Raw genomic sequence first — 115,343 nt, 5'->3', positions numbered from 1 at the left:
GATGACTTTGATGAAATCAGATTCGATATAATATTGGGTGCCATTTAATTTGGCGTAATCACGCAGCTTGTCGTTTTCCTCACGGGCATACAGCTTGTCGTCAATGTATGTTTGAAGGTGGAGATTGTTCTCCAGGCAGTAATCATACAATTTGCGGGAAGCTTCCTGTGGAACGTAACGTTCATAAAGTACTTTTTCGTCCAGCAGGTTTTTCACCAAAGCACCTTGATACGTAATGATGGGCACGTTAAGTCCGGTTTGACGAGCAAGCGCTTGTGCGGAAGCATAAGCACGTCCAGTCGCCAGTGTTACCGTTACACCATGGGCAACCGCTTGTTCCAGTGCAGTCTGTGTGGCAGGGGTTACTTCCTTGTTGTCGTTGATCAGTGTGTCATCAATGTCGATTGCGATTAATTTGTAGCTCATCTGTGTGTTTCTCTCCTTTTTTATCTGTATCTATACTGACGAACGAAAAAATTAGTTTTACACGAAGCCACTCCGAATACAGATTCATCTTTCGATCGCTGTTATCCCCGGATTTTTGATTCCATTCCCCAAGGGGAAATCCGTTGATAAGCGTATGCTTCCGATGTAGCTTTTTTTCAAAAAGCTTTAAGCGAATGCTTCGCTTCTCCCGATGAATTCTGTCTTCTCCGTTAACGTGTAATCTTAGACTTCGTTCTAAAACTATACCTACATCTAAATCCTACTCTTCCAGAAAAACAAGGCCGATAAAGTCTTCCAGCTCAAGGTTGCCGAAGTAGTGTTTTACATCCAGCCCCTCAAGTGCAGTACGCACCTCGGATTCCTCATAACGCTTGCCGCGCAGCATATCCTCGATATCCGCTACATCGCCTACACCGAAGAAGTCGCCGAAGATTTTGATATCTTCGATGCGTCCATCCTTGATGTTCATGCGCAGATCGATGATGCCGACAGGGAATTTGCGAGTGTGCTTCACATTGCTTTCCGGAGACAAGCCATAGTTCCAGTCCCAGTTGTTATAACGCTCAGCAGAGATTTCCTTTATTTTGTCCCAGTCCTTGTCAGTCAGCTTGTATTGAGGGACGTCTTGTGGCTCCATTCTGAAAATGTGACGCAAAAGCTCATCACGGAACTGCTCGATCGTCAGGTTGGTGTCAATCAGATCCCGTATGTTGGCGACCCGGCTGCGCACGGACTTGGTGCTCTTGGATTTGAATTTCTCGGGATTGACGTTCAGGGAAGCCTGAACATGCTCCAGATTCAGATCAAACATCAAGGTTCCATGACTGAACATGCGCCCACGTGTGGAAAACTGAGCGTTGCCCGAAATTTTCTTTTCGCCCACTTGCAGATCATTACGCCCGGTCAACTCGGCATTTACACCAAGCTCGTGCAAAGCCTCAACGACAGGCTGGGTAAACTTGCGGAAATTGTGGAAGGATTGACCGTCATCCGCTGTAATAAAACTGAAATTCAGGTTGCCCAGATCGTGATATACCGCTCCGCCGCCCGAAAGACGACGAACCACCTGCACGCCGTTATCCTGAACGTACTCGATATTAATTTCTTCAATTGTATTTTGGTGCTTTCCGATGATGATCGACGGACGGTTGATGTAGAACAGCAGATAGCTGTCATCCTCCATCGGCAGATGCTTCAGAATGTACTCCTCAATGGCAAGGTTTACAGAAGGATCTGTAATGCCCTGGTTGTCTACAAACAGCATGGTCATTCCTCCATTAATGTATGTGAGGGATTGCTAGTCCCTTATGTAGTGAACCTTGGATATCAAACGGAACCGAAATTCCTCTTCTATTGTAAACGAATTATGGTTGGGACACAAAGAAAACAGGATTGACCCACACCTCCCGTGCCATCCATAATAAAAAGGACATACAGAAAGGATGACGGAAGAATGACCGGTTATATCGAAGTGTTCGGACATGGCGGGGACGTGGAGACGGCTGCGTCACGATTTGGGAGGGAAGCCACTGAATTTCTGGATTTCAGTGCCAACATTAATCCGCTCGGTCCGCCCAGAGAAGTGCTGGAGTCTATACAGCAAGGGTTGCAGTCCGTGATTCGGTACCCCGATCCGGGGCATCGTAGATTCAAAGCACTGCTGAGCGAGCGTCTTGGTGTGATGCAGGAGCAGATTTCCGTGGGCAATGGTGCAGCCGAAAGTATGGCGCTCATTCTGCTGGGGCTTGCCCCGCGCAAGGTGGGTACAGTGGAACCGGGATTCTCGGAGTATCGGGCGTTGGCAGAACAATTCGGTGCCGAGGTTGTGCATACAGAGGGAAGAGAAGAGCTGGCGTGGCGAGCGGAACCCGAGGACATCGAACAGCTCATGGAAAAGGTAGACCTGCTCTTCCTCGGTCAGCCCAACAATCCGAACGGTGTACAATATCCGCTTGAGGTATTGCAAAGGCTTGCCCGCAAAGCGGAAAAAACGGGAACTGTCCTCGTCATTGATGAGGCATTTATGGATTTTATCCCGGTAGCCCGGCGCCAGTCCCTGGCAGCACATCTGAGCGACTATCCCAATGTGATCATCATTCGTTCGATGACGAAGTTTTATGCCATTCCGGGCTTGCGTCTCGGATATGCTTTGGGCCGTGCGGAATACATCCAGGCAATGACGAAGAAACAGGTGACCTGGAGTGTCAACGGTCTGGCGCTTATGGCAGGTGAAGCCTGTCTGCGCAGTGGAGAACGGTACGAACAGGAGACCCTATCACAGATCACGCGTGAACGGGAACATCTCATCGCTGGACTGCAGGCGTATGGATGTGCGGTGACACCAGGAGAAGCGAACTTTATTTTGGCACGTGTTCCAGCGCCTTGGACAGCAGCATCCATGCAGGAGGCGCTGGGCCAAAGGGGGATCTTGATTCGCAGCTGTGCGATGTATCCGGGGCTTGACGAAGGCCATGTACGTTTCGCGGTCAAGGATGCAGACGCCAATGCTACTTTGCTCGAAGTGCTGGGCAGCGTGCTGGAAAGCAAGGGAGATCCGAATGCTGATCAGACCTCCATTCATGAATCAAGTCAGTTGGAGCAGGCGAAAGGTTCGGAGCAGGAACAGGGAGGGAAGCGGCAGTGACACTCCCGTTTTATAACTACTTTGCGAATGGAAAAACAGATGAGAATGAATATGCAGCCTCTTCCTGGCCGGGACTAAACATATCTGCATATGAACGACATATCAAAGCACAGAGCCCAAGGGCTGCCCAAGCGTTGTCGAGTGCGGTATATGGCGGTGGGATGCTAGAACTGGATCGCATATTTAACATCTATGTGGACAGGCATTACCGCTGTGATGATCCGCCGCGTGATATCGAACAAGCACTGCATGAATGGCGTGAGTCAGAGGATCAATGTGCCGGATTGCTGACAGCGGTAAGGCTGGAGCATACCTCCATTCAGGAATTTACAAGTGATGAATTTGGTCTTCTGTGCTGCACCACTGCGGGGGTATCGAATGCAGCACGCGCGGGGTCGGAGAGAACGGTATTTGATGCGGCAGGAAATAAGACGATGGCTTCCGGCAGGGACCACTCTGCTCCTTCAGCACGGAATCTAACGATGCAGCCCTATGTCCCGGGTACAATTAACATCATGCTCTGGTTGAATGGACGCATGACCACCGGGGCGATGGTGAATGCGGTGCAGACGGCGGTGGAAGCCAAAGCGGCAGCGCTGGCGGATGCAGGTGTTTTGGATTCAGAGAACGGGTTGCCCGCCACCGGCACCACAACTGATGCCATTGTGTTTGCAGTACGTCAGGCAGTGGAGGAACCACAACCGATGATTACTTATGCCGGGACGGCGACTACGGCGGGGGCGGCGATTGGCAGATTGGTATACGACACGGTGACGGAGAGCCTTCAGGCCGGACTGTTATGGAAAGAGAGGATCAGGCACAAATGACTTTTGAGATAGAGCATCTATGGACCTGGCCGTTCTGGACAGGCATGGCTGGAGCCTGGATTATTATACTGGCGTACCTGTTGGACCGATGTATCGGTGATCCGCGCTGGATTCCCCACCCGGTGATTGGCATGGGAAAAGGCATCTCGGCGTTGGAGCGTGTCATTCGCTCGCATGTGAACACAGATTCGGGGCTGAAGAGAGCAGGGCTGTTGTTCCCGCTTGTGGTTGCGGGGGCTTCTTTTGCCATCACTTGGGGACTTGTATATGTGCTTGGATTGATTCATCCTGTCATTGCGGCGGCAGCTGAAGTGGTGCTCATCGCAACGACCATTGCTTCAAAAGGGCTGAAGGATGCAGGTATGGAAGTGTATCGTCATCTGAAGCAGCAGGATTGGCCGGCGGCCAGACGTTCACTGAGCATGATTGTAGGACGTGATACGGCGCATCTGGATGAACCGGAGGTTGTGCGGGGAACGGTAGAGACGGTTGCTGAAAATATTGTGGATGCCATTGTATCCCCGTTATTCTATGCGCTTATTGGAGGCGCTCCGCTAGCCATGGCTTATCGTGCCGTCAACACACTGGATTCCATGGTCGGATATAAAAATGACAAGTATCTGCATCTTGGCTGGGCCTCGGCCCGTCTGGATGATGTGGCGAACTGGATACCTGCCCGGCTCACCGCAATTCTGTTAATCGTGGGTGCCTGGGTCATGAAATTTGATGCCAAAGGAGCAGCACGGATGGTCGATCGGGATGCAAGACTGCATCCAAGTCCGAATAGCGGGTTTCCCGAATCAGCAGTGGCTGGAGCACTGGGCATCCGACTTGGCGGACATAACGTGTATCACGGAGTTGCTTCGTTTCGTGCCTACATGGGCGAGGCTACACGGCCGATGGAAGCCGAGGATATTGTGCGAACATCACGCCTGATGTTCTGGTCCGCAGGGGCTTTTGTTGTACTTTGCGTGTTAATATCGCTGGGTGTGTGGCTGGCAGGAGGGATGCTGTTATGGCCCTGAATGAGGGGAATGCAGGCAAGGACGTACATACGGATCAACCGGCTTCAATGAAACGAAACATTCTGTGGGTCCGTCACGGGACAACGCTATGGAATGTGGAAAAAAGATACCTGGGGCATACCGACATCGGTCTGCTGCCAGATGCCAAAGAAGAACTGGCTCCGCTTCATGAACAATTGAGCGGTGTTTCGTGGCACGAGGTATATTGTAGTGATCTGCTGCGCTGCCGACAGACGCTGGAACAGATGCTTCCTGATGCCGGCGGAAAGGTGAAGTTCGATCAGCGTCTGCGGGAAATTGATTTTGGACAGTGGGAAGGGCTAACATATGAGCAGCTCAAGGATAACCCAGAGTACCGAAACTGGATTGATGCGCCGCAGAAGGTCACTCCGCCTGATGGGGAATCGTGGCAGGGGTTTACGGAGCGAATGGATTCATTTCTCCAAGAGATGTTGTTGGAGAGGTGCTCTTCAATGCACGTTGATGAGGGACGGGAACCTACCATAGTTGTGGTTACGCATGGTGGTGTCATCCGATATGCCTTGTCCCGTCTGATTGCCGGGCTTGGGTTCTGGGATACACATGTCGTACCGGGACAGGCGATTCAGGTCCAGCTTGATCGACAGGGGAATCAATGGTCTGGCAGCAGAGTGACTTTTCCACCAATCGGGTTGTAAGGATGTACAATATACCCTATAATCACAACAGAAGTGTGACTTCAGCATGGATACAGATACGGTGCAGGCTGTGAAGGCTAATGCGTATATAACATGCAGAATTTACATGACAATGTTATACCATATCAGCGACCAAGGGTCCCGCGTGTGAAGGCTGTTTTCATGGCAGATTAGTACGAGTCGTGAAACACACAAGGGTGAAATGGGGAAGTCGGTGCAAATCCGGCACGGTCCCGCCACTGTAAAACAGGATGATTCCTGTAAGTCAGGTTACCTGCCCTGGACGTACAAACCGGTGTTCCTTCGAGGAAAGGACAGCGTTTCGGGCTATTCTATGCGCATGGACAACCCTTGGTTGAACATGTACAGATCGCCATATGCGAGACGTCATCCCTGATCCTGGACGTAAGGATTAGGGATTTTTTATTGTTCATGCAAGATGAACTGAGACCAATTTTACATGAGTTCACTCCGATTGCAGTACCATCTTCCGATCGCTGTTATTCCCGGATTTTTTTGATTCCCTTTTCGATAGGGAAAATCCGGTCATAAAGGCGAACACTTCGTTTCTTCAGATCGGTTCTGCACTCTCCGTTAGCGTGTAAATGTTGCAGTTCAAACCTTGCATAGGAACACCAAGGCAAGGCGTAGTAAGAGTTCAAGCATGATGCAAGAAAATAGTACAGATAGAGAAGGGGAGAATAACAGAATGAATTTCAAGAATTGGAAAAGCGTAGCGTCCCTGCTAAGTGCAGCGGCACTCGCACTGGCTTTGGCCGGATGTGGCAATGCAACAACGAACGAGGGCACAGGTACTTCACAGCAACCGGCACAGGAGCAGTCCCAAGGACAGGCGCAGACGGACCTCAAAACACAATATCCACTGACCGTTACGGATGCAACGGGTGAATCGTTTACTTTTGAACAGGCGCCAGCCAAAATTGTATCCGTGTCACCAGCTGAGACAGAGTCCCTGTTTGCCCTTGGATTGGATGAACAGATCGTTGGTGTATCCGACTATGATGATTATCCTGAGGCAGCAACAACCAAAGCGAAAATGGGCGGCATCACCAAGCCCAACGAAGAGTCCATCATTGCATCTGAAGCCGACATTGTCTTTACAGGTATCTCGATGAGTGAGGATGCCGTGAAGAAGCTGCGCGAACTCGGTATTACCATTTTCAAAACGGATCCTAAATCCATTGACGATGTGATGAACAATATCGAAACCTTCGGTAAAATCACCGATCATCAGGAAAAAGCACAAGAAATCATCACTCAGATGAAACAGGACGTGACGGATGTAACCGAAGCGGTGAAGGCAGTTAAACCGGAAGAGAAGAAAAAAGTATACGTTGAATTCTCCCCAGGTTGGTCGGTAGGTAAAGGTGAGTTCATGGACGAACTGATCACTGTAGCCGGAGGAACCAATATCGCTTCAAACGAAGAAGGCTGGTACCAAATCAATGAAGAAAACGTGATTGCCTCCAACCCCGATGTAATCTTGTATGCCAACGATGTAATTGATGAAAACTCCAAAACACTGGATCAGATCATCAAGGCGCGCAGTGGCTGGGATCAAATTACGGCTGTGAAAAATGACGCTGTTATTGGCCTGGATGCCAACCTGTTGAGCCGTCCGGGTCCACGGGTAACTCAAGGGTTGAAAGAAGTAGCCAAAGCGATCTACCCTGACTTGTTCCAATGAGTAAAAAGCTGATCCTGTTCGGAACGACGGGCATGGTGCTGCTGGTGCTCACCGTGCTCATCTGCACGGGCATTGGTTCAGTAGCTTTGCCAATTCGGGATATTGCGGGCATCCTGATTCACAAAATTCCCTGGGTGGGCGACTGGATTACACCGGATTGGAATAAGGCAGCCGAACAGATTATCTGGAAAGTCCGTTTTCCGCGTGTACTGCTTGCTGTGCTCGTGGGGGCTTCACTGGCCATTGCGGGTGCGGGCTTCCAGGGTGTGCTGCGTAATCCGCTGGCCGATCCGTTTACGCTCGGTGTATCATCTGGTGCGTCGGTAGGGGCGGCTTTCCTGATTTTCTTCGGATTGCAGTACGCACTGATCGGAATCTGGACGTTGCCTCTGATTGCGTTTTTGACGGGTGTAATCACGTTATGGTTTGTTATGGCACTGGCTCGTGAAGGGCGTAAAATTCCAACACACAGCCTCATTCTGGCGGGTGTGGTCATGCAAAGTTTCCTAGGCGCAGTGGTTTCCTTCCTGTCGACCATGTCGAAACAGACGATTAATGAAATTATATACTGGACGATGGGAAGTCTGGCATTACGCGGGTGGTCGTATACGGCCATCCTTTTCCCGTATTTTCTGCTCGGGCTAATCTTTCTCTGGAGTCGTGCACGCTCATTAAATGTGCTTGCGCTGGGAGAACGTCAAGCGGCACATATCGGGATCGGAGTGGACAGGCTTAAGCTGTCCGTGCTGGCAGTCGGCACACTGCTGACCGCCGGGGCTGTCTCGGTATCAGGTGTCATCGGATTCGTTGGATTGGTGATCCCGCATATGTTGCGGCTGCTGGTGGGGCCGGATTACCGACTGCTGGTACCTCTGTCTGCCATTGGGGGAGCGATCTTCATGGTGTGGGCCGATACCATCGCAAGATCGTTGCTGGCGCCCACTGAAATTCCGCTCGGGGTGGTCACTGCCTTTGTTGGTGCGCCGTTCTTTGCTTACCTGCTGCACCGGAACAAAAAGTTGCAGAGGGGGATGATGCCATGAATTCCAGTACCCGTTCCAACTTGACTTCGACTTCCCTTATCTCCATTAAGGGAGCAGGAAAATCATATGGTAACCACCAGGCATTGCGTAGTGTAGACTGGCATGTCGGTGAAGGTGACTGGTGGGGAATTGTCGGTCCAAACGGCAGCGGCAAGTCCACTCTGATCCAGCTTATTGCCGGAACGGAACAGTTAAGCGAAGGTGAGATCTGTATTGATGGTCGAGACATCGGCTCATACAGTCGTAAGGACCTGTCGCGCATGATTGCTGTATTGCAGCAGGATGGCTTGCCAACCATCTCCTATCCCGTGCGAGACGTGGTGGAGATGGGGCGATATCCGTACCAGAACTGGCTGGGGCGGGAAGCGGGTGATGGGGCACTTGTGGTAGACAGGGTGCTGGAAGACCTGGGATTGACGGAGCTCGCGGACAGACCTCTGGATGCACTCAGCGGTGGACAACGGCAGCGGGTCGCACTAGCCAAAGTGATGGCTCAGGAGCCACGGTTGTTGCTGCTGGACGAGCCGACTACTTTTCTGGATATTAAGTATCAATTGCAATTCATGGAATTGTTATCGGCATGGCGACAGAGAAATAACATTACGATTGTGGCTGTGCTGCATGATCTGAATCTGGCCGCATTATTTTGCGATCACATTCTGGCGCTGCGTGAGGGCATGGCGGTGGGAAAGGGCACACCTCATACGTTGATCAACGAAGAGAATATCCAGGACATATTTCGCGTCAGACCCGCGATTGTCTCCCATCCCGACCATGACATACCTCAACTGCTGCTGCGGCGGGACATCGATTAGTTGAAGCGGGGCAACCCATATTTTGATGAAGGAAGTGCTGGTTGTATGAATAATGAACAGATGTTGGAGCAATTAACGAAAAGGATTACCGCTCCTGACCAGGATGTGGCGGCAGAAACCTCTGCGCATGTGGATTCGTTGACGAAGCCGCCGGGAAGTCTGGGCAAATTGGAAGAGCTGGTAATCCGCCTGGCTGGCATGACGGGTAATGCACGTCCGCGTTTTGATCACAGGGCGGTCATTGTCATGGCAGCAGATCACGGCGTAGTTGAAGAAGGCATCAGTGCTTTTCCTGCTGAAGTAACCCCGCAGATGGTCCTGAATTTCCTCGCTGGGGGTGCAGCCGTGAATGTGCTTGCACGTCATGCAGGTGCTGATGTGATCTGTGTGGATATCGGGGTGAATGCCGATCTTGAACATCCGAATCTGCTTTCCCGTAAAATTCGCAAAGGCACGGCCAACATGGCCCGAGGCGCAGCGATGACAAGGGATGAGGCCGTTCGGGCGATCCTTGCAGGAGCCGAAGTTGTATCGGCAGAGGTGGCGAAGGGAACACAGCTGTTTGTAACCGGGGAGATGGGAATCGGCAACACCACCGCAAGTGCTGCGGTAATGAGCGCATTAACCGGAGTTGCACCAGCTGCCGCCGTAGGAAGAGGAACCGGCATTGATGATGCAGGCTTGCAGCGTAAGGCTGCTGTAGTCAGCCGGACACTTAGCGTAAACGCTCCGAACCCGGAAGATGCACTGGATGTTCTGTGTAAAGTGGGGGGACTTGAGATTGCCGGACTCACGGGGGTTATCCTCGCAGCAGCTGCTCATCGTTGCCCGGTTGTTGTAGACGGGTTCATCTCTACCGCCGCGGCACTGGTCGCAAGACAACTTGCACCTCTGAGTACAGCTTATATGATCGCTTCTCATACGTCACATGAAAATGGACATGGAGCGCTTTTGCGTGAACTGGACCTGAAATCGATGCTGGATCTGGACATGCGCCTGGGTGAAGGCACAGGCGGCGTGCTTAGTCTTCATCTGATTGATGCAGCATGCCTTATTCTGAACGAGATGGCGACCTTTGCAAGCGCGGGTGTCTCGGATGGGACAAGCCCTGCTTCGGATGACTCATCCGTGCAAAGAGAGGGTTCCCAATGAGCGTACTGGTGACGGGCGGGGCACGTAGTGGCAAAAGCTCCTTTGCCGAACGTCTCTGCATGCAGCGTTCCTCGGAGGCCTGGTATGTGGCGACAGCCCAGGCGTACGATGATGAAATGCGTGAGCGTATCGCCATGCATCAGCAGCAGCGCGAGGCATCGGGGTATCTGTGGCATACGATGGAAGAGCCGATGCATCTGCCTGCTTTGATTAATCGCATGGGTGAAGGGCACACAGGGACTTCAGCACCCACTATTCTGGTGGATTGCCTGACGCTTTGGCTGACGAATGTTTTGTTAGCACATGAGCATGACGAGAAGCAGGTGTTACAGGGACATTTGGATGCGCTGGTTGAAGCGATTCGAATCTATCCCGGTTTGCTTGTTCTTGTTACAAATGAAGTGGGGGACGGGATCGTACCGGAATATGCCCTTGGCAGGAAATATCGGGATTTGGCCGGTGTATTAAATCAGCGCATTGCGGCGATATGCGGTGAAGTGTTTCTGGTGACCGTAGGCATTGCGACCGAACTGAAAAGCAAGGAGTATCGCTTATGAAGGATGGCACGTCTGCTCCTCAGCGCAAACATGCCGCTGCAGCCGCTTTTCAATTTTTGTCCCGTTTCCCTGTCAAAATGCACATCGAATTTGTCCCGCCGCTGCTGCGTGAAAGTGTTGTTTTTTATCCGCTGGTCGGTGCTGCCATCGGTCTGTGTGTCTGGCTCGCGGGAGCCTTAAGCGGCGCAGTGCTTCCCGCCTTTCCGGCTGCCGTCCTGACCTTGACGTTGTGGGTATGGCTCACTGGTGGGCTTCATCTTGACGGATGGATGGATACGGCGGATGGCTTGCTCAGTTATCGTACCCGTGAGCGGATGCTGGAGATTATGAAGGACAGCCGTGTGGGGGCCATGGGCGTGATCGCCTGCGTCTTGCTGCTGATGATGAAAGCAGCGCTGATCGCCGATTTCATTGCCCGGGGCCACTGGGTGTATGGTGCGCTGTTGATCCTGCCCATGATCTGGAGCCGCTGGTTCATGGTGTATGCGATGTCTGCATGGCCGAATGCGCGCGGAGATGATGGACTTGCCGTATTGTTCAAAGGACTCGGTGAGCGGAAAGAGGTCCAGCGTGCACGCAGCTCAGCCGTGGGGCTGACCTTGATCGCAGGGGCAGTTACGTTTGCCGCGGTGTGGCTTTTCAAGCCGGATATGGGCATTGCAGATGCAATGCTGAGTGGTCTGGGAACACTGCCATGGTGGCTATACCCGGTGACGGCCGTTATTATACTGCCTGTGGCGTGTTATTACATCGGCCGATTCGTGGCAGCGCGGATCAGTGAACGACTCGGCGGTTTAACCGGGGATACGTATGGTGCCATCAATGAGCTGCTGGAGGCGGCTTTGTTGACTGTGCTGAGCGTGCTTCAAGGACTGTTTTGGCTTTAACTTTTGAAGTGTGAAGCAGTTTGGATAGCGTTACGCATGAGGTTGGCAGCAAGGTGATCTGGAGATAACACGTAGACAGGGGGAGAGATCGTGGAGAGTAAGCTTGTACAGCAAACAGCAGCAGTACTCATGCTGCAAGGGACGGCTTCTGATGTGGGCAAAAGTGTCATTACAACGGCATTATGCCGTATATTCAAGCAGGATGGCTTCAAGCCAGCCCCGTTCAAGTCACAGAATATGGCGCTGAATTCCTATGTGACGGAAGATGGCAAGGAGATTGGTCGGGCCCAGGGGGCCCAGGCCGAAGCCTGCGGTATTGAGGCGACAACCGATATGAACCCGATCCTGATCAAGCCGGTGCGGGACATGCATTCGCAGATCGTGGTACACGGTGTACCTTTTGCCCAGATGAGTGCTTCGGACTATCGTCAGCATTTCCTGCCTGAAGCAAAGCAGACGGTTATGGATGCGTTGAACCGGCTACGGGATACCTATGATATTGTGCTGATGGAAGGGGCAGGCAGTCCTGCCGAGATCAATCTGAAGGATCGGGATATCGTCAATATGAATCTGGCAGGTTGGGCTGATGCACCGGTAATTCTGATCTCTGATATTGATCGGGGCGGGGTATTTGCTTCCATCGTTGGCACATTGGAGCTGTTAGAGCCGCATGAGGTCCAGCGTGTGAAGGGTTTTATCATCAACAAGTTTCGCGGCGATCTGTCCCTGTTGCAGCCTGGACTCGATTGGCTCGAAGAACGGACAGGCATTCCAGTATTAGGTGTATTGCCTTACATAAGAGATATTCAGATTGAAGCAGAGGATTCAGTGGTGCTGGACTCCATGCGTCATGGGAAATCCGGCAAAACCGAGCTGGATCTGGCGGTGATCCGATATCCGCGAATTTCCAACTTTACAGACTTCGATGCACTTTCCCGTGAGCCGGATGTGAATGTGCGTTACGTGACATCGCCAGAGGAATTGGGCAGTCCGGATGCCATTCTTCTGCCGGGTACGAAGGATACGATAGGGGATCTGGGATTTCTGCGTGAGTCTGGTCTGGAGCAGGCAATCGCCAGCCAGACCGAGCGTGAGCATGTCCAAATCGTAGGCATATGTGGCGGATACCAGATGCTGGGACGTCATCTGAAGGACCCATTTGCTGTGGAGGCAAATCAGATTCAGGAAGCGAAAGGACTTGGCTGGCTTCCGCTATCGACAACGTTTCTTCAGAACAAACAGACGGTTAGAGCTTCCGGTCGAGTGCAGCCTGATCATCCTGTTCGTCTGTATAGTGAACAAGATGCAGCTGACGCTTCATTACCTGTAAACGGATATGAGATTCATATGGGTGTTACGGAGTGCCACGAGCCGGAGCATGTCACCGGATTGTTTGAAATCTCCCATCCAGGTGGTGAATCATTCCATGAAGGCTGGGGCACAACGGATGGCAGGGTGTGGGGAACTTATCTGCATGGTTTGTTTGAAAGTGATCAATTCCGACGTTCATGGCTGAATGGTTTACGTGTTGGAAAAGGACTGGTTCCGCTTCAGGAGACATACAGTGCGCATGAACGTAAAGAGATGGAGTTCGATCGGGTAGCCGAATCATTGCGTTCGGCATTGGATATGCAGCGTGTGTACGAGATAATGGGTATTAAGTTACCGGAGTGAGCGGGAGAACAGAGTCAACAGCCGATCTGAGCGAGAAAACATCAAGTGATATATCAGTATGGGAATGTGATTAATACGCTCAGGTATTGATTATGAAATGGATTAAATGCATTTGTTAATCGTCATAACACAGTTCTTATACAACAATACCCCCATGTCCGACAAACCGTTCTCTGGAAACGGGATGTTAGCGGCATGGGGGTATTGTATATCCTATGATTAAATAAGGTTTAAATCAGGTGATGATGGGTTAATGGTTTACCTGTTAGTTTATTTTGAATTTCTTCATGGCGGATTGCAGCTCTACAGCTTGTTCATGCAGATGGCGAACCGTATCCGAATGTGAATCCATCTCGCTGAGTTGAAGATCTGCTGTTGAAGCAATCTGTAACATGCTCTCACGGGATTTGGACGTAATCTGTGCCGTTTCTTCCACGGACGCACTTACTTCTTCAGCACTAGCGGATACTTGTTGTGTCGAAGCAGAGACGGTCTGAATGGTCAGATTGACGTTCTGGATCAATTCATTCAGTTGCTGGAAGGCTGAGCCTGCTTGTTGAACAACAGTTGTACCTGAATCAATCTCCTGGGTAACACGGTTCATGGCATCAACAGACCGTTCAGCGTCTTCTCGAATGGTGCCCAGATAATCCGAGATTTCCTCTGTGGCTGTTTTGGATTGTTCGGCAAGTTTGCGAACTTCTCCGGCAACGACAGCGAATCCGCGGCCATGCTCTCCTGCACGTGCTGCTTCAATGGAGGCGTTAAGTGACAGCATGTTAATCTGTTTGGTGATCTCAAAAATGGAAGCTACAATGGTACCTACGGCTACCGAACGTTCATTCATGGTCTCCACATACCGTAGTGATTCACTTGCTGTCTGGCCTACACGTTCCATCTGCTCAACGGCATTCTGAGCCAGTCGGTTACCGTTAACTGCTTCATTGGCTGCTTCCCCAATCTGATCGGATACTTCGGCAGAAGATGAAGCAATATGCATGATGCCCTGCGTAATTTCCTCCATGGCTCTGGCGTTCTCGGATGCGCTTGACGCAATGCTGATGCTGCCTTTCTCTGCATCTTCTGCAGAGCGGCTGGAGTTCCGTACCATACCGGACATCGATTCAACCCGTTGAAGCAGGTCATTGGAGCCTGACACCACTTCATTGGACGTGGACAAGGCACGGCTGATCATTTCTTTCAGATTATGCGTCATCGTCTGGAAGCTTGAAGCGAGCTGGGCAATTTCATCTTTGCCTTTGATCTGGAGTTCAGCGGTCAGATCACCTTGGGATATTTGTTTACTATGTTGGACAAGCTTGATGATCGGTTTGGTTACTCTTTTGATCATACTAGTGGAGATCAGCCAACCGAGCACAAAGACTAATGCTGTAATCCCAAGACATAGCCAGAAAATCTGGGTAATCTTATCCTGAATGAATTGGGCGTCCATGCTTACAGCCATAATCATATTACTACCTGCAATTGGAATGAATGCTGCTTTATGTACACCAAAGGAATCGGAATAGACTTCGCTGATTACCATTTCTTTGCTCTCGATGGCTGTGTTCATTGCTGGCTCTACAGTGATCTCATCCTGGGCTTTCATACCCGAGGAAGAGTTGGCTATAACGACTTTGGCTGAGCCGTCCTGAATAGCAACAACGTAAGCCGCGTCTAGATTATGTTCTTTTGCTTTTTCGGCCAGATACGATTCCACGGTCATGGCAGCACCTTCTGAACCGGCTCCGCCACTCTGTACCTGTAGGATTTTGGAGGCAGAAGTATTCTTGTATATATCCTGAATGGACGTGTTTAGGACTTTGTCGAACTGCGGTAGAACGTAACTTTGAATAATATTCATCGACACGGCATAGAAACTAATACTGAACAACAGAGAAGCAACCAGCAGAACGAGGAACAAGGTGCCTCTGATTTTACCGGCAACGGTGCGATTACGAAACATATGATCATCCTTTCACGTCAAGTTCATTAACATTATCGCTTTTCCGTACTCAAAAGACCTATCTACCAATGAAGAAAGACCTAAATTATATGTTGAGAAAACTTGGGAATAAGCGGATATACCTATATTACAAAATTAACCGGAGGTTGAATAGAACAATTTTCACGAATTGGTGTATTTTTTTCAGAAATTGATGAATCTGTTACATACATATTACATAATATCAATTAATACCTACCAGAATAGTTTGTTATATGGTATATTGTAAAATGTCTTGTTGGAAGTGCAAGAAGTAGAAGATAAAATCGGATATGTTCCGGTTACACACATGCCTGAGGAGGATTTAAAGAAATGGATACTTTTCTAATCATATTGAATGTAGTGGTGATGCTTGCTTTACTTGGCATCCTCTACTGGATGCAGAAAAAGCATATCTCCTTTACGAAACGCGTATTTGCGGGTCTTGGACTGGGGGTTGTGTACGGGGTTATTCTTCAATTGGTGTACACATCAGGTTCTGATGTCGTTACGAAATCAGTCGATTGGTTCAATCTGGTCGGTTCAGGATATGTTCGTTTGTTGCAAATGGTTGTGATTCCATTGATCATGGTGTCGATCATCTCAGCCATCATGAATCTGAAGGGCAAGCAAAATCTCGGTAAGATGAGTGTTTCCATCATTGCCATTCTGTTGATCACCACTGCGATTGCCGCAGGGGTCAGCATTGTAACGAGCCTTAGCTTTAACCTGACTTCCATTGAAATTGAAGGTGGAGATCGTGAGATCGCCCAGGGTCAGAAGATGGAGGAACGTCTTGTTGATGTGAAGGATCAGACCATTCCGCAGCAAGTGCTGGAATTCATTCCTTCGAATCCATTTGCAGATATGACAGGAGAACGTCGTACATCCACACTGGCGGTCGTTATCTTCTCCGCGTTCATCGGTGTAGCTGTACTTGGACTGGATCGCAAAAAACCACAACAGGCGGAAACATTCCGAGGTATGGTTAATGCCGTATACGCGGTGGTTATGCGGATTGTAACATTGGTGCTCAGGCTTACGCCATACGGGATTCTTGCCCTTATCACCAAAGTGACGGCGACCACGAATCCGGATGAAATTCTCAAGTTGATCAAATTCGTCATTGCGTCCTACGTGGCCCTCATCGTGATGTTTATCATTCACCTGATCATCATCTCACTGTCCGGGTTCAATCCGATTACGTATGTGAAAAAGGTTCTGCCAACACTGGTATTTGCCTTCACATCCCGTTCAAGTGCAGCGTCGATCCCGCTGAATGTGGAGACACAGACGAAGAAACTGGGCGTATCGGACGGTATTGCGAATCTGTCTGCAAGCTTTGGTGCTACAATTGGGCAAAACGGCTGCGCCGGGATCTATCCGGCCATGCTGGCGGTGATGATTGCTCCGACGGTCGGCATCGACCCGCTGAGCTGGGACTTCATCGTGACGTTGATCCTTGTTGTTATGATCAGTTCGTTTGGTGTGGCAGGTGTTGGCGGCGGGGCAACGTTCGCTTCCCTGATTGTATTGTCCACCATGAATCTGCCTGTAGCTTTGGCAGGATTGCTGATCTCCGTTGAACCGCTGATCGACATGGGTCGTACAGCCTTGAACGTGAACGGGTCCATGACTTCTGGACTTGTAACCAGCAAAATTTTGAAAGAAAATGATCATGACACATTCAATGATCAGAGCCGTGAGCTGGATTCAGCTGTTCAGGCTTAATAGACTGGATTGGATAGAGGCTCGTGGCAAGATAGCTAGAGCCTTTTGCAAGCCAAGTGAGAAAAGCCGTCCTTCGGAGGAATCCGGAGGGCGGTTTTTTGTAGCCATCACATCATTAAACCTGTGCATGTTGTGTGAAGCCGTATGCTTTTTGATACTCGTGGTAAGAGAGATGGAGGTAGGAAAAGCGTAGTATGGTCGAGAGGAACACGTGGAATATAGGAGGGTCGTAGTGACTCATGCACACTTGGAGTTATTTAGTTCTGTTCATGGGACGAGAAATGTGATAGAGTATTCATGTTTTGGCCCTGAGCCAAACCGCGGTTCGTAACCATCCCGCGTAATCAAAACTAGGAAGGCAGTGTATGTATTTATGTTTAACTTAGGGTGGGGAGCGGTTTTCGTTCTCGTAACTTATGGATTCTTCCTGTTGTGTTACCGCTTGTTCGGTAAAAAAGGTCTCTATGCCTGGATTGGTGTGGCTACGGTTATAGCCAACATTCAGGTGACCAAAACGATAGATATTATGGGTATTGTACTGACGCTTGGCAACACGATGTATGTCAGCATGTACCTGACCAGTGACCTGCTCAATGAGAAATATGGACCAGGTGAGGCACGCAAAGCCGTATGGTTTGGATTCTTCACACTCATCATGACGACGGTTCTGATGCAGATGGTGTTGTTCTTTGAACCGGCACCGACGGACTTTGCACAGGAATCGATGGCGAAGTTGTTCGGTCTGCTGCCACGTCTGGCCCTCGGTAGTCTGACGGCTTACTTCATCAGTCAGTTCCTGGATGTACGATTATACTCTTGGTTACGCAAGGTAGCACCAGGGCGCAATCAGTTGTGGATTCGTACCAACGGCAGTTCGATCATCAGTTCATTTGTGGATACACTGGTGTTCTGCACAATCGCGTTTGCGTTCATCTATCCTTGGGATGTTTGGCTGGAAATCTTCCTGACGACATATATTATCAAATTCGTGTTGACTGCGGTTGGAACACCGTTCCTGTATGCTGCACGCAGCTTTAAGTTTAAGGATGAAGTTTAGACAATATTCAAAGAGGATCACTTAAAATCACCCTTTGCGCAGTCATTTGTAATTCGGACTCTGCAAGGGGATTTTTTATAGAAAACACATGTCCCCGAAACAAGAAAAACCCTTTTTACATTATTATGAAAAAGTTATAATATAAACGACCTGTCGTTTATGAGCGTATATCATTTATCATTAGCCAACAATGACTTCAACCAAAGGGGAATCGCACATGTATTCTACACTGCGTTATACACTGGAAAGCAATGGCACAACCTACGAGAATGATAGCATGAATGCCTCGTTATTGGTGGATTTGATTACCAATCTGGAATTGCAGGAATACGTAGTACTTGTACCTTCGGAGCTGGTGGAGGGAAGTATGTATTTGCAGGCTGCTGCGCTTGAGGAGCCAGGGTACATGGTGGCGGAGATTCGTTTGCAGGAAGGTGAGGGCGGTTTCCGGCATTACAGCTACAGCACAACAGATCAGACCGCGATTATTCAATGGTTTCTGGATTATTGGGGGAAGCAACAGCTGCCACAGCTGGAATCCTGGCAGGATATCACGCATGAGTTTGACTAATGCTTAATGAGTAAGCAGGAATAAGACACGTAGGATGCAGACGAAGTAATTTAAGAATATGCTTCGTATAAATAAAATCCCGCAACCCATGATATCATGGATTTGCGGGATTTTTGCGTTCACAATTGGACTAGTCGGTAAGGATTTGAAGTTCTTTTGGATATGTTGTCAGAACTTCGACACCCGTCTCGGTCACAATTACATCATCCTCGATACGCACGCCACCTGCTGCGGTATATATGCCCGGTTCAATCGTGAATACGGTACCTTCATTCAGGATATCCATATTCTCTCCATGAAGAGAAGGATACTCATGTACGTCAATACCCAGTCCATGGCCTACTCTATGCATAAAGCGCTCGCCGTATCCTGCTTCTTCCGTGACCTGACGTGCCGCACGATCCACTTCTGCGCAGGTGATGCCTGGTTTCACGATTTGGATGGCAGCTTCGTTGGCTGCGAGCACCGTGTTATAGATGGTTTTGAGTTCGGGTGAGATATCCCCAAAAGCGAATGTACGCGTGATGTCCGAGGCATATCCACCAGCATATACACCCATATCAAACATCAACAGGTCACCATGTTGCAGTTTCCGTTCACCTGGTGTACCGTGTGGCAGACCTGTTTTGGGTCCCGTGAGCACCATGGTATCGAAAGAAGGGCCATCGGCACCCAGTTTTTTCATCTGATATTCCATCTCGGCAACAAGTTCAATTTCGGTTACGCCTGCACAAACATGAGAGAGGCCTTGACGCAATGTTTCCTCGATCAGATGAATGGCGTGGCGAATGCGGGCTACCTCATCTGGTGTTTTTTTCACACGTAATGTGCGAAGCAACGGGCCCACATCTTCAAAGCTGGCAGCACCCAGAGCGGCGGTAAGCTGCTCATAACGTGCGACCGTCACGTATTCTTTTTCGAGACCGACTCGGCCCAAGCGCCCCTGGTAACGATCTAACAAAGCATATGGATTATCCGTATCCGTGTGAGTTGCAATGTTGGACACCGAGGAAGCGGCTGCCGCAGCTTCAGCGTCCAGGGCGGGTACGATCAACAGGGGCTCTTCGCCGCGTGCGAGAACCAGACCAAGGAAGCGTTCATGCGGATTGCTCGCAAATCCAGTTAAATAGTAGATATGTTTCGGATCTGTGATCAGCATGGCGTCCAAACCTTGCCCGGACAGATCGGCTTCAAGCCGCGATAAAGGGTTTTGATTCATAAGTGTAGTTGTCCACCTTTCGATTCTTACTATCTTTCTATTATAAAAGAATATGATGGAATTCCAAACTGCAGTGATTTCATGTGCTCCGAATCAATTGAATTCTCGGTTTGAGCGGCTGGTGTGAAGGGTAATACAGGGCGAAACCGCTATACATGAATAATAGCATCACAACTATAGAGAACAACATAAAAACAACACATTAACCATACGTTGAGGTTTGGCTTCGTTATTTTATACAAAAGTACGATATGCGAAGGGAGATGTAATCATGAATAATCGAGTAACCGTTCCACTGTATGCTTCATTATTAAGTGTGGCACTGTTAACAGCATCATGCTCTTCAGCCGATCCCTCTGTTGGTGGAACAGAGCAGACGTCGTCTCAGGGACAGGGAACCGGTCAGGGACAGACAGCCAATGGAGGCAACTCCGGTTCGAGTGGAACTGAGAGTGGAGCGCAGGGTGAAGCGGTTATTCCGTATCAGGCTTCCGTTCTGGTTGAAGGATTGAATGCACCCTGGGAGATTGTAAGTGTGCCTGATGGTCGGATGTTTGTAACGGAACGCCCTGGTGCAATTCGGATTATTGAGGATGGAAAACTGATCACTGAACCATTGATTGAATTCTCAGCTCCGTTCAATGAAGAAGGTGAAGGAGGGCTGTTGGGTCTTGCAGCTGATCCGGACTTTGGGGAGAACGGTTACTTGTATGCGTACCACTCCTATCTGGAAGGCGACGACATTGCCAATCGGGTGTTACGCCTCAAGGTGACTGAGGGGAAAGCCGTCATAGACAAAGAACTGCTTGGTAACATTCCAGGCGGAACGAATCATAATGGTGGGCGGATCAAGATTGGCCCGGACAAGTTGCTCTATATCACGACAGGTGAGCGGTATGAACCGGAACTGTCACAGAACGAAGATAGCCTTGGAGGTAAAATATTGCGGATTGGTCTCGACGGAGCGATCCCTGCAGACAACCCATGGCCGAATTCACCTGTATACAGTATGGGACATCGCAATGCACAGGGACTGGCATGGAACCCGGACAACGGTTACCTCTATGCCACTGAGCATGGTCAGCGTAATCATGATGAGATTAACCGGATTGTAGCTGGTGAGAATTATGGCTGGCCTGAGGTGGAGGGAGACGACGATGACAATGGCGCATATCAGGCTCCGCTTGCACATAGTGGGAATGATACATGGGCACCGTCTGGTGTAGCTTTTGTTGAAGAAGGACCTTGGGCCGGCTCACTGATTGCTGCGAATCTGCGTGGAGAGCAGTTGCTGAAGGTTACTCTTTCGGAGGATGGTACACAGGTCGAGCAGGTGGAACCGATCTTCAAAGATGAGTGGGGCCGGATTCGCAATGTGAGTGCTGGCGAGGACGGAAAGTTATATGTGCTTACGAACAATCGGGATGGACGAGGAGCGCCACGGGATGGGGATGACAAGCTGATTGTACTTACTCCGGAGAGCTGAGTCGGGATTCAGGGGGGAGATACTGTGTACATGCAGTGGTGAAATATAGCGGTGTAATATAAGATACTGCGTGCATATCGTGCGCAAGAGGTAGCTGGCATATGGTCAACATCAGTGCAGTAGTAGAATGCGTGGTGAATTAATCAAAGGAGCTGTCCCGTCAAATTCATGACTTATGGGACAGCTCCTTGATTGTAATGTATGCATCATCCTAATCCTGAAGAGGGTACAACGTAGGTGTGCCACACCAATCTACAAGATTTAAAAGGAAGCGTTATGGTCGTCAGAACATTCACAGCTCCGCGTTCTTTATTTATTCTGCGCTCTCAGAAAGTGTGGCAATACGCTGAACCGGATCGTTCGTGTACTCTCCACCGTGATAACAGAGAACCTTATTGAGCGTAAAATCTGTCAGTTTCTTCAGGCTTCGCAGTGCTTCGGGCATGTCCGGTGTCGCAGGTGGCGCAGGGCCAACCAGTTCGTCATCGACCACACGAAGTTCATCGGCTGCGAGCAGGAACTGTTGCTCTCCGAAATACAAGCAGATATGCCCTGGGGTATGTCCCGGTGTATGAATGACTTGTGTGCCTCCTTGCAGGGGTAACAGGTCTCCGTCTGCAAGCGTTCTGCTGATGTTCACTTCGGGCAGCTGCAAGAGTAGTTGGTCTGCCAGTGCCAAAACGGGCGCGGGCAGCAAAGCACGACGTTCAGGCGTGAATTTGATCAAAGGTTTCTCACCTGTTAGATATGGAATCTCATCGGCATGTGCCCAGATTTCCAGATCGGGAATAGCATCCAGAAGAGCGCCCAGATTACCGATATGATCGATGTCCTGATGGGTAATAATCACACGTTTGACGTCCGAGAGCTGTACGCCCTCGTGTTCCAATGCGGATTGAAGTTCAGTAAATTGTCCAATCATTCCCGTATCCACCAAGGTAATGCCATCTTCATCACGAAGCATGACGGGGAAGATGGGGCTGTTCCCGGAAGGTGTGGGAATCTGGAGATTTAGCACAGTTATCGAAGTGGTTGGTTGGCTCATGGTGATCCGGACTGTAGTCCGGTACACCTCCTTTTCTTTTTTAGCGATGATTGTTGTTATTCAGGGCGATTGTATTTTAAGTGTTTTCTATATTTTTTTACCGTATGGAGTAATGTTTCGAACGTTTCTTCTTCATTACTGCCATCCTTAACGATGGAGACAAACGAGAAGTTATCATGAACAAGTCTGTTCCTCGTCTGAAACACCTGGATAAGGGCTTCAGCGAAGTGTTCTTTTTCGGATTCCAGAGCAATGAACTCTTTACTCAGTTCAGCTTGAATGATCTCCATGTTGGAGCGTGCCCGATAGGCAGGAGTTTTCATCAGCTGGGTCGAATTAAACTTTTTCTGATATACGTGTCTGTACAGTTGATGTAACATCTGTTCAATGATGGCGCATAGTTCGATGACCAGTGAAGCATATCTTCGGTTTTTGCGTTTTCGGGTGAACTCACGTGTTTCTTCTTTGTCCAAAATACCGTATTTTTCATACAGCGTAGAATCAATGTTCTGCAAAATCTCCTGATATTCCTGTTCGAGTAGTGCGATTTCAAGTTTGGCTTGTTTTTTAACTTTTTTGAAGTCATCTTTGGTCAGCATACTTGTCCTCCCATGGAAACCGAGATGTGATCCTATCATTATCTCATATTGTCCGTCGTCGCGCCTCTAATTTCGGAACCTTTGGTTCAGAAGGGAAGTACCACATGTCCATTCAGACAGCAATTGTAACAGGGGCCAACTCAGGTATGGGTTTGGCAACCACCATTGAACTTGCAAAGCAAGGATATCACGTAATTATGGCATGCCGCAGTGAGAAGCGCGGACAGGATGCTCTTCAGGAGGCTGTGCGTCAGTCCGGCTCTTCTGCAATTGAATTGATGTTATGTGACCTCGGCTCACTAGAAAGTATACGCCAGTTTGCCCGCACATTCCGCGAACGTCATGATCGCCTTGACGTTCTGGTGAATAATGCGGGAGTGGTGATGATTAAGCGGAAGGAAACCTCAGATGGGTTCGAACAGAGTATCGGAATTAACCATCTGGGTCATTTTCTGCTGACTTTGCTTTTGATCGAACCTCTAAAAGCTGCAACGCAGGGACGGGTTGTGAACGTGTCGTCAGGTGCATACAAGGCCGGCAAAATCCACTTTGAAGATCCACATCTGCACAAAGGTTATAATCCGATCAAAAGCTATGCCCAATCCAAATTGGCTAATGTGTTGTTCACTCGAGCGCTGGCCCGTAAACTGTCAGGTACATCGGTTACGGTGAACTGTCTGCATCCTGGTGCGGTGGGCACGAGTATTGGTGTAGATCGCAATACCGGATTTGGCACACGCATTATGGCGTTTGTAGGCAAGCTTCCCTTTTTTCTGTCCCCTGAAGAAGGGGCGCGAACGGCTGTTTATCTGGCTACAAGCCCAGATGTTGTCGGCATCACCGGGCGTTACTTCTATCAACAGAAAGAGCAGCAGCTGAAGGCACATGCTGTTGATGATGCTTCAGCTGAGCGTTTCTGGGCATGGAGTGAAGAACAAGTTGGGCTGAAACCTGAGGAGAAGTTGTAATTCAGCACAAGCTGACAAGTGACCAATAGATAGAGTTGTTACTTCTTTTATATTTTTGCCTTCACAGCTTGTTGAACCAGTTCAATAAAAGCTTCAATACGTTGAATGCCTTGATCTCCCTGACCGTATGCACGGACAGAGGCAGATGAGGCATTTTTCTCATTCTCACCAAGCACGAGTGAATAAGGTACTTTTTCCATCTGGGCTTCACGGATTTTGTATCCAAGTTTCTCGCTGCGCAAATCTGTTTCTACCCGAATGCCTGCAGCACGGAGCTGGCTCTGGACTTGGAGCGCATAATCTGCGTAATGATCCGATACAGGCAGCAGCTTCACTTGCACAGGTGCGAGCCAAAGTGGGAACGCTCCTGCATAGTGCTCAGTCAGAATGCCAATGAAACGATCAATGGAACCGTAGATGGCACGATGGATCACGACTGGACGGTGCTTCAGGCTATCCTCACCGATGTAAGTGAGGTCGAACTTCTCCGGCATTTGAAAATCAAGCTGGATTGTTCCGCACTGCCAGCTGCGCTTCAGCGCATCAAGGATATGAAAGTCAATTTTCGGTCCATAAAAGGCACCGTCTCCTTCGTTAATGCGATACTCCACGCCCCGGCGATCCAGTACATTTTGCAATGCACGTTCCGCCTGATCCCACAGCTCTTCTGATCCCATGGAATCTTCCGGTCGAGTGGATAACTCAATCTTATATTCGAATCCAAAGATATCATACATACGGCCGATCAGTGAGATCGCCTGATTAATCTCGTCCTCGATCTGCTCTGGCATGACGTAGAGATGAGCATCATCCTGGCAGAATGTCCGCACACGCATCATGCCATTCAGGGCACCTGAGAATTCATGACGGTGAACCTGACCGAATTCCATCATGCGAATTGGCAATTCGCGGTAGGAATGGAGTGTATTTTTGAAGATCAGCATGTGACCGGGACAATTCATTGGTTTCAGTGCAAACGTTGCATCGTCCACTTCCGAAAAGTACATATTGTCCTTGTAATGCTCCCAATGGCCGGATTGCTCCCACAGCCGGTTGTTCATCATGAGCGGAGTCCGTACTTCCTGATAACCTTCCTGTAATTGCAGCTCACGCGAGAATTGCTCCAGTTCAGTACGAACAGTCATGCCTTTAGGCAGATAGAAGGGCATGCCGGGCGCTTCTTCGGAGAACATGAATAGTTCAAGCTCTTTACCGAGTTTGCGGTGATCCCGTTTTTTTGCTTCTTCGAGCATGTGCAGATGTTCATCCAGCTGGGCTTTGTTTGGGAAAGCAGTGCCGTAGATACGTTGCAGCATCTTGTTATCCGAGTTACCCCGCCAGTACGCACCAGCCACATTCAGCAGCTTGAACGCTTTGATTCGGCCAGTGGATGGGAGATGGGGACCGCGACACAGATCGAAGAACTCTCCTTGATCATAGATCGAAAGTTCGGCGTCCTCCGGCAAATCCTGAATGAGTTCGAGCTTGTAGGGGTCCTGGATTGCTCCGAAGATGCGGAGGGCTTCCTCCCGGCTAACGACCCGCCGACTGATCTTATGATTCTCCTGAATGATTTTGTTCATTTCCCGCTCAATGGCAGCCAGATCACTGATGGACAAGGCATGTTCCAGATCAACATCGTAATAAAATCCATCCTCAATGACTGGGCCGATACCCAGTTTCACTTGTTCTGCACCGTAGATGCGTTTGAGCGCCTGTGCGAGCACATGTGCTGCGCTGTGACGGTAACGATACAGGCCTTCCGCACTGTCCAAAGTAACAATGACGAGTTCGCAATCCTGCTCAAGCACCCCATCGAGATCGATATTCTGACCATCTGCAATACCGCCGATCGCCTGTTTTCCAAGACTTGTGCTGATGGATGAGGCGACTGCACCCACAGTGATGCCTGCTTCGTAAGAACGAACATCTCCACCTTGCAGACGGACCTTAATGGATTGACTGGATGGTTGCAGATCATTGGCTTGATTGTTAATTTCGTTACCTGATTTGTTGCTTGCGGAGTTACTGTTTTCCTGTTTGCTCATGTGAACCACTCTCCATTTCCTCAAATGAAAGCGCAAAAAAACACCCGTCCCGGAAAAGGGACGAGTGCGCTTGGCTCGTGGTTCCACCCTAATTTGGTTATGGTGCACTCTGCTCTCGGCCAGCCGCCGTGAACAGGAAACATCATAACCCTCATTGGAATCCGCTATCGGGGATCAGGCGGTGAACTCTACTGGCAACAAGCCGAACATCCCAAGGGGAGTCCGAGATGCTGAGGTTCGAGTTCACGGCTGCAGAGGGGTAATTCCGGTCCGTTCGCTGAAGAAGGTTTCACCAATCCCTTCTCTCTCTGGGCAGCACGCAAACGAAATCTTGTCTCTGGTCATCGCCAAATATGTTAGGTCAACTCATCAGATGATCCTGAAATGTGTTGTATTCAATATTAATATATGGGAACAGGTGTTATTGAGTGTCGATTATATAGACTGAAAATGGAAAGGTCAAGCGGAACATTTTAATTGGTTTCGGATGGACTATCCCATATTAAGCGAATGGTCGTACCTTCACCAGGTATGGACTGTACCTCAATATGCCCTTTCATCGCCTCAATCAACCCTTTGGTTACGGCCATGCCCAGCCCTGATCCAACGTCCGATGTACCTGTATCTGTACCGCGATAATATCGTTCAAATAACTTCCATACCGTCTCGGGGTCCATGCCTCGTCCATTATCGGCAAACTGAATACTGAATGCATCTGCGTGTTCACCAGAGTGCACACTGACCACGAGGATGGACTCGGGTGGATTATGAAGAAGGGCATTGGCGGTCAGGTTATCCACAATTCGTTCAAACGAAGGAATATGGACAAGTCCATACACAGGCACTTCGGAAGGTTGGAATATGATGCGACCTTCCCCATAAGCCGGGTTTCGTTCAGCGCGTTGGATCAGATCACGGAGTAACGTATTTACGTCAGTCTCTTCCACCACAGGTTGATATCCGCCACTGCGTAATCGATAGGTCATGGCAAGGTCATTGATAAGCCTGTCCATATACATGGATTTATCGAGCATAATGCCTGCGAATTCCCTGACTTCTTCCACGGTCCAGCTATATTTATCTGCTTCAAGCATATGGGCATATCCCTGGATGGAGGATAGAGGCGTCTTCAGATCGTGAGTTATGCCAGCGATCCATTCCTCCCGAAGTGAATCGGTCTGTTTCCGAAGTTCTTCATCTTGCTTCAACGTGTAGGATAGCGCCTGCATGGAGCGAAGTACTTCAGCATACACGTTATATTTTCGCTTCCACTTACCGTTACGACGCTGACTGCGAGGCACTCCGAAGGCTCCGGTAGGTTCCTCGTAATGACCTCGCTCCAGACGCTGTAACCATTGGAGCATATGCAGCATGGGCGAGCCGAATCGGTTGGCATACCAGAAGGCAAGCAAGATAAGCAGAATGATGATGGACACGATCAATATAACCAATGCCGGTTCCAGAATAAAACGGTAGGGATTCGAATTCCCTGTACCATTTGCATCGCCAGGGATGCTAATCAACCAAGTGGTTCCATTCTTCTCATCGTACCATGTAGCAGTAGACTTGCCTGATCGACTCGGATAGCGAATCTGCAAGACCAACTCCTGAAGGGTGTATTCGCTTGGTACACCCACAGCTGGTTTGTTAAAGGAGGAGAGTTCTCGTCCTGACGCATCCAATACTTGAAGGTAAGCATTAGCAGCAAGAAGGGCTTCCTGTCGGTCCGGTTGAAGAGTAAATTTCCCGTTGGTCAGAATGAGATCTGAACGAATATTATTGATGAGCGATTTGGCCGGGTTACTCTCGCCATACAACAAAGTGAAATTCTTCCCGTTCTTCTCCCGGATGAGTATGACAATCTGATAAGGGAAAGGTTTTTGATTTTCCCAATATGCAATCAATTCTCCCGGTTTATAGTGAGTAGGAACATCAGCGGGTGCGTGGTAATCATCAATGACGTTGCCTTGTTCATCCAACACTTGGAGCCAGCCTTGATATTTATCCACTTGCTTTAACAATTTGGGATCATATTTGATGGTATTGTCTGGCATGAATTCTGCTGTATTAATCAATTGATCCAGACCGTTAAGCGCAAAATCATCCACCAAATTCACTTCATTAACCTTTTGCACGACCCAGTAAGTGGCTACAGACCCAAGAAGAATGATCAGAATGACGGCTCCCGCAAGCATTCCGATAAACCGGGTCATTAATCTGCGACGAATACTCATGGGCGTGACACATGTTCCGGCTGAATGAGCTTGTATCCCAGACCTCGGACGTTAACGAGATACACTGGATTGGAAGGATCTGCTTCAATGCGTTCCCGAATGCGGTGAATATGAACCATCACGGTATTGTCATCACTGATGGCCTCTGAGCCCCAGACCCGCTCATACAGATCTGACTTGGTGAAGATGCGATTGGGATGTTTGCAGAAAAAGAGCAGCAGTTGAAACACAAGCGCCGGACAGGATACGGATTCTCCTTCAACTCGAAGCTCAGCAGCCCATTCCAGCACCTGAAATCGTCCAAAGTCGTACACGCCTTCCGGCATGCTCGGAGATGACGTATTTACGTTGGATGGAATGTGCTCCGAGATCGCAGCTGTTTTTGAAGGCAAATATCGCTTCAGTAAGGATTTAATGCGTGCAACGACTTCTAGCGGATTAAAAGGTTTGGCCACATAATCGTCGCCACCAACAGCGAATCCCGTTAATTTGTCGTAATCGGTTGTTTTGGCCGTCAGGAACAGGATGGGCGCATCGGTGACCTGCCGTAGAAAAGGACAGATTTCCAGTCCGCTTTTGCCAGGGAGCATGATGTCGAGCACGATACAATGGTACGTTTTGTTGTTGCAGGCCTCCATGGCAGCTTCGCCTGTTGTAACGGTATCAATATCGAGAAACTGCTCTTTGAGCAGAACGGTTTTGAGCATATGCAGAATAGCCTGTTCATCATCTACAAGCAGTAATGAGACGTTATCCATAGATTAAAAATGACCTCCTGATCTTTCCGTTGTGTATATTGCTAATCATACCACTCAAGAGGACTGTACAGCGTACAAGCAATCTTAACGGAATCTTAATTATGCATCACTAAGGGGCCAGCCGAGTTTAACTACTGGTAAGTTGGGGTTAGACGAAGGATAAGACTCATTCTGTACACTTAACTGGAAAGGTTAACGATTAGCAGAAGGGATGTTGAGAATGAACAGAGAAGGTCATCTGAAATCAGAGCAAAATACACATTCGAAATTACAAAATAAAAGAAGCTGGAAGGTGCTTGCAATTACCCTTGGAGCTTGCGTGATATTGTCTGCTTGCGGCAATGGCAACGCGATTACTTCCGACCAGGCGGAGCAGCAGTCAGCCGAACAGGCGTCCAATCATGAAGCGAGCGAGAACTACAATCAGGAGCAGAACTCAACTTCAGAGGTGAGCGCAGTGGTTACACCGGACAATTTCATAGATACGTTGATGAACGGTTCAAAGGATGCAATCTATAGCCAGTTTTCCCCGGAATTGAAGGAAACGGTAACGCTTGAGCAGTTTAAAACGACCGCTGATCCTTTTCTGGAGGGTGTTGAATCATGGGAGCAAGTGGTAGACGCCGAAATGAATCAATTAACCGAGGTTGCCTGGAAGGATCAGACAGGGACGAAAGGAATTCGCGCCTATTTTTCCGACGAAAATCTGATTGAGGGTCTGTCAATTCAACCGTTGGAAGCTCATGAAGACACAGATGACAAACTCACCAAAACCGAGTTCCAATTCCCGATGAAGGGGGAATGGTATGTATTCTGGGGAGGTCAAGATGTAATGTCGAATTATCATTATGAGCATGAAACCCAGCGCTATGCACTGGATATCGTTCGGACCAAAGAACAATCAAGTTATCATGGTGATGCTAAGGAAAATGAAAACTACCATGCTTTTGGTGAACCACTCTATGCTGCTGCGGATGGAACGGTCGTCGAAATCAAGAACGATATACCGGACAATGTACCGGGTGTGATGAATCCGGAAGAGCCGGCGGGTAACTATGTAGTTATTGACCATGGCAACGGTGAATACAGCATCACAGCACATATCAAGAAAGGCAGTGTTTCGGTCCAAAAAGGAGATAAGCTCAAGCAGGGAGACCTGATCGGTGAGCTTGGCAATTCGGGTAACTCCAGTGAAGCCCATCTGCACTTCCAGGTATCGGACGGCCCCGATCTGTTCACATCTCGCTCGATGAACATTCGCTGGGCTGACCAGAGTCAACAGTTAACTCGTGGCAACACAATACAGGGACTTCCAGAATAATTCTCTGTCAGAATGTAAGAGATGACGAAAACTTCTATTTTCCATTATAATATCCTCTATGATATAGAACGATCTGGAATAATGGAGGAGTATAGATGAAGCTGGAAGATGTGCAGATTGAATATGCGCGCCTGGAGGACTTACCGAGGATTGTAGAAATTTATAATTCCACTATTGAAAGCCGTATGGTAACAGCGGACTTGGAACCGGTGACAGTGGAGCAACGTGTTCCGTGGTTCGAGGACCATTCACCGGATCATCGTCCACTTTGGGTGATGAAGCAGGCAGGTCATGTGGTAGCTTGGGCAAGTCTCAGCTCGTTCTATGGACGTCCTGCGTATAATGGAACGGTGGAAGTCAGTGTATACGTGGATCAGCAATGCCGCGGAATTGGGGCTGGTGGACGTTTGCTTGAAACGGTATTTGCGGCTTGTCCTGCACTTGGAATTACGACCATTCTCGGATTTGTCTTCGGGCATAATGAACCGAGTCTGGGATTGTTGCGCAAGCATGGTTTTGAACAGTGGGGGTATTATCCCGAAGTGGCCGTGCTGGATGGTGTGAACAGAGATTTGGCTATACTAGGCAAAAAAATATAAGTGTCGTTCTTATTCCGTAACCTAATTTATACGGAACATAAGAACACTGAAGATAACCTCCAACCTATTTTATAGGATTGGAGGTTTTTTTGTCGTACATATATTCTTCACTATGTGAAAGTGTAGCTAGTGCTTATACGCCAAGTTGATGCTTAATCTCTTGAATCTGACCCAGATGACGTTCCTCATGATAACTTGCGAAGTCAATCCATTGGGTAAGATCCATCTCACCGAATACGGGATGAGGAAAGGACTTGCTGCGCAGCAGATCAGGATCGTGATCCAATGCAAAGTTATTTAACGCTTGGTGAGATTCGTCCAGATCGGTGCGTACGTCTTCGAGTGCTTCAGGCGCTGCTGGAGGCTGAAGATGGGGTGGTGCCTCGACGGAGCGGCTGCGGTCCAACGATAGTTCATATGGTTTTTTGTCCACAGAAACCATCTGTTCCTTTTCGAGTGCAAGGCGGGCTTGCTTTCCAATTACATTTTCCATCAGATTCAGATGACGAAGTACTTGCATAATACTCCATTGTTTGGGTGAAGGCTTCCGGTTCAATTGTTCTTCTTCGAGGCTCGAGACGGCTTCCCAGATTTGGCTGCGTATATCGTCATTACGAGTAAACATTGTGTGATCCTCTCCTTATATACGTTTTCTGTGATGAGGGTGTCTGTGTATGTTCATTACCCCAAATGTGGATGCTTATTCTATAAGCATAGGGGATGGAATAAGTGAATGCGAATCCAGGCAAGATTCGCCTTGTTAGATGTATTATGTGCCCAATAAAAAAAGCCGTTCTCTCTGAACGGTTCATTTCAATCTATGCCAAGTCCAAAAAAAGATTGACGGGCGAACCCCGGCAAACTATAATCGGTACAAGTAACTTGATATGTAAGGAGTCCTGACATGATATGTTAGTAATCGACGAGGTTTATCACCACACAGCATTGCAAATATCATCGTCCGATTTATTGTACCTTATCGAACGGCTGAAGGTCAAAAAAGAAAATGAGATTCAAACGCTCAAGCAGAAGATTGAACAGTTCGAACAAAAGCGTCGAGCGGAAGAGGTCGCTTATCAATCGTTGTCGACCGTACGCAAATGGTTTGCGGGACGCCCTGCAACCCATCATCAGGCGGTGGAATATATGGTTCAGGTGAAGGAACGTTTTCGCAAGATGGAACAGATTCGCAGACGCATACGTGAATTGGATCAGATTGCAGAACGAATCAAGCATCCGGACAGCATTGAGCGGGACGAGATTGAGCTAGCGCCCGATACCATCCGTGAGCTCAGACAGCTTAGTGAAACGGAGGATGTACAAGCATGACTTTGGAAACGTTAAGCACCGGGATCGATACGGTCTGGGTCGTACTGAGTGCAGCGATGATTTTATTGATGGAGGGTGGATTCGCCCTGCTCGAGGCTGGCTTTGTTCGTTATAAAAATAGTGTGAACATTATTATGAAGGTTTTTGCTGACATTACGATTGGAACGTTGCTATTCTATGCCATCGGTTTTGGACTGATGTATGGTTCGGACGTTGGTGGATTTGTGGGAGTAACGGGATTTTTCCTGAATGGGGATTTGTCTCATCTGGACGTACCGATATCGCTGGAGACATTCTGGTTGTTCCAGGCTGCTTTTACGATTGCTGTTATTTCCATCGTTTCAGGAGCGGTTGCTGAGCGGATCAACTTCCGTGCCTATCTGCTCTATATCATATTGATGACGGCAATCATCTATCCAATTGGTGGACACTGGGCATGGGGCGGCGGTTGGCTTAGTCAGCTGGGGATGCAGGACTTTGCCGGTTCGGCTGTCATCCATGCACTCGGCGGATTCTCGGCACTGGCTGCTGCAATTATCATTGGTCCGCGTAAAGGGAAATACACGCCTCTTGGCGTAAGTGCTATTGCACTTCCGAGCAATCTGCCACTGGCATCTGTAGGTGCATTTCTGTTATGGTTCGGCTGGTTTGGCTTCAATGCGGGTAGTACACTCAGCGCCACGGATGTAAGAATTGGTCACATTGCGATTGTTACGATGTTATCCGCGGCCTCAGGTGGTGCAGTTACGTTGCTGTACACGTTATTCCGCTTCAATCGTTCAGATGCACCGTCGGTCATTAACGGTTCGCTTGCGGGACTGGTCGGAATTACGGCAGGCTGTGCTTTTGTTGGCGATGTAGCCGCGATATTCATTGGGGCGGTATCCGGCTTATTGATGATGGCTGCCACCAACTGGCTGGACCGTCGGCAGATTGATGATCCAGTTGGTGCTTTCCCGGTGCATGCCGTATCCGGAATGTGGGGCACGATTGCTGTAGGTCTGTTTGCCACGGATGGTGGATTATTCATGGGTGGCGGCTGGAGGCTGCTGGGTGTTCAGGCGCTTGGCCTTACAGCACTGGTCATCTGGGGATTCGCCATGACCTGGATCGGGTTAAAGTTGATTGGCAAAATTGTGCCTGTACGATCGACAGAGGAAGAGGAAGATCTGGGTCTGGATATCAGCTATCATGGTGTGATGGCAGCTCATCAAGCCCATGAATTCCTGGACGGTGAGGAGCATATGCGTGCTTATCAGGAACAGTCCTCTGGTCCAAATCGTTAAATGGAATATAGGATAAGGAAGTAGACTGACAAGCAATGTCAGTCTCTTTTTTTGCTAGAAGCAGGGAAAGACGACCGGGCGGAAGAATATACAGGTGTGAACCTGAATATGTCTCAGCATAGGTGTATTGTCTGAAGGGGAGGATCTATATGATTAAGCCAGAACAATGTGAACGTCTGACCAGAAAAGCCCGTAAAACACTTGAGGAGTATGGTTTGGGAGTTGCTGCCGATCTGCTGTTGTCCTCAAGCCGCTGGGGAATTCGCCTCGATGTGTCCACACTGGACGAATATCGCAGGACAGGAAACTCACGTGTGGGTGGACATCCGGATTTGCCGAGTCACATGGAATGGCCCGTAACAAAAGAAGGCATTCCAATGACTTTCCTGGCCCAGTTGAACCTGGTGGATTTGTCGCCGTATACGCCGAATGATGGGCGCGGGACTTTGCCTGAACGTGGAATGTTATACTTTTTCGTTGGCACGAACGAATCTGCTTGTCCCATTGAACATCGTGTGATTTTTGAGCCGAGTTCTCATAATCTGATAAGGCGAGAACCTGAAGGGGATACCGCGCTGGATGGAGCACCGTTTGTTGCACATTCGGTGACTGTGCTGCCTAATCTTGAGTTTCCTACATATGCATATATTGACACCGCCGCACTGAACGAGCTCTCGCCGTCTCTGCTTGAGACCGATGAGACCGAAGCGGAAGTAAGTCTGTATGACCGATACCTTGAATTCGAGTCGAGCTGGAATCATCCAAGTACGCTGAACTGGGGTGGTATGTTTGGATATCCTGATGGGCAGCATCCGGATGCCGAGCATCGGGCCTTATTACAGATCGCACTGGGCGAAGAATATGATTATAATGAGCAGGCGTGTGAAGATAAGCTGACCAAGCATTACGGCGGTGATGAGGATCGGACATGGCAGGAACTATCCGATACGCTGCTGCTATTGAAGATAGATACACATGATGCGATAGGTTTTCAATGGTGGGATTGCGGGGAACTGCAATTTTTCATTCGCAAGTCTGATCTGGAGGCTGGACGGTTCGAACATACGTATTGTTCGTTATACTCAAGTTGAGCAAAGATTTGAACTCATATAAGCAACAAAATGTCCTGAATCCCGTCTATAAGAAGGAGGAAGGACTTTTTTGTTCGTAGATTGTTATATCAATTGAACTAAAGCATATTTACACTGCACACTCCGATGACAGAACAACCTTCTGATCTCTGTTATCCCCAGATTTTTTTAATTCCTTTTATAAAGGGGAAATCCGGGGTAGCGTATGCTTCCGATGTAGCTTTCTTGCAGAAAGCTTTTAGCTCCGCTTCTTCAGGCCCTTTCTGTCCTCTCCGTTTTGTGTATATGTTTTGTTCAATTTATATAGATTTGGGGTATATATTAGGGAGGGATATCTTGGTTGATAATAGAACATATGTTCTGTATAATGGAGTAAAAAGGAAGTGGGCTGTTGATTCAATCTGCGTTCAAACATATTGACGTGGCTGTAACATCGTTGATAGATATATGTGATCAGCTGTCCGAAGAAGATTTGGCTTTGACTCCAATTGAAGGTAAACGGCCTATTGGAGAACTACTAGCTCATCTGTCTATGATCTGCCGAGCGGATGTGTATATTTCGGAAGGTGCATCGAAGGAAGAAATGGCTCAATTCTATGCTGAGAATCAGGTGCATTCGCTCCGTGAGATCAAGCAGGCTCTGATCGATAACCAGATGTATCTATACGAACGATACAGGCAGTTTAACACGGAAGAGTTACTGCATGTGACGAATTCATACTGGGGAGCATCCTATAGTCGGCTGGAGTGGCTACTTGAGATTATGGGACATGTATACCATCACAGAGGACAACTGTATACGATGCTGACCTTGACAGGCAAAGAACCCGAATCAGTTCTTTTTAAATAGAAATGAGTAGAATACATACTAGCATGTTATAGGAAACATTACGGGTTAAAGTAAGAATAGACCGACGATACTGCACGTTATACGTGAAATAACGGAGGATTCGGGACGTGGAACAACACAATACATGGGATGCATCGATGAACAATACGTTGATTGACAGGTTAAAACAGATTCCTGAACTGGGTCAGGCTACACAGATGGAACCAGTTATGAAGGGGTATTCAGCGGATGCCAAATTCAAAATGTTTGTCCCTGACCAAGGCCATGTGTTGGTGAGGGTATATGATGTTGCTGAGGAATGGATGAAGCAAAAGGAATATCAATGCTTGAAGAGCATGCAACAATTAGGTGTACTATGTCCAGCAACGTTGGGCACAGGTAGATTGGATGAGAAGAACGGTTATATGATTCTTAGCTACATTGAAGGCGAAGATGCGTCCGAGAGACTGCCTCAATTGAATGAACAGCAGCAGTGGGCCGTTGGCTTGGAAGCAGGAGCACAGTTAAGGCTGATTCACCAGTTGCCGATGGAGGAACAGGTCGAATCATGGTACACACGCAAGAGCGCGAAGCATCAACGTTACATGGAGCGCTATAAACAGTGCCCTATCGTGATGAAAGAGGATCAGGCTATTCTTACGTTTATCGCAGACCATCTCGGTTGGATGAAAAATCGTCCAGATGGATTTCAGCATGATGATTTCCACCCGAGCAATCTTGTCGTTAAGCAGGATAAGTTCGCAGGAGTAATTGATTTTAATCGATATGATCAAGGGGATCCCATTCATGAATTTTTGAAGCTGGGTTTGTTTGCTTCGGAGATCAGTATTTCATATTCCATAGGTCAGATTCAGGGTTACTTCGATGGCAAAGAACCGGATGAGTTATTCTGGAGATTGTATTCACTGTATACGGCTATGGCGCTGGTGTCTTCTGTGGTGTGGATTCAGCAGGTGAAGCCGGAAGAGACACATGAGATGATGACCAGGATCGAGCGTGTCCGTGAAGATCATGATGATTTTCGCAGTTTCATCCCTCGGTGGTATACTTTGAACAGATCATGAATTACGGAAGGGAAAGGAATAATGCCGTGGCACAGCCAGCAACCATTCTAACAAGGAGGATGACATGGACCATAACTACAATAACTCGGATACAGATGCGGATATGAACTCGCTGCAACCCAAAACCGGTATCAGACCGGAACGGCCGGGTATCTCCGGATTAGGAGGATGGCTTATTTTAATCCAGATCAGTCTTTGGCTTGCGCTGGGGTTTCTCATCTCGGATGTATCGCAGGTGAATATCATCATGGACCCTGCCCGATGGGAAGTCGGCCGTGGTGTTGACCCGCATATCTACACGGAGACGATTCGTCCACTCCTGTGGTTTGGTTTCATTAGCAGCACCATTCTATTGGTGATCGTTATCGTGAATCTTATTCTTTTATATAAACGGAAGAGACTATTTCCACGCATGATGATGGTGATGTACCTGATGAATGTGATCATAAGCATCGTGACGTGGATTCTGATTGCGCGCAATGAAATCCCAAGAGAACAGCATTTGCTTGATGCAACTCCGGCTTTTCAGCTGATCGTACGATCCATTCTGACGTGCTGTATCTTCATTCCATATTTCCTGAGGTCGGTACGTGTGAAGAATACGTTTGTGAAGTAAAAAAGGATAAATTGGAATAGTAATACGTAAGGCCCGCTGGCATACAAGAGTTCATCCTGTGTGCTAACGGGCCTTACGTGTGTTAAATATGTGGGGAAAATAATCATTTTGATGATGATTTTGTCCACAGTGAGGCGGGAATTCGGCGTATCATCTGGTTTAATACCTCGGATAACACAAGGCCTACGGCAATGGCGCCGGATAACATGAGTGCTTTGGCGGCCATCTCCATGGCGGCACTGTAGTCATTTTGCACAAAACTTCGCATCGCATTATACGCCAGTCCACCAGGGACCAGAGGAATGATGCCTGCAACGCTGAAGATGATGACGGGTGCACGAAACATGCGAGAGAATATCTGGCTGATGACACCTACGGCTATGGTCGCTGCAAGTGTAGCAGGTACCGCATCCGCTGCATATTCAAGCACGATATAGATAATCCAGCCGATCATGCCCACAAATCCACCATGGAGCAGCATACGCCGGGGTGCGTTGAAGATGATACCAAACGCGGCTGAAGCGACAAAACTGGTTAAGGCTTGTTCAATAAAATGGAGCATATCCTGCATTCCTTCCTCTTACATAAAAAGTGAAAATACAACTGCAATGCCAGTACCTATGGCAAAGGCAGTCAGAAATGCCTCGGCTCCCTTGGATAATCCGGAGACGAGATGTCCGGCCATCAGGTCACGTACAGCATTGGTAATCAGCAGCCCCGGAACCAGCGGCATAACCGAACCAATAATAATTTTGTCCCGTTCATGGCCCACTCCCATATAGATGAGGAGAAACGCGAGTAAGCCAATAACGAAGGATGCTGTAAGCTCGGCAAAAAATTTGACTCGTACCAGCCGGTGAAAGGCAATAACGGCTGCATAACCTATGCCCCCACAGATCAGTGCAGGAAGAAAGTCGCTCCAGCCTCCGCCAAACATAATGGTAAAACAACCACTGGATAACGCTGCGGCCGTAAGCTGTACAGCCGTTGAGTAGGAGGAAGGCTTGCCTTCGATCTGTACCAACAGTTCATGGGCTTCCTGCGCGGATAGCTCACCTTGTCCAATACGGCGGGAGACCGCATTCACCTCGGATACCTTATCCAGATCTGTCGTACGCTCGGAGATACGAATCAGCTTGGCGGGTTCGGTTGCATCAACAGAGAAGAAGATGCCTGTAGGCACAACGTAACTGTGTGAATGGGGTAAACCGAGCGCTGCGGCCATACGTTTCATCGTATCTTCCACACGGTAGGTTTCACCACCACTTTGCAGCATGATTTTGCCTGCGAGCAGACAGATTGCAATTACGCGGGATTGTTCAGTAGGGTTGCTGCCAATCATACCCGTCTCGACTTGTGATACGGGTGATGAATCATGACGTATGTATTCCAACCGGATCAAGCTCCGTTTCATAAGTGATATGGGGTGGTGCGACACCATTGTATCATATTTCACACGCTCGCAAGGAATCATACCGCACCATCCCCAAGACCATAAAAAAGCTTCGTTCCCAAGACTTGAAGATCTCAGGAGCGAAGCTTCTTGGAGCAGGTTCGGATATAAACGGATAAACAGGAACAATATCCTACATCAACAGGGTAATAACCAACAATTCATACAGCACAAGCGGCAAAATCGTAGGTCCAAACAAGGCGCGCGGTTCAGGATATCCATGCATCGGGGTAACCTGGAGATACAAAATCCCCCGGTCTGCACTGATGATGACACCTTCCCACACTTGACCATCGATATTCTGGACTTGTACCTTCTTGCCTATATGCTGCCGAGCTGTATGATGAAGCATATTCCGCACACTTTGCACGGATTGAAGCATCGGTTGATTGGCTTGATACACGACACGCATGGATGGCGTGGATGTGGATTCAGACATGATGCACAACCCTTCCTCAAAATAAGTTCTTACTTCAAGGTATGCATCTGCCTACAAAGGGTGATTACACAAACGCCATTTCCAGGCTCCCGCGTCCATTTTCATAAGCGACTTTGCCCAATGCTCCATTCACAAAGGTAAGTTGGGGCGGCATATGGCCGAGATCCACATCGTACAGTACAGGAACATCCAGATCCCCAAGTGCAGAGGATAGGGCATCAGTGAAGTTGAAATCCGCTGTATCGGAATAACCCGCAGGGCGGCCGAACATGAAACCTTTCACACCTGCAAACCAGCCAGCCTGTCTCATCTGCCACAGATGACGGTAAATATCCCCTGCGCTCATCTCACAGCTCTCCAGATACCAGATGGTTCCTTCTTCTGCACAATACTGATCCAAAAACGATTGCACGGGTGCATACGGGGTGCCGATCATACAGGTGATGGTATCCATACAGCCACCGATCAGTCGACCGGAGAACGATACAGCGGTAACTGCATCTTCCGAATGGCCGAGCTGTTTCCAGCGTGAGGGTGTATCCAGGTTAAATCCAGGTAGTTCCATTTTCCATTCCGATTGATAATGCGTGGAAGACGATTGTGTAATCTGTCCGCCGTAAGGGGTCTGTAATACATCGATCCAGCGCGCAGTTACGGGATCAAGGGCGTGTGATCTTAAATCTACATAATTGGTGCCGTGCGCTGTCACTGTGCCGGTGAGCAGGGTGTATGCAAATAAAAAGGTGCTGATATCCGAATAACCCATGACCCATTTGGGCGGCAATGTTTTCAAAGTTTCCCAATCCAGCAGGGGCAGGATATCCATGAGAAACTCCCCGCCCCATGGAGGTATAATGGCTTGAATAGTCGGATTGCGAAGAAATTCATTCATCTCTTCGGCGCGTTGCTCTTTGGAGGCACTTACACATTTGATGTTCTGGCGGAGCGATGGGCTTTCTATCACGCCAAAACCAAGGCGCTCCATGTTGCGTTTACTCTCCTCAAGATAATGGTGCAAGGATTCGCCTACACCGCTGGAGGGTGCAGCTACACCGATGATATTTCCCGGAGCGAGTGGCTGCGGATAACGGATAGAACGTTGATTCATTGTGAAAACACCCTTTCCTGTTCACTTTGCTCATCTTCATGAATATTTCCATTATATAGATTAATCCATTTATTGAAAGCACATTGCGTTTAGATTAAGGATTCACAGGAATATCAATAGAGAACGGTGCGCGAATTTGATCAGGGTAAGAGAATATTTCCATTGTCAGATTTCCTTTGGCTGCGGCTCCATTTTTAATGACAACTCTTGCTTCAAAGACGGAAGGGCTCCAGCGTACTTCATTAATGTCGAAAGGGTTTCCTTTACTGTCCTCAATGTTGGTAAATGATAGCCCCGAAGTAGCATTTTGAGCATCTGCAATTGAAAACTCGAGGATCAGATTTTTGCCTTGGACCGTGCTTTGCAGCAATTTCAAACTGGATGGGCCGCCTTGTATTTCACCTGAAGATGGATTGATGCTGATAACCAGTTCTTCTTTATCCACCGCTGAAAGGCCAGACCCTAGCAAAGTCAATTTTTTCGGAGTGGAGAAGTACATGCTTTCGAAAAAGACGGAACTTCCAGAGCCTGAGATAGAAGAGGAATCTGTTCGCCATGCTCGGCCTTGCTCATCTACCAAGTGCAGATCACGAATGCCGAAGATTTTTTTGGTGTTGTTCCGATCATATTCGATATCAAGTACAAGACGAGTGGGATACAGAATGGCCTGTTTCACATGGATACGTTGTTCGTCCACGTTCATAGTTTGGTTTACGGGAATGATTTTTTTCATGCCTTTTGTTAAGTTGTGATCCACGGGGAAGGTGACTTTCCACTTATTTTTCGTTTCCTTACCTCGTTCCTTAAATACAACGGTCAGCTCTTGTGGCGGTAAAGATTCTGTGAATGCGACATCGATTTTATCCTCGTAAACGCCACTTTCTGAAGCCGGCTTAGGTGAAGCATAACTAAATGCAACAGGAAGATCTTTCCTGTTCTCATCCAGCAAATCGATATCATATCCACCCTTCTCCGGATCTTTCATGCCTTTCATTGTGTAAAAAATGACCATACGTGACTCGTCTGTGATAATGCCTTCAACGGTCAAGGAAGCACCATCATGCTCGTCGGTGACACCGACCTTCTGCAAGAGAGACTGATCGATCGCCATCATTAATCCTTTGTCCTGGCGAATCATGCTCACAATGCCTTCCATGCCAGGCAATTGCTCCACGAAGGATGCAAAAGCGGGAGAGACACGGATACACCCCGTAAACAGCAGGATGAGGGCAGCAGCCGAGATGGAACTTATATACCAGCGCAGCCGGGACTTTCGCTTACGGGCAGCTTGGCGAATTCCCGCTTGCACAGCCTGGGAGGCAGCATCCGGTACTGGCATGGTTTCATATTCCGTCTTACGAGCATTCAGACGTTCTTCCAACGCATCGAATGATTTTTGTTCATCCGTCATGAAGATGCATCTCCTTTCATTTCAAGTTGATCCCGGAGCTGTACGAGTGCCCGATGTAATCGGGATTTGACGGTTCCGGTCGGGATTTCTAGAATATCGGCGACTTCGGTTAGGGAGAACCCTTCAAAATAACTCAGGATAATAATCTGTTTACAATCCCGATCAAGGTTGGATACGGCGGCAGCAAGATCAGGGTCGGCAGGACGATCCCAGCTGCTGGGTTCATGAATCGCCGTATCGGGGCTGAAACGGCTTTTGCGTTTGCGTTCGTCTGCGCAGTAGTTGAGCAGAATGCGGATGAGCCAAGTGCCAAAGTAGGATGGCTCTTTTAATTTTTTGAGTTTACGGAACGCCCGGAAGGTTGATTCCTGAATGGCCTCCAGTGCATCACCTTCGTTGTGCAGGTAGGCATAGGCGATACGGTACAGTCGACTATGATGCAATTCCAGTAAGGCTGCAAAAGCCTCGGCATCCCCTTTTTGTGCGGCGATAGTGAGCTGAGTAGGGGTCACATGGCTCCTCCTTTCATGGATGTGTTGAGTATTAGACCGTGTAAGGTGTCAAACGGTTCTTGTTTTCTGAAAAAAATATGATGTATTGTGATTTCTATAGAAGTTGAACTACATATGTATATGAGAACGTGGAGGACAACACAAATAACCGTCAGACCTTCTCTTTGTACTCCAAAAAGAGTCCTGACGGTTATTCATGTTATTGTCCAAGCTACCTAAACATTATTGTGCTGAGCTGCAACGGCTGCTCGCAGGCATGAAGCTGTAGACGTATTACCGCGCTCAAGTGCAATGTCCAATGGGGTCTGACCCGCTGAGTTCAGCGCATGTGGATCTGCACCATACTGGATTAACATCTCGATAAGTTCGGTCTGATCCGTATGAAATGCTGCCGAGTGCAGTGCATATTGTCCATCACTGTCCAAAATGCTCGTGGATGCCCCATGTTGGAGCAAAAGGCTGATTACTTCGGAAGAACGTTCCCCCGCAAGAGCAGCATGCAGTGCAGTATTGGACGGAATAAAGGAAATTTTGGAATGAGAAAGGGCGTTAACATTGGCTCCATGCTCCAGAAGAACACGAACTGCTCCTGCTTGTCCATAATGAGAGGCATACCCCAGCGGAGTTAACCCATCCTGATTCTCCGTATTGGTGAGTTCCGGCTGAGAAGCGAGAATTCCAGCAATGCTTACCGCATCTCCAGCCTGTGCAGCCTGAAATAGTTGATTCATCTGTTCTGCATGATTCATAAGGATTACCTCCATCTGATGAGATAATTTAATTACAGGGATTCATTATATAGCTTCTTCATAGCTTCTAGCCCAGGTACGGCAAAACAAGCGAGTGGAGAAGGCAGATCATGGAGCGGGAACCAACCGATCTCACCGATGGCTCCGCCTTCTTCCAGATTACAAGCATGGCCGCCAATCACCTTGGTGGAATAGAGCACGGATATCCAATGTTCCTGCTGTTGTGGCTGGATTGTCTCCGCCGTGCAGAGCAGGCTGTCGATGGCGATATCCAGGTTCACTTCTTCCTTGATTTCACGGATGACGGCTGTCTCCAGGGACTCATAGGGATCTACTTTCCCGCCAGGAATACTCCAGGTGTGCTGTTCAGGCTGGCGGTTCCGCCAGGCGAGAAGCACTTCGCCCCGATCATTCAGGATGACCGCACCTACGCCGATGCGAGGTGAAATTTCAGATTCACCTTTTGGAAGAGAACTTAATTCCGACAGGGACAGCGTAGCTTGTTCGTTCCCATTACGTTGTGAAAAACCACCCGCGTCCATTTCCCCAGATTGAGGAGTGTGAGTAGACTGGAATGACAATGGAAGCCCGGACTGTGCCGACCATTCTTCCGCAAGGATACTCATCGAGATCAGGTCATAATGCATGCCATCCCGCAAAACTGCAGAACGCTGGCGACCCTCTTCCCGGAATCCGGCTTTTAAGTATGCGCGTCTCGCGGCTTCATTGTATTCAATGACTTCCAGCGCAATCCGGTTGAGGTTCAATTCATGGAAGCCATATCGGAGAATCAGGGCGAGGGCATCGCTGCCATATCCTTTACCCCGATCATTTTCTTCACCGATGCCAATGGCCAGACGGGCGGAGCGATTGTTCCATTCAATCCGGTAGAGGGCGGTGAAGCCAATGAATCGATTTCCCTCCAGTGTACGTAATGCAAATTCAAAGCCGTTGTCTCGACGGACAGAGGAGGAGCCTGTCTCATCCGGCGTTAATGGAACAGCAATATCGGTATCCATGTTGCGCAAATATTCGTAATCGTCCGTGAAGCGGGAGAGACGCATGCAATCTTCCGGGCATGGGGCCGCGAGTCTGACTTTGGAACCTTGAAAAGCATTTAAATGACGTGGAGCCATGTTGCACCTCTTTTGTTCGATATGAAATCTTTCATTTCATTCCATTATACTACGAACAGGAGCAGATACCGAAAAATGGCACTAAACCGTCTACATTCATTGAAAAACAACAAAAAAAAGCAGCCATTTCGGGCTACTTGTACATTCATTATTTCAGATCATTCAATAAATTTTTCATTTTTTTGTAATGTCCACTGACCCGGTCAACCATGTAATTATACATGAGTTGGTTCTCTGAAAGGTCCGCCATTTCCTTGTCAATGTCAACGTTATTGTTGTTATTGTTCATCGTGGTTTCGTTGTTCTCGACAATTCGGTACTGTACGATGGAAGAATGGGGATCACTGACAGGGAAGTGTTTTTCATGAGTCCGCTTCATGGCGAGCTGATCTGTTTTGCCATTCTCAACGATCCGTCTCAGCTCTTCCTGAAACTCTACCGTTTTCTTTTTGTAGTTGGGCGTGTCTGCATTGGCTATGTTGTTGGTAATGGCATTGTGCTGTGCAGTAAGCGCTTGTAACAGTGATTCGTTACGTCTTGTGGTATTCGTTTCGATCACAGGCTCAGTCTCCTTCACTGCATATTAATACAGTTACTCCTATAATAAAAAATAAAGTTGCACACTGTCAACATAACATAGAAAAAGACAAGCACATGCAGGAGGCTCTTGAAGAGAACCTTGCCTTCATGAAATCTTGTCTTAGACCTTGGCTGGCTTTCTGGATCAGCTTTCGAGCGGACTTTTACGTGGGACGATTCATATTTTTGCCGTAATAGATCTCGTCCATCTCCAGTTTCAGCCACTCCGTAATCTCCTGTTGTTCCTTCTTGCTGAGCTTATCCTTGGTGTACCCAAACAGATAATTATCGAGGTCGAATTCCTTCAGCTTACATTTGGTGTGGAAAATATTCTCCTGATAGACGTTCACGTCAATCATGTCAAAGCTGTTCTTGATCTCGTCGGGAATATAATTCTGAATCGAGCCAATCTCATGGTCAATGAACAGCTTGCGTCCGCTGGTGTCCCGCGTGAAGCCACGTACCCGATAATCCATCGTCATAATGTCTGTATCAAACGAGTGGATCAGATAATTAAGCGCCTTGAGCGGTGAAATCTCACCGCAGGTGGAGACGTCGATGTCCGCACGAAAGGTACTTATGCCTTCACTAGGGTGAAACTCTGGGTAGGTGTGCACCGTGATATGACTTTTGTCCAGTTGCATAACGACGTTATCGGGCAGAGGGCCGGGAGATTCATCGAGTGATTCTTCGGGGATCTCCACAATAGGACCTTCCGAGACAAGGATCGTCACACTGGCACCTTGAGGCACATAATCCTGCTTAGCAACATTTAACACGTGGGCCCCGATGATGTCGGAGACGTTGTTCAGAATCTTGCTTAGCCGGTCGGCGTTATATTGTTCATCAATATATTCAATGTAAGCTTCGCGTTCGTCTTTGGTTTTCGTATAACAGATATCGTACATATTGAAGCTCAACGATTTGGTCAGGTTGTTAAATCCATGCAGTTGAATGCGCTGCTCTGGCGTAATTGTCATGGTTGCAGTTCCCCTTATCCCATACGACATATCATCGCAGTTATAATACTACTTATACCCAACCTGACTCCAAAAAAAACATATGTACGTCATACGAAATGTTAATCTCCTCTGATGATGGATGTGAACGGATGGACCTTGAACGGTCTGCATTGATCGAGCATGATTCAGAAGGAAGAATCGTCGAAGTCTACCATATCGTTCATGCGCTCATCTTCAGCTACCGATTGGATATCCTCTGAAGTGACACTGATGATCGTATAGTCCTCATTCTGCTGTTTCTTCACGGCTTTTTCCTTCACAAAACGGGGACTGCCTTCCCCGGCATCTTCATCATAAACGAGCAGAAGACCGTCGCTTTTACGCAGCAACAGGTCATCCCGGGCAGTGAACTGCCACGGTCCAATATAAGGCTGATTGCTAATCGCACCGTAATAGTCCACACCCGAGAGGATGGAACGGTAATACTCCTGCTTGTCTTCTTTCCATTGTTCCTCCGGGTTCTGAAAGGCAGTAATGATTGATAGTTTCAGATGTGGATGCGTCTTCTTCAGATCAATCACGACTTCACAGGCCCACAGATCCACACCGTATTGTCCCGGCGTCAGCACCCATTCCAGACCATCCTCGACAATAGGCGTTAAGCGGGAAGAGATAGCCTTTTTAATAAAAGGAATACCTTCATGCTTTTGTCCGAAAATTTGCAATTCATGTGCCCGGTAACCGGTAATCAACAGATTTTTCAGTGTCCGTTCCTCCCTTCAGGCATGATCAATGGATCAGTGGAATTTTCTATATTTTCTATAGACACACACTAAAGATGCAGTTATTTCGCAGGTGGAGCATCTGCACGGAACGGATACAGGAATGGTTTCGGAATATCCGTTTCAAATGACATCAGCTCATCCGTTGTCGGATGAATAAATGAGAGTATACGTGCATGAAGTCCGAGACGGCCGAGATCTCTTGTGCGTGCGCCATATTTTCGGTCCCCGGCAATCGGATGTCCGAGATCTTCCATGTGCACACGAATCTGATTTTTGCGACCTGTTTCCAGGCGTACTTCCAGCAGAGAGAAGTCGCGGTTCGACTTCAGACGTTTGTAATGCGTGATCGCATGTTGTCCATCATTCGGTCGAGAGCTGGAGTACATTTTCAGTGTTTTGGTTTCCTTCAGCCAGGAAGAGATGGTGCCTTCTTCTTTGGCTACTGCACCTTCAACAAGGGCAACGTAGACACGGTCCTGCACATTTTCTTTCCAGTTGTTTTGCAGCTTCTGCTGTACCTCTTCACTTTTGGCAAACATCATTACACCCGATGTATCCCGATCCAAACGATGGACGACAAAGATCCGGTTCAGCGGATTGGTGCGGCGTACATGCTCTGTCAGTTGGCGATAAGCTGTCAGATCATCCGTCTTGTCAGCGGCAATGGACAACAGTCCGGCTTCCTTGCGGATCACGATGATATCATCGTCTTCATGCAAAATGTTGATACCCGTCAAGGATGGAGCAGCGACTGCACCTTCTTTGCGGATGTAGACAATCTGACCTGGCGTCAGCGCTTCATTAAACTTGGTTACGACCTTCTGATCTACGGACACCTGTCCACGACCCAGAATGGACTTCACGGCATTCCGTCCCGACTTCAAATGCTGCAACAGGAAGTTCAGCAGTTCGTCCGGTTCGGTGACTTTGTACTGGCGTGGTGGTTCCTGCTTGCGATAATAGGCATTGCCCGGGCGCTTGGAAGCACTACCATTTTTGGATTTGTTACCTCCGGCTTTCTTCGGTGCGGCTGATGATTTGGCAGCTAGTGGTTTCTTATTCTCCTCCGTATTGCGTGATGCGGAAGCACCTGATGATTTTGCAGATGAGAAGTTAGACTTGCCGGAACGTGCTGTAGATGAACCTGCGTATGATTTTCCCTTGGCCGAGGCCGGTGTTTTGCCTGTTGGACGTTTGCGTTTATTCATGAATAGTAATCTCCTTCTGAACAGCCTGTACCGCTTGTGTGCATACGATCCGTTCATTTCGTTATGCAGTCCAATATACCATTAACAGTCGACAAATAAAAATAGGTTCATGAAACTGCTATACATCCAATCCGAAGAGTTGTGAGATTCATAGGATATGGTATCCCATAGCATTGGAGGTGTTACTCATGGGCGTGTTTCTCGATATGAGAACTTCGATGAACTCGGGAACTGTTGGACAGCCCGGTTTGTCGCTGTCAGAATCCCCGACAGCTTTTGGCGCGATTGGTCTGCAGACTCAAGGCGTGGTGAATCCCATTATTACGTTGAACGGAACAGTGGGGGTTACGGGAGAACTTGGAGATACCTTTGTGGTGGAGCTGGTACGGGGATTCGTATATGATCCATTCTATGTCATCTACCGTGCTGAAGGGACGATTGGACAGAATGGCGGTGCCGAATTTCATTCGTTCACAGCTCAGGACCTGTCTGCACCACCCGCACTGGAAAGTGTGTATACTTCGTTCATCTCGGGGGTGTCCACAGCAGTAAGAACCGGGCCGGAGATGTTATACGGTATTGCAGCCACTAATTAGTTGTGAGGCATAATATCAATAAGCAGAGTGCTCGTCATCGCTTATGTTGACGGCAGAGTTCGTTTCATTTCCCAGAAACCAGAAGTAGAAGGTCGTGTCGCAATATATCTCGACTAGCGCTCAGCATGAAACCCCCGGCTTAAGGAGCCGGGGGTTTTGGTCATACAAATGTCTGTACAGTCAAGGTGGATCACTCATCTGAAGGATGGAGGTGTCCGGGGGGATCAGTTGGCACGCCCTTTCAGAATGATGTTGTTAGCTTTGCCGAAGTCGATGGCAACTTTGCCGGCCAGTGCAGCTGTACGCTCAGCAAGAACAACCGCGTTGACACCACAGGAGAAGAGAGCGACATCAAAGGTATCTTGATTCGTCTGAATCCACTCGAGTGTTTCCTGCATGTGATCATAGCTGTCGAAGGGCAGCGCAGTCACGATGTTTAAATGATACGGCTCACGTTCGAGCGTAGCACGCAAGGCTTCGGTCTCACGGGTAACGAGAAGCACACGCTTGCCTGCAAGCATCTGCCAGAAACGCGGATTTTGTGCCAACTCCCGATTGACACAGGCATGACAAGTCCGTGAGGGAGAGATGCCAAAGTGGGCAAACACCATATCGGTCAGAGGTCGTTTGAGATAATCCGGCGCGTTAATGGTACTGTCACCGCGGGGAAGAACGCCGACGATATCCGCCCGTTGCAAGGAAGCGGCAACTTCATCCCGGAGCTGCGGGTTGGGAAGACGCAATCCCTTTTGTCCTAAATTGGCTTTCTTGGCCCAACGCTCCTGAAGGACCTGTTCCGTGGTCCACACCGTTTCTTGAGACATGACGATATTCTCGCCATCGCCGACTCGTACAAGAGAGAGCGGACGCTGTTCAAGAAGCGCCGTTTCAAGCTGCTCAAGCACACCTTCCAGTTCAAGATAGATCGAATCCATTCAGCGATTGCCCCCTTTGAAAATAGAACTGCTCTATTCTATGTTGCAACTGGAGCAACGATATGTACGTTCGACCCGCAGGGCTTCATCTTCAGGCGTATATGAATCTATTTATATGAAAGTCAGTACATCTGTCGGTACCGCTTCTATTAACGTTTCATACGTTATAGAGTGCGGAATTCCAAAGGAGATGTTGCTTGGAAGAGATATGAATGTGATAGATGTGGCTCATTGAGAGACGGCATCGAGAGAGCCGACATCAATACTATGAAAACGGTCTGTATGCTGTAAAAGGATCATGCAGTAGCGTTCATGAGGAGGAATGTTATGTCCAGGAAAGTTGTGATTGAGATTAACTTCAACAATTACGGGATGGACCCGCAGCGATTGACGCGGGAGTGGCTGGAACGTCGAATGAGCATCTTCCGCACGTTCACATTGCATTGCCTGAAGGCACAGACGAATCAGGATTTCCTGACCGTGGTGAAGCTGTCCAAGGAATCGGGGGAGTTGATGCAGGAGATTCTGGCAGGTCAAGAGCCGCTCCCTTCCAATATCCGTTTTGGAACAAATATTGAAAGTGTGCGTGCCATTCTGGCTTTTGCTGAAGGAGCAGAGGATATCTATATTGCCCGTCTGGATTCGGATGATCTGTATCATAGAACCTTTGTTCAGCAACTCTACGATATTCAGCCACAGCCGCAGACGATGGCACTGATTAACCAGAACGGCTATCTCTGGGATAGCGTGAACAACGAAATGGCACCAGCGTTTCATCGTTCTCCGCAATTCTATGTCTACCTGTATAAAACAGCGGAGTACGCATCCGGATACCGGGTCAAGCTTCCGGGCAGAGGTACACATGGCAATGTCATAGACTTGCCGCATGAACTGCTTGCTCCGCGCAATTATGTCAACATCGTACATTCAAACAATACTTCAGTGAAAAAAGTACCACCAAAAGACCGATTAAGCCGGGATGAGATGGCCCAGGTATTACGCGAATTCATGATCTGATCAGGGGGGATTCATCGATGATTCAAGGACAAACGATTCTGATCACCGGAGGAACAGGCTCCTGGGGTCAAAAGCTGACCGAGGTGCTGCTGGAACAGGACCCTGCTGAGATTCGCCTTCTGTCACGCAATGAATACGCCCAGATTGCAATGCAGCGTGAGTTCAACCATGACCCGCGTCTGCGATTCATCATTGGAGATATCCGGGATTATCGGGCAGTGGAAGATGCATGCAGGGGCGTGGATGTGCTTTTCCATTTGGCTGCGCTGAAGCATGTTCCGGTCTGCGAGGACCAGCCGGATGAGGCGTTCAAGACCAATGTAATCGGCACACAGAACATTATTCGGGCTGCGATCCGTATGCAGATTCCCAAAGTTATTGATGTGTCCACGGATAAGGCGGTAGATCCGATTAACGTATATGGCATGACGAAGGCTTTGGGTGAAAAAATGATGATCCGTGCCAATTGGCTGAGTGAAGGGACCCGGTTTGTCTGCATCCGCGGCGGTAATGTGCTTGGAACCAGCGGAAGTGTCGTGCCCTTGTTCCGTCGTCAGATCGATGAAGGCAAGAGCCTGACCATTACAGACAAAGGCATGACCCGTTTTTTCCTTACGCGTACCGAGGCCATACATTTACTGCTTAAGGCCGCTGAGGCAGCCGTGGGCGGGGAGACGTTTGTGATGAAAATGAAAGCTTGCAAGATGACGGATCTGGCTTCCGTCATGTTGGAACAGGCAGGTCGTCCATCCTTTGATTATAAGGTGACGGGAATACGTCCAGGCGAGAAATTGCATGAAGTGCTGATCTCACCCTTTGAAGCACCGCGCACTCGTCAATACGATGCACAATATTATGTGATCCTGCCGGAGCACCAGGACAAGGGACTGACGGATCAGTACAGCAGTCTGTCTCATGTGAACTTCACCGAGTATCGTTCGGACAGTGCCATGATGAACAAACCAGCGATTGCCCGTTTTTTGCGTGCAGGCGGTTATATCGATTAGGGTGTGTCTCAAAACGGCTTCAACGGAGTTCTCAGACACGCCCAGCGAAGGGAGGCGGAGCATTTGGAGTTGGAAGGAATGGAAGAGAATCATCAGCATGAGCAGCACGAAGGAAAAGAAGAATTACAGCCACCGACCCCAATACAACCTATTCATGATCGCTCCTTGAAAGCTGTTGTCATCGGTCTCGGTTATGTAGGTTTGCCCATGGCCATCGAGATGGCCCAGGCAGGATATCAGGTTCACGGGATTGATATCGATACCTCCAAGGTAGCCAAGCTGCGTGCCGGACATTCGTATGTCATCGGAATAGATGATACAGTCCTGCAGTCTCTCATGAAGGCAGGTTTGTTCACGGCCAGCACGGATTATACAGCGGTGGCACAGGCGAATGTCATTGTAATCTGTGTGCCCACTCCGCTCACTGCCGAGCATCAACCGGATATCTCGTATATTGCGGCGGCGGTGGATGGCATGACTCCATATTTGCAGGAGGGCAGTCTTGTTATATTGGAAAGCACGACTTATCCAGGCACCACGGAAGAAATCGTGAAACAACCGATAGAGGCGGCAAACGGCTGGCGGGCGGGAGAACAGTTCTACGTTTGCTATTCTCCCGAACGGGTAGATCCGGGCAGTGTGCATTATGGTGTGAAAAATACGCCGAAGATCATTGGCGGCTCTACGCCTGCCTGTCTCGATTATGGTAAACAGTTCTACGGCTCGTTCCTCAACGAAGTTGTTCCGGTCAGTTCAACGACGGTAGCGGAGACGGCGAAGCTGTTCGAAAATACATTTCGCAGTGTCAACATTGCACTCGTCAATGAGCTGACTCCGGCCTGTGAACAGATGGGCGTGAACATCTGGGAGGTGTTGGGTGCGGCGGCCACCAAGCCGTTTGGTTACATGCCATTCTATCCCGGTCCAGGCATCGGCGGACACTGTATCCCAATTGATCCCATCTATCTGTCCTGGGCGGCAAGCCGGCAAGGATCAGAGCTGCAATTCATCCAGCTGGCAGATGCAACCAATCGACAGATGCCAGAGAACGTAGTGAAGCGTTCAGCAGAATTGCTGGAGCAGAAGGGGATATCTCTGCGGGGCGCGCGCGTTGTGCTGGCGGGGATGGCTTATAAAAAAGACATCGATGACTTGCGCGAATCACCTGCGCTGGACATCTTTCGGCTGCTGAGCGCAGCGGGGGCAGAAGTCGTTTTCACCGATCCGATGGTGCCTGTCTTCCGCAAGGATGATGGCACAGTGCTGCACGCTAGTCCGGCGGTGCCGGAATTGTGGGCATGGGCTGACTTGGTGATCATCACAACGGATCATACGGGATTCAATTATCAGGAGATGGCGGATCATGCGAAGCTGATCTTCGATACACGCAACGCAACGGCCGGATGCCACGGAGGAAATATTGTGGTGTTGGGCCAGCCTGTGCGGCCTGAGGTGAAGGGAGTACGCGAGCAACAGGAGAGTATAGCATCGGTAGGACAAAAAGAAACGGCAGTCGAGGATGGTGCAGCTCACCATGAAGTTGCCATCGGCCCCGACGAGGATCAGGGAGACGCCCATGGCAAATCATGATCGTGTGAGTGAACGTTACTATGGCGAGATTAACTCGGAAGATTCTCATGAAGCAACGAGAACGCGTATCCACTGGATGTGCCGTGAGGCGACAGGCAAACGCATCCTGGATGTCGGGTGCAGTCAGGGCATTACGTCCATCCTGCTGGCACGTGAAGGATTTCGTGTCACTGGCATTGATCTGGAGGAAGAGAGCATTCGGTATGCACAAGAAGAGCTTGCCAAAGAATCCAGGCCGGTCAGGAATAATGTGGATTTTCGGATGCTGGATATTACGCAATGGAAGGTCAGGACGACTTTTGACACGGTACTGCTGGGAGAAGTGCTGGAGCATTTTGCTCATCCAGAGACGTTATTGATTCAGATTCATCGGCTGTTGCAAGAAGAGGGGACGCTGGTGGTAACCGTGCCATATGGATATCATCCGTTCTATGATCACAAGCAGACCTTCTATGCAGGGAATCTGGCGATGTGTTTGATGCCCTATTTTGAAGTCTTGAAACTGGAAGTTCATCATAAATATCTATGTTGCGTGGCCCGCAAACGGCGGAGAACACAGCTGCATATGTCGCCAACGTTAGATCAACTGATGGAGTGGATGGAGCTGGATCATGCACATTTTGCCGAGGTGGAACAACAGCATCTCCGCGTAATGAAACAGCGCAAGAAAGCACTGGACAGTGCGGTGGAGCAGGTGAAACGTCTTCGTCGTCAGGAGAGTGGGGAAGGGTAGCAGTGAAGGTGGGAACAGGGGCAGGAAAAAGAAAAGAGATACGGCCAGTGGCAAGGGCAGGGTTAGAGCCTAAGTCAAGGACAAGGACAGTCTATGTTCTAACGAATCTCACACGTCTTATATTGGTGATTTTCGAGAGGTGACAAATCTAACGAATCTAAGCGACGCTATTTCATTAGAAAGCTGTGATAAAAGAGGAATGCATGCCTAAAACACAAGGATAGCGCGCCTCAGATTCGTTAGTTTTTCCAAGTGGCTGAAATACACCTAATAGCGTTACCTCGGTTCGTTAGCCATAGTGAAAATGATGTCGATGTATTCTTTATTGGACTTTGAGATTTGACGGAATGAGAGTGCTAGTACTTTGTTTGAAGTAACTAGTCAATGAAAGAGCAAAGCCGTCATGACATTTCGCAATACGCGTACGACAGGAAGGGGCTCAAAATGTGATAACTATCAGTCTGTGCATGATTGTGAAGAACGAGGAACGCATGCTAGCGCGCTGTCTCGACTCGGTTGCTGGCATCGCTGACGAGATCGTCATTGTGGATACCGGTTCATCAGATCGCACGATGGACATTGCTGCGCAGTACACCAACCAGGTCTACACGTATGAATGGAAGGAAGACTTTGCAGCAGCGCGGAATGAGTCATTCGCCAAGGCCACGCAGGAGTATATCCTGTGGCTGGATGCGGACGATGTGCTGCTGCCCGCGGAACGGGCGAAGCTGGAGGTGTTGAAGCAGCAGCTTCCGTCTGAGGGGGAGACGGCGGCTGTGATCATGAACTACACGCTGGCCGAGGGGCCGGAGGGAAGTCCGCTTGTGACGGACCGACGCCTTCGCCTGGTCAAGCGTGATGCCGGGTGTCGCTGGCATGGCCGGCTGCACGAGCAGCTTAGCTTCCCGCCGAGCGGGGTCATTACGGCAGATATTGCCGTCACGCATCGCCGCGAAGCGGGACATCATTCGGCGCGAAACGTGCGCATTTTGCGCAAATGGATCGCCGAAGAGGGCGTAGCCCAAGGTCGCCTGCTGTTCTATTATGCAGGCGAATGTTATGACCGCCAGCAGTATGCGGCGGCGGCACGCGGGTACGCGAAGCTGCTGGAGCAGCCAAGCGGTTACCGCGAGGACTGCCTGATTGCCTGCGCGAGGCTGGCGGAATGTTATGAACGACTGGGCGAGACGGGCCGCAAGCTGGGGGCATTGCTGCAAACGTTCCAGTATGATCTGCCGCATGCCGATTTCTGTTGCGCCATTGCTGCCTGTTTCCATGAACGGCATGAACCCGTCTCGGCGATCTACTGGTATATGCAGGCAGTCGATGTGAGCAGCCGCGATCCAGGCCTTCGCCCGGTGCCTGTCGCCTGTCGCACCTGGTTGCCACATGCCCGGCTCTCCCTTTGTTACGCCCATCTGGGCAACTGGGAGCAGGCATTGATGCATAACACCAAAGCCCGTAAGTATTTGCCCAACGATCCAGGGCTGCTTGCCAATCGGCAGAAACTCGAAGTAATGGTGCGCAAAGAGATGAAGGAACGGGAAGAACGTGGTGCAGAGTCACCTCGTAAGTAAGGAGACGAACTGGGGCAGATGAGGACAGAAGCGTTTGAAGCGTGGAGAAGGAAATAAGGCAAATAGATTGAAGCATAATTGAAAGAGCAGCAGCAGAATAGATGTGATAGATAATTTATAATGCTGCCATATGTTTTAAGTCCGATAGATACGAATTGTTAATGAACAAAAGAAGCCCCGCTTAACCGAAAGAGTCGGTGAGTGGGGCTTTTTACGCTTCTCGCTCATCGTGGAACTTCTGATGTGGGATGCTGTGAGTATTATGAGTTAAGGTGAGACCTCGAGTGCTCAGGGACGTCATTTTAGCTGCGAAGCTATTTTTTACTTTTCCGGTACCAGGCAGCGCACATATTGGTCCTTCATCCGTAAGCTTTTGCACGCCCAGCCCCATCCATCATATATTTCGTCATCGATATTGAGGGTAAGGGTCTCATCCGTGTATTCATTCCAGTTTTCAATCCGGATTGTATTTTCACTTTCCCATTCAAGATGGTTATTTCCGTGGTGCTCGGCACGATATATCGTTTTTACCGTGGAGTCCTCAGGGGCATTTGTCTTCTTCACATCGACCCAGATCGTAACGCCACCTGCCGCACCACCGTAAGGTACACCGTGAATCTCGGCAGTATATTGACCGTTCCGTGAAGGCATGGAATAACTCAGATCTCCCAGCTCGGAACGGTCAAACGTGGAGAAGTATGGACGGAGCCAGAAATACAGGAATACGGCAACGAACAGTACAAGAATCAATAATGAAAATGTGGTAAAAAAAGGGTGTCTACGTATCCAGGGTTTGCGAGAATTTGCATTGCATGAACTTGAACTAGCTTGAGTATTTTGATTCATAAGTATCGCACCTCCACCTACAGCGATATTTGCTTTGCAGGAATATAGATGTCCATTTCTCCGTAGTGATCCTGAGCCAGACTGCCATCAATTCGTTCAAAATAGTATGAATCACTCTTCTCGTACCCCGAATGGCTCTGCCAATATTCATCGATAAATGTCCAGACACTGTCCAGATGATCAATGTTAATCAGGCTTGGATGAAAATCACAGACGAATTTGAATACGGCATACTGGTTGGCTGGGACCTCAAGTCCATTCAGGTCTTCAGGGATATGCTCCAGAGAAGTCACTTCTACAGACGGTTGATAGGTACTGTAATCCTCGTTAATCTCATGGGTAAATCCAATATACACGTTAGGCTGCAGCACATTAGGAATCGAATGAAAGTGTTTTTCAAAAAAATCGTTGCCTGCTGAATTGGCTTCATAGTGTTCTTCATTATCTGCATAACGAATATGGGAACGTTGTCCGATGAGTTTCATAGCCGGTTTTCGTACATACGTTGGTGTGAAAATATACCCGTACGGAAGCATCGTGATCATGGACGAAGTCAGACGGGCTGTGAATTCAAGGTCTCCAGCTCCCTGTTTACGATATTGCAAGGGGGTGATCCCAAAGGTTTGTTTGAAAGCACGTATGTAGGATTGTTCATGTTCAAAAGCGTAATGGCCACTGATATCGATAATCTTCCAATTTAGGTTCACCAACTGCTCCAGGCTGCGCGCCAATTTGCGTGAACGGATGTATTCTCCAGGCAATTGTCCGCTTGCATGTTTGAACATGCGATGCAGGTGGAACTTGGATATATGAGTCACAGATGCCAGATGATCCAGCGTTAATTTGTCTTGAATATGGTCTTCTATGTAGTTGAACAGTTTATCCAATGTCTCTAGCAAATCGTGCTGCATATCAATCTCCCTACTTCGAATAGTACTTACAGCAATAAATGTTCATTTTTTCCTTATTACCGATGATATCATAACCAAGTACATAATTTAATGACAAGATTGGAGAAAGCATCCATGTTAGCTGACAAAAGAACGTATACAACTTTAGGCATGTTAACTCGATTATGGACGTTAACGGGCAAGTACCGTATGTTCATCATTCTGTTACTTTTCGCCGCATGTATGGTCTCTCTGATTGAGGTCGGTTACTTGGAATCGATCCGAAGACTGGTCAAAGGTGCTACCGAAGCACAGTTTTCATTACTCTACTCAGGTTTGATTATAGGCGTTAGCATTGTAGGATTACGATTGGTTGTAACCGCATTCATGACGAGGGTGGAGACGTTATTCCAGCAAAAGACATTATTGTCTATGCAGTCTCTATTGCTCTCATCTCTAGGCAGCACAGAGCCACGTGATGTGGCACATTATCACACGGGTGACCTAACCTCCAGGATATGGACTTCAGCCAAGGAAGCACAGAAGGGGATAAACCAACACGGCATTGAACTCGCAAAAAATATCATTCAGCTGATTCTTGCCTTTGCTTACTTCAGCTGGGTGAACTTGCCGTTGTCATTGGCTATCATTGCATTCACGTTAATCTATCCTCTTGTAACGGTAGGATTGGGTAAGCGTCTGCAACGACAACATGATCAGTTAAATGCCAGTGCAGCGTCAAGAGATGAGATGCTAACTGAAATCATCCAAGCCCCAGTTGAGATCCGAAGTTACGGACTCGCGGGTTATGTTCACCATCATTTTAAAGATCGAATGGACCAGGTGTTCAGACATACGATGTCTGTATCTGTGTTACAACGTCTTTCGGAAGCAGCCGGACGGGTCTCGACGTATGGTGGCATGATTCTGATTCTCTATCTAGGTGGCATGCAGGTACTGAATGGACATATGGATGTAGGAGGACTGGCAGCTTTTCTGGTAGCAAGCAGTCAGTTAACTCGTCCGATTGAGTCGTTATCCGGGCTGTGGAATGATTTTATTGGTTCTGCTTCTCACGCATCCAGAATCTTTGAAGTACTGGATTTGGAGAAAAAGGATGAGGTTGTTGAGACCAGTACAACTACATATGTACGACCCGAAACGGAGTTAGGACAGCTTGAAAAGCAATCTAAACCGGGTGGCATCAACGTGCAGCATGTGTCTTATAGGTATGCGGAGCAAGAAGAAGTGTTAACGGATATTTCTTTTGAGGCCAAGCAAGGAAAGCTTACTGTAATCACTGGGCCAAGTGGATGCGGGAAAACCACGTTATTGAAGTTAATAGCCGGATTAGATAGACCTGTTACTGGCTCGATCCAGGTTATGGATCAGAAGAATATACTGAATGATATGTATGGGGTTCAGACAGCACATGTCAATCAGGTGTATGTTCCACAACAAGCCTTTATTTTCACAGGCACAGTGGAAGAGAATATTGTTTTTGGACAAGAGGGGATATCTGCCAATCAGGTAGAGGCTGCGGCCCACATGACATATGCACATGACGCCATTATGCGTCAATCGCTCGGCTATGGGACGGAGCTTCAGCCAAAAGGCGGGACAATGTCGGGTGGTGAGCTTCAGCGTATTAGTTTGGCAAGAGCGATGCTGAGGAAGCCGGATATTCTATTGTTGGATGAACCGACGTCATCTCAAGACCCTCTACATGAGCAACGATTGAATAATCTCTTTGCGAGAATAACTGCTGACAAAGGCACTACGGTTATTGCAGTTACCCATCGATTATCGTTGATCGAACGGGCGGATCAGGTCATCTATATTCAGAAAGGACGCGTCGAAGATACGGGGACTCATCGTGAACTGAAGGATCGTCCCAATGGATATCGGAGCTATATTGCGGAGCAGGATATGGAAGTGGAGGGACAGCATGAGTAACAAGATTGAAGATGCAACATATGCCGATGATGTTGGAATGAAGAGCAGTCATGAGAAAAGTGGAGCAAATGTGATAAATGAAAATGATAAAAATAATGAAATAGAAGTTGATCATCAGATGAACGAAAGCCATGTTCCAGATGACTCAGATGATTTAAAAGAAGCTGTATCACTGGCAACGGTATGGCCCGTTATTTTTCGATGGATGAAGCCTTATGGATTAGCTGTAGCGATCTTGCTTATTTTTATTGCAGCAGATGCGGTCTTCGATTGGGGACTTGCCTTCGTACAGGGATTCTTCGTGGATGCCATTCATGATGGGGGACAGGAGCAGCTTAATTCTACGGCATTGATCTTTATCGCCATTCTGGCAGGGTTTATCGTATTGCTCGCGATGCATCGGTATGTGCTGGTATGGCTAAAGGAGTCGATGCAACGGGACATGTCGATGGATCTGTTGAAACTGTGGAACCGGATGCCCTATTCCTGGGTGCGCAGACAGAAGTCCGGGGATGTGATGCTTCGCATCAAGGAGGACACGAAGCATGGTGCAGAAGTTGTGGAGGCTATTGCAGAGGGTGTTACGGTTATATTCATTATTGCTCTATCGCTGGGATACTTGTACAGAGCAGATGCATGGGTTGCGGTGATCGCCTTAGTAAGTGCAGGGGCAATCTGGTTCACGGCGAGGTTGTATGATCAGCGAATTGTACATCTGTCCGATGAGGTCGAATCCAGAGAGGGCGAGTCCCAAGAACAGATCCAGCAGTATGTTGAAGGGATACCGGTGATTCAGATGTATGATGCTTCACCGTGGTTTCTCACTCGTTTTCGAACACAACAACAATCACTGAACCGAGTTCAGGCCAAGTTACAGATGACACTGAGTATGTCGGATAACGTGGCGATGGCGGTGTTTGGTCTGGCTCAATTGGCAGCGTTGTTCCTTATTGCTCTGTCAGCGGCTAGGGGAACTCTGTCTCCGGGCATGGTTGTCGCAAGTAGTCTGCTCTTTGAATTGGTGGTGTGGCCGGTACTCGGCTTGTCCAGCCAGTGGAGTCAGATGCAAGCCAGCGTGGGTGCATTTGGACGTATCTCTGCATGGTTTAAGTTGGGGGATCACAAGAAGACAGGCTCATCCAATACTAAGGACGTGAAGCTTGCACAGGGAATGTATGACCAAGATCAGGGGAGTACACCAAAAGGGGCACATGAAAAGAACGAAGTGGCTATGCTATGTCTACAACAGGTTACGGTAACCGATGAAGACAGTGGTCGAAAAATTCTGGATCAGATTTCGCTTAGTCTGGTTCCTGGTGAATTGGTTGCGGTAGTTGGTGCCAGTGGGGCAGGCAAATCTACATTATGCCAAGTGTGTGCAGGACTGATCGAGCCAACAAACGGAAGCGCATTGATGGGTGATCAACATGTTGCAGAGTACATAGAGATGGATAATGAAATGGATAAGCAATCCAGACTGACGTATATGCCGCAGACCCCAACTTTTTTTACAGGAACGATCGAAGACAATATCCGTCTGAGTTCAGACGTTACATTGGACAGAGTGAAGCTTGCGGCAGAGCAGGCAGGTTTGCATGAATACATTGAGGCACAGGAAGGACAATACGCGGCCATGTTGCAAGAGAAAGGCGCCAATATATCTGGAGGACAACAGCAGCGACTGTCGCTGGCCAGGCTCTTTATGAGGTCATCTGATCTGTACATTCTAGACGAACCAACGTCATCACTGGATATTCAGACAGAACAGAAGGTGATGAATCACTTGCTGAACTTTATGAAAGACAGAATCGGGTTGCTTGTCACACATCGCATGGAGGTTGCTCGTCAGTGCTCTCGCATCCTTGTAATGGAGAAAGGCCGAATTGCTGAGGATGGGACGCATGAACAGTTGATGCAGAGGAAAGGATTGTATTATCGGATGAATGCAAGAGGCGGTGATACAACATGAATGAATCTGGAGTTAAGAAAGTAATGGATACGCTGGAGTTCTTGAGTCAGGATCGGGAAGCGCGTCGTTTGTATGAAGAACTGCAGAAGTATTTGCATGACGAAGCTTCCATGATTGAATGGGCTACGGAAAAGGGAATAGCCAAGGGATTAGTAGAAGGGGAAAAAAGAAAGGCGATTGAGATTGCAAAAAACATGCTCTCATTTGGAATTGAAGTTTCAGTTATTGCCAAAACAAGTGGTCTAACTGAGTCAGAAGTTGAGGCGCTAAAAGATTAGCAAACGCACTTTAAACAAACAATCGTTTTGTCCCCAAAAAGGCATGCGATTGTTTTTTGATTTTTCCTGTAATGTTCAATCACATCTGAATCTACTTGCGATCTTTCCTATCATTCAGGTTATACACCACTGTCACCCATTTGTAAAAGATCGTTTTACAGTAAAACGCGGTTGCTCATTCGGGGCTGGGCCGTTAAACTAAAGGGAGCGGCGTTTGCTTGACGGACAAGTCATGAGAACGCCATTTTGTTGTCAAGGATGCGGCGTATAAGCCGCTTTCGGATGTCAGAATCGGATCGGACCAAGCTGGTGGAAGAACACCGGTGATAAGTAAGGAGTCTTTACATGAGTGTGCAAACACCTACTATTGAAGAAGCGCAGGGTCTCCTGCAAAAATATTATGGCTACCCCGACTTCCGTGAGGGACAGAAAAAGATTGTAGCCAGCCTGCTCGAACGTGAAGATACGCTCGGCATTATGCCAACCGGGGGCGGTAAGTCGATCTGTTATCAGATCCCCGCCCTGTTATATTCGGGTCTGACACTAGTTGTCTCCCCGTTGATCTCATTAATGAAGGACCAGGTCGATGCGTTGACGACCGCCGGAATTGCTGCCGCGTATATTAATAGTACACTTAGCGGCAAAGAAGTGAATGATCGCATCCGCGCGGCGCAGCGCGGTGAGCTGAAGTTGCTCTATGTCGCGCCTGAGCGACTGGAGCTGGATTGGTTCCGCGAGGAGATGGGCTATTTGCCGATCTCGTGCGTTGCAGTGGATGAGGCCCACTGTGTGTCTCAGTGGGGGCATGATTTTCGGACAAGCTACCTGGCGGTAGCGCCGTTTGTGGACAGTTTGCCGGAGCGGCCGGTGGTTGCGGCCTTCACGGCAACAGCGACGCCCGAGGTCATGGGCGATATTCTGCGGTTGCTGCGTTTGCAGGACCCGCAGACATATGTGACCGGACTTGGGCGGGATAATCTGGCGTTTAGCGTGCTGCGCGGCGAGAGCAAGAAGGACTTTGTTCTGAATTATGCGCGCGAGCATGCCAGCGAGCCTGGAATTGTATATGCCGCGACCCGTAAGGACGTGGACGATCTGCATCAGCGTTTGTTGCAGGCGGGATTGCCCGCTGGACGCTACCATGCCGGCATGACGGACGATGAACGGGCCCAGAGCCAGGAAGCTTTTTTGTACGATGATATCCGGGTGATGGTGGCAACGAATGCGTTCGGGATGGGGATTGATAAATCAAACGTGCGTTACGTAATTCATAACAGCATGCCGAAGAATATGGAGGCATATGTACAGGAAGCCGGGCGTGCAGGACGGGATGGAGAGCCCAGTCAGTGTATTCTGTTATTCGGCGCACAGGACATTATCACCCAAAAGTTCCTGATTGAGCAGAATCCGATGGAGGGCGACCGCAAACAGAACGATTACCGGAAGCTGCAACAGATGGTGGATTACTGTTACACGACTCGCTGTCTGCGCAGTGCACAGCTGGACTATTTCGGTGAGGTGCATGACGACACGCCTTGCGGCATTTGCAGTTCCTGTACGGACGACCGCGAGCTGGTAGACATGACGATTGATGCTCAGAAAATATTCAGCTGCATTCACCGCATGCGTGAACGGTATGGTGTATCGCTGGTCGCTTCGGTGCTCAAAGGCTCCCGTGCCAAAAAGGTGCTTGATTACGGCTTCAACTCTCTGCCAACCTACGGCGTGATGGGCAATCGGACAGAGCGTGAGATATCGGAGATCATCAACGTGATGGTATCCGAAGGATATCTGATGCTGTCCGAGGGACAGTATCCGGTTGTACGTTTGCAACCATTAGCGGTGGAAGTGCTCAAAGGCCAGCGTGAAGTGATGCAACGTGTCGTTCGCAAGACAGCGGCAACGGCTTCGGGTACGAATTACGGCGGACGTCGTGGACGCGATGCGATGCCATCTGCGGTTAATGAGACGGTATTTGAACAGCTTCGTCTGATCCGTCGTGATCTGGCGGCGAAAGAGCATGTACCATCGTACATTATCTTCAATGATGCAACTTTGCGTGAGATGAGTGTGGTATGTCCACAGACAGAACGTGACATGCTGGATATCAAAGGGGTCGGTGAGGTGAAGTACCGCAAGTACGGGCTACCGTTCCTGGAGTTTTTCCAGAAGCAATCGGGCGAAGAAGTCGATACGGATGACGATGCTTTTTACGAGTATGAGTAGGTATGAGAAGGTATGAGAAGGTATGAGTAAGTATGAGCGAGTTATGATCAATAATGAGCGAGTTTGGCTGGATGGGATGAAGTGAGGATTGCTGTTACATTCGCGCTTTCAGGTCTTTGAAGTTCATGACGCGTAAAGCTTAATTGATTAATAATTTGATATATATGCTTCGTGCAAGTCGATGGTTCGTCCATGATACGGGGGAAGCGTTCGGCAGAGGTTCGAGGCTAAAGCCTAAAGGCTCAATGCAGTAAAATGTGGATATCTATTGTGGATGGAATGCGAACGAGGTCTTTTCAGGGTGAAGTTGAGTTTGAAGTTGATTTTTGTGTCTCTGTATTGTGGACAAATTAAGGTGAATTGTCTTTCAAAGGGTGGACATTGGCGTTAGGGATGTCTGAAAGTAGCATGTACAATATGTGGTTTTATTTATTTGGTTGCGCACTGTATGTTGTGTTTTTGGTTTGGCGGGGTGTATATGTCTTTTTGAAAAGAGTGTCCACTCTTTGAAAGACAAAAGTTGGATATGTCCATGAGAGATGGAATGGCTAGTTCAAAAGAGGTTTGCATGAACAGCATCCGGGGCAGGATGGCTGTGCAGCTTTACTTTTACCAAAAAAATATGGTCTGGGTGTCCAGGCAAAGGTTGTGAACCATGAAGGTTATTCTTTCTACATTAAATGCAAAGTACATCCATACCTCTTTGGCCTTGCGTTGTTTGAAGGCGTACAGTGAGAAGGATTTTGATATTGACCTGGCGGAGTATACGATCAAAGATCCAGTTATGAACATTGTGTCTGATCTGTATCAGCGCGGCGCGGACGTGATTGGTTTCTCGTGTTACATCTGGAATATTGAAGAGACGATCAAGGTCATTGATAATCTGAAAAAGGTTATGCCTGACGTGAAAATTCTGCTGGGCGGGCCGGAGGTGTCCTACGACACGGAATATTGGATGAACCGGATTCCCAATGTGGATTTCATCGTGATGGGTGAAGGGGAAGAGACGCTGCATCAGCTTTTGACGGAGCTGCAAGGAAGCAAAAAGTTCCACTTCGTGTATGGACTGGCGTATCGCAAAGGGGAAGAGGTCATTCTCATGCCAGGTCGGCCGAAAGCGGATCTGAACGATCTGCCGTCACCGCACCGATTTGAAGAGGATATTCCCGACCTCGGGAAGCGTGTGGTTTATTTTGAGACCAGCCGGGGCTGTCCGTTCAGTTGTCAGTTCTGTCTGTCCAGTATTGAGGTCGGCGTGCGGTATTACGATATTGAGCGGACCAAGTCGGATATTCTGTACCTGATTGAGAAGGGTGCGAAGCTGATCAAGTTTGTGGACCGGACGTTTAACATCAAGCGAGATTATGCGCTCGAAATGTTCAAATTCCTGATTGAGAATCATCAGGGAACTGTGTTCCAGTTTGAAATTACGGCAGACATTATGCGTCCCGAGGTACTGGATTATCTGGCAGAGAATGCGCCGCCAGGCACATTCCGCTTCGAGATCGGGGTTCAGTCCACGAATGATCCGACAAATGAACTGGTGAAACGCCGCCAGAACTTTACCAAGCTGAGCCGTACCGTAAACAAAGTGAAAGCTAGCGGTAAAATCGACCAGCATCTGGATCTCATCGCCGGACTGCCGGAGGAAGATTACAATACGTTCCGCAAAACGTTTAACGATGTATTTGCACTGGGGCCGGAAGAGCTGCAACTCGGATTCCTCAAAATGCTGCGTGGTACGGGTCTGCGTCTGGATGCGGAAAAGTACAACTATACGTATATGGATCATGCACCGTATGAGATTTTGGGCAGTGATGTCCTGCCGTTTAGCGACATCGTACGCCTGAAGCGGCTGGAGGATGTACTGGAGAAATACTGGAACGCACACCGGATGGACCATACGCTGAAGTATCTGATGGAGCAGGAGTTCAATTCGCCGTTTGATTTCTTCCAGGCGTTTGGGGATTATTGGGAAGGTCAAGGTTGGCAGAAGATTGGTCACCAACTGGAGGATCTGTTTACTCGTCTGCACAGCTTCCTGGAGTCGCGGAATACGCCGCATATGGATGTCGTGCTCGGCTTGATGAAGCTGGATTATTTCCTCGGCCACAAATACAAACCACGCAAAATCTGGTGGGAAGATCCACTCCAGAAAGACCAGTGGGCGGGTTATATGAAAACGTTGGCTGAACGTCCGGAAGACGTTCGACTGCCACGTGTTGCCGGTGCCGCTGGCACGGCATGGCTGGAAAGCAGCGGCACGGGTGCGAGTGTCGCTGCGGCAAGTTCGGCTGCTGCCGAGGAAGACTCTGCCGCGGATGCGGCGGGTGTGATCGGCAGCGAAGCCGGGGGTGCAGCGTCGCTTGCTTCGGGCGACGCAACAGGGTCCGCCGCGGATGGAGCGGCGGACGGGGAAGACGGCAACGCTTCGCGTGCGTTGCCGATGACCTCGGCCATGACCGCACAGACGGTCATGGGTGCCCGTGCCTTCGCCGACCTTGGTCTCGGCGAAAAAGAACTGCAGAAGCACACCGTATTGGATGTGCTTCCGTTCCGGCTTGAGCGTGTGCTAGCTGGCGCCAGCCCGCTTGCTGCGAAAGGCCGGACGCTGCTGGTCGTTGTGTACCAGCAGCATGAAGGGCAGCAGGCGCAGTATTACACGCTGCCGCTGGGAGAAGAAGCCGCTGCCATATAGGTGCAGCGACCATATTTCCGAAAGCATCGGAAGATCACTAGATTCCCTTACGGGATGAAGATGATCTTCCTTTTTTATTTTTTTAATTTTATGAACTCATAAATCCAATTAAGCTGAAGGGAGAGTTTTTATGAAAGATAAAGCAGCCATCATTTTAACCAAAGGTTCTGATGATACGTTGTATGTGCAAATTCCGTATAATACGGTGCATATCCAGCGCATTCGTCAGGTAACAGGAAGAAGGTGGGAGCCTGACACGAAACGTTGGGTCATCCCCTATTCAGACACATCTCTTCAGGATTTTACAAAGCACTTTGATGCGCGAGATGTAGAGATTTCCCCGGAGCTGTGGGTGGAGAGTGATATATTGAGAAAATGGAAGTTACATGTAGAGAAAACACAATGGAGAAGAGATGAGTTGCAACAAGCTCTAAAATTGAGAGGGTACAGTCGCAAAACGATGAAAGCATACTGTAATCAGATTGAACGATTTGTGACCAGTCTTCCTCAGATCGATACAGAAATTCGTGCATCTCATGTCCAGACATATTGTTTGAGATTGCTTGAGCGAGGAGTCTCCCATTCCAGTGTAAATCAGACGATTAGTGCGATCCGATTCTATTGTAAACATGTGTTACTTCATCCTGCCGAGTTTCAATATATACGTCCTAAAAAACAAAATAAGTTGCCCAATGTCATGTCCGAAAAAGAAGTCACCCAATTGCTGAAAGCTGTGACTAATCTCAAACACAAAACAATTCTTTATCTAACCTATTCGGCAGGGCTTCGTGTCGGCGAAGTCGTTCGTCTACGCTGTAGTGATCTGGACATTGAGCGTCAGACCATTATCGTAAGGCAGGGAAAAGGTCAAAAGGATCGAAGAACTCTTCTTTCCCATCTTGCTTGGGAGATTGTACAGAAGTACATCGCCGAATATAAAACCGATCGTTGGTTGTTTCCGGGACAGTCTTCAGATCGACATCTTACGGAGCGCAGTGTACAAAAGGTTTTTGAAGAAGCTAGACAAAGAGCGGGTATTGTAAAAAAATGCAGCATTCATGCTTTGCGGCACTCTTTCGCTACACATTTGCTGGAAAATGGAACAGACCTGCGCTATATTCAGGAGCTTCTTGGTCATACGAGTGCACAAACAACACAACGATATACACATGTGAGCACGAAAAATATTCAGCGTATTCAGAGTCCACTGGATCGTATGGACATGGGAGATTGAGTATCTCAAAACTCTCCCTTTTTCACCAAATTTTTCTTCGCATATATCGCCTCATAGGTTATCATATACGTAGTTCAGATATTACTTTGGAAGTGTGGTATTTACGAAGTACATAATTTAGATGTTAAGTGAAATCAATTGAGACATACAAGTCCAAGAAGGCCAAGAAGGGAAAATAAAAATGAAAGAGAAGAAATTACAAGAAATCAAAGATTCATTGCAATATTTTGAGGATCGCAAATCACGTGCTGAATTAAGAATGCAAGAGTTAAGATATAGTGATGAGGGTTGGTATTTTGGATTAATTGGTTTTGCTGCTGACTTCGAGCTTGTAGAACTAGAGATTGGAAGAATTCAGGAGATTGTCGAACCTCCTGGTGAGGTTGAATTGGCCTCGGCATTAGAACGAAATGACATGTTTTCGTTGTTCGGACGTTATACAAGAGGATTGAGCTATGAATTATTTATTAAAGATGATGAGGTATATAACGAACGGATCTTTGATATCGCCTGGTGGATAATCTCATCCTTAAGAATTAAAACAGATGTTGATTTTATTGTTCCTGTTGCTTCCAATCGTTCTTGGTCAACATTTGCAGCTGCCCCAAAAAATTCAGTTAAAACGCGAGTTATAGAGGACTTCCCTAAAGCTACAAGACAATCTTTAGATTCAAATGTTTCAATTGATGATGTTGTATGGGTGAATAATAATTTTGTAAACTTTGCTAATTTACTCTCTGATACACGCTTTAGAACTGCAATAGATAGTTTAACCACACATCATTTACAACATAATTCAAGAATGACTATCGCATTACTCTGGTCTGGAATAGAAGCGATATTTGGAATTCAATCAGAACTAAGATTTAGGTTGTCAGCTCAAATAGCCTCTTTGCTTGAAACTAGAGGCAGCTGCAGATACGAGTTACATCAGAAAATCAAGAAATTATATGATGTCAGATCAAAAGTAGTTCACGGAAGCGCAATAACTGAAGAGAAAATACAAGAACATATTATCGAAGTAAGGGGATTATTATCAAGGATCATTACTTATTTCGTGGAAAATAAACAAATTATGACAATTAACGAATTTGAAGAGCTTCTGTTTCTGTAGAAAACTCGAGGAAGTAATTGACTTCACTTAACATTATATTCACGCGGCGGGCATACGCCATTGGTCCGACAGAGGAGTTTCGGGGAAGTAGAGACAGTCGGACACCCCGACATTCGTCGAGGTCGTGAATACAAGAACGTTATATGTAATTCCCCCCGTGAACAACAAAACGAATGAATGATTGAATGGCTATACAGGTCAAGAGCTATACAGGTCAAGAGCTATACAGGTCAAGAGCTATACAGGTCAAGAGCTATACAGGTCAAGAGCTATACAGGTCAAGAACTATACAGGTCAAGAGCTATACAGGAACAAGGGCTATACAGGTCAAGGGCTATACAGGTCAAGAGCTATACAGGTCAAGGGCTATGTAGATCAAGAGCTATACAGGTCAAGGGCTATGCAGATCAAGAGCTATACGGTCAAGGACTATACAGATCAACGGCTGTATGGATCAAGAACTACACAAGCCAAAGAATATCCTAAACGGGAAGAAGAACGGATGAAATCGATCCGAGCGGGGGGAACACCATATAACATAATATTTACGCTGCGGGCATACGCCCTGGGTCCGGCGTTCGCCGGCCACCCGACATACGTCGGGTCGTAAATACAGGAACGTTATGAGAAATCATCAAGAAAGGGGATAAAGATGAAGTACCTTAGATATCCGACTGAAGAAGAATGGCATGAAATTTTGAACCGAAGTCCATTTATAGGATTCCAATTTTCATCTACTGATTTTGTCAATAATGCTCCAGATGCAACGATTTTTTTGATGGACCAATAATCAATTCATATGGATCATTGCTAGTGTATAGATTTAGGGCACTGCTTGAAAGCTATATCATGTTAAGTTTCTATTATCAATTAGGAATACCAGATAACATAGAAGATAAAAATACTAGTGAAATATTTAAAAAGTTTGAACCCCATCATTTTGGAAATAAAGAAAAGTTCGATTACTACTCAGATGTTTTTTATCTCAAAGCATTTTCATGTTTGGAAGCTATAGGACACATTCTTAACGAACGATACAATCTAAAAGTAAAAAAAGTAGAGTTTAAAATTATAGTTAGCAAGATGAAAAATGAAAATCCTGATTTATTCAAAAAATTGAGTGAAATAATAGAGAATGATGAATTCATTAAAGCAAATACCTATCGAAATCAGATAACCCATAATCATTCTCCCAATTTACCTGGAATACATCGACTTAAAGATATCAACGGAGCAGTAATAGAGGCAAAGACAGAATACTACGATTCGAAAAGGGTACACCGCAACATTTTATCAATGTCAGAACTTCTTAAGAAGGCAGTAGAAGCGATTCGTGAGTAAGGCGTTGAAGCTGATGACATCTCATAACATAATATTCACGCTGCGGGCATACACCCTTGATCCGGCATTCGCCGGATACCCGACATGCGTCGGGTCGTGAATACAGGAACGTTATCTGAAATACGGTAAAACCGTTTATGAAATGAGTGAACTTATGAATATACAGGATTTAAGAAATTGGGTGTGTAAGCACGATGCAAGAGATCGAGCGTTAGAAGCGTTCTGGCTTAACGTAACTACTTTTAGGATTGAGGAACCGGAAGAGTTTGAAGAACTATTTTGGGATTATGACGAACAGTATTTGAAAGTCTTAATCGAAGATATTTCGTTGCATATCAAGAGTTTAGATTACATAGAAGTCGGCAATAAAGAGCGGGAATATATCGAAGTCAAGGTCAGAATTGAATATCGATCCAACCATGTAGGTTACTACCGAATACACTTCAATATAGACGGTAAGATCGAGGATGACTTTTTCATCACAGAATGGACAGGATTAAGATTATATCAAACAAGAGGATTGTTAGAAGATATTAAAGGAGAGATCAACGACGACTTAATGAAGGGAAGGATAACAGAAAAAGAAGCTATACGATTAAAAGCAATGATTGAAGAAAAGAAAGAACAGATTCGGAAGGAATTTAGTCATTCTGAGTAAGTGATTCAAGGAGCTACCGTACGTCAGATAACATAATATTCACGCTGCGGGCATACGCCCTGGGTCCAGCATTCGCTGGACACTCGACATGCGTCGAGTCGTGAATACAGGAACGTTAGCTGAAATTGACGATAGCTTAAAAAAATCATTATTTAGGGGATCACACTATGAATAACAAAAATTATGAGATGAGTGAAAAAGCTTTTCTAGATATTTGGAAGAAGCACGGTAGTCCTAGTGTACTATATGGAAATCAAGAGAGCTTTTTGTTCTTGAAAGATTTATTTGATAATACCGATGGATTATTCATAATAGATCATTTTTCTTATTATAATTATGACAACCTTAGTTCAATACATAAAGAAGGAGATTTTATTCGATTAGTATGGAAGGATTTTGTGAAGAATCCGCCTCCACGCGGTTTTGAAGATATGACATTTGAAATATTTAGTGCGCACTATATTTATTCATTATGTAATATACAGGAGATTAAGTTTTACAATTTTAGAGGGCATATATGTATCATTATAATGCCTGTGATTGCTAAGATTAAAGAAGTGAAAAAGCACTTAGGAATAAATCAATTAGATCAGACAAAGATAAATGTTAAAGAGAACTTGGAAGAACTATTTACAACGATAAGGTATCTTGAGGATGATTATGTGCATGAATGTATTTTGCATAATCTACCATTCTTTAGTTTCCTATTACAGCCTAAACAAAACTCTTGGAGCGCAAGCTTTTCTAAGATACTTCTCATGTACGCAACTCTTGATCATGTAAGTGATAGGCTTCATAAAGTGAAGATTAAAATAAATCATCTAAGTGAATATGATTTTGATGAAATTAGAGCATCTGGAAATATAATTAGAACTATAATGGAGTCATTAATTAAATATTATAGTATTTATTATAATTATTCTTTGCCTGAGGATCACTATGGTAATAATGTATTAGGTAAACTGAAGAAAGGCTTAAAAAATGATTCGCTGATAAATTTGTATTTACCGCAGGAAATGATAGATTTAGCAAATGATTTCTCACACGACACAGGATATACAAGAAGTAAAAAGCAACTTTTAGATTTACAAAATTATGCAGAAGATATTTTAACAGTAATTATTGAGAAAATGAAAACTGAAGATAAAGAAGAACTTAAAGATAATTTAGAAGACGATTTAGCTGAGGAAAATGAGTAAATAAGTAGTAGTTTTTCAATGAAGTCGTCAAGATCAGCTAACACAATGTTCAAGTATCGTCGCTGTCGCTCCTCAATCTGGCAGAAGTTATAGGCAGGGGAGTTGATTCAGCCAGACACATCCGACATTTGTCGGACGTCTCGAACACAAAAACGTTATAGGAAATCAGCAAAAAACTAAAGGTGTATATGAAACCAGAATGGAAAAACATATACATGAAATAAATAAGAAATTTCAGACAGAGGAGAAATAACATGTTAGAGATCTTGAGAGTTCCATATGAAGATAAAATGATCTTAAACAGTTTGATCCAGTTCTACAGATATGACTCCAGTGAATTTGATGGACATGAATTGACTAATCATGGAGTTTATCTGTACAAGTATCTAGATCATCAATGGACAGATGACTATCGTAAGCCATTTTACTTAAAAATTAATGGTGAACTGGCTGGCTTCGTACTTGTTTTAACAGATGTTCCTAAAGAGTATGTAAAAGCAAGTACATCAACTCAGACAAATGTAATTAGTGATTTTTTTATAATGCGCAAATTCAGAAATAAGGGATATGGAAAAGAAGTAGCCCATTTTATTTTTAATACCTATAAAGGGATATGGGAAGTGCGACAGACTCCACAAAATAGGCCAGCAAATCTGTTTTGGAACAAGGTAATTAACGAGTTTACAGGTGGGAAGTACGAAGAAGTTATTTTAAACAATGAAAGCTGGAATGGACCTGTTCAAGTATTTCAAATGAAAGAATAGATGCTAGGGTATTCGTAGAAGCTGCTGACATCCTATAACATAATATTCACGCTGCGGACATTCGTCCTTGGTCCGGCATTTGCCGGACACCCGACATACGTCGGGTCGTGAATACAGGAACGTTATCTGCAATTACCGGAAAGACAATTAAAAAAGCGTATAAATTCCAAAACCCAGATAAAGAAGGATTTATTATTATGAACCCATTTCCTGAAGATCATGAATTAGTTAGTTTGTTTGAGTCAGAACCAAGTGTGCTCGATAACGAAGTGCCGTGGTATTATAATACTTTGTTTTTTTCGTTGGTCAGGAACAATGACCATATTCAATGTATTATAGAACCGGCATATTGTAAAATTTCATTTCGCTTAATGATCGAAAACAGGCTAATATACGACCTTCATTTTGAGAACATAGAAGGAATGGAAATAGAGAAATGTAAGGATAAAGAATTCTTAAAGATCATATTTAATGACGAAGACACCGTAAAAACTTTATTAATAGAAACTAAACCCAATATTAACTTAATATCAACAAATAATAAGAACTTTAGAAAGTAATTCATAGATGTCGGTAACAGCAGATAACATTACATTCACGCTGCGGGCCATATGGCCCTGGGTCTGCCCGAAGAAAAGTCGGTGAAGTTGGGGCAGCAGACAACCCTGTGAACCTAACCGCATCGCGGCCGCCCCGTTGGGGCTTAAGGTTCTCGGGCTCGTGAATGCCGAAACGTTATGTGCAATACCGGAAACTATTTATACAAGAGGGTGAAAGCATGAGTGAAGTAGATCTAACCCAAACCCTTGAAGAGCTTGAAGGTGAATATTGGAGCGAACCGAATTTTACTTCTTCATTAGTGATTCAAGTACATAAATTAAGAAAGAAACCTCTTTGCGAATTGAACAATGAAGATTTAAGATTATTGATCGGACAACAAATGAGTCTAACTGTTCTTTTACCCCTAGCCTTGGAAAGATTAATAGAGAATCCATTAAGATCAGGAAATTTGTATACAGGCGATTTATTTTGTGCGGTACTCCAAGTAAGAAAAGAATATTGGAAAGAACATAAAGAGTTGAATAACGAATTGGATGAAGTGATTAGAACCTATGAAGAAGCGAAAAAGACATTGGAAGAGCACATAAGTAAATACAGAAGGGATCATTTGTAAGTCGATTCAAGAAGCCCGGTACATCACATAACATCATATTCAAGCTGCGTCTGCTTCGGAGCCTCGGTCTGCGGGAAGGATTTCGAGGGGCATTTCAGCAGACAACCCCTTCGGGGTTCATGAATACAACAACGTTATGAGACATCATAGTGATATAATTAGAGCAAAACGGATAAGACAGGAGAATCATTAATGGATGACTTTACGAAGAAACGGATTATGAAAATTATGGATGGTTACACACAAAGCAAAGTACCAGCTCATCTAAAAAGCCAGATTAAAATCACTTATAAAATCAGAGGGAACAATGTCACACTAATAGAAGAAAGACAAGGTTACAAAAGTGATATATGGGTGCAGATTCCAGTAGCTCAGTTCAGAATAAATGAAAAAAACGAATGGAAAGTCTATTGGCAAGACAGTAAAGATAAATGGCATTTCATAGATGATATAGAACCGAATGAAAACTTCGAAACCCAGTTAACGATTGTAGATGAGGGGCATAACGGAATGTTTTGGAATTAACTCAGAGAGGCCTATGACACCTCATAACATAATATTCAAGCAGCGGCTCCTTGTGGAGCCTTGGTCTGCAAGTTGGATTTCGAAGAGGGATTTCAGCAGACAACCCCTTTGGGGTTCATGAATACAGGAACGTTATACGAAATAGATCAAGATCATTTAAGGAGTTGAAGAACAAATGAGAAATCTAGAGACAGAATTGATTCAAAGCCACCAAGCATTATTCGGTGATTATTTTATGGAAGAAGAGGAGGCAAACAATTTTATATTAGAGAAGCTTAATTACTCCCAAAGTTTAGTGCCGCGCAGAATGTTAAATACTGCTCAGAGATTGATAACTTTATCTGACGAGATAGATATAATTCGACCTGGAAGAAGAGACTTAAGTATCTTCTTTTTGATTACTTGTATCGAGTCACTATATGGTTTCATTCCAGCAGTAAAACTGAAAAAACAAGAAATAGCAATTCACTTTTTTGAGAACTATTTTAATCAAGATGATAAGAAAATTATTCAAGAAAGTATAACTATTAGTGGTATTAACGATGAAGTTTATTATAAAGAAGAAATAAGTATGTCAGAGTTCGCTTTACTTATGACCGCTATTAGAAATAATGTTGCACATGAAGGAGTTTATTGGACATTTCATTTTAATGAAGAAGATTATGATGGAAGAACTTTAAATTTAGTCAAATCTAAGCTGAAAAAGGATGAGGGATATAATCAAATTACATATGAAGTTGGGTTAACATATCGACAATTTAGGAACGCATGTATAAGAGCTTGTATTTCTTTGATAAATGATCAATTCCAAAAAATTAAAGATTCTTCACTGTAGCTAATCTACTTCGCATAACATAATATTCAAGCTTCGGCTCCTTACAGAGCCTTGGTCTGCTTGTAGAAAATCAATGAGGTATCTCAGCAGACACATCCGGCTACGCCGGACGTCGTGAATACAGGAACGTTATACGACAGAATAGAAAAGAGGATCATATGATCCTCTAAATGCTAGAGTTTTGCAATTCACTAAAGAGTTGTAGAGCGTCTTTAAAACCTTGTATGTAGATACTTCTTTCTAAGATGGATTGAAGAGAAATTTGAGCGTCTTCGTAAAGAAAAACCGTATGTTGAAGTTGATCGGGCAAAGCATCACGAAGTGTTTTAAAGTATTGATCTGCCTCAGAAGAAAGTTGAGTGTACTCCGCATGACACTCCAAAAGCTCAGTATAGAGTAATTCTAGACGTATTCTTATAAGTGGTTCTGTTAGCGATTCTAATTTATTAACCATATCTTATTCCTCCTTTGATTAACTCTATAGAGTTATTATATAACCCTATGAAGTTGATTTCAAGGTGAATATTTGACTTTATAGAGTGAAAACTTCGCTTTTCATTGATGATTACTAATGTGGAAGATAAGATAGAACTATGGAGGGGAAAAGATGAAATTAATCAGGTGCAATATACGAGAACTCATGGCAGAACATCGAATAGATGATATAACAGAATTGATGATGAAATCAGGCTTAAGTCGGAACTCAATCAACAAGTTATATAGGGAAACGAATATAGAAACAACAAAGCTGGAAACCTTATTTAAGCTATGCGATACATTTAACTGCAAATTGTCGGAATTAATTGAATATGTACCTGAAGAAGATGAATAGTGAAAGGTATATTAGAGTAGAGATTCCGTCGCATAACATAATATTCAAGCAGCGGTTCCTTGAGAGCCTGGGTCTGCGGATAGATTTCGGAGGAATTTCAGCAGACAACCCCTTCGGGGTTTATGAACAAAATAAAATGTTTGGATTTACTTAACAGGAGGAAATATGTTAGAAAAGCTAAATATATATAATTTTGGCCCATTTAAAACATTTGAAATGAACTTCAATAAAGATATAACAATTATTCTCGGCCCAAATGCTTCTGGAAAGACGCAATTGCTTGGAGCTATAGTTGGAGTTTTTTATGGAAAAGATTCAATTTCCGTAAACGATAACACAAACACAGAAGAAATGCGTCTTTCTTTAAAATTTAAGTTTCCAGATAGTCAAGTTGAACTAATACGAGGCTATACAAACAATAAATTTTATGTTGAGAATCACACACACTATAGTTCAAATAATAAAATATTTCGTCTTAAAACTAATGATATCAATGAATTTGAACCAATTATTATCAATTATAAAAATAATTTGACTGAATTCAACATAGAACTTATAAAGAAGCATCTTCTTCAATTTCAAATTAAGGATACTTCGATGGACTTCTTACTAAAGATAATTAATCGTATTGAAAAAACAAAAATTAAGAATTCGTATAAAATTCATTCCGGCGGAGACATTTATATTTTAGAACTATTGTTTTATTTGTCTATTGCCTTGGAAGATAAAACAAAATTGATTATTATTGATGAATTTGCAGGTATGCTTGATTCTAATTCAGCTTCAGCTCTATGGGATTTAATAATCGAAGTGTCAAAACGAATGCAGGTAATTATATCTATGAGTGGTTATCGTGTCCCACCTTTAGATCTTGAAAAGTCTATCAGAATATTACCTTCAGTAGATTACAAAAAAAGAAATAATATAAACTTTAATTATAGGTTCTTCGATTCTCTTCTTATCGAAAATCGAATATTTAACTCGTTGAAAAATAAAAATAAAATAGTTAAATACCTTATAAACACACAAGTTGAATTCGAGGAAAATATTACTATGGAATTTAAAGAAGTGAAAGGAGGTAATCCTGTAGACTCAATTCTAAGTGTCGTGGATCAATATGTAGTGGCTTATTTAAATGTAGAGAGAGATACAATTGGGACAATTTTATGGGGAATTAGTGATGACAGAATTGTTAAGGGGGTACAGCTAAACTATACCGAAAGGGATAGACTAAGAAGAGAAATAGTTAACAAACTTTCTCAAATAACTCCTCCTATTCCAAGTCAAGTTTGTACAATTTCATTAGTTCAATTGTATGATGAAAATATGAATATAGTAACTGATAAATATATTATTGAAGTTACTGTTCTTCCACATCATTCTGAATATTTTTTTGCTAATGGTAAAGATGAAGTTTATATAAAGACAGATGGCGGAAAACGAAGACTTAAGGCACATGAATTACAAATTGAACTGAAATCTAGAAAATGAATCAAGTGAAAGTAGTATGAATAAATGAAAGCCTATATATGCATTTATTCAAGTTATTTAAATATTGAAAATGAAGTATAAGAAAGAAGCGTTTCTAAAATAGTCATTGAAGTATCGACCGTCGTATAACAATATATTCACGCTGCGGATCCGTTGGAACCTTGGTCTGCTGGAAGGATTTCGTGGAAGCATGTCGGCAGACAACCCCTTTGGGGTTCGTGAATAAAAGAACGTTATCTGAAATCGGTAAAACTAATAAAGGACTGAAAACACTATGAACTACAATCAATTAAAAGACTTAATTAATGCTGACTTAATTGATTATAAAGATACTCCAGATTTGAGGCTGATTCTACGTTTTAGAATCCATAGAGAAACAAACGAACAGTCTTATTTAGATCTGATAAACATCCAAGGGAGATCAACAATAGTTCAAGACGATAATCGATTTCCAATAATTGAAATAGAATTTGATTCGTACATTGGTTTTTCTATTAGGAACGAAAGTTATACCGAATGGGACGAATATCAAAAGTTTGAAGGTAAGATATTTAGAATATTTGAAAGATCAAGGTATTTAGATTTTATAAAGTTATCTACGTTTGCAACAGAGGATTATCCGAGTCCTCATAAACATTACGGAATAGCAGGATTAAATCATATTGTGGACATTGTATCGATAGATGATCCTAAAATTAGAGTCTAATTTATAAGTGAATTCAAAGAAGCTACCGACATCAGATAACAATATATTCACGCTGCGGACATTCGTCCTTGGTCTGGCATTCGCCAGACACCCGATACGTCGGGTCGTGAATACAGGAACGTTATGTGAAACCACTCGAAAGCAAAGGAATAATAAAATGATAAAAATGAGTGAAAATGAATGTTCAAAGCCTCTTAAAATCATAATAGGAGCATCTTCACAAGCCTATCCAGACTGGATTCAAACTCAAGAAGAAGAATTGAATCTACTGGATCGAGCTGATTGGGAAGAAAGCTTTAAGTCGAAAAAGATTAGAACCATCCTTGCAGAACATGTATGGGAACATTTGTCTTACGAAGAAGGCGTGGAAGCAGCAAAGATTTGTTATGATTTTCTTGAACCAGAAGGATATATTCGATGTGCAGTTCCGGATGCTTTTTTAGGAATGAAGAGTACCAGAATATTGTTCAGATCGGTGGACCCGGTCCAAAAGAACATCCAGCTGCAAGTCATAAGATCGTACATAATTATAAGACAATTACAAGCATGTTCGAAGAAGCAGGATTCAAGATTAAATTACTGGAATACTGTGACGAAAGTGGAGAGTTTCATTTTAATGACTGGAATCCTGAAGATGGTTTCATTTATAGATCTTTTCAATTTGATCACCGAAACAAGAATGATGAATTGGGATTCGTCTCACTGATAGTGGATGCAGTCAAAGAAATGTCGGAGTAATTCGAAGAAGAGAGTGGCATCACATAACATAATATTCACGCTGTGGGCATACGCCCTTGGCCCGGCATTCGCCGGACATCCGACATACGTCGGGTCGTGAATACAGGAACGTTATGTGAAATCAGCGCAAACTCTAAATGTTAAACTTCTTTTTTTGATATCGAACAGAATACAAAATACTTGATCGGTGGTGTTTGACAATGCAAGAACAGTCAAAACATTTAGTTGCTGTATCTGCATTTGTTCAGAATAAGATGGGGCATGTATTGATGGTTCGAACACATTTACGAGCTGATACTTGGGAATTGCCAGGAGGATTTGTTGATGCTGGGGAGTCATTAGAACTAGCGGTGTGTCGTGAATTCCTTGAAGAAACCGGAGTTGTCATCCGCCCCATCGGAGTGTCCGGCGTCTACTATAATGAAAGACTTCACGTATTGTCTGTGGTTTTTAATGCGGACTATGTGAGCGGTGAAATAACAATTCAACCCGAAGAGATACTAGATGCGAAGTTTTTACACTTGGATGAAACTACAATGGATGAATACATTAAACGGCCTCATTTAAAATCTCGCATTTTAGATACCCTACGTGTGCCACGCTCTGTCCCCTATGAGACGTGGAATTTGAATCCACCTGACTATAAGTTGTTGTCAAGAATAGACGGGGAACAGCAGAGCTCTAAAAGAGTATTTTTGCTCACCGGAAAGCCAAGAGCAGGGAAATCAACTTTGATAAAAAAACTTATAAATGAGATTGGATCAGAAACTTGGGGTGGATTTTACACTGAGGAAATAACTAATTCAATTAATGAGCGAATTGGTTTCAGATGCATATCCGTTGATGGAGAGAGTGTGGAAATTGCGCATGTAGAGAGTCCCAGTCAAACTCGAATTGGAAGATACGGAATCGATATAGAAAAATTCGAAGAATTTGCTTTAAGAGTATTACAAGAGGCCATGACATTTAAAAAGATTGTTGTAATTGATGAAATTGGATTCATGCAGAATTTATCCTTATCTTTCCAAAGAAAAGTACAAGAAATCATTTATGATAATCGAATTGTTTTAGGGACAGTTCCGCTAGATAGTCATCCGGGAATTGACAAAATCAAATATAACAAGGAAGTACAGCTAGTAAGTATTAATGAATCTACACGTGATATGATAACAGAATTATTAGTGAAGGATATTTTGAAAGCTTTAGATTCAAATACATTGTAAGGTTCTCGAAGAAGGTGCTGACATCCTATAACAACATATTCACGCATCTGGCATTCGCCCTTGGTCCGGCACGAAGTTAGATGAGGATTCGGAGTGGCATTTCAGTTTTCGAGGAAGCAGATCCAGCCGGACACATCCGCACCGACTAACCGCATCGCGGCCGCTCCCTTTGGTCGCTTAAGTCGGTGGGACGTCGTGGATACAGTAACGTTAGATGAAATAGCCGCAAAATCAAACAAACATTGGAAACGGATGTTAAGTCCATTCAAACTTTAGTGTATAATAAAAATAAAGAAGTGTAGGAGGTATGCAGAAGTGAGTATTGAAGAGAAACTTATTCAAGACTTTTTGACATTGCCTGATGACAAGAAAATTGAAGTGATTGATTTTGTTGAATTCCTAAAGAATCGTAGTAATAAGCAAATGGATTCGCTCATGGACGATATTATAAACGAAAATATTGAGGCACTTAGGGAATTATCGAAATGAAATATCTTAGTCTGGAACAAATTCTTCGATTCCATACTAAGGTTATTAAGTCAACGGGTGGCTCCGATGGAGTTAGAGATCTTGGGCTAATTGAAGGTGCTCTTAAGAAAGCAGAAGCAACTTTTGATGGACAGGATCTTTACGAAGGAAATATAAAGAAAATATCTGTTACTACATTTGCTCTAATAAAGAATCATGGATTTATTGACGGGAATAAACGTATAGGGGTAGCAACTATGCTGCTTTTATTACGTTTAAATGAGATTTCTGTAAAGTACGAGCAAGCAGAATTAGTTGAATTGGGATTGAAGACCGCAGAAGGTGAATTCACAGAAGAGAACATACAACAGTGGATAGAAGAGCATCAAGTGTAAAATTGGCTTGATGTTCTTTTTTTTGTAAGAACAACTGAAGGCATTTCAAAGTAGGCGGCTACACCATCTAACATAATATTCAAGCAGTGGCTCCTTTGGAGCCTTGGTCTGCTAGATGAATTTTGTGGAAGCATTTCAGCAGACACATCCGACCTCGTCGGACGTCGTGAACGCGGAACGTTATCTGAAACCATTTCAAATCTGTAAAATCAATAATGAGGAGAACAATAATGTACGTTATAAGAGCGACACAAAAACTGCTAAAAGAAATGGACTGTAAAGTACAAAGAACAGATATATCTGTTCCGTTAAATACATGGCATGCCAATATATTCACGTTGAACAGAAGAAAAACGATCGTATTCATGAATGACTTATCAAGATTAAGTTTAACGATCGTTGGAGTTAAAAAGGCACAATTAAAAAATGTAGAAGAGTTATTCGTTAATGAACTGAGAAATTATTTGATGAGTGAGGAAATTAAAGAGAAAGTAATTAGTAGGTATTTGGAAGAAAATGAAGGTATGATTATCACAACTACTAATAATCGAAGTGTGATAGGAACATTGAATGAAATTATCTATACGATGAAAATCATAGAGCGAGAATTTGTTGAAGGAATAGAAAGAAATCAATGGAATAACCGATTTATTTATAAAGCTATAAAATACGAGTATCCGATTGAAGTGTTTAAGAAGGCGTTGGAAGAAACATACAGAGGAGAATGAAAGTAAACGCTAAGTAGTAGGCAATGGAATCAGATAACATCATATTCAAGCAGCGGCTGCTTACGGAGCCTTGCTCTGCGGTTGGATTTCGGAGATGTATTTCAGTAGACAACCCCTCTCGGTTCATGAATACAGGAACGTTATGTGAAAGATCTATAATATAATTAAGGAGGGTGCTATGATGTCAAAATTGAAAATAAATGATCTGAAAAAATACTTAAAACTACTTGATAGGCAGCAACTGGAGAAAGTCGACGAGGTTCCGTGCTTTATTTCGGAAGAAGTGGAAATCGATATTCACACATCAGACTTCCGTCCTCGGACCAAGTAGGAGAAGAGCACCTCAACACACGCTGGGTCGTACTGCAATTTTTGAATTTCTTCAAGGCAGTGTGCTGTGGTGTTGGAATAATGACAAAGAAAATGAAATTAATATGCCATCGCTATCAATCTTACCGTCCAACATTAACAATCTTTCTGGTCCACTCGGGCTCACTGGTCGCCGCCCGCACCAGGCAGTCGGCACAGTCTGCAAAGGGCAATGCCCCTAGCGGTTGGATGCGAGCCAGTGGTCCTGCCGTATAATTCAACGTACCCTCCGCATATTGAAGCACGGATGCACGTACAATGACCCAATCCAGTCCACTCTGGATGAGTGCTTGCTCTGCCATACTTTTATCCTGAATCGCCTTCCAAAAGATGCTGCGCATCAAACGCACTGCCAAACCGTTGATAAGAGAAAGCTCTTTCCCATTGCTCAAATTAATACCGCTCTGCATAACAATGCGCTTCACACCTGTACGTTGACATGCTGATATGATATTCGGGATTCCTTCGGACATGACCCTACCGGGTGAGAAATTAGCCGCGATTGTAAGTATTCCAGCTCTGATATTTCCCAAGCTCTTCGCGGCAGACTCTGGCGACAAATTGCTAGGAGGACCTATGCAGCTGATCACCACCTCTGCCCCCGTAATGGCATTGAGCATGCTATGTTGGTCTAGTACATCTCCTTTTCTTACGGTGAGTCCCTTGGCTGGCGATACCGCTTCCGGTCGACGAGCAACGGCGATGACCTCATGTCCTAAAACAAGCGCACGCTCTATTACTTTCCTTCCAGTTCCTCCTGTAGCCCCAACAACTGCAATTTTCATGTTTATTAACTCCATTTCCATTCCTACATAAATGCACAGTAGTGTATTATTTATCACCTATGTATAATGGTATACAGAAATTAAAACATTACCATTCTTAAAAAGTCGAATTTCGTGCATTAGTTCACAGGTTCAATGAAATTGTGCATGAACGATGAAGAAAACGGGGAGGGGTCAAGTGTTAAAGGTGGATCGCAGGATACGTAAATCCCAGGAAGCCATTAAAATGGCAGTTATTGAATTGATGAACGAGAAGGATTTTGATCAAATCACAATACAAGATATCTCTGATAGAGCTGACGTTAGCCGTAGAACGATCTATCTTCATTACACGGACAAATTCGAGCTTCTCGATAAGCTAATCGAAGAACATATTACGAACCTGCGGGAGATCTGTGAAGCTGCGGAAGATGATGCCAGTTATCGAGATATGGTGGAAATGTGGTTCGAGTATTTCGAAAAGCACGCTTTGTTTTTCTCCGCACTGTTGGCGAGTAAGGGAAGTTCTTTTTTTCGCAATCAGTTTCTGACATTTTTTATTGAAGAACTGGAGAAAGGGAACAGGATGTCCGAAGAGGGAACCATGGCAGCAATAACGGAAGGAATAAATGTGGAGGTTCAGTTTCTGGGGGCGGCAATTGTTGGCGTAGTAGAATGGTGGTTTAAAAAGGAAAAGCCACTTCCTCGATACGTGATGGCCGAGCGTATAGGTGCACTGCTTGAAAGGAATCTTGATGTGGATAGTTGAAAGAAGCTGCGTGAACGATTGACATCATGCAGCGGATAGGAGGGCCACGACGAGGAGATCGTGGCCCTTATTGGCATGCATCACAGTCTAGCCAACGTGAGTATCTTAAGGTAGTCGTCGAGGGTCTATCGGACACTCACCTAGTTTAAAGGTCTAGGAATGGATGATTGATGATCCAAGACCGTTTTCGGATGTTGATCGCGCGGGGTAATATATTTTTGGAACATAGGTTTGGGAAGAACTTTAAAAGTTTCCGATGTAAGGAGTAAGGATTATGGATAAAAAAGAGAAGAAGTTTATCATTGCTATGATTGTACTTGTTGTAATTGTATTAGGAGTTATATGGTACCTAAAAGTAGGCTATCTATTAGAGAAACCAAAGATGCCCGAAGCAAATATTGCAATTCAGACCCAAATGGTGGATGGTGGTGCGATCAGTTTACGAAATGCTGATTACACGGAAAATCAAATCAAGGTTGGATATGAAGTGAAAGGGTTCAGTTTGGCAGAATATAATATTGCTTGTGAGCTCTATCGTAACGGACATTTGATTTCAACTTCTGGCTCAACAGGTGGGGGGGTGACAGAACTGGACGAGAAGCATTATTACTTCATTGGTTATGAGGAAATAACTCATATGAATCTGCCTGAAGCTATAAATCTAGACGTGAAGATTAAAGTGATACCCAATGATTTTAGACAAAAATCGATAACTTCAACATTTGATGTTAGTCTTGATAAAGAAGTGAAATAGATTAAAGAGGGCAGCTATGTCCGCAAAGGTCACCGTTGTTTGATGAAAACCTTAATTCAAATGGTATTTCTCCATAACGGAGTCCCGGAAAGTTTCGTATTCGGATAACTCTTCTACAGTGGAGGATTGAGGTACACTATATGGAGTTATCCCTTCCAAGCTGAATTTTCCAAGATTATCATTGATTAATCCATAATCACCAAAAGTATTTTTCATCAAGAAAAGCACACTTCTATCACCTTTTTGCAATTCTACATAGTCATTAACTGTGTACTTGACGTCTCCTTCCAGGCTGACAGGTTCAATGATTGTTAATTCGTTCTGATCTGAAGGGAAATCGTCGGTTTTTTTCAATATCCTATCAATCTTGATGTTCGTATTGGTGTGAAAAGACTGCATGGCTCCGTCATCAAATGCAGTAATAACATGCTCTCGATCTCTGAAATCTTCTGTTGCCTGACCAATGACGATCAGTTCAGCGAACGCATCCAGCTTATCTATTTCATGAAATGTTAAAGAGTTAGCCGAAAGGTTGACGACGTTATGGATGGGCTCCTCCGGTTTCGATTGACCATTGACGTAAGCGATTGCACCGACAGAGATAGCTAAAATTACGAATAAAGAGACTAGCACCATCTTCTTTTTGAAAAAAGACATGATCTCATCCTCTCGGTTAGATTGGTATACTGGTATTTCGTTTCATTTCTACTATACACATATCTGAAAATTATTGTAAATTAATTATTTATACTTGGTTTAATGAAATAAATATGGCTATTGGTCGTTCATTCGTTCAATTTTATAGATAAGGGTGATTCAAGTGGATAAAGGACTCATTATATTTCTAAACGGAACCTCAAGTTCGGGGAAGACAAGCATCACAATGGAAATGAAAAAACAGGGAGATATTCCATTCCATCATCTATCAGTGGATCAATTTCTTCATAATTATGACCAGTTCATCGATACTACATATCCAGATCTGAAACCAACAAGAGAAGTGGAACACCATGTGATGACAGATATCCTGTTCGACCCCATCAATTCGTTGTACTGTGCAACGATTAAACTGTTTTCGGAAATGGGTTTGAATGTCATCGTGGATACAGTCATCAGCAATGACAAGTGGTTTAACGAGTTTTATAATTTGCTTTCGGATTATCCGATATTGTTTGTAGGCGTGCATTGCTCGAAAGAAGAACTCAGTAGAAGAGAGCAGAGCAGGGGAGATCGCGCAATTGGACTAGCCCATTCCCAGTTCGACTACGTCTACGCCTATGATGAATATGATCTGGAAGTGAATACGGAAGAGCTGAGTTCAGCTGCATGTGCGGAAAAGATATTAAGTTATATACAGTCCGATCAGGAATACTCGGCATTTAAAAAGTTAAGCAGAAGAGACTGAAGCTGTTTGCGTCAGATCATATGATATCCATTCCAATGAAAGTTAGGGATTCGGCCAAATCTTTTTCTTAGAGTTGCTGCTAGGACCTAATAAGTAGATTTCATCAACATTCCCATAAGTATTAGAAAATGAAATTGTGAAGTCTTTACTACCACCGATAGGAAGTTTACTGCCTTTAATCTGAATGAAAAGTGAATTGTTATGATGTGAGAGGGAGTAGCCATGATATCTGCTAATACTGTCTGCAAATCCACCTTTTACGGTAATACGCTCAGGAGAAACTTCAGTTCTCGTAACCATTGTCTCGTCAGGATCGACAACCTTGTTCAACATATACAATCCAAAGATAATAGGAACAACGACAATAATAAATGCGCTAACAATAATGCTATATTTGATGTTTGGTCGCATACTCATGTTTCACCTCATAATTAGATGATATGGATCGATGTCTCAATACTCATTGGGCATCGATTTATTGTATTTAATCAGAACAGAATTCTATGTTTACAAATATTATTCCTATTTAAATAATATACTAATTTATTTTTGTAGAGATAGGGGGAGTCACCGATGAAAATTAACGTTATAAATCCAGAAGATCATATCCAGCACATGTTACAGTCAATCATTGAACAAACACAATCCATCATCAACGATAGTCGTAAACAATCTTTTGGCTCACTGGAATATTTCCTGGGACATATTTTGGAGTATCGGGATGAACAACAATATACGACAGATGAGTGGCACATCCGCACACCTCGTTGGCTAGGGGAGTATGGCAATACACCAGAAGAAGAAGAGCTTCTTTCGGATATCTACAGGTTGCAGATCTATATTGCTGAGAAATTAAAAGGTGGATAGTGTATAGGTAAAATACGAATCGCGATGTCGCATTAGTCCGGCTGAAATGTCGCAAAAGTACATGGTAACACGATACGGAGATCGTATATACTCTCTTTATGTTTCGATAATGAAAATCATTATCAGTATTATACATAAGGGGGATTTACAAATGAAACAAGGAACAAAGGGGCAAACGGCTGTCAACAAAGCCTATACTGCTCACAAATCACGATTACTCATGGGCTTGATGATGGCCCTTATTCTAGTCCTGACGGCTTGCGGTGCCGCAACAGGTACAGATAGCGGTAAGCAATCTGCGGCAACGCCAGCGGAGACACCTGCGAATGCGGAAACGCAGACGGATGGAGCTTTTCCCGTAACGATCAAGGGTATGAAGGGTGACATCACTCTAAACGAAAAACCACAGAAAATTGCAGTGCTTGATGTTAAGTTTCTGGATCAAATGTTAGCCGTTGGCGAGAAGCCGGCAGGCAGTGTTATCGCTGGGGGTAATACGGATTTTCCAGAATATTTAGGAGACCAGCCGAATGGCGTAGAAGTTCTGGGTACACGGGACGAGCCGAACCTGGAAGCCATTGTTGCACTCGACCCGGATCTGATCATCATGACGGACTTCCAGGAGAAACAGTATGAGAGTGTAAGCAAAATTGCCCCTACTCTGGTACTCGATTTCTACGAAGACTGGCGTGATACGTTAGCTACGGTTGCCCAAATTACAGACAAGCAGGACGAGGCAGAGAAAGTGCGTACAGCGTATGAAGAGAAAATCGCTGGGCTGAAAGCACAATTGTCCGAGAAACTTGGCGATGAAACGGTGGCGATCATTCGTCCACGAAAAGAAGGAATTCGTGTTCACGGTATTGAGCATCGCATTGGCGGTATTATGTACAATGACTTGGGGCTGAAAATGCCTGCTCTGGTACAGGAGATTAATGAAGATGGTTCCGTAGAAATCTCGATGGAAAAAGTGCCTGAAATCGGGGCGGATCGTTATTTTGTGCTGTCGGATGAGCTGTTTGCGGCAGAAGCAGAGGCTATGTTGAGTAATCCCGTGTGGAAGTCCCTCGATGCTGTGAAAAATAACCGCACGTATGACGTAAACTCCACACTGTGGATTGCATACTACGGACCGCTTGCAATTAATCTGATTGTAGATCAGGCATCGGAAGCCCTGCTCGGATCGAACTAATATGAACCGATATCTCTCGACAGACTTATGGAAAGAGACGGTAGAGGATTATTCGATTTTGCTCGGTGAACCGCCTGAACATAGTGTCCGTATCATTGCTTTGAGTGAGTTGCATGACGAAGAGGCGTGTCGAGAGTATATCCGCTGGTTTCAGAACTATATCGATGCGCCTGACATGAAAGTGGCAGCCTCCATGTTAGCCAAGCGGCTTGGCTATCTATGGACGACTCCTCTCGTGACCGCGATGACGTATCATCATCAGCATGTAACCTTTCAGCTGGAGAACAGCTTTCTCTATCATCCGAAGCTCGAAGACCATGAGGGCGGTACTCGTTTTCCTTTTCTAGCGGTGAACGGGCTTCAGGCTGAAGAATGGACTGGAGATAGGAACGTATGGCGGGAAAAAGCGGTCCAGGAGATGTTTGCGGTACAGCTGACACCACTGCTAAAGACACTTGCTGCGATTGCACCTCTTTCGATGAGTATTCTCTGGGAGAATATCATGGTACGGATTGGCCGATTATTTGCTCCTGACGAAGGCGAGACGGAGCAGGAACGTAAGATCATTCGAGAGGACTTCTCCTATCTGACGCAGGTGGCTTCCGGGCAGGTATTTGGTCAGAGGAAGAATCCGTTGGCCCGCTTCACCGAGTGTAAGGACAATGTGCATGTTGCCAAAAGTGAGCGCATCACCTGCTGTTTCTATTACCAGATGTCAGGTGAATATTGTCTCAAATGTCCGAAAATTGACAATGAGAAAGAATCTCAATTAAAATGACAACAGCAACAATTTTACGATTGCTATTGTCAGGAGATGAGAGAAATGCCGCTGCAAGAACAGACAAGTCTATGGAGTGATACGACGATCAAGATGCTTGACGGATATAGCGGTACTTTGCAGACGAGCAGTGTTCTTGGCGAAACCGAATTAACCTCGAATGTATTGCTGCTGGCAGTAGGCGGGGAAGGGGAGCTTGCAATGAATGGTGAAGTTTGCCACATTGGAGCTTCTTTTGCTTGTCATGTGGCGAAGGGAACATCCTTTACGCTGACGGCCAGATCAGACGAACTTTATTATATCGTGATTAGGTATAAGGCTTCTTCCCTGGAAGGAGCCTCCCATGCGTTGCCCTCGTATCGCAAACACCCGCTGCAAACTTCGTTTAATCAGAACCCTGTGACGCAAGCGGAATGGATTCAAAATGCGGAAAAAATCGTTGCCAAATGGCGTCGCGGCGAAGGGCTGGAACGTTTTCATGCCAATGCTTTGCTCCAGGGGATGATCTACGAACTGATCATGGAGTATGAACGTGGTCAAGGCGGAACAGAGTCCGACATGGTGGATGTTGTCGTGTCCTATATATCGTCGCATTATCGCCAGAATCTGGAGCTGAAAGAGCTGGCAGCCCTCGCTGGATGCAGCGTAAGGCAGTTGCAGCGACGATTCAAACAAGAGAAGCAGCTCGGGCCGATGGAGTACGTCATCCAGTTGCGGATGGAGAATGCGTCTAGGATGTTGCTCCATACGGATGCTTCCATTGGGGAAATTGCTGACAAAATGGGCTACCGCGACATGTATTATTTCAGCAGGGCGTTTAAGAAATATTATGGTGTTCCTCCGCTGCGTTATCGACTTTCTGCCGCTTCAGAATTAGATGAAAACTATGCTCAAGCCTTACTGCGGAATCGCACCGCTTCTTCGTACGAGTCGGCCCTAGGTCCGGTGATTTGCCATATGAGAGGTGAATATCAAGTTACTGAATCGCCACAACGTATCGCCGTACTGGATGTTCAATATGCCGATCATTTGCTTGCGCTTGGTTTGTCTCCAGTAGGAAGTGTAGGATCGGGAAGTGCCGTGGTCAATTTCCCTCAATATATCCGAGCAGGACTTCAGGGTACCGAATTACTCGGCACGTATGAGTATCCTGATTTGCTTGCGGTAGAACGATTGTCACCGGATCTGATTATCTGCACCGAGGTGCATGATCAGCATCATGAACGGTTAAGCCGGATTGCTCCAGTGATTATGTTTAAACGTAATGAGAGCTGGCAGACCATCTTGAGTCTGTTCGGTGAACTGACAAACAAGCGGGCAGAGGCCAAGCGAATCCTTGCGGATTATCATCGACGTACTGCTTTGCTGTCCGAAGAACTGGCTCCGGTACTGGCGGGCAAAAGTGTGGCCCTGATCCGTCCGCTGGACTCTCTCGTTCGGGTTCACTCTGCTGCTCATCGTACAGGTGCTGTGTTATACCGTGATCTGGGTCTGCCTGTGCCGCTATTTGTATCCGATACCGCCGACACGGCCTACCATATCTCGGTTGATAGATTACCGGCTGTACAAGCCAGCCATTACTTTTTGCTCAGTAATGAGCTTATGCAGGATGGGATATCTGCAACAGAACGGCGTGTGTGGGGGATGCTAGATACGGGTGAGCGTCAGCACATACATTCCGTAGATGCTGCGACATGGATTGGTTGTTATGGGCCGATGGGGATTAACGGGATTGTGGATCAGATTGAACAGGCTTTGTTGGCTTGATAGGTAGTTGCTGGTGCTAGCTGGCTTGCAGGGAAAGGTTATACGCGATACCTTTTAAAAAAAGCTGATATGTTCCAAATGCATCGGAAGGTCGTCGGATTCCCTATGGGATGAAGAAGGGCCTTTTTGTTTTATTATTACTATAATGAAGGGCTCACTGCATACTCGTATCCTGTACAATCCTGTATATATTCAGCGTATTCAAAGCCCGTTGGACCGTATGGATACGGGTTTGAGAAAACTGATAAATCTCCCTTATTCGCCAATTTCCTTTCGCAATTGTAACAATATGGGTTATCATATACGTAGTTCAGGCACTAGTAGGAGGTAATTCAATGAGAAAAAATATAGCAATAATCATACTAATACTTGGATTGATCATAAGTATGTATTTCAACTATCGATTCAAAGCGTACAAAGACAATCAAGAAGTAGATTATACGGTTAAACTGAATCATGGAACAGAAATGGGTATAAAAGAATCCATCTACAATCTCGATAATGTGATAAAAAGCTTAGAGGACGGATCTTCCAAGGAAACAGTGATACATGCTTTAGGAAATGTGGCCGTATCTTTGAAAGTGGGTGAAGAATCATTCGTCTTTCTGAATTCTGACTTCAGGGAAGATCAGTTATCATCAACCAATTTAATCTATAACGTGTTTAGAGATATGTATACGTATATAAGTGTAGAAATCACAGACGACATTTTATCGAATAAGGTGTCGCTAGAAAAAGAATCGAGAAATCAACTGATTAAGGATCTAGGAGTGCTTAAACAAGATTTGGAGTATATTGATAGTCAATTTAACGAGGATATTCTGAAAAAACAGAGTCCTAAGTGGATTGAAAACAAATGGAAAGAGTTAATTGGAGAAATTGTAAATCGGAATACGGATTTTAAGTTTTATGAAAGAATTAAAATGAAATACAATCTATAAGTAGTTATTGGAAGGTAATGAGATCTAAATAACAAAATATCTACGCTGTGGAGCTTTCACTTCTTGGTCTGTAGAGGATATTCGAAGAAGTGGAGTCAGCAGGTAACCCTGCACTACCTTAATGAATTGCGGCAAGTCGTTGCGCTCTTAAGGTAGTGAGGGTTTGTAGATACACGAACGTTATGTGAAATACCACAAAACCTAATAAGGAGAAACTATGAACGATAAAGCTAAAGGCAAATTAAAAAAGCAATTTCTACTCATCGTTTTTTTTATTTTTATTATTGGAATTCAACTAACTACCAAATACTTAGTATATCATCCTCCTGCATGGACAACTGCATTATCAACTTTTTGCTTTATTGTATTTTGTATACTTGGCTGTTTAACATGCCTTGATCTCAAGAAACAAGAGCAGTTCATAACAATTGGACAAATTGTAGATGTGAAGAAGAATAAAAATATCATTATAGTTAAAGGATTGGGACGAGGTAATAGCAAGATTTTAATAAAAGATGGTCCTATCCTGAATATGATGCAGCCAAATGACCTGATTGAAATCACGAGATTAAAATATACAAAAATGATAACGAAAAAAGTGTATAAAGACCAGGAGATACAACTTTGAGCAAGTGGTGGAAGCGTTGTAGTACTTTACATAAAGTAGAAGATAAATTTTGATATACGTCTAATGCAGAAGGAGAGAATGCACATGAACAACACAAACTCTCATAATTGCAACCTAAATATAAGGTATGACCTGCCTGTTGAGGTATGGGATAAAGTTTCTAAAGTATATGAGCGTATGCCAGGGTGGATTGGTTATAAAAGTGGAATTCCATATTGGTTTGGAACTGAAGAGGATGATGTTTTCATTGAAGCATCCGTTGAGCCTAGTGGATTATCATTTTATGCACAGATGAATAGCGATGTATGGATGTCTTGGATAGAAACATTTAAGTTGGAAGCGACAAAAGTGTTGGGTTTTGATGTTGGTGAACCTGAAGATGGATATGTGTGATGAAAGAAGGAGGATAAAAAGAAAAAGTGATAAATTCTATTAGCATTGATGAGCGGAATGGGAACACATTTAATGAAGAGATCGTTATGAACCCTACATGGGCAGACAGTTTACGTTTTTTGAGAAAACTCGATGGAGATAAATTTACATTAGTTTTTTTGAGGTATCTGACACAGGTTCAGCATTAGTTGGAGGCGGACCGGAATATTTTGTAGTGTCTATTACAATGGATGAACATATATATACGCTTATGAACGTTAATCGGGGAAATAGTGAAATTTCTCTAGTTATCGGTGGTCAGTTAGGAAATTATTGCGATAACATTTGTTTAGAATTAATACCCATGCTTGAAGTACTAAAGTATTTTTATGAAACTGGTAAACTACACGAATCACATCAATGGAAACGAGAATAATAATTACTGGTAGATTAGGGTTGTCGGGCTCGTAAACACCAAAGGTTATGTGCAATTGTATTAAAAGAGTTGGAGTAGGAGAGTTCAGTGGTGAAGAGGAAATTCAAAAGTCATTTTTTTTATATTGTTCTACTGTCAGTTCCATTTGTAGTATTAGAGATTTTACTTTTATTAAAATATCCTAACACCGGATTAGGCAGGATTATAAGCTTGCCCATGACCTTTTTGGTGAATGGTATGATAATTCTGATCTCATCCAGTTTAGTTTATTATTTGCTTAGATACACCAGATTTAGAGTTGTTGGGCGAGTTATTCTAGGATTAACGATATGTTTAACTCTTATCGTAACAGTATGGTTGTATCCGCAGGATTCATCCAAACATATTTCAAAAACTATAGTAGAAGATATCAAGAGTTTATGGAGTAAATAAGGAATTTAATTGTGAAACAGATAAAATCAATTTACTATTGGATGTGACTGTATGAATCATGAACTATTCAATAAAATCAATGGATATTTAGAAGGGGTAAGTAATTTAATTACTCACTTCGGAGGATGTTATGGGCACGAATATCAGTTTATAAAAATTGATTCGCCAATAGAACGAGCAATAGAACTTCATAATACTAATAGTAATTTAAAAGATCACAAAGATATTAAATATGTAGGACTAAGCGAATTAGATGATTGGAAGGATGAGATATTTAATATTACCGCAAGATGGTTTTTCTCTTTATTTCGCTTACAAAATTTTGGCGTAAGTGTTAAATATCCGGATACTGAGGGAGAAACGCCTGCAGAACTAGATAAAGAGTCAAATAACGTGAGTAATAAACTGATTAAACTGTTGGAAGAATTCTTTGAAGGGTCAAATGTTAAAGCTTATAGACTGGTAACAGAGATTGAATGGAAAGATGAGTTTGATTGGGAACAGATTTATTTTTCGCTAGATGATGAAGTATTTATCTTAGATCTATATCAGTGGGGTTAATGGACAAATTTGCACTTCTCAGTCTCGAATCATTTTCGTTGGTATCTAGTAAACGATTAACAAGCAAGTCCAAAAAAATTAAAGGAGTTTCCAAATTGAAAAATCCAAAGCTTTCGATGATTTTAATATTTCTTTTAACAATACTCCCCCTAAGTGGTTGTAGTTCAAGCGGTGTGAAGACGGATGAAATTGTTGAGGACGGGTTGATCATAAACTCGATATCAATTGGACTGGGAGGGAGCGAGGAAGATGAAGGTATAACAGTCGTAACATATCATTTCAATTTATGGAATAGAACCAATAAATCAATCATATTAAAAACAGTTGAACCGATCTTGAGTAAGCATATTCAGGAACGATTGATAGATACAAACATTAAATTGGACATAAATGAGAAAATTGATGGTAATAGCTCGGAAGCACTGACAGGTACTTTTAAATTAGATACAAAAGGGCTTGATAAAGAAGGAATCATCAAGTTAAACATTAATGTTAAAGAATTTAATGTAGCAATGGAACAAGTCGTAGGAATGAATGATGTAAATAACTAATTTGAGATATCTCCAAGAAAACATATCAAACAAAGAGGTGTATCTTTATGGAAAGAAAAAAAGATGAAAATAATGAGATGGCTGTAATTCCAGAGCACCATAGCCCTGTTCGACATATGCTTAATGAAGCAAATGGACTACCGAACAATCAATTTATAGATAGTTTTAAGAAGGCTGCAGATACTCCAGATGCATATGTAATTATGGAAGGTGATGATGGAGGACAAATCTACTTGTCTTGCCCTATGAAATTAGTAAACTGTAGTGAGGAGACATTACATACTCTATTAAAAGATTTAGATACCATTGCTTGGGACTGTAATGAGGGAGAAGGCCAAGGACTATTTTACGAAAAACTCTTTCCTGGTGATGGGATTAGTGGAGGTATGGGAGGAGGAGATGTTGAGGAAGGACTATGGATTCATGAAGAATTTATGGATTTACAATTATATGATGAAATTCATGAAGTCATATTAGGCAATAAAGAAAAAATAAACAAAGCAATAAAATGAATGAATCTTAAGGCCCATCAACATCGGATAACAAAGTGTTCATGTGGATGGGCAAACTGTTGAAGTACTGCATACAGAGAAAAAGAAATATACGAGGTGCGTTATGGGCGTAAGAAAAAAATATAAACGTAAAATCGTTCGATCCAATCGATTATTTTATTGGTATGTTGAACCGGATATAGACGATGAAGGGATAATCAAATTACATATCGTTTCTGAGGATAAGAAGTTAATCGTCACTTATGAAGTGGGACAACACAGTATTAAGAACAAGCCCCCATACATAGTCATCATCGGAGAAGAATTCGAAGGCTGGACGTTAGAATACATAGGATACAGAAGAGTACTAACACCGAAATGGAGCGATGAGATCATCACGCCAAGATTGATAGGTGAAATTATTGATTGGTGTCTCTTGAAAGATAAAGAAATAAACATCGTTAATTGGAAAGGCGAAATTCTCCGACATCTCTCTTGAATGGTGTAGTTGTTGCATTTGAGAAAAGGGCTCTAGTTCAGATTGTTCAGTGGCTTATTGCTACGGTATTTGACACAGGTAATAAATGAACGCTAAAATCCAGATATTCCCTGAATTTAGAAACTAAATATTTCTTTAGTAGGTGTGAGGTATTTTATGACGAGAATTATGGTTACGCCAGAGCAACTTTTCGCAATTAGTAAACAGTTCTCTACAGCTTATACTACTCTTCAACACATGAATGAAAGTCTTCAGCGAAGTATGACTGATATTGAAGCGAACTGGGATGGGAGTACTAGAGAAAGGTTCTACTATGATTTCAAGAAGTCACAGCTTGTTATGACTGAAGTTGTCACACTCATGAGTTCAATATCAACTGTGTTACATAACCATGGAGAAAGATTTCTCCAAGCTGATCACGGGTTGGAAGGGCAAGTAGACATGAACTGTTTACCACCACCACCGAATGCTTGTGGCCCACAGGAAGGTGTAGACGATCGTAATGCAGTTGAGAAGTCTGTAGATAGTTTAAAAGAGCTAGGACAAGCATTTATACAATCGGCAGATGACCGATATCAGAAGAGATATGATAGTGTAGGCGGATTTCTGGATTACTGGACATTTGGTATTCCAAGTGGACTCGTAAACGGGTATGTTGATCGAGCTGACAAAGCTTTTGAGTCACCTCAAGATACACTGAACTGGTTGACATTTGGGGTCCATGGAACGATTAGGGAAGCTGTCCTGCCTACAAATGCGTGGTCAAGTGAACATTGGGCAAGTATGTTTGGTACAGGTGGTATGGTATTAGGCGTCAGCTCTGTTTTCAAACCTAAGCTGCATATCGATACCCCTGTCAAATATGAGGGTGCAGTCGATTTTAGACAGATTTTAAGTGACGGACAACGCAATGAGCTTCCGCTGACGGATAGCCAAAAGATTGAGATAAAGAGTTACTTGAACAAGCTTGATTTCCCCGAAGAAAATATCTTAATCGCACAACCAGGTTATTATGATACCTGGAATACAGGCATGATGTATAATCGCCTGGTCATCAATACGGATGTCTTACCAGCAGCAGCCCCAGGGGTAGGTACATTGAGTGCAAATACTCGAATTTCAATGAATGCTACACTAGCTCACGAAATCGTTGGACATTATGAGGCTTCTATTGCGGGCAGATCGTTCCCACTTTATGATCTTCCTCCTGAAGTCATCAAAAGAAACTATGCTCTTGATGAGGCTCAGGCAAGTATCCGGGCAGCAAGGTTTGCTCCTGAACTCAATTCTACTGAACGTTATGCTTTATTGAGAGATGCGATGGTTAGACTTCGTAATGCCGAGCTCAGGGTGCGAGATGTCAAAGGCGAGCTATTCATTGATAAGAGATAAGGAGGCCACAGAATGGAAACTAAAGTGCTGTTTGGTGTGGGGTTAGTCTTCGATACACCGGAATTCGGAACCATTGTCATGGGGGCCAATGAAGAGTTGGATGAACTAACTCCGTCAACAATCAAAGAGATGATCGGTGACCAGGTTATCATAAAAAAAACGGACGGGGAAGAGCAAGTGTATGAAGTCGTTTCTACTCAGATTAATTATTCTATAGCTGGCAAGAAGAATATCGGTATATGTTTGGGTAAAGGGATATCGCCAGATGATATATCTGCGGGTTCAATTGTCTACTGTTATTCATCATGACAAAATGGGATTCGAATGTGAAGTGAATCAGTGGAACCCTTCATTGTGATGATAAAAACAAAAAAAGGAGGGCCCTCTTCATCCCTTGGTAATCAGACGACCTTCCGACGCTTTTGGAATTGTATAGGACGTTTAGAAGTAGAGATACGCACACTGCTACATGAAAAATGTCCATTGGATCGAATCAAAAATGTAAAAAAAACGATAAATTCCCCTTTTACATTTTTTTCTTCGCAATTGTCACAACATAGGTTATCATGTACGTAGTTCAGATAATAGATAGAATTCGTGGGTCTATGTAGTGAATAAATTAGATGTTAAGCGAAATCAATTGAAAGTGAGAGGTTAGTTTCTTTGTTTAATTCTAGAGAACAAGCATTGATTATATGGATGATTATACTACTTTTGTATGCTTTATCGGTAAGAGGTGTAAGATTCTCTATTCCAAAAATTCTAAAAGCATTGGTTGGGCTGTTAAAACATCCTATTTTTATTTTCGCCAACATTTACATTGTTATCGTGTTTATTTATATGTATTCTTTTGATGTTCTAGAGAGGGATGTAACTAAGGACTATGTAGTTTGGATTTTTCTTTCATTGTATCCTTTAATCTTTAAAATTTCTACAAAATATATGGAATTAAGTATCAGGAGCATAATTAAAGAAACTTTTAAGTTAAGTATAGTTCCCATCTTTATAATTAATGAATATACTCTCTCTTTGTGGGTTGAGATAATTATTGTTCCTATTCTTTTTATTATTGTAGGTATCTTGGCGGTTACAGAAGCAGAAGGAAAGTATAACCTAATAAGGAAATTATTGAACTCTATAATGGTCTTTATTGGATTAATATTTGTTATTACAGCGACTATTGGACTAACAAATAACTATGAAGATGCTAACAGCCTTGATTTTTGGCAAAAGATGTTCTTTGATATAATAGGTATTATGCTACATCTTCCTTTACTTTTTCTGCTTCGTTATATGTGTTTTTATGAACAGATTCTCGTTAGAACAAACTTTGGAAAAAGGTCTCAAAAATTAGGAGCATTACTTTTGATTTTTAATAAATACAGATTCGATACAGATTCTCTAAAAAAATTAGTGAAATTCTATAAACTAAGAAATATAAAATCATTGGAAGAATTAAAGAGGTGGCTTGACGCAGAGTAGTTAGATAAATGACTTTCCCTAACAAAGAATCACAAAATTTTCATATGCTCTAGGTCTAGCATTGAGCGTTTCAATAAAAGAGCTCAAAGAGCATGCAGCAATTGAGATCATGCTTGTGTTCTTCGTAGCGTTTGTCTGCAAAGTGAGTTTCGAGAGAGTCTCAGTAAACATTCTCTTCTGTGTGAGTGAGTATAAGAAAATTTATATGACTATCAAGAAAATATTAAAAGATATGAGGTGTTATTTTGAAGGATGTTATTTCTAGAACCCCTTATCTAAATGCATTACCTGAGGAAGTAAAAGAGTTACTTATTAGATTGGGTACAGATGCTATTAGATTTACTTCTTGGTTTTTCAATAACCAAAATAAAATAATAAGTAAACTTAGGGGGGCGAAAACAAAAGAGGATCGTTATGATGTACTAACTGAATTGAGGTGCGCTGCTTTTTTATTATCACTTAGTGAAATAGTAGAATTACAATATGAACCATTACATCAAATAAAGCGGTCACCTGATTTTAAAGCCATTACAATAACAGACGGTGAAGTTTATTTTGAAGTTAGAAGAATTAGAAAGACACTAACAGAGTCAAAGAGAGATCAATTTGTTGAATTGTTCTGGAAAAAAGCAAAAGAAAATATCCGTCTGAATTTTGGATTAAGTCTCAACACGAGTTCTATAGAAACAGCAGAATCATTTGAACAATTGAACCAAAGAATAGATGAACTTATTGACTACATAATTTCTGTCCTTTCTGAATTATCTGAAGACCTAGAGGAACCAATTGAATTGATACTTGATGATTTTGCTAATGGTTTAGAAGTATATATTTCTAGTGTTCCAAAGGAAAGAAGAACTAATAATGAGATAAGAAAATACGGAGGGTTATTTAGAACACCATATTCGGGACATGAAGATCGAAAGTTCGGAGATATAATTTTTGAAAAAACACATCAGTTGCTTGATAACGAAAAAAACATAATCTTTATCTATGCTGATAATGAAACCCACGAAATTTACGATATGATAGATTCAATTTCTTCAATCAATCAGATAATAAGACAAGCTAGCGGTGAATTTATCCTGAAGAAAGGTTATTCTTCAATTGTTGAATTTCTTGCTAAGTCTAGGCGTATAAGCGGAATATTTTTGCTTACAAATAACCAAGAAAGAAATTTTTGGGAAAATAAAAATTCGATAAAAGCAATAGATAATAAATTAATCAATGAGCTTGAAGGAAGATTGTAGATCACATCTGTTATATTCACGCATCGGTCATAAGCCATCTTTTCGTAGTAAGAATTACAGGAGGGAGATACTGTCGACACACTTGGGCTGAATGTGCATTGAAAATACTGGAACGTTATTGGAAATGTTATTGAGGAGAAAATATGAAAAAGTCACATAGTTTATATTTAATATTGTCAATATCTTTTATTGTAATTATTGTAATTTCATTTTTTGTAGGTATAAAACCAGAAATTATCTTTGGTTATTCAGTAGCAACTTTTATCTTTGCAGTCATTGATTTTATAATTGTATTACAAGAGGGTAAGAGCAAATTGAATTTGTTAAAGAAGGATGACATTAATAATACCATGACTGGATATGTAGAGGTAATTGATTCATTTGTAGAAGGCGCTTTGGAAGATATAAAAGACGGGAAAAAAGAATTGGTAAATACCAGAAAAAAATTCTACGGAAAATTGTTAGCACAACAACCAGTTTTTAATTTAAAGAAGAAAAATTTGAAAAAAGCCGTGAAACCGGCTGAGAATATAAGTGAGATAAACAAGGAAATTCAAATTTCCAACAATTTTTTTGAGAGTATTACAAGAGATTTAAGAGCCCTTGACCCCTCACAAAGTGAAAGCAGATCGAACAAGTTAGCATGGTTCTTTTCAATGGTTGGTTTAATACTTGTATTGGTCTCTCCGTTTATACCAGAACAAGCATATACATTTGTTTTTGGAAGGGAATTTAATTCCATAGGGACTTATCTTGTTTTATTAAGTTTATCTTTAATTTTTCTAACAAGTTACTTTAGACATAAATACGATGAAGAAATTAAAGAGCTTCAAAAAGTCCAGTTTAGTGTTATGCTGGGCCAATTCGAAAAAGTGAAATTTCAAATTGGACTCGGTATGAAAGATTTAAATGAAGCCTTGCATGAATCTTCTGAAGAGTTTGGAGAAGTTATGGAATTAATAGCTTCAAGTCTTGAAAAAGTGATAGAGGAGAAACAAGAAAAAAATAAACCTCAAACATAACATGAAATTCAATACAAGCAGTAGTTTTTTTAGGGAGCCGCTGTTTGATGTGTTTCACATATTTAAATACGTCCGACATCGTGAATATCGGAACGTTAAGTGAAATCGCATTAAAAAGAGAAATTCATAAAACCTTAGTTAGACAATAATTTTCGCAGCATAAAATAAAATTGAAATATCCGTCTCTAAGTAATATGTCAATTTCTGGCTCGTGTCTGAAAACTTATTACTAAGCTAATCTAAAATGGAACGACTTGGATAGTTTATTATAAGTAGCTATGCGACGAAAGTGTTTGAACTTTATTTAAATACATTTCACCAAGCGGTGTTCTTTGTACAAGAATCAATCAACTTTCCATGATGGATTTCGACAGTTAGCTTTATAGGGGTAATGACATAAGATGCTTGGTTTGGTCTTTATCCCATTTCTGAATAGTTTATGAGCTATAAGCCTTGTCTCCAATAAAATGCCTTTCCATAATACCAGATTCCTGGAGTAAAAGTATGAAATTTGGTTGTCTTTTCAACGCGACTGATGCTGAAGTGCTGATTTACTTCGTGTCCTTCTGCGTTTTTTTTCATCGGCACTGTGTTGATGGGCTTTATAGATAGTAATCAATGCTCAAGTTTTCAAGTCAAGTTCTAGCTGGGATTGGAAGAAAGTTACAAAAAAATCTGTACCTCTCCATTTACAGGACCGCATGTTTAGCGTTTTATATGAACTTTAATGTGCTTCTGGCAGGTCGCACCAAGCAGCACTACTTCGAACGATCCAAGAAAAGCATTAAACAGCGTGCGATTACTTGATTTTGCTAGACGTCCTGTTCTATATGGAAGGAATTTTAGCTGAAGCAACTGGGAGGTATTTCACTAAAATAAAGACAATAGGGCATTTATGATAAGGGTATATAAATAATTTTTTATGAAGATTGCCCAACAATTAATTACAAAAATTCACTCTTTGTAAATGGGACCTCGGTCCCACAACAATGAATCCTGAGAACGCTAAAGTAGCCATGCTCCAGCATGCATTGGCTTGTAAATACAAGAATGTTATATGAATTACTTCTAAAAACCTATAAGGCGAGTGATCAGTATGTTTAATCCCGAAGTTGTAGAAAAATTATCATCTCGAATTAGAAATTATGAGAACTGGATTCAAGAAGGGTCAGATATTCACCACTTAGAACAAGCGCTTGTCCCTCCTGCTTACCAAACAGTATTTATGCAAAGCAAAGAAGCCTACTCATTCTACAGGCAAAGTTTAATCTTCTTCCTTAAAGATATTAGTGAGCAAAGTGGTATCTATCGTGAGTTATTTTATTTGACCAATCAAGTTATTGATTCCGAAGTAGTCAATGATAATGATTTTAAAATATTTGTGGATTCATTGCATCAGAAATTTAAACAAAGGTGGAGTAATTCCTTTCAGTCTAGTCTTCTAATATCTAAGCTAGGAATTCAAAGACTAGAAATAAACAGTGTCAGTCTTAGTGCATACCAAAATAGATATGAAATCGATGAAGTACTGGTTTATTTAGCTGTTCTTAGAAAAGTGATTACTAATAATATCTTTGATACAAAACTAGATAATCTAAGAGACAAGTCAGGAAGGTTACGCAAAGGAATTGCAGTCAATTATGTTATTTCTGGACTTGATTCGTGTTCTTTATTGAAAGAGAGCATATCGAAGGCATACCTTCCAAAACTAAGAAATAACTTTGGACACAATGATTATATTATAAGGGATGGCTGCGTATATACTTTAGATAATGATTTATTAATAACTAACTCAGATTTTATAGAGGCCTTTTACAATATTCAAGAATTACACAATTCCTTAATTTGGGTTTTATCGTATTATGAAAGTCTTGAAAAAATTGAGGAACTAAAAAGTTGTGGAGTATTATCGGTAGGTTATGATTATAATGAACAGTTGGATATACCTGAAATTCAACTTTGTCAATTGTGGTGTTTCTTTCAATATGATTCTAAAAAAGATTGGTTAGAAAAAGTACACATTAGCAAAGAGAATAATATTATTACAATGAAAATAACTGATGTTTGTACCATTTCAGGAGAAGTTATCCCTGTAATTTGTGATTTCATAAATAGAATACAGATAGAAAAAGAAGTAGTGGTTACGATCACACCAGTTATACCTTCTATTGGAGCAGAAACCGTCACTTTTATGATAGATGGAGAAGAATATCAGGTACTCGGAGAACCATATGCAGTTAAACTACCAGCAGAATTAAAGATTGATAATTTTATTGAATAATAAATTTTAAAGTTCACTATAATTATAATTCTTGTAACACTGAGTGGTTCATAAAAAAGCGTATTTACTCGAACAGGCTTGCTTTGTATTGCTTGCTTAGGTTCGTAAATATGGTATTAAAATAAATCAAAGGAATTAACTGGTGTTTATCATGCACTGAATATATGAACTTATAAGAACTAAGATTGTTATATAAATCAAGAAGTGTTAAGAGGAGAATTAAATAATGAAGTTAGAGCAAATTTCGAGCTTAACCTCCTTGTTAAGCACATTAGTAGCAACAAGTGCAACATTCATTGGTTTTATTTTTGTCGTTTATACTTATGTAATGATGAACAGAAAAGAGTCTAGATCTGGTAGAAAAGATAAAAAAGATGAAGGATATATAATGTTCGTTACACTTTTTAATTTAGCGAGTCCACTTTTACTCGCTTTATACTTTATGAATTCCTTAACATTCAACCTTGTAAAGCTTTCTGAGAAGGGACTTATGGAGATAGGTTACTTTTCACTATTCTATATAATGTTTATAGCACTTACACTAATAATAGTTAACAGTATAATTTTTTTAGGGTCTAAGATGTATGGATTAGTTAAAGTGATTAGTGTATCCGTAATTATTGTTACTGTTTCAATAATTATTACTAATATAATTTTATTTGGTATATTCAAAATTAATTTAGCTTTTTTAATAATTCTCATGATTTTCATCATGGTTGTAACAGTGTTGCAAACATGGATTTTTTTAGCTTTAAAGGATCATTACAGGGGATAGTGAAATAAAGGATGTAAAAGATTTAGCTTTGAAGTAGAAGTAGAAACTAAGTATATTTATTAATTTAGAAGGAATTTAATACATCAAGTAGGTTCTTGTGATTTACGAACAGTGGTAATGTTTGAGTATTATTTGCAGATTGAAAAAAAATCTAAAATATACTACCAACAAAGTCAGTTGGTTTCATGATGGAGTTAGATATACTTTTTTCATTAGTATCACTAAATACCCCATAGAAACCTCCAAAGCCTTTGCAATTAGCACTACTTCATATTCTTGAACAAGACGATATTGACCCTTTAGACGTGAGAGACTGACTGGGTCTGACGGGTATCCAACCCCAATGTTTGCAAGGAATTTCCTTTGTTTGATGCTTTACTTTTGTGATGTTACAATCAGGGAAACAATAATATGTCTTGACACCGAAGGTATATATCGGTGTTTTTTTTATTTTAATTCGATCGTCGCATTAAAGTGATCATATTTTATCTTACAATTTGGATTAGACGAAGAAATTAGTATATAGTGTCGGGGGAAAGATCATCCCATTAAAAATGACTGCTCATGTCTAGCATTAACAAGACATTGCGTAGTTTAGACCCATCAGAGAGGTGCATGTATGAGCCGGTTGCTTGACTTATTGGAAGAGGAACGGCGCAAGCTTAATCAGCTTGGTGAGGCATCCTTGAAGCAAGCGATTCCGTTGTGGGAGAACCCTGAGGTTCAGGAACAGAGCCGAAGGGTGGATGAACTGGTGGCACGAGTAAGCGAAACGAAGGCGAGGCATAGCCGAGTTGTACGATGATGATGATGTACATAATGCGTAGGGGAGGAGAAGCTATGGACTTTCCACCGTGGATGCAACGAGCGATTCAGGCAAGGCTGGAAGAGGTATCCGCCCAGATTGAGCAAGATCCTGAATTGAGTCGTGAACGTGGGGAAACCGACGATGCGTTCGAAGTTTTGTTTGCTGGCAAGGATATCGAACAAACACCTGAATATGCCGAGTGGGAGAATCGTTATATTGTCAGCAAAGGCATAGAAAATGAGCGGTTGTATATGCAGGGACTACGAGATGGCATTCAGCTCACAGTATCCTTGTTAGGTCCATCGATGCCAGAAGAGATCAATACAAAGGCTCCTCAACCCTCTAATGGGAACCCATAAGTCAGGGGAAGCTACCTCGATCATAACTTAAAAACCGGAGCCGAAGCGTGAATCTATCGCTTCGGCTCCGGTTTTAATGCTCTACTTTTCCAAATTCTAAATTAAGGAAAGGAGGGCATTGAGTATGTGTTAAGCTTAAACAAACAAAGGCAGAAGTGAGGTATGGGTCATATGAAAAAAAGATCTAAATACTTAATCTTACTTTTTATGTTTATTGCGATTGTGTTTATTCTGCTTTTTTTGAATACCAATAAAAATGAAGCCTATGAGCCAGTGGTTAATGGCAATATCATTCAAGTCAAAAACTTTGATCTGGATGCCACATCAACGAATTTAAAGACAATGATTGAAGGATCGATATTCGTTGAGGGTGAGAAGGAGCATATTGATCATATCAAGATAGTAGCCCATGTAGAGATTGACCCCGCTGACTGGGGTGGTGTTGCATTTTATATCCCTGATCAATGGAATGTATTCAGCATCACAAGTAGTTACCCTGAACATCAATCGAAGTTAAAGCCTGCTGAGTATGTATCAACCTGGATGAATTCTTCTGATGACTCTTCATGGCGCAGGATGATTGAAATTGGGAGAGAACGAAATTACATAGCAAATGGTGGGGGTACTGGAACGATTGTGATCGAATTAAGCCCGGATAAAAAGGGTATGTCCCTCTCTGAATCAATAAAATTTGGTATTGAGGTTGGATCAGAAGAGAAAGATGGAAAAAGAGTTATGGGTACAGATTCTGTTGAAGTTCCTGTATTTTAAAGTACTGGGTTAACTAGATATAGAAAACAAGCCGAAGCGATGGCAATGCACGCTTCGACTTGTTTTTTATACTTTTATTTTGAACCGTGTTACTTCTTCAATTCTTACTTCGCACTCACAGACTTAAACCAATCATTCACTTCTTGCGTGATCTGATCTCCGCCATTGGATTTCCAGTTGGCGACGAATTGGTCAAAGGCATCAATTGGCAGATTGCCGTAGATGATTTTGTTGAAGGTTTCCATCTCGGACTGGCGGAGCAGGTTCCATTTGGATACCATGGTTGGTGTTGCAGCGCCAGTGAAGTAGTTTTGTTTACGGACGTCGATCTGGGACATAACGACTTTACCTGCATACCAGTTTTCCGGTTTACGGAATTCGGCCATTTGTTTCTCGTAAGGTGTTTCAGGCTTTTCGCCGTTGGCCAGCTTCACGAGTGTTTTCATGTACAGATCCGGGATACGAGCTGGGCCGGTCAGGAAAGGGAATTCGTTGGAGAAGTCTTTGATCTTCTCTTTGTCACTGGTCGGTTGTCCGTCAATGATATCCCAGTCGTAACCTTTGGCGAAGCCGTATTCATACTCACTGCCCGCAGCCGGGTTAGCCAGGTTATCGAGCAAGTAGTTGTAGTACAGGAAGATGGCTTCTGGATGCTTCGCATCTTTGTTGATCATGATACTTGCGTTGACACCAGAGTTCTGCCACTTCGTACCGATCTTGCCGTCTGGGCCAGCAGGAACAGGGTAAGCTTTATATTTTGAGCCAGGTACGTTCTTCAGCAGGTCAGGTGCAGGCCAGTCCGGTACCCAGTTTGCGCCAGGCAGAATGCCCGCTTTGCCAGCTGTCCAGCTCTCAGCGGATTTGCCTTCGTCCCACAGAGCAGAGTCAGCGTGGATATAACCTTTATCCATCCATTCAGCCAGCTTGGCAAGGGCTTGTTTGGCACCCGGGTTAACGGAGCCGTACTCGAGATTGCCGTTTGCGTCTTTGTTCCATTGCTCCTCAATTGTACCGTATGCACCGAACAACCAGTCGAGCTGACCCATCCAGGTGTTGGTGTTATTTTTCAGTGAGATTGCCAGCGGGAATACTTTGTCTGGAGACAGACCGTCCGGGTTCTCGTTTTTGAATTTGTCCATGATGTTCTCAAGATCTGCGATGGTTTTCGGAGCTTCCAGGTTCAGCTTCTCCATCCAATCCTCGCGGAGCCATAGCAGTGTATCGTCGTTATCGGTGTACTCCATGATCGGCATGTTGTATTTCTTGCCGTCCTTGGTGAACGGATACCACAGTTCAGGATGTGCTGCTGCGTGATCTTTCAGGGTCTGACTCGCGTACTTGTCGAACAACTCATCGATAGCGATGAATTGACCGGAGTCGATCAGCTGATTAGTCAGTACCGCATTGGTGGGTACGGTAACGAAATCAGGCAGTTTCTCGCCAGAGGCGATAGCCAGTTGCAGCTTTTGTCTGTATTGATCGTCATTGGCCGGATACCAAGTATCTTTGTGCTTCATACCCAGCGTTTCGAGCATCCAGCGATCGTGCACGTTATTTTCTTTGGTATCTCCTTGCACGTATTTCTTCGGCATCAATACCGAACTGAACTCGATGGGTGGGTCATATTTTCCTTTAGCAAAAGCAGCTTCTGCTTCAGCTGAGCCGACAGTTCCCGGCGTATTATTACCATTGTCACTGGCTGTCTCGCCACTGCCGCACGCAGTGATCGTGATGAGCGCGATAACCATGAGCAGTGACCACCATGTTTTGAATTTGATCATTGTTCAATCCCCCTACGGTGTATGATCTTTACAAATGCGTGTTCAAAAAGGCCGGTTTTCAGTACCGAGAAGATGGGATGAAGCTAGAAATGGAGTAGCGGAGCGTAGATAGAGCTACGTGAGCAACGGACATTTCGGCTGAATTCCATATTCGATGCTGATGATGCCGCTAGGCATCCTTCGTAATCAAAAGCGGACTTTTTGAACAACCTCTACAATGTAACTGTACCAATTTGGGCGGGAGGGCATCTATATGAGTTTGTTAGTTTCGATAGGACTCTATTAGTGAAAATTTCAAATGAAGTTCAAAAAATTCGATTTTCAGTACCGAGAAGATGGGATAAAGCTAGAAATGGAGTAGCGGAGCGTAGGCAAACTACGTGAGCAACTACAATGTTTCCTAAGGAAACATACTTCGTAAGCCTCCCGCTTATTTCGGCTGAATTCCATATTCGATGCTGATGATGCCGTGAGGCATCCTTCGTGATCAAAAGCGGATTTTTTGAACAACCTCTAAGATGTTATTTGTGCTGGTCTCTGTATTCCTGCGGCGTAACGCCAAACTGGCGCTTAAATACTTTGATAAAATAAGCCGGGTCCATATAACCAATCTCCATGCTGATTTCGTACACTTTTTTGGTGGTCGTAACCAGCTTGTGGCAGGCCCGATCCATGCGCAGGCGCGAGATATAATCACTGATACCTTCGCCCGTTTCAATCTTATAGATCTTGGACAGATGGGTCGGGTGCAGATTGACATGGTCGGCCAGTACACGCAAAGACACATCCAGATGCAGGTTCTTATCTGTGAAATCTTGAATCTTCTTCACATAATCGGACCGGATATCCTTGATCTCGTTGGACGTGCCTTCCTTGAGTTTGCCCAGCACACTGAGCGACCATTTCCGAAGTTTGCTGATGGTAGCGAAAACTTCCCCGCTTTGCAAATCCTCGACATCATTTCCCATTAAAGTGGTCAGAGTCAGCTTGTTCCGATGGGCGATGTTGGTGAACGATGCTGTAATGAGAAAACCAGCCTCCATGCAGTGCTCCCAGGATTCTGACCATTTCTCATCCAACTCTGCGCAGACCGCGAGAATTTTCTCTTCGGCGGCATCCCACTGTCCGCTTTCCAATAGACTAATGAAGGTGGGCGGGGTGTAAAGGACATCCAAGGGACCTTGCGCCGCGGGTGTCTCGACATCGCTGACACGCATGACAAATTCGCGTTCATCTCCAACAATCTGCCGGAAATAGGCGGAAGCTTGACGGAAACGATCGTAAAGCTGATCCGGAAAGGTGAACCACTCGGTGATAACGATGGAGAGGGAGCCTTTCAGAAATTGTTTTACTTTGGATTGAAGCTGAATCGATAGCTTCTCCAGCATGGTTTCTTTCCCAATATCGCCTTTCCGTTCTTTCAACTGAAGCAAAAACACCAGATATCCGTGCTCCTCCTTCACACCCCACACTTCCATAAACTCACCCATTATCTCTTCGGCCATATTGATGATGGCATATTCGATCAGGGTCTGATCATTGCTGTCATAGTGTCCGAATTCTTCTTCCAAACGAACCAGCATTAACGCGGCATCCCCGGTATGAAAGGGAAGATTGTAATTGGCGAGCTTCCGATCCCATTCGGCAGCGGCGATTCGTTGTCCCTGCAAAGCCCCAAGGAGCAGTCGTCCTCGTAAATGGGGGAGATTCTCTCGCAAGGTAAACTGCGTTCGTGTCAGTGAACTGACCAGTTCCCATTCGTTGTTCAATTGATCGATGGCTTTCTGCACGGCACCCATTAATTCATCGTCAGTCGGGGGCTTGAGCAGATAGTCTACAGCCTCGAACTGGATGGCTTTTTTGGCGTAATCAAATTCGGAATACCCGGATAACAGGATACATTTTATTTTTTTGTCCCGGATGCGGATGCGTTCGATCAGTTCAATGCCTGTCATTTCGGGCATCTGAATATCCGAGATCACGATATCGATGGGGTGGGTGTCAATCATTTGCAGTGCTTCGTGTGCCGAGTATGCTTTATGCACATGTTCAATCCCCAGCGTGTGCCAGGGCTTGGTCATGGACAGGTTATCGACCCAGTGTGCTTCATCGTCTACGATCATCATTTGCATGGTGTATTGTCTCCTTGTTGGTTGAACGCAGACATCTGTACACCTGCCACTCCGATGACAGAATAACCTTACGATCGCTGTTATCCCCAGATTTATTGAATGAATTTTATAAGGTTTAAATCTGGTGATAAAGGCGAACGCGTTGCTTCTTCAGGTTTTTTCTGTCCTCTGCGTTATCGTGTACATGATCTTGTTCAAAATTAAATCGTCAACTCATCGTTAGTATCGTATCAATTCGTATCGGTATTTCTTTTATCGGAATCCTTGTCCTCTTTTGGTATCTCCCAGATGATTTCGGTTCGGAATCCGCCTAGTGGGGATGGGCCGAATAGGAGGTAGGAATGGCTTCCGAATGTGTGCATGATTCGTTGGTACGTATTCCAAAGTCCGCAGCCCATTTCTTCTTGTAAAGGTTCCTGCATCTTCAAGTTCAGCGCTTCGTACTGTTCCGGGCTTAGGCCTGGCCCATCGTCGTCGATGTAAATTCTGCCAAAACCATTCTTGCGCTCCCCGGTAATTCGGATTTCCCCAGAGGAATAGGACTTCGCCACACCGTGTATGACGGAATTCTCGACCATCGGTTGAAGCATTAATCGCGGCACCGACTGGGCAAGCATGTCCTCAGGAATGTCGATATGATATTCAATTCGGCCATTGCGCAGCTTTTGAATATCCAGATAGTTGATGAGCAGCTTGATCTCTTCCTGAAGCGAAGATGTCTCTTTTTCCATACGGGTGGTGTAGCGATAATACGCACTTAAGTTGTGCGCCATGGAGACCACGGCTTGCTCGTCTTTCATCTGGGCCATGTTGATGATATAGCCTAGACAATTATATAGGAAATGCGGATTGATCTGGGCTTGTAATTGCTTGAGCGTTGCTTCCCTGGCTCTAATCTTCTCATGGAACACATTCTCGATCAGGTCCTGAATCTGATGGGACATATCGTTGAATCGGCGGAACAGGAATGAGAATTCATTCTGGTTTTTGCTATGCAGTCGAACGGAATAATCGCCCTGCTCTACGCGGCGTAAGCCTTTGATCAGCTGTTTGATCGGATACTGGACATTCCGGTACAGCAGGATGGAAGCGGAGATGCCCACAACGAGTAGCAAAATCATACTGGTGTAGAACAGATTCTGACTGAGCGAGATGGGTTTCAAAATCTGATACAACGGGATGACGTCAACCAGATGCCAATCCAGATAGGTGGACTTCACGGAGCTAACCAGATATTTCTTTCCGTTCAGTTCGACCACGTCCTGTGTGGTATCCTCTGGCGAGTGCGTATCCAGATACTGAGTGAGTGCTGCGGATAATTGCTTGTCCGCACTGCGATTCAGAATGGGTGAATTTCCTTTGTGATATAAGAAAGGATCGCCTTGTCCGCCCGCTTTATACGTATCCAGCATATTCTGAATGTTCTCATAGCTGAAGCTGGCTTCAATCACCAGGTTGCTTCCAGTGAGCATTCCTGGTTGGGCAAGGGAGTCCGTAAAGAACCAGTAAAAGGATTTCATCTCATCCTGTGATTCCGCACTTTGGTCCCCATAGGTCCATTGTCCGCTCATATTTTTTTTCAAATACGCCTCATCATATCCTGTAGTTCGGTTGTAGTTGGCGATGACATCCTCATTCTGCTGTGAATACACCGCATATCGGGTAGGCCATATATCGGTAACGCTCGTCTGAAGCGTCATCTTCTCCTGAATTACATAACGGGTCTGCATCCGATCATACCGATCATCCCACATGTTAAGGCCGTTGAATGCTCTGACATTGGGATCTCGGGAGAGAATCAGGCTGAAATCCATCATCTGATTGATGCGGGAATCGATCTGACTGGACAGAAACGTGAGCTGTTTCGTGTTGGAGATCTGCAGTTCTTTGCTGACGACATCATATGTGACGTTATTCGAGTAGGTGTACATGATCAAAATGGGGATAAACAAGACCACAATTAACAAGTTTATTTTGGCAAACAGACTGAATCGGGATCGAGTCTTAATTTGAAAAGGCATGAAGCGCTTCCATATATGCATAAAAAGTCTCCTTCTAATTCGTGTTCAGATATATAGGTTAAACCGTTCATTTACACAGCAACGGAGAGGACAGAAATAACGTGAAAAAGCGAAGCGTTCGCCTTTATCACCGGATTTTCCCCTTAAAAAAGGGATCAGAAAAATCTGGGGATAACAGCGATTGGAAGGTTATTCTGTCATCGGAGTGTCCGTGTGAATCATCTTTAGTCCAACTTATAGATTCCTAACAAAACACTATCAAGCCTAACAATGTTATATAGCAGACCTCAGTATGGCTTGATACTATTTATATCAGAGAACCCCATCACACACAAAAACTTTTTTTGGGAACAGGAGCAGTGCTATGGAGGCTAAATTGGAGGGTAAGCGGGTCCCGCAGGCAAACGTTGGGAACAAGCTGGAACAAAAGAGAAAAAAACGCTATAAACAGCCATGGATTCTGCACTTCATGGTGTTACCGGCGGCCATTATGGTCTTTATATTTTCATACATTCCGATGTCCGGAATTTTAATGGCATTTCAGGATTATAAACCTGCACTGGGATTTTTCAATTCCGAATGGGTAGGACTGAAGCACTTCAGGTACATGTGGGAAAATGATTACTTCCTGCAAATTACGTGGAACACGCTATTTTTTGCCTGTACGAAGATCGTCATGAATCTAATCATTCCGTTTGTCTTCGCCTTATTGCTCAACGAGGTACGGAAGATGGCGCTGAAAAGAACGATTCAGACGCTTGTGTATCTGCCACACTTTCTGTCTTGGGTAACGTTATCCGGTATTCTGATCGACATTCTGGCCCAGACGGGTATTGTCAATCAGTTCCTGGTTTCGGTATTCGGTATCAAGCCGATCTTCTTCCTGGGGGATGGAAGCTGGTTCCGATTCACGATTATCGCGAGTGATGTCTGGAAAGAGTTTGGATTCAACACAATCATCTTCCTCGCGGCATTGTCCGGCATTAACCCGGCTCTGTATGAAGCGGCTGAAGTGGATGGAGCGGGACGCTGGAAGCAGACGATGTATATTACCATCCCGGCTCTTATTCCGATTGGGATCGTCATTGCAACCTTGGCACTGGGGAATGTGCTTAATGCCAACTTTGACCAGATCTTTAACTTATATAGTCCGTTGATTTACCAACAAGGTGATATTATCGATACGTTTGTGTATAGAGAAGGTCTGCTTAGTGGGCAGTTCAGTTTCGCTACCGCTGTGAATCTGTTCAAATCGGTCATCAGCCTGATCCTGATTGTGATCTCGTACCGACTGGCTTACCGATTCGCCGGATACCGAATTTTCTAGAAAGGAGGACGAACGAATGTATCATAAAACGATGCCTTACCGCATATTTAGCATATTCAACAATGTGTTACTGACCCTGCTTTCACTGCTCTGCTTGCTGCCTTTGTATCACTTGCTCATGGTATCTCTTAGCGCATCTGCACCTGCGAATGCTGGTCTCGTCACGTTCTGGCCGATTGGATTTACTCTGGAGGCGTATGCAAAAACATTTGCCAATACCAACTTCCTCTCCTCCTTGTGGGTATCCGTGGAGCGGACGGTACTGGGTACAGGACTTGCGTTAATCGTTAATACGCTTGCAGCCTATGCGCTTTCCAAGGAGACACGGGTGTTCCGCGCACGTAACATCTATCTGTGGTATTTTGTCATCACGATGCTGTTCAGCGGTGGCCTCATTCCGGGGTATATCCTGATTCTGAAGCTGGGACTGATGAACACATTGCTGGCTTTGATCCTGCCGGGATTGGTTGCGGTGTTCAACATCATTCTATTGCTGAATTTCTTCCGTACCGTTCCGAAGGATCTGGAGGAAGCTGCATTTATCGATGGGGCAGGTCATTTGCAGACGTTTATCAAAATCTATCTGCCGGTCTCCGTACCTGTTATTGCAACAGTTTCACTCTTCATGATGGTTGGGCATTGGAACGCATACTTTGATGGGATTATTTACATCCGTGATGCGGAGAAGCTGCCACTTGCAACTTTCATGCAGACGATCATCGTGCAGGCCGATATGTCGAAGCTTGATCCAGAAGCGGTGAAGAACCTGTCCCAACGGACCATTCGGGCTTCGCAGATCTTTATCAGCGCACTGCCGATCCTGCTCGTGTATCCATTCCTGCAACGGTACTTTGTAACCGGGATTGTTGTTGGAGCTGTTAAGGAGTAGGGACTAAAGGCTGTGATTAGAAGATAACAAGAGGATTCTATAAAAGGATGTTGCCAAACTGGGGAAGGCCAGGGAGGTGGCTTCTTTTTGGTCTATGAAGGATAGCTGGTTCGTATGCATGAAAGACTGGCCATAGAATAACGTAAACTGAGTTCGTGAACCGGATGAACCTCCAAAGAGCTAAAATAGAATCAAATGATTGCGTCAACAGTGGGTTAGTGAACATGGTATTTATGGAAGTTTTAGACTATATCATGCCTTTGTATCGATATGACTCTTATTAATAAGGGGGGATTTCGTGCTTACAATCTTAAAATATGAAAAAATCCAGGTTGCCGCTAAAATCACAGTCGCGGCAATAATCCTGAATATTATCAATGCGAGCTTTAAGTATTTTTGCGTTTCAAAACAAATATTCTAAAGCAACTGTAAATTATTACTATTATATTCATAAATAATAGCCCTAAATATCCATCCGTAAACTTTGTTCTTTCAATCCACTTGTTTACCAATTCTCCAGTAAGAGCTTGTTTTCCTAAATATTTATTTATATCATCTTGATTTATCTTATCGATATATATGAGTGGGAACTCCATGCTATTGGAAGAAGCTAAAGGAGGGTAGAAATCTACCCATTTTTGACCTGTCCATCGATCATATTTATACTTAAAATCTACGCTGGATTCAGATTCAAGATTGTCCCATCTCAGAAAACCTAATATGAGTAAAATACAAAGTGTAATGATGCTAATTATCACCTTTTTATTTTTCAAATGAATCACATCCTTTTATTACACTAAGTATATCTATATATTTAGATATGCTTAGTGCTGCTAGTGGGCCTTTATATTTTACCTATTCGATTGAATTATTTAATTCTTCTTTGATCTCTTCAACGAACTCTGTTGCGTCTGTGTCTTTAAATCCTTTAAGCATTTTAGATTCTGAACTGGAACTAACAATTCCATTGTTATCCACTTGCCATATACCATCATTAAAATTATAGGACCAATAGAAGTTATCTGATGTACGATTTAGCATTAAGACTACTTCATCATCCGTTTTTATTTTATCAGTACTTTCTGTTCTCTGTAAGTAAGTTATTTCATTTTCAACTAAATCTCCCGAAATCACTTCTTCAATTTTAACTTTTACAGGAGAAACTAAATATGAAGTGTCGACTTTGGGATTATATATACCGGTTTCTCGACGCACCTCAGGTAACTCTTCGATTACGATACCTTTTACAATCAGCTCGGGAATTGATAATTCTTCAGCAGTAGATTCACTTTGGATACCAGCAGCTAAATGGTTATGAGCATCATGTGTATGTAATGAAGATGAGTAAACATAACCGAAGCCAATACTAAATGAAATACAAATAAATGAAATTAAAATTTTTCTCATTTTTTCACTCCTATTTATATACTCTATTAAAATCGTTAATATCCGTTGACGTAGGTGTTACAGAAAAATTACTTTCATGCCACATGCTTGTTTTCATAACTGAAGTTGCTCCAATTAAACTATTATGGTGAATAGTGAAAGCATGACCAAGTTCGTGAGCTATAACACCTCTTCTTCGATCTTGTTTTGTTGAAGATAAAAGTCCCCCAGTATCCTTGCTTGAATTAATATAAATAGCAGCATAATCAATACTATTAGATGAAGTACACTTATTTGTTGATAAATTAGTAGCACAAGCAAATGTACCATCAAATGGTTGTGTCCATGCATATGTGTTTGATCCCCAGCCATTATTGTTCCATGTTTGTGAATTAACCGTTCTAATATCAACATTAGATGATGCAAACGAAGCTGAGGATAAGTTTAAATTTGCACTTGTGTTTTTCCATCTGTTAATCCCTTCTGTTATATCTGCCGAAGTATAATCTCCACCAACAGCATATTCAGTACTAATTTTCAAATTCAATTTCCCTGATTTGATAAAAGAACTCTTCCACATATATGCTTCCATTTGAGCGAAAACCTGTGAACTAATAAAAAATGTAGTGAAACAAACTAGTAATAAACTGATTGTAAATTTCAAGTTAATCTTCACAATAAACCTCCTATTTTT

113 protein-coding genes, 2 pseudogenes and 1 riboswitch (1 of these 116 only partly in view) are annotated in these 115,343 nt (G+C 44.5%); of the genes and pseudogenes, 80 read left to right on the top strand and 35 right to left on the bottom strand.

What is annotated here, in order from left to right; translation table 11 throughout:
- Both MKY73_RS22395 and MKY73_RS22390 read right to left on the bottom strand, forming a co-directional pair.
- On the bottom strand, window positions 1-426 hold the 5' portion of the coding sequence (locus MKY73_RS22395) for a Cof-type HAD-IIB family hydrolase (RefSeq protein WP_036610742.1). 378 nt of this gene lie to the left of the window's left edge; the window shows 426 of its 804 coding nt (coding positions 1-426); it begins with the start codon at window positions 424-426; its stop codon lies beyond the left edge, outside the window.
- A 280-nt stretch (window positions 427-706) separates the two neighbouring features.
- The gene (locus MKY73_RS22390; RefSeq protein WP_339303528.1) at window positions 707-1,711 is read right to left on the bottom strand and encodes a lipoate--protein ligase; all 1,005 of its coding nucleotides are present in this window, start codon (window positions 1,709-1,711) and stop codon (window positions 707-709) included.
- Window positions 1,712-1,900: 189 nt separating this feature from the next.
- On the opposite strand from MKY73_RS22390, the gene cobD reads away from it, so the two are divergent.
- From cobD to MKY73_RS22335, 11 genes are all read left to right on the top strand, one after another.
- Entirely contained in the window at window positions 1,901-3,091 is a 1,191-nt protein-coding gene (gene cobD / locus MKY73_RS22385) for a threonine-phosphate decarboxylase CobD (RefSeq protein WP_339303527.1), read from the top strand.
- Entirely contained in the window at window positions 3,088-3,918 is an 831-nt protein-coding gene (locus MKY73_RS22380) for an adenosylcobinamide amidohydrolase (protein ID WP_339303526.1), read from the top strand. The genes cobD and MKY73_RS22380 overlap by 4 nt, the downstream gene beginning before the upstream one ends.
- 44 nt (window positions 3,919-3,962) lie before the next feature.
- Entirely contained in the window at window positions 3,963-4,943 is a 981-nt protein-coding gene (gene cbiB / locus MKY73_RS22375; protein ID WP_339308694.1) for an adenosylcobinamide-phosphate synthase CbiB, read from the top strand.
- A complete protein-coding gene (locus MKY73_RS22370; RefSeq protein WP_339303525.1) occupies window positions 4,934-5,620 on the top strand; it encodes a histidine phosphatase family protein in 687 nt (228 codons plus the stop codon). The genes cbiB and MKY73_RS22370 overlap by 10 nt, the downstream gene beginning before the upstream one ends.
- 178 nt (window positions 5,621-5,798) lie before the next feature.
- Window positions 5,799-5,917, top strand: a riboswitch (cobalamin riboswitch).
- A gap of 412 nt (window positions 5,918-6,329) precedes the next feature.
- Window positions 6,330-7,328, top strand: a complete 999-nt coding sequence (locus tag MKY73_RS22365; RefSeq protein WP_339303524.1) for an ABC transporter substrate-binding protein — start codon at window positions 6,330-6,332, stop codon at window positions 7,326-7,328.
- On the top strand, window positions 7,325-8,371 hold the full coding sequence (locus MKY73_RS22360) for an iron chelate uptake ABC transporter family permease subunit (RefSeq protein WP_339303523.1): 1,047 nt from the start codon (window positions 7,325-7,327) through the stop codon (window positions 8,369-8,371). The genes MKY73_RS22365 and MKY73_RS22360 overlap by 4 nt, the downstream gene beginning before the upstream one ends.
- Window positions 8,368-9,186 (top strand): ABC transporter ATP-binding protein, encoded by an 819-nt coding sequence (locus MKY73_RS22355; RefSeq protein WP_339303522.1) that lies wholly within the window; start codon window positions 8,368-8,370, stop codon window positions 9,184-9,186. Before MKY73_RS22360 ends, MKY73_RS22355 begins: the two co-directional genes overlap by 4 nt.
- 45 nt (window positions 9,187-9,231) lie before the next feature.
- Entirely contained in the window at window positions 9,232-10,338 is a 1,107-nt protein-coding gene (gene cobT / locus MKY73_RS22350) for a nicotinate-nucleotide--dimethylbenzimidazole phosphoribosyltransferase (protein ID WP_339303521.1), read from the top strand.
- Window positions 10,335-10,895 (top strand): bifunctional adenosylcobinamide kinase/adenosylcobinamide-phosphate guanylyltransferase, encoded by a 561-nt coding sequence (gene cobU, locus MKY73_RS22345; protein ID WP_339240453.1) that lies wholly within the window; start codon window positions 10,335-10,337, stop codon window positions 10,893-10,895. Before cobT ends, cobU begins: the two co-directional genes overlap by 4 nt.
- Window positions 10,892-11,782, top strand: a complete 891-nt coding sequence (cobS, locus tag MKY73_RS22340; protein WP_339303520.1) for an adenosylcobinamide-GDP ribazoletransferase — start codon at window positions 10,892-10,894, stop codon at window positions 11,780-11,782. The genes cobU and cobS overlap by 4 nt, the downstream gene beginning before the upstream one ends.
- 129 nt (window positions 11,783-11,911) lie before the next feature.
- Window positions 11,912-13,456 carry a cobyric acid synthase gene (locus tag MKY73_RS22335; RefSeq protein ID WP_339308693.1) on the top strand — a complete coding sequence of 515 codons (1,545 nt, stop codon included), beginning with the start codon at window positions 11,912-11,914 and terminating at the stop codon, window positions 13,454-13,456.
- Between the two features lie 265 nt (window positions 13,457-13,721).
- Here MKY73_RS22335 and MKY73_RS22330 read toward each other — a convergent pair whose 3' ends face one another.
- A complete protein-coding gene (locus MKY73_RS22330; protein WP_339303519.1) occupies window positions 13,722-15,422 on the bottom strand; it encodes a methyl-accepting chemotaxis protein in 1,701 nt (566 codons plus the stop codon).
- Between the two features lie 351 nt (window positions 15,423-15,773).
- Here MKY73_RS22330 and MKY73_RS22325 point away from each other — a divergent pair, with 351 nt between their 5' ends.
- The 3 genes from MKY73_RS22325 to MKY73_RS22315 all read left to right on the top strand — a co-directional run bounded on the left by MKY73_RS22325 (window position 15,774) and on the right by MKY73_RS22315 (window position 18,799).
- Window positions 15,774-17,171 (top strand): L-cystine transporter, encoded by a 1,398-nt coding sequence (locus tag MKY73_RS22325; RefSeq protein WP_339240459.1) that lies wholly within the window; start codon window positions 15,774-15,776, stop codon window positions 17,169-17,171.
- 373 nt (window positions 17,172-17,544) lie between these two features.
- Window positions 17,545-18,228: a queuosine precursor transporter gene (locus MKY73_RS22320; RefSeq protein ID WP_339303518.1), complete on the top strand. Its 684-nt coding sequence runs from the start codon at window positions 17,545-17,547 to the stop codon at window positions 18,226-18,228.
- Between the two features lie 217 nt (window positions 18,229-18,445).
- Window positions 18,446-18,799, top strand: a complete 354-nt coding sequence (locus MKY73_RS22315; protein WP_339303517.1) for a hypothetical protein — start codon at window positions 18,446-18,448, stop codon at window positions 18,797-18,799.
- Window positions 18,800-18,929: 130 nt separating this feature from the next.
- Here the strand turns inward: MKY73_RS22315 and MKY73_RS22310 are convergent, their stop codons facing one another.
- Window positions 18,930-20,018, bottom strand: coding sequence for a Xaa-Pro peptidase family protein (locus tag MKY73_RS22310; RefSeq protein ID WP_339303516.1), 1,089 nt, complete (start codon window positions 20,016-20,018; stop codon window positions 18,930-18,932).
- A gap of 271 nt (window positions 20,019-20,289) precedes the next feature.
- Between MKY73_RS22310 and MKY73_RS22305 the strand changes: the two genes are divergently transcribed.
- Window positions 20,290-21,504, top strand: a complete 1,215-nt coding sequence (locus MKY73_RS22305) for a PQQ-dependent sugar dehydrogenase (RefSeq protein WP_339303515.1) — start codon at window positions 20,290-20,292, stop codon at window positions 21,502-21,504.
- A 313-nt stretch (window positions 21,505-21,817) separates the two neighbouring features.
- On the opposite strand, the gene MKY73_RS22300 is transcribed toward MKY73_RS22305, so the two are convergent.
- Together MKY73_RS22300 and MKY73_RS22295 are read right to left on the bottom strand one after the other, a co-directional pair.
- Window positions 21,818-22,576: an MBL fold metallo-hydrolase gene (locus tag MKY73_RS22300; protein WP_339303514.1), complete on the bottom strand. Its 759-nt coding sequence runs from the start codon at window positions 22,574-22,576 to the stop codon at window positions 21,818-21,820.
- 29 nt (window positions 22,577-22,605) lie between these two features.
- Complete coding sequence (locus MKY73_RS22295; RefSeq protein WP_339303513.1) at window positions 22,606-23,148, bottom strand: hypothetical protein; 543 nt, start codon at window positions 23,146-23,148, stop codon at window positions 22,606-22,608.
- Window positions 23,149-23,252: 104 nt separating this feature from the next.
- Between MKY73_RS22295 and MKY73_RS22290 the strand changes: the two genes are divergently transcribed.
- Window positions 23,253-24,116 carry an SDR family oxidoreductase gene (locus MKY73_RS22290; RefSeq protein WP_339303512.1) on the top strand — a complete coding sequence of 288 codons (864 nt, stop codon included), beginning with the start codon at window positions 23,253-23,255 and terminating at the stop codon, window positions 24,114-24,116.
- A gap of 47 nt (window positions 24,117-24,163) precedes the next feature.
- On the opposite strand, the gene thrS is transcribed toward MKY73_RS22290, so the two are convergent.
- The 3 genes from thrS to MKY73_RS22275 form a co-directional block, all read right to left on the bottom strand.
- Window positions 24,164-26,164 carry a threonine--tRNA ligase gene (thrS, locus tag MKY73_RS22285; protein WP_339303511.1) on the bottom strand — a complete coding sequence of 667 codons (2,001 nt, stop codon included), beginning with the start codon at window positions 26,162-26,164 and terminating at the stop codon, window positions 24,164-24,166.
- Window positions 26,165-26,637: 473 nt separating this feature from the next.
- Window positions 26,638-28,398 (bottom strand): HAMP domain-containing sensor histidine kinase, encoded by a 1,761-nt coding sequence (locus MKY73_RS22280; RefSeq protein ID WP_339303510.1) that lies wholly within the window; start codon window positions 28,396-28,398, stop codon window positions 26,638-26,640.
- Window positions 28,395-29,156 carry a response regulator transcription factor gene (locus tag MKY73_RS22275; protein WP_339303509.1) on the bottom strand — a complete coding sequence of 254 codons (762 nt, stop codon included), beginning with the start codon at window positions 29,154-29,156 and terminating at the stop codon, window positions 28,395-28,397. Before MKY73_RS22275 ends, MKY73_RS22280 begins: the two co-directional genes overlap by 4 nt.
- Window positions 29,157-29,376: 220 nt before the next feature.
- Between MKY73_RS22275 and MKY73_RS22270 the strand changes: the two genes are divergently transcribed.
- Together MKY73_RS22270 and MKY73_RS22265 are read left to right on the top strand one after the other, a co-directional pair.
- Entirely contained in the window at window positions 29,377-30,477 is a 1,101-nt protein-coding gene (locus MKY73_RS22270) for a M23 family metallopeptidase (RefSeq protein ID WP_339303508.1), read from the top strand.
- 95 nt (window positions 30,478-30,572) lie between these two features.
- Window positions 30,573-31,076, top strand: a complete 504-nt coding sequence (locus MKY73_RS22265; protein ID WP_339259684.1) for an N-acetyltransferase family protein — start codon at window positions 30,573-30,575, stop codon at window positions 31,074-31,076.
- 133 nt (window positions 31,077-31,209) lie between these two features.
- Here MKY73_RS22265 and MKY73_RS22260 read toward each other — a convergent pair whose 3' ends face one another.
- Entirely contained in the window at window positions 31,210-31,701 is a 492-nt protein-coding gene (locus tag MKY73_RS22260; protein WP_339303506.1) for a DinB family protein, read from the bottom strand.
- A 284-nt stretch (window positions 31,702-31,985) separates the two neighbouring features.
- Between MKY73_RS22260 and MKY73_RS22255 the strand changes: the two genes are divergently transcribed.
- From MKY73_RS22255 to MKY73_RS22230, 6 genes are all read left to right on the top strand, one after another.
- Entirely contained in the window at window positions 31,986-32,405 is a 420-nt protein-coding gene (locus MKY73_RS22255) for a hypothetical protein (RefSeq protein ID WP_339259688.1), read from the top strand.
- Window positions 32,402-33,691: an ammonium transporter gene (locus tag MKY73_RS22250; RefSeq protein WP_339303505.1), complete on the top strand. Its 1,290-nt coding sequence runs from the start codon at window positions 32,402-32,404 to the stop codon at window positions 33,689-33,691. The genes MKY73_RS22255 and MKY73_RS22250 overlap by 4 nt, the downstream gene beginning before the upstream one ends.
- 149 nt (window positions 33,692-33,840) lie before the next feature.
- A complete protein-coding gene (locus MKY73_RS22245) occupies window positions 33,841-34,782 on the top strand; it encodes a YwqG family protein (protein WP_339303504.1) in 942 nt (313 codons plus the stop codon).
- Between the two features lie 391 nt (window positions 34,783-35,173).
- On the top strand, window positions 35,174-35,632 hold the full coding sequence (locus MKY73_RS22240) for a DinB family protein (protein ID WP_339303503.1): 459 nt from the start codon (window positions 35,174-35,176) through the stop codon (window positions 35,630-35,632).
- 107 nt (window positions 35,633-35,739) lie between these two features.
- Window positions 35,740-36,696, top strand: a complete 957-nt coding sequence (locus MKY73_RS22235; protein WP_339303501.1) for an aminoglycoside phosphotransferase family protein — start codon at window positions 35,740-35,742, stop codon at window positions 36,694-36,696.
- A gap of 64 nt (window positions 36,697-36,760) precedes the next feature.
- A complete protein-coding gene (locus MKY73_RS22230; protein WP_339303500.1) occupies window positions 36,761-37,312 on the top strand; it encodes a DUF2569 domain-containing protein in 552 nt (183 codons plus the stop codon).
- A 103-nt stretch (window positions 37,313-37,415) separates the two neighbouring features.
- Here the strand turns inward: MKY73_RS22230 and MKY73_RS22225 are convergent, their stop codons facing one another.
- The 12 genes from MKY73_RS22225 to MKY73_RS22170 form a co-directional block, all read right to left on the bottom strand.
- Entirely contained in the window at window positions 37,416-37,874 is a 459-nt protein-coding gene (locus MKY73_RS22225) for a threonine/serine exporter family protein (RefSeq protein WP_339308691.1), read from the bottom strand.
- 18 nt (window positions 37,875-37,892) lie between these two features.
- Window positions 37,893-38,654 (bottom strand): threonine/serine exporter family protein, encoded by a 762-nt coding sequence (locus MKY73_RS22220; protein ID WP_339308689.1) that lies wholly within the window; start codon window positions 38,652-38,654, stop codon window positions 37,893-37,895.
- A gap of 244 nt (window positions 38,655-38,898) precedes the next feature.
- Window positions 38,899-39,204, bottom strand: coding sequence for a hypothetical protein (locus tag MKY73_RS22215; protein WP_091015194.1), 306 nt, complete (start codon window positions 39,202-39,204; stop codon window positions 38,899-38,901).
- A 64-nt stretch (window positions 39,205-39,268) separates the two neighbouring features.
- Window positions 39,269-40,312 (bottom strand): S66 peptidase family protein, encoded by a 1,044-nt coding sequence (locus MKY73_RS22210; protein WP_339303499.1) that lies wholly within the window; start codon window positions 40,310-40,312, stop codon window positions 39,269-39,271.
- Between the two features lie 94 nt (window positions 40,313-40,406).
- Window positions 40,407-41,723 carry a DUF4179 domain-containing protein gene (locus MKY73_RS22205; RefSeq protein ID WP_339303498.1) on the bottom strand — a complete coding sequence of 439 codons (1,317 nt, stop codon included), beginning with the start codon at window positions 41,721-41,723 and terminating at the stop codon, window positions 40,407-40,409.
- Entirely contained in the window at window positions 41,720-42,235 is a 516-nt protein-coding gene (locus MKY73_RS22200) for a sigma-70 family RNA polymerase sigma factor (RefSeq protein WP_339303497.1), read from the bottom strand. Before MKY73_RS22200 ends, MKY73_RS22205 begins: the two co-directional genes overlap by 4 nt.
- A 215-nt stretch (window positions 42,236-42,450) precedes the next feature.
- Window positions 42,451-42,984, bottom strand: a complete 534-nt coding sequence (locus tag MKY73_RS22195; RefSeq protein WP_339303496.1) for an ankyrin repeat domain-containing protein — start codon at window positions 42,982-42,984, stop codon at window positions 42,451-42,453.
- Window positions 42,985-43,016: 32 nt separating this feature from the next.
- Complete coding sequence (locus tag MKY73_RS22190) at window positions 43,017-44,120, bottom strand: GNAT family N-acetyltransferase (RefSeq protein WP_339303495.1); 1,104 nt, start codon at window positions 44,118-44,120, stop codon at window positions 43,017-43,019.
- Between the two features lie 148 nt (window positions 44,121-44,268).
- Entirely contained in the window at window positions 44,269-44,679 is a 411-nt protein-coding gene (flgB, locus tag MKY73_RS22185) for a flagellar basal body rod protein FlgB (protein ID WP_253432078.1), read from the bottom strand.
- Between the two features lie 184 nt (window positions 44,680-44,863).
- Complete coding sequence (gene speD, locus MKY73_RS22180; protein ID WP_253432081.1) at window positions 44,864-45,679, bottom strand: adenosylmethionine decarboxylase; 816 nt, start codon at window positions 45,677-45,679, stop codon at window positions 44,864-44,866.
- Between the two features lie 167 nt (window positions 45,680-45,846).
- Window positions 45,847-46,425: a DUF1273 domain-containing protein gene (locus MKY73_RS22175; protein WP_339308687.1), complete on the bottom strand. Its 579-nt coding sequence runs from the start codon at window positions 46,423-46,425 to the stop codon at window positions 45,847-45,849.
- Window positions 46,426-46,505: 80 nt separating this feature from the next.
- Entirely contained in the window at window positions 46,506-47,654 is a 1,149-nt protein-coding gene (locus tag MKY73_RS22170) for an RluA family pseudouridine synthase (RefSeq protein WP_339303494.1), read from the bottom strand.
- A 188-nt stretch (window positions 47,655-47,842) separates the two neighbouring features.
- Here MKY73_RS22170 and MKY73_RS22165 point away from each other — a divergent pair, with 188 nt between their 5' ends.
- On the top strand, window positions 47,843-48,250 hold the full coding sequence (locus MKY73_RS22165; RefSeq protein WP_339303492.1) for a hypothetical protein: 408 nt from the start codon (window positions 47,843-47,845) through the stop codon (window positions 48,248-48,250).
- Window positions 48,251-48,474: 224 nt separating this feature from the next.
- On the opposite strand, the gene MKY73_RS22160 is transcribed toward MKY73_RS22165, so the two are convergent.
- The gene (locus MKY73_RS22160; RefSeq protein WP_339303491.1) at window positions 48,475-49,185 is read right to left on the bottom strand and encodes a GT-D fold domain-containing glycosyltransferase; all 711 of its coding nucleotides are present in this window, start codon (window positions 49,183-49,185) and stop codon (window positions 48,475-48,477) included.
- A gap of 327 nt (window positions 49,186-49,512) precedes the next feature.
- Here MKY73_RS22160 and MKY73_RS22155 point away from each other — a divergent pair, with 327 nt between their 5' ends.
- From MKY73_RS22155 to MKY73_RS22135, 5 genes are all read left to right on the top strand, one after another.
- Window positions 49,513-50,202: a glycosyltransferase gene (locus MKY73_RS22155; RefSeq protein WP_339303489.1), complete on the top strand. Its 690-nt coding sequence runs from the start codon at window positions 49,513-49,515 to the stop codon at window positions 50,200-50,202.
- 17 nt (window positions 50,203-50,219) lie between these two features.
- On the top strand, window positions 50,220-51,209 hold the full coding sequence (locus tag MKY73_RS22150; RefSeq protein ID WP_124113486.1) for a polysaccharide biosynthesis protein: 990 nt from the start codon (window positions 50,220-50,222) through the stop codon (window positions 51,207-51,209).
- Window positions 51,210-51,272: 63 nt separating this feature from the next.
- Window positions 51,273-52,799 (top strand): nucleotide sugar dehydrogenase, encoded by a 1,527-nt coding sequence (locus MKY73_RS22145; protein ID WP_339303488.1) that lies wholly within the window; start codon window positions 51,273-51,275, stop codon window positions 52,797-52,799.
- Window positions 52,786-53,532: a methyltransferase domain-containing protein gene (locus MKY73_RS22140; RefSeq protein WP_339303487.1), complete on the top strand. Its 747-nt coding sequence runs from the start codon at window positions 52,786-52,788 to the stop codon at window positions 53,530-53,532. Before MKY73_RS22145 ends, MKY73_RS22140 begins: the two co-directional genes overlap by 14 nt.
- A 446-nt stretch (window positions 53,533-53,978) precedes the next feature.
- Window positions 53,979-55,109 (top strand): glycosyltransferase family 2 protein, encoded by a 1,131-nt coding sequence (locus tag MKY73_RS22135; RefSeq protein WP_339303486.1) that lies wholly within the window; start codon window positions 53,979-53,981, stop codon window positions 55,107-55,109.
- Window positions 55,110-55,430: 321 nt separating this feature from the next.
- On the opposite strand, the gene MKY73_RS22130 is transcribed toward MKY73_RS22135, so the two are convergent.
- On the bottom strand, window positions 55,431-55,955 hold the full coding sequence (locus MKY73_RS22130; RefSeq protein WP_339303484.1) for a DUF5412 family protein: 525 nt from the start codon (window positions 55,953-55,955) through the stop codon (window positions 55,431-55,433).
- A gap of 17 nt (window positions 55,956-55,972) precedes the next feature.
- Window positions 55,973-56,866: an AraC family transcriptional regulator gene (locus MKY73_RS22125; protein WP_339303483.1), complete on the bottom strand. Its 894-nt coding sequence runs from the start codon at window positions 56,864-56,866 to the stop codon at window positions 55,973-55,975.
- A 114-nt stretch (window positions 56,867-56,980) separates the two neighbouring features.
- Here MKY73_RS22125 and MKY73_RS22120 point away from each other — a divergent pair, with 114 nt between their 5' ends.
- The 14 genes from MKY73_RS22120 (at window position 56,981) to MKY73_RS22055 (ending at window position 74,816) form a co-directional block, all read left to right on the top strand.
- Window positions 56,981-58,801 (top strand): ABC transporter ATP-binding protein, encoded by a 1,821-nt coding sequence (locus tag MKY73_RS22120; RefSeq protein WP_339303482.1) that lies wholly within the window; start codon window positions 56,981-56,983, stop codon window positions 58,799-58,801.
- Window positions 58,794-60,770: an ABC transporter ATP-binding protein gene (locus tag MKY73_RS22115; protein WP_339303481.1), complete on the top strand. Its 1,977-nt coding sequence runs from the start codon at window positions 58,794-58,796 to the stop codon at window positions 60,768-60,770. The genes MKY73_RS22120 and MKY73_RS22115 overlap by 8 nt, the downstream gene beginning before the upstream one ends.
- Window positions 60,767-61,048, top strand: coding sequence for an Rpn family recombination-promoting nuclease/putative transposase (locus tag MKY73_RS22110; RefSeq protein WP_339303480.1), 282 nt, complete (start codon window positions 60,767-60,769; stop codon window positions 61,046-61,048). The genes MKY73_RS22115 and MKY73_RS22110 overlap by 4 nt, the downstream gene beginning before the upstream one ends.
- Window positions 61,049-61,393: 345 nt before the next feature.
- A complete protein-coding gene (gene recQ / locus MKY73_RS22105; protein ID WP_339303479.1) occupies window positions 61,394-63,274 on the top strand; it encodes a DNA helicase RecQ in 1,881 nt (626 codons plus the stop codon).
- Window positions 63,275-63,929: 655 nt separating this feature from the next.
- A complete protein-coding gene (locus tag MKY73_RS22100) occupies window positions 63,930-65,972 on the top strand; it encodes a B12-binding domain-containing radical SAM protein (RefSeq protein WP_339303478.1) in 2,043 nt (680 codons plus the stop codon).
- Between the two features lie 130 nt (window positions 65,973-66,102).
- Window positions 66,103-67,206 (top strand): tyrosine-type recombinase/integrase, encoded by a 1,104-nt coding sequence (locus MKY73_RS22095; protein WP_339303477.1) that lies wholly within the window; start codon window positions 66,103-66,105, stop codon window positions 67,204-67,206.
- A gap of 181 nt (window positions 67,207-67,387) precedes the next feature.
- A complete protein-coding gene (locus tag MKY73_RS22090) occupies window positions 67,388-68,320 on the top strand; it encodes a hypothetical protein (protein ID WP_339303476.1) in 933 nt (310 codons plus the stop codon).
- A gap of 813 nt (window positions 68,321-69,133) precedes the next feature.
- Complete coding sequence (locus tag MKY73_RS22085) at window positions 69,134-69,661, top strand: Cthe_2314 family HEPN domain-containing protein (protein WP_339303475.1); 528 nt, start codon at window positions 69,134-69,136, stop codon at window positions 69,659-69,661.
- Window positions 69,662-69,815: 154 nt separating this feature from the next.
- On the top strand, window positions 69,816-70,319 hold the full coding sequence (locus tag MKY73_RS22080; protein ID WP_339303474.1) for a hypothetical protein: 504 nt from the start codon (window positions 69,816-69,818) through the stop codon (window positions 70,317-70,319).
- Between the two features lie 167 nt (window positions 70,320-70,486).
- Complete coding sequence (locus tag MKY73_RS22075; protein ID WP_339303473.1) at window positions 70,487-71,518, top strand: hypothetical protein; 1,032 nt, start codon at window positions 70,487-70,489, stop codon at window positions 71,516-71,518.
- A gap of 254 nt (window positions 71,519-71,772) precedes the next feature.
- Window positions 71,773-72,282 carry a GNAT family N-acetyltransferase gene (locus tag MKY73_RS22070; RefSeq protein ID WP_124113497.1) on the top strand — a complete coding sequence of 170 codons (510 nt, stop codon included), beginning with the start codon at window positions 71,773-71,775 and terminating at the stop codon, window positions 72,280-72,282.
- Between the two features lie 778 nt (window positions 72,283-73,060).
- Window positions 73,061-73,456 (top strand): contact-dependent growth inhibition system immunity protein, encoded by a 396-nt coding sequence (locus tag MKY73_RS22065; RefSeq protein WP_339303472.1) that lies wholly within the window; start codon window positions 73,061-73,063, stop codon window positions 73,454-73,456.
- A gap of 192 nt (window positions 73,457-73,648) precedes the next feature.
- Window positions 73,649-73,981, top strand: a complete 333-nt coding sequence (locus MKY73_RS22060; RefSeq protein ID WP_339303471.1) for a DUF3024 domain-containing protein — start codon at window positions 73,649-73,651, stop codon at window positions 73,979-73,981.
- 175 nt (window positions 73,982-74,156) lie between these two features.
- Complete coding sequence (locus MKY73_RS22055) at window positions 74,157-74,816, top strand: hypothetical protein (protein WP_339303469.1); 660 nt, start codon at window positions 74,157-74,159, stop codon at window positions 74,814-74,816.
- 166 nt (window positions 74,817-74,982) lie between these two features.
- Here the strand turns inward: MKY73_RS22055 and MKY73_RS22050 are convergent, their stop codons facing one another.
- Window positions 74,983-75,270, bottom strand: a complete 288-nt coding sequence (locus MKY73_RS22050) for a DUF6809 family protein (RefSeq protein WP_339303468.1) — start codon at window positions 75,268-75,270, stop codon at window positions 74,983-74,985.
- 153 nt (window positions 75,271-75,423) lie between these two features.
- Here MKY73_RS22050 and MKY73_RS22045 point away from each other — a divergent pair, with 153 nt between their 5' ends.
- The 10 genes and pseudogenes from MKY73_RS22045 to MKY73_RS22000 all read left to right on the top strand — a co-directional run bounded on the left by MKY73_RS22045 (window position 75,424) and on the right by MKY73_RS22000 (window position 81,397).
- Window positions 75,424-75,648, top strand: a complete 225-nt coding sequence (locus MKY73_RS22045) for a helix-turn-helix transcriptional regulator (protein WP_339303467.1) — start codon at window positions 75,424-75,426, stop codon at window positions 75,646-75,648.
- Between the two features lie 165 nt (window positions 75,649-75,813).
- Window positions 75,814-77,139, top strand: a complete 1,326-nt coding sequence (locus MKY73_RS22040; protein WP_339303466.1) for an RNA-binding domain-containing protein — start codon at window positions 75,814-75,816, stop codon at window positions 77,137-77,139.
- Window positions 77,140-77,413: 274 nt separating this feature from the next.
- Window positions 77,414-77,845, top strand: a complete 432-nt coding sequence (locus MKY73_RS22035) for a hypothetical protein (RefSeq protein ID WP_339303465.1) — start codon at window positions 77,414-77,416, stop codon at window positions 77,843-77,845.
- Window positions 77,846-78,002: 157 nt separating this feature from the next.
- A pseudogene (locus MKY73_RS22030) lies at window positions 78,003-78,583 on the top strand (SAM-dependent methyltransferase).
- A 200-nt stretch (window positions 78,584-78,783) separates the two neighbouring features.
- A pseudogene (locus tag MKY73_RS22025) lies at window positions 78,784-79,245 on the top strand (NUDIX hydrolase); the annotation flags it as partial.
- Entirely contained in the window at window positions 79,231-79,806 is a 576-nt protein-coding gene (locus tag MKY73_RS22020) for a nucleoside-triphosphatase (RefSeq protein WP_339308685.1), read from the top strand. The pseudogene MKY73_RS22025 and the gene MKY73_RS22020, both read left to right, overlap by 15 nt.
- Window positions 79,807-79,899: 93 nt before the next feature.
- Window positions 79,900-80,082 (top strand): hypothetical protein, encoded by a 183-nt coding sequence (locus MKY73_RS22015; RefSeq protein ID WP_339303464.1) that lies wholly within the window; start codon window positions 79,900-79,902, stop codon window positions 80,080-80,082.
- Between the two features lie 39 nt (window positions 80,083-80,121).
- Window positions 80,122-80,295, top strand: a complete 174-nt coding sequence (locus MKY73_RS22010; RefSeq protein WP_110897812.1) for a DUF2281 domain-containing protein — start codon at window positions 80,122-80,124, stop codon at window positions 80,293-80,295.
- Entirely contained in the window at window positions 80,292-80,669 is a 378-nt protein-coding gene (locus MKY73_RS22005) for a type II toxin-antitoxin system death-on-curing family toxin (protein ID WP_339303463.1), read from the top strand. Before MKY73_RS22010 ends, MKY73_RS22005 begins: the two co-directional genes overlap by 4 nt.
- Window positions 80,670-80,899: 230 nt before the next feature.
- The gene (locus tag MKY73_RS22000) at window positions 80,900-81,397 is read left to right on the top strand and encodes a hypothetical protein (RefSeq protein ID WP_339303462.1); all 498 of its coding nucleotides are present in this window, start codon (window positions 80,900-80,902) and stop codon (window positions 81,395-81,397) included.
- Between the two features lie 452 nt (window positions 81,398-81,849).
- Here the strand turns inward: MKY73_RS22000 and MKY73_RS21995 are convergent, their stop codons facing one another.
- A complete protein-coding gene (locus MKY73_RS21995) occupies window positions 81,850-82,551 on the bottom strand; it encodes an NAD(P)H-binding protein (RefSeq protein WP_339303461.1) in 702 nt (233 codons plus the stop codon).
- A 178-nt stretch (window positions 82,552-82,729) separates the two neighbouring features.
- On the opposite strand from MKY73_RS21995, the gene MKY73_RS21990 reads away from it, so the two are divergent.
- A complete protein-coding gene (locus MKY73_RS21990) occupies window positions 82,730-83,299 on the top strand; it encodes a TetR/AcrR family transcriptional regulator (protein WP_339303460.1) in 570 nt (189 codons plus the stop codon).
- A 274-nt stretch (window positions 83,300-83,573) separates the two neighbouring features.
- On the top strand, window positions 83,574-84,053 hold the full coding sequence (locus MKY73_RS21985; RefSeq protein WP_339303459.1) for a hypothetical protein: 480 nt from the start codon (window positions 83,574-83,576) through the stop codon (window positions 84,051-84,053).
- 51 nt (window positions 84,054-84,104) lie between these two features.
- Here MKY73_RS21985 and MKY73_RS21980 read toward each other — a convergent pair whose 3' ends face one another.
- Window positions 84,105-84,710: a hypothetical protein gene (locus tag MKY73_RS21980; RefSeq protein WP_339303458.1), complete on the bottom strand. Its 606-nt coding sequence runs from the start codon at window positions 84,708-84,710 to the stop codon at window positions 84,105-84,107.
- A 163-nt stretch (window positions 84,711-84,873) separates the two neighbouring features.
- Here MKY73_RS21980 and MKY73_RS21975 point away from each other — a divergent pair, with 163 nt between their 5' ends.
- Window positions 84,874-85,458 (top strand): chemotaxis protein, encoded by a 585-nt coding sequence (locus tag MKY73_RS21975; protein ID WP_339303457.1) that lies wholly within the window; start codon window positions 84,874-84,876, stop codon window positions 85,456-85,458.
- 42 nt (window positions 85,459-85,500) lie between these two features.
- On the opposite strand, the gene MKY73_RS21970 is transcribed toward MKY73_RS21975, so the two are convergent.
- Window positions 85,501-85,875, bottom strand: a complete 375-nt coding sequence (locus MKY73_RS21970) for a hypothetical protein (protein ID WP_339303456.1) — start codon at window positions 85,873-85,875, stop codon at window positions 85,501-85,503.
- Between the two features lie 156 nt (window positions 85,876-86,031).
- On the opposite strand from MKY73_RS21970, the gene MKY73_RS21965 reads away from it, so the two are divergent.
- From MKY73_RS21965 to MKY73_RS21865, 21 genes are all read left to right on the top strand, one after another.
- Window positions 86,032-86,325, top strand: a complete 294-nt coding sequence (locus MKY73_RS21965; protein WP_339303455.1) for a hypothetical protein — start codon at window positions 86,032-86,034, stop codon at window positions 86,323-86,325.
- A gap of 151 nt (window positions 86,326-86,476) precedes the next feature.
- Entirely contained in the window at window positions 86,477-87,517 is a 1,041-nt protein-coding gene (locus MKY73_RS21960) for an iron-siderophore ABC transporter substrate-binding protein (RefSeq protein WP_339303454.1), read from the top strand.
- A 1-nt stretch (window position 87,518) separates the two neighbouring features.
- Complete coding sequence (locus tag MKY73_RS21955) at window positions 87,519-88,295, top strand: (2Fe-2S)-binding protein (protein WP_339303453.1); 777 nt, start codon at window positions 87,519-87,521, stop codon at window positions 88,293-88,295.
- A gap of 45 nt (window positions 88,296-88,340) precedes the next feature.
- Entirely contained in the window at window positions 88,341-90,062 is a 1,722-nt protein-coding gene (locus MKY73_RS21950) for a helix-turn-helix domain-containing protein (protein WP_339303452.1), read from the top strand.
- Window positions 90,063-90,397: 335 nt separating this feature from the next.
- Window positions 90,398-91,003: an oxidoreductase gene (locus MKY73_RS21945; RefSeq protein ID WP_339303451.1), complete on the top strand. Its 606-nt coding sequence runs from the start codon at window positions 90,398-90,400 to the stop codon at window positions 91,001-91,003.
- Window positions 91,004-91,220: 217 nt separating this feature from the next.
- Window positions 91,221-91,631 carry a hypothetical protein gene (locus MKY73_RS21940; RefSeq protein WP_339303450.1) on the top strand — a complete coding sequence of 137 codons (411 nt, stop codon included), beginning with the start codon at window positions 91,221-91,223 and terminating at the stop codon, window positions 91,629-91,631.
- Between the two features lie 84 nt (window positions 91,632-91,715).
- Window positions 91,716-92,024 carry a hypothetical protein gene (locus MKY73_RS21935; RefSeq protein WP_339303449.1) on the top strand — a complete coding sequence of 103 codons (309 nt, stop codon included), beginning with the start codon at window positions 91,716-91,718 and terminating at the stop codon, window positions 92,022-92,024.
- An 898-nt stretch (window positions 92,025-92,922) separates the two neighbouring features.
- Window positions 92,923-93,432, top strand: a complete 510-nt coding sequence (locus tag MKY73_RS21930) for a hypothetical protein (RefSeq protein ID WP_339303448.1) — start codon at window positions 92,923-92,925, stop codon at window positions 93,430-93,432.
- A gap of 95 nt (window positions 93,433-93,527) precedes the next feature.
- The gene (locus MKY73_RS21925; protein WP_339303447.1) at window positions 93,528-93,983 is read left to right on the top strand and encodes a hypothetical protein; all 456 of its coding nucleotides are present in this window, start codon (window positions 93,528-93,530) and stop codon (window positions 93,981-93,983) included.
- Window positions 93,984-94,030: 47 nt separating this feature from the next.
- Window positions 94,031-94,495, top strand: a complete 465-nt coding sequence (locus MKY73_RS21920) for a hypothetical protein (protein ID WP_339303446.1) — start codon at window positions 94,031-94,033, stop codon at window positions 94,493-94,495.
- Between the two features lie 103 nt (window positions 94,496-94,598).
- Complete coding sequence (locus MKY73_RS21915; protein ID WP_339303445.1) at window positions 94,599-94,973, top strand: hypothetical protein; 375 nt, start codon at window positions 94,599-94,601, stop codon at window positions 94,971-94,973.
- 156 nt (window positions 94,974-95,129) lie between these two features.
- Window positions 95,130-96,365, top strand: a complete 1,236-nt coding sequence (locus MKY73_RS21910) for a WXG100 family type VII secretion target (protein WP_339303444.1) — start codon at window positions 95,130-95,132, stop codon at window positions 96,363-96,365.
- A gap of 12 nt (window positions 96,366-96,377) precedes the next feature.
- Window positions 96,378-96,674: a hypothetical protein gene (locus MKY73_RS21905; protein WP_339303443.1), complete on the top strand. Its 297-nt coding sequence runs from the start codon at window positions 96,378-96,380 to the stop codon at window positions 96,672-96,674.
- 354 nt (window positions 96,675-97,028) lie between these two features.
- Window positions 97,029-97,847 carry a hypothetical protein gene (locus MKY73_RS21900; RefSeq protein ID WP_339303442.1) on the top strand — a complete coding sequence of 273 codons (819 nt, stop codon included), beginning with the start codon at window positions 97,029-97,031 and terminating at the stop codon, window positions 97,845-97,847.
- Between the two features lie 245 nt (window positions 97,848-98,092).
- Window positions 98,093-99,097 (top strand): hypothetical protein, encoded by a 1,005-nt coding sequence (locus MKY73_RS21895; RefSeq protein ID WP_339303441.1) that lies wholly within the window; start codon window positions 98,093-98,095, stop codon window positions 99,095-99,097.
- Between the two features lie 143 nt (window positions 99,098-99,240).
- Window positions 99,241-100,119 (top strand): hypothetical protein, encoded by an 879-nt coding sequence (locus MKY73_RS21890; protein WP_339303440.1) that lies wholly within the window; start codon window positions 99,241-99,243, stop codon window positions 100,117-100,119.
- 1,096 nt (window positions 100,120-101,215) lie between these two features.
- The gene (locus MKY73_RS21885; protein ID WP_339303439.1) at window positions 101,216-102,400 is read left to right on the top strand and encodes a hypothetical protein; all 1,185 of its coding nucleotides are present in this window, start codon (window positions 101,216-101,218) and stop codon (window positions 102,398-102,400) included.
- Between the two features lie 226 nt (window positions 102,401-102,626).
- Entirely contained in the window at window positions 102,627-103,175 is a 549-nt protein-coding gene (locus tag MKY73_RS21880; protein WP_339303438.1) for a hypothetical protein, read from the top strand.
- A gap of 619 nt (window positions 103,176-103,794) precedes the next feature.
- Entirely contained in the window at window positions 103,795-103,980 is a 186-nt protein-coding gene (locus MKY73_RS21875) for an aspartyl-phosphate phosphatase Spo0E family protein (RefSeq protein ID WP_339303437.1), read from the top strand.
- 35 nt (window positions 103,981-104,015) lie between these two features.
- Complete coding sequence (locus MKY73_RS21870; RefSeq protein WP_339303436.1) at window positions 104,016-104,342, top strand: hypothetical protein; 327 nt, start codon at window positions 104,016-104,018, stop codon at window positions 104,340-104,342.
- Between the two features lie 171 nt (window positions 104,343-104,513).
- Window positions 104,514-105,113, top strand: coding sequence for a hypothetical protein (locus MKY73_RS21865; protein ID WP_339303435.1), 600 nt, complete (start codon window positions 104,514-104,516; stop codon window positions 105,111-105,113).
- A gap of 104 nt (window positions 105,114-105,217) precedes the next feature.
- On the opposite strand, the gene MKY73_RS21860 is transcribed toward MKY73_RS21865, so the two are convergent.
- From MKY73_RS21860 to MKY73_RS21850, 3 genes are all read right to left on the bottom strand, one after another.
- Complete coding sequence (locus tag MKY73_RS21860; RefSeq protein WP_339303434.1) at window positions 105,218-106,894, bottom strand: ABC transporter substrate-binding protein; 1,677 nt, start codon at window positions 106,892-106,894, stop codon at window positions 105,218-105,220.
- Window positions 106,895-107,415: 521 nt separating this feature from the next.
- Window positions 107,416-109,026: a response regulator gene (locus MKY73_RS21855; protein ID WP_339303433.1), complete on the bottom strand. Its 1,611-nt coding sequence runs from the start codon at window positions 109,024-109,026 to the stop codon at window positions 107,416-107,418.
- Window positions 109,027-109,256: 230 nt separating this feature from the next.
- A complete protein-coding gene (locus tag MKY73_RS21850) occupies window positions 109,257-111,068 on the bottom strand; it encodes a histidine kinase (RefSeq protein ID WP_339303432.1) in 1,812 nt (603 codons plus the stop codon).
- A gap of 448 nt (window positions 111,069-111,516) precedes the next feature.
- Here MKY73_RS21850 and MKY73_RS21845 point away from each other — a divergent pair, with 448 nt between their 5' ends.
- Both MKY73_RS21845 and MKY73_RS21840 read left to right on the top strand, forming a co-directional pair.
- Window positions 111,517-112,374 (top strand): ABC transporter permease subunit, encoded by an 858-nt coding sequence (locus tag MKY73_RS21845; RefSeq protein WP_179086446.1) that lies wholly within the window; start codon window positions 111,517-111,519, stop codon window positions 112,372-112,374.
- A 16-nt stretch (window positions 112,375-112,390) separates the two neighbouring features.
- Window positions 112,391-113,263 (top strand): carbohydrate ABC transporter permease, encoded by an 873-nt coding sequence (locus MKY73_RS21840; protein WP_253432288.1) that lies wholly within the window; start codon window positions 112,391-112,393, stop codon window positions 113,261-113,263.
- Between the two features lie 386 nt (window positions 113,264-113,649).
- Here the strand turns inward: MKY73_RS21840 and MKY73_RS21835 are convergent, their stop codons facing one another.
- From MKY73_RS21835 to MKY73_RS21825, 3 genes are all read right to left on the bottom strand, one after another.
- Complete coding sequence (locus tag MKY73_RS21835) at window positions 113,650-114,036, bottom strand: hypothetical protein (RefSeq protein ID WP_339303431.1); 387 nt, start codon at window positions 114,034-114,036, stop codon at window positions 113,650-113,652.
- 82 nt (window positions 114,037-114,118) lie between these two features.
- Window positions 114,119-114,670, bottom strand: a complete 552-nt coding sequence (locus MKY73_RS21830; protein WP_339303430.1) for a hypothetical protein — start codon at window positions 114,668-114,670, stop codon at window positions 114,119-114,121.
- A 10-nt stretch (window positions 114,671-114,680) separates the two neighbouring features.
- Window positions 114,681-115,325, bottom strand: a complete 645-nt coding sequence (locus MKY73_RS21825; RefSeq protein WP_339303429.1) for a M48 family metalloprotease — start codon at window positions 115,323-115,325, stop codon at window positions 114,681-114,683.
- Window positions 115,326-115,343: the final 18 nt, after the last annotated feature.

The sequence above is a fragment of the Paenibacillus sp. FSL R5-0519 genome, from assembly GCF_037974275.1.
Taxonomy (GTDB): Bacteria; Bacillota; Bacilli; order Paenibacillales; family Paenibacillaceae; genus Paenibacillus.
Note: the sequence above shows the minus strand (reverse complement) of the source record. Positions and strands in the feature narration are given on the sequence as shown.

Coding starts and splice junctions, on each gene's coding strand:
- MKY73_RS22390 (WP_339303528.1), bottom strand. CDS start 1,711: ATGCTGTTTGTAGACAACCAGGGCATTACAGATCCTTCTGTAAACCTT.
- cobD (WP_339303527.1), top strand. CDS start 1,901: ATGACCGGTTATATCGAAGTGTTCGGACATGGCGGGGACGTGGAGACG.
- cbiB (WP_339308694.1), top strand. CDS start 3,963: ATGGCTGGAGCCTGGATTATTATACTGGCGTACCTGTTGGACCGATGT.
- MKY73_RS22370 (WP_339303525.1), top strand. CDS start 4,934: ATGGCCCTGAATGAGGGGAATGCAGGCAAGGACGTACATACGGATCAA.
- MKY73_RS22365 (WP_339303524.1), top strand. CDS start 6,330: ATGAATTTCAAGAATTGGAAAAGCGTAGCGTCCCTGCTAAGTGCAGCG.
- MKY73_RS22360 (WP_339303523.1), top strand. CDS start 7,325: ATGAGTAAAAAGCTGATCCTGTTCGGAACGACGGGCATGGTGCTGCTG.
- MKY73_RS22355 (WP_339303522.1), top strand. CDS start 8,368: ATGAATTCCAGTACCCGTTCCAACTTGACTTCGACTTCCCTTATCTCC.
- cobT (WP_339303521.1), top strand. CDS start 9,232: ATGAATAATGAACAGATGTTGGAGCAATTAACGAAAAGGATTACCGCT.
- cobU (WP_339240453.1), top strand. CDS start 10,335: ATGAGCGTACTGGTGACGGGCGGGGCACGTAGTGGCAAAAGCTCCTTT.
- cobS (WP_339303520.1), top strand. CDS start 10,892: ATGAAGGATGGCACGTCTGCTCCTCAGCGCAAACATGCCGCTGCAGCC.
- MKY73_RS22335 (WP_339308693.1), top strand. CDS start 11,912: ATGCTGCAAGGGACGGCTTCTGATGTGGGCAAAAGTGTCATTACAACG.
- MKY73_RS22330 (WP_339303519.1), bottom strand. CDS start 15,422: ATGTTTCGTAATCGCACCGTTGCCGGTAAAATCAGAGGCACCTTGTTC.
- MKY73_RS22325 (WP_339240459.1), top strand. CDS start 15,774: ATGGATACTTTTCTAATCATATTGAATGTAGTGGTGATGCTTGCTTTA.
- MKY73_RS22320 (WP_339303518.1), top strand. CDS start 17,545: ATGTTTAACTTAGGGTGGGGAGCGGTTTTCGTTCTCGTAACTTATGGA.
- MKY73_RS22315 (WP_339303517.1), top strand. CDS start 18,446: ATGTATTCTACACTGCGTTATACACTGGAAAGCAATGGCACAACCTAC.
- MKY73_RS22310 (WP_339303516.1), bottom strand. CDS start 20,018: ATGAATCAAAACCCTTTATCGCGGCTTGAAGCCGATCTGTCCGGGCAA.
- MKY73_RS22305 (WP_339303515.1), top strand. CDS start 20,290: ATGAATAATCGAGTAACCGTTCCACTGTATGCTTCATTATTAAGTGTG.
- MKY73_RS22295 (WP_339303513.1), bottom strand. CDS start 23,148: ATGCTGACCAAAGATGACTTCAAAAAAGTTAAAAAACAAGCCAAACTT.
- MKY73_RS22290 (WP_339303512.1), top strand. CDS start 23,253: ATGTCCATTCAGACAGCAATTGTAACAGGGGCCAACTCAGGTATGGGT.
- thrS (WP_339303511.1), bottom strand. CDS start 26,164: ATGAGCAAACAGGAAAACAGTAACTCCGCAAGCAACAAATCAGGTAAC.
- MKY73_RS22280 (WP_339303510.1), bottom strand. CDS start 28,398: ATGAGTATTCGTCGCAGATTAATGACCCGGTTTATCGGAATGCTTGCG.
- MKY73_RS22275 (WP_339303509.1), bottom strand. CDS start 29,156: ATGGATAACGTCTCATTACTGCTTGTAGATGATGAACAGGCTATTCTG.
- MKY73_RS22270 (WP_339303508.1), top strand. CDS start 29,377: ATGAACAGAGAAGGTCATCTGAAATCAGAGCAAAATACACATTCGAAA.
- MKY73_RS22265 (WP_339259684.1), top strand. CDS start 30,573: ATGAAGCTGGAAGATGTGCAGATTGAATATGCGCGCCTGGAGGACTTA.
- MKY73_RS22260 (WP_339303506.1), bottom strand. CDS start 31,701: ATGTTTACTCGTAATGACGATATACGCAGCCAAATCTGGGAAGCCGTC.
- MKY73_RS22255 (WP_339259688.1), top strand. CDS start 31,986: ATGTTAGTAATCGACGAGGTTTATCACCACACAGCATTGCAAATATCA.
- MKY73_RS22250 (WP_339303505.1), top strand. CDS start 32,402: ATGACTTTGGAAACGTTAAGCACCGGGATCGATACGGTCTGGGTCGTA.
- MKY73_RS22245 (WP_339303504.1), top strand. CDS start 33,841: ATGATTAAGCCAGAACAATGTGAACGTCTGACCAGAAAAGCCCGTAAA.
- MKY73_RS22230 (WP_339303500.1), top strand. CDS start 36,761: ATGGACCATAACTACAATAACTCGGATACAGATGCGGATATGAACTCG.
- MKY73_RS22225 (WP_339308691.1), bottom strand. CDS start 37,874: ATGCTCCATTTTATTGAACAAGCCTTAACCAGTTTTGTCGCTTCAGCC.
- MKY73_RS22220 (WP_339308689.1), bottom strand. CDS start 38,654: ATGATTGGCAGCAACCCTACTGAACAATCCCGCGTAATTGCAATCTGT.
- MKY73_RS22215 (WP_091015194.1), bottom strand. CDS start 39,204: ATGTCTGAATCCACATCCACGCCATCCATGCGTGTCGTGTATCAAGCC.
- MKY73_RS22210 (WP_339303499.1), bottom strand. CDS start 40,312: ATGAATCAACGTTCTATCCGTTATCCGCAGCCACTCGCTCCGGGAAAT.
- MKY73_RS22205 (WP_339303498.1), bottom strand. CDS start 41,723: ATGACGGATGAACAAAAATCATTCGATGCGTTGGAAGAACGTCTGAAT.
- MKY73_RS22195 (WP_339303496.1), bottom strand. CDS start 42,984: ATGAATCATGCAGAACAGATGAATCAACTATTTCAGGCTGCACAGGCT.
- MKY73_RS22190 (WP_339303495.1), bottom strand. CDS start 44,120: ATGGCTCCACGTCATTTAAATGCTTTTCAAGGTTCCAAAGTCAGACTC.
- speD (WP_253432081.1), bottom strand. CDS start 45,679: ATGACAATTACGCCAGAGCAGCGCATTCAACTGCATGGATTTAACAAC.
- MKY73_RS22170 (WP_339303494.1), bottom strand. CDS start 47,654: ATGAATAAACGCAAACGTCCAACAGGCAAAACACCGGCCTCGGCCAAG.
- MKY73_RS22165 (WP_339303492.1), top strand. CDS start 47,843: ATGGGCGTGTTTCTCGATATGAGAACTTCGATGAACTCGGGAACTGTT.
- MKY73_RS22160 (WP_339303491.1), bottom strand. CDS start 49,185: ATGGATTCGATCTATCTTGAACTGGAAGGTGTGCTTGAGCAGCTTGAA.
- MKY73_RS22155 (WP_339303489.1), top strand. CDS start 49,513: ATGTCCAGGAAAGTTGTGATTGAGATTAACTTCAACAATTACGGGATG.
- MKY73_RS22150 (WP_124113486.1), top strand. CDS start 50,220: ATGATTCAAGGACAAACGATTCTGATCACCGGAGGAACAGGCTCCTGG.
- MKY73_RS22140 (WP_339303487.1), top strand. CDS start 52,786: ATGGCAAATCATGATCGTGTGAGTGAACGTTACTATGGCGAGATTAAC.
- MKY73_RS22130 (WP_339303484.1), bottom strand. CDS start 55,955: ATGAATCAAAATACTCAAGCTAGTTCAAGTTCATGCAATGCAAATTCT.
- MKY73_RS22125 (WP_339303483.1), bottom strand. CDS start 56,866: ATGCAGCACGATTTGCTAGAGACATTGGATAAACTGTTCAACTACATA.
- MKY73_RS22120 (WP_339303482.1), top strand. CDS start 56,981: ATGTTAGCTGACAAAAGAACGTATACAACTTTAGGCATGTTAACTCGA.
- MKY73_RS22115 (WP_339303481.1), top strand. CDS start 58,794: ATGAGTAACAAGATTGAAGATGCAACATATGCCGATGATGTTGGAATG.
- MKY73_RS22110 (WP_339303480.1), top strand. CDS start 60,767: ATGAATGAATCTGGAGTTAAGAAAGTAATGGATACGCTGGAGTTCTTG.
- recQ (WP_339303479.1), top strand. CDS start 61,394: ATGAGTGTGCAAACACCTACTATTGAAGAAGCGCAGGGTCTCCTGCAA.
- MKY73_RS22100 (WP_339303478.1), top strand. CDS start 63,930: ATGAAGGTTATTCTTTCTACATTAAATGCAAAGTACATCCATACCTCT.
- MKY73_RS22095 (WP_339303477.1), top strand. CDS start 66,103: ATGAAAGATAAAGCAGCCATCATTTTAACCAAAGGTTCTGATGATACG.
- MKY73_RS22090 (WP_339303476.1), top strand. CDS start 67,388: ATGAAAGAGAAGAAATTACAAGAAATCAAAGATTCATTGCAATATTTT.
- MKY73_RS22080 (WP_339303474.1), top strand. CDS start 69,816: ATGAATATACAGGATTTAAGAAATTGGGTGTGTAAGCACGATGCAAGA.
- MKY73_RS22075 (WP_339303473.1), top strand. CDS start 70,487: ATGAATAACAAAAATTATGAGATGAGTGAAAAAGCTTTTCTAGATATT.
- MKY73_RS22070 (WP_124113497.1), top strand. CDS start 71,773: ATGTTAGAGATCTTGAGAGTTCCATATGAAGATAAAATGATCTTAAAC.
- MKY73_RS22065 (WP_339303472.1), top strand. CDS start 73,061: ATGAGTGAAGTAGATCTAACCCAAACCCTTGAAGAGCTTGAAGGTGAA.
- MKY73_RS22060 (WP_339303471.1), top strand. CDS start 73,649: ATGGATGACTTTACGAAGAAACGGATTATGAAAATTATGGATGGTTAC.
- MKY73_RS22055 (WP_339303469.1), top strand. CDS start 74,157: ATGAGAAATCTAGAGACAGAATTGATTCAAAGCCACCAAGCATTATTC.
- MKY73_RS22050 (WP_339303468.1), bottom strand. CDS start 75,270: ATGGTTAATAAATTAGAATCGCTAACAGAACCACTTATAAGAATACGT.
- MKY73_RS22045 (WP_339303467.1), top strand. CDS start 75,424: ATGAAATTAATCAGGTGCAATATACGAGAACTCATGGCAGAACATCGA.
- MKY73_RS22040 (WP_339303466.1), top strand. CDS start 75,814: ATGTTAGAAAAGCTAAATATATATAATTTTGGCCCATTTAAAACATTT.
- MKY73_RS22035 (WP_339303465.1), top strand. CDS start 77,414: ATGAACTACAATCAATTAAAAGACTTAATTAATGCTGACTTAATTGAT.
- MKY73_RS22005 (WP_339303463.1), top strand. CDS start 80,292: ATGAAATATCTTAGTCTGGAACAAATTCTTCGATTCCATACTAAGGTT.
- MKY73_RS22000 (WP_339303462.1), top strand. CDS start 80,900: ATGTACGTTATAAGAGCGACACAAAAACTGCTAAAAGAAATGGACTGT.
- MKY73_RS21995 (WP_339303461.1), bottom strand. CDS start 82,551: ATGAAAATTGCAGTTGTTGGGGCTACAGGAGGAACTGGAAGGAAAGTA.
- MKY73_RS21985 (WP_339303459.1), top strand. CDS start 83,574: ATGGATAAAAAAGAGAAGAAGTTTATCATTGCTATGATTGTACTTGTT.
- MKY73_RS21980 (WP_339303458.1), bottom strand. CDS start 84,710: ATGTCTTTTTTCAAAAAGAAGATGGTGCTAGTCTCTTTATTCGTAATT.
- MKY73_RS21970 (WP_339303456.1), bottom strand. CDS start 85,875: ATGAGTATGCGACCAAACATCAAATATAGCATTATTGTTAGCGCATTT.
- MKY73_RS21965 (WP_339303455.1), top strand. CDS start 86,032: ATGAAAATTAACGTTATAAATCCAGAAGATCATATCCAGCACATGTTA.
- MKY73_RS21960 (WP_339303454.1), top strand. CDS start 86,477: ATGAAACAAGGAACAAAGGGGCAAACGGCTGTCAACAAAGCCTATACT.
- MKY73_RS21955 (WP_339303453.1), top strand. CDS start 87,519: ATGAACCGATATCTCTCGACAGACTTATGGAAAGAGACGGTAGAGGAT.
- MKY73_RS21950 (WP_339303452.1), top strand. CDS start 88,341: ATGCCGCTGCAAGAACAGACAAGTCTATGGAGTGATACGACGATCAAG.
- MKY73_RS21945 (WP_339303451.1), top strand. CDS start 90,398: ATGAGAAAAAATATAGCAATAATCATACTAATACTTGGATTGATCATA.
- MKY73_RS21940 (WP_339303450.1), top strand. CDS start 91,221: ATGAACGATAAAGCTAAAGGCAAATTAAAAAAGCAATTTCTACTCATC.
- MKY73_RS21935 (WP_339303449.1), top strand. CDS start 91,716: ATGAACAACACAAACTCTCATAATTGCAACCTAAATATAAGGTATGAC.
- MKY73_RS21930 (WP_339303448.1), top strand. CDS start 92,923: ATGAATCATGAACTATTCAATAAAATCAATGGATATTTAGAAGGGGTA.
- MKY73_RS21920 (WP_339303446.1), top strand. CDS start 94,031: ATGGAAAGAAAAAAAGATGAAAATAATGAGATGGCTGTAATTCCAGAG.
- MKY73_RS21915 (WP_339303445.1), top strand. CDS start 94,599: ATGGGCGTAAGAAAAAAATATAAACGTAAAATCGTTCGATCCAATCGA.
- MKY73_RS21910 (WP_339303444.1), top strand. CDS start 95,130: ATGACGAGAATTATGGTTACGCCAGAGCAACTTTTCGCAATTAGTAAA.
- MKY73_RS21905 (WP_339303443.1), top strand. CDS start 96,378: ATGGAAACTAAAGTGCTGTTTGGTGTGGGGTTAGTCTTCGATACACCG.
- MKY73_RS21890 (WP_339303440.1), top strand. CDS start 99,241: ATGAAAAAGTCACATAGTTTATATTTAATATTGTCAATATCTTTTATT.
- MKY73_RS21885 (WP_339303439.1), top strand. CDS start 101,216: ATGTTTAATCCCGAAGTTGTAGAAAAATTATCATCTCGAATTAGAAAT.
- MKY73_RS21880 (WP_339303438.1), top strand. CDS start 102,627: ATGAAGTTAGAGCAAATTTCGAGCTTAACCTCCTTGTTAAGCACATTA.
- MKY73_RS21875 (WP_339303437.1), top strand. CDS start 103,795: ATGAGCCGGTTGCTTGACTTATTGGAAGAGGAACGGCGCAAGCTTAAT.
- MKY73_RS21870 (WP_339303436.1), top strand. CDS start 104,016: ATGGACTTTCCACCGTGGATGCAACGAGCGATTCAGGCAAGGCTGGAA.
- MKY73_RS21865 (WP_339303435.1), top strand. CDS start 104,514: ATGAAAAAAAGATCTAAATACTTAATCTTACTTTTTATGTTTATTGCG.
- MKY73_RS21860 (WP_339303434.1), bottom strand. CDS start 106,894: ATGATCAAATTCAAAACATGGTGGTCACTGCTCATGGTTATCGCGCTC.
- MKY73_RS21855 (WP_339303433.1), bottom strand. CDS start 109,026: ATGCAAATGATGATCGTAGACGATGAAGCACACTGGGTCGATAACCTG.
- MKY73_RS21850 (WP_339303432.1), bottom strand. CDS start 111,068: ATGCATATATGGAAGCGCTTCATGCCTTTTCAAATTAAGACTCGATCC.
- MKY73_RS21845 (WP_179086446.1), top strand. CDS start 111,517: ATGGTGTTACCGGCGGCCATTATGGTCTTTATATTTTCATACATTCCG.
- MKY73_RS21840 (WP_253432288.1), top strand. CDS start 112,391: ATGTATCATAAAACGATGCCTTACCGCATATTTAGCATATTCAACAAT.
- MKY73_RS21830 (WP_339303430.1), bottom strand. CDS start 114,670: ATGAGAAAAATTTTAATTTCATTTATTTGTATTTCATTTAGTATTGGC.